Source organism: Haloarcula amylolytica JCM 13557, from assembly GCF_000336615.1.
Lineage (GTDB): Archaea > Halobacteriota > Halobacteria > Halobacteriales > Haloarculaceae > Haloarcula > Haloarcula amylolytica.
This window is the reverse complement of sequence record NZ_AOLW01000019.1, coordinates 1-112,797: the sequence shown is the minus strand read 5'-3', so window position 1 is coordinate 112,797 and position 112,797 is coordinate 1. Positions and strand designations below refer to the sequence as shown.

Here is a 112,797-nt window from a genome sequence, read left to right as displayed (position 1 = left end):
TTTGGAGGGCTCTTACCGCGCGTACAGGACTGTGCCGACCAGCGCTGGGAGATGTACGCTGTCGTTCGGCGAGACAGCGAGATACGGGCGCTCGACCGGACCGAACACGTCGACGACGGAGCCAACCGTCTGGAGTTCCTCGTCGACCACGTCGGTTCCCACGGACGCGTATTCGTCGCCGGGTGCCCGGACGACGGCCAGTCCCTGTGCGACCCGCGAGACAGTGCCGATGCGTTTCATTCACGTAGCGCCTGCATGTAGGCCGCCACAGCCCCAAGCAGGTCGCTTTTCGTCGCGTCGTCTGCGTCCTTGACGACGACTCGCCCGCGGGCCTCGTACTCGCGTGGATACGTCTTGTCCCGCTCGATGACCACGTCGTAACCGACCTGCTGGACGGCTTTGGCGATCTCGTCGACAGTCGGGTCCTCGACGGCCAGATCCAGTGACACGCGACGCCCGTCGCTGCGCGAACGGTTGGCGTCGAGTGCCGCCGGCCAGATAACGTTCTCGACCATACCGGCAGTGGCCGCCCGTGGCATATATGGGTTATCGTCACCGGCGACAGTAGACGAAATGAAAATCAGATGAAGTATATGAAGAATCAAGCTTACATACCTCTGTAATCTATCCGTGGCATATGGTAAAGAAAGGGTTACTCGCTATCGCCGCCGTGGTGCTCCTCGTGGTCTTGGGGACGGGAGTGCTTGTCGGAGCACAGTTCGCGGGCGGGACAGCGGATACGACGACACAGACAACTGACTCACAGAGCGACGACGGTAGCGGTGGCTCACCGACGACGGCGACGGCGGGCAATAGCACTACGCCAACACCGGCGCCAGGAGCAAACGGGACGGCGACACCGGCCGAGACTGCGACCCCGAAACAGGAGTCGATCCCAGCACGGAAGTTCAATGAACAGAACGTCTCCGACTACGTCCGGCAGTTCCTCAACGAGGAACGCAAGGCTGCAGGTGTCCCAGCGTTCGAGTCGGGACTCCGGACCGAAGAGGATCTGAACGAGATGGCAAAGGGCCACAGCGAGCAGATGGCCGTCGAAGGGCAGGCGATCCACAAGATCGACGGCGTCTCCAGCAAAGACCGATACGAAAACACCGGGCTCTATGACCGGTGTACGTTCGACTCTGCGGAGGGTGAGTACATAGAGCAACCGGACCGAAACCGGTTCGAGGCGGTTGAGCAGACAGTCGCCGGACAAACGTACGAAGAGGACGGCAAAGAGCGGTTCCACGCCACCGACAAGGAAGTCGCCAGAAAGATCGTCGATGACTGGATGGCATGGCCGGACTACCGCGAACGGCTCACGCTCCGCAACGCGAATCTCGTCGGCATCGGCGTGGAGATAACCGATACCGGCAACGTGTACGCGACTGCCAACATCTGCGGATAGCGGTCGGACTGGACGACCGACGCGGCAATTGTTCTGACCGCCGGGCTGCTCGTGAGTGCTGTCTTGCTGCCACTGTCCTCTCTCTGTTCAGATTCTACGCTTTTCGTCCACATGCAAGCAGTGCCGTCGCTGTCCCGTTGTTCTCTGTGGTCGGGGAATCGCTGGTGGCAGTACTCAATCCGTCTATAGCGTTCCCCGGCATGCTGCTGCCCCTCATAGCGTGGCTAAACCAGTGGCTGTTCTCCTGCCCCTCACAAGACACTTACACAACCGGTCTCACCAGCTATCATGAATCGCCGACAGTTCCTCTCAATCTCAGCACTTTCCAGCTCTCTCTCCGGTTGTGTTGAGTGGAATTTTGACGGTACTACCGAAAACAACTCTTCAGCACCGAAGGCGACAGAAACGCCGAACGACACTGCCACTGAAACCGGGACGCCGCCTTCCGATGTATCGACACCGGAATGTTGGCCGTCGATGTGTGCCGGATCGAAACTCGTGGCGGTCCAAGTCGCAGGTGGTTTCTCGGGCGACGTTGTGCTAACTGCCACCTGTCAGAACAAGGAGCTTTCAGTTCAACCAGGCGAATCAGTCCGGATTAACCGCGAGGCGGACGCTGAGATCTGTGGAATCGGCTTATATGTCGATGGCAAGCAAGTATTCCGTGATCGGGTCGGAAGCCACCAAAGCGTGGATCTGACAGTGGATTCGAACGGCGAAGTAACTGGAAGATGGGTCGTTCAGTAACGGACTGACAGGCCGCTTCGGCGTAGTACTTCCATCTGATCGTGACTCCCATTCACCCTGCCGGAAATTCGCGATCTGCTGGCTGAGAATAATCTTCCGTAACTCGGCAGTTCTCGAAGCGAAAAGACGCCCAGCTACCGCGCTACTCGTCGCTGCCTTCGGAGTCGTCGCCGCCGCTCTTTTGCTCTGCCAGCCAGTCCTCGTACTCGTCCTGCGGGACGACCTCTACGGTCCCGAGCATCTGTGAGTGACCAGAGCCACAGTACTCGGCACAGTAGAGCTGGTACGTGCCGGTGTTACCCGCGTTGGTTCGGAGACGGTTGTACTGGCCGGGGAACGCGTCGGATTTCAGTCCAAGTCCGGGAACGTGGAACGCGTGTAGCCAGTCGGTCGACGTGACCCGCAAGGACACGTCCTGATTGGCCGGTATCTTCATGTTCGTCGTGGTGGACACCTCCGCCTCGCCGTCCCAGCTCGATTCGTTGTAGTAGAACGTCCAGCCGTACCGCTGGGCTTCGACGGTAATGAGTTCAGTGTCCTGCTCCTGCAGCTCGGCTTGGTCACCGGCCTCAGCGGTGACGTACGGGCTCGCCATCACCTGGTAGGAGGCGACCCCGACGAACAGGAGAATGATCGCCGTCGCGATGGTCCAGGTGACTTCGAGTCGGCGGTTCTCCTGCGTGGGAAGCGCCTCTTCCTGATTACGGAACCGCCAGACGGTGTAGATCAGAATCCCTTCGACGAGGACCGTAATCGGGAGGGCGACGTACAGGAGGTTCATGTTCAGCCCCCAGATGAGGCTATCCGTCGTCGAGTCCTGAATCTGTGCGGCGGCGGCCGGCTCGGCGGCGAGCGCGAGCAACGCAGCACCGAACAGAGCGACCAGACCGGCGCGTTTCCGGGTCATGGATGCGGCTTAGGATTTCGGGGATAAATAACTGCTGTCTTCGCCGCAGGCTCCCGATTTGCAGCGATAGGGCAGCGGAACGGCTCCGGACGGAGACAGCGGAATCGCGAGGTCTAAGTGGCCAGCATCGAAGGATACAATAATGGCAGAGAGCCGGACCTTCACCGGGCTGCTCGCCGCGACCGCCGTCGGCGTGTACTTGCTAGTTCTCGCCGGCGCGACGACAACGCTCACCGATGCGGCAGCAGCCTGTACTACATGGCCGCTGTGTGACGGACCGGTCGACGTGACGAACACGGCCCTGCTGGTCGCCTGGGGACACCGACTCGTCGCAGCCGCCGTCGGACTCCTCGTGGTGGCTGTGGCCGTTATCGGGCTCCGATCCAGCTGTCGCGGCCGCGTCAAGGCAGCTATCCTCCTCGGCACCGCGCTGTACCCGGTCCAGATAGCGCTCGGTGCCGTCGTCGCGACGAGCACCGAGACGGCGCTCCCCGGTGCCCACCTCGCTCTGGGGATGGGCATCTTCGGCTCGTTCGTGCTGGCCCTGGCGTGGCACCTCGAAGCTGAGACGGGCAGTGATGACGAGACCCCCGTGAAGAACCCGACACTCGCGCCGGAGCCAGCCGACGACGGTCCGGCACGGTCGCCGACGCTCTCCACCCGCGAGCGCATCGTCGAGACCGCATCGGCGTACTTCCGCCTGATGAAGCCCCGGCTGATGTGGCTCCTGTGTCTGGTCGCCGCGGCCGGGATGGCACTCGCCGCCGGGCAGACGCTCACCGTTCGGACGGTGCTGCTCACGCTCGGGGGTGGCGTCCTCTCTATCGGCGCGTCGGGGACGTTCAACCACGTCCTCGAACGGGATATCGACAAGCGGATGGACCGGACCTCGGACCGTCCCATCGCGACCCACCAGATTCCGGTCCGGCACGCACTGGCCTTCGGACTGCTCCTGTCGCTTGCGTCGCTGGGGCTGTTCTGGCAAGTGAACGCGCTCGTGGCGCTGCTCGGACTGACCGCGATCCTGTTCTACAGCGTCATCTACACGCTCGTACTGAAGCCCAACACCGTCCAGAACACCGTCATCGGCGGGGCCGCCGGCGCGCTGCCGGCGCTCATCGGCTGGGTCGCCGCTGACGGGTCGATCGGCCTCCCGGGCGTCGTCCTCGCTATCGTCATCTTTCTCTGGACGCCAGCACACTTCTACAATCTCGCGCTCGCGTACAAGGACGACTACGAGGCGGGCGGCTTCCCGATGATGCCGGTCGTCCGCGGCGAGACCGAGACGCGCAAACACATCGTCTACTATCTCGGGGCGACGCTCATCGCCTCGGGCGTTCTGGGCGTGCTCACGTCACTCAGCTGGCTGTACGCCGTCACGTCGGTGTTGCTGGGTGCAGTGTTCCTCTGGGCCGTCATCCTGCTCCACCGTGAGCAGACCGAAGCGGCGGCGTTCCGGGCGTTCCACGCGTCGAACGCCTACCTCGGGGCGGTCCTGATCGCCATCGTCGTTGATGCACTCGCACTATGAGTACCACGACAGCAACCTTCAGAGATGCAATCCCGGACACACGCTCGCTGGTGACCTGGGCAGCCGTGTTGAACGCGGAGGCCATCCTCGTTCTGGGCTACGTCCTCAACACGGCCCAACCCGCGACGGACCCCTTCTTGTTGCTGTTCCCGTTCATCTGGCTCAACATCGCCGGCCTCGTTGTCCTGCGGGTGCGCCCGGAACTGACAAGTCGCCGGCGAACGCTCGGCAGTGCGGTCGTCGCCCTGGGCTACCTGCTCGTGCTGGGGTACGTCGGCGGCGTGTACGGGACAGGCGGCCAGGGGACGGGGTTCCGGCTAGTCATGCAGGCCCCGCCCGGGTTCTCGCCGACGGTCGTGTTCAGCGGCGCGACTCTCAGCGTGGTGCTCATCCCGTGGAAAGTCGCCGGCTACCTGGCGCTCTCGTATCTGGTGTTCGTGACTGCCGTCGACGCGAGCGGCGGCGCGGTCGGCGGGGTCGTTGGCCTCTTTTCGTGTGTCTCCTGTGTCCTCCCGATTATCGCGTCGATACTGGGCGGGTTCGTCGGCATCGGGGCGACGCTGTCACAGGCGGCACTGTCCCAGTCGTACGGCCTCTCGACGGTGGTGTTCGTCACCTCGGTCGGACTGCTGTACGGCGTCCACCGCTTTGACGTGACGCTCGTCGGTCGGCTCCGAACGCTGGTCGACCGACCATAGAGCTTTCACGCAGACAGCCGTGAAAGCCGGTATGAGCTCTGTCGAAATCGAATACTGCGTCCCGTGTGGGTTCCGCGAGCGAGCAGTAGATGTTCAGCAGGCGGTTTTATCCGGACTGGAGCGGGAACTCGACAGCGTCCGGCTGGTCATGGGCGACCACGGCGTGTTCAGAATCAGTGTTGACGACGAGACCGTCTACGACAAAGCCGAGGCCAGTGAGGAGTTCGACGTAGACGCTATCGTACGCGAGGTCCGGTCGCACGTCATGTAACAGGGTATCGTGATGTCAGTGGAATCCCGTACCGGAGCTGCCATCGGTTTGAGACGGTCTACCGTACAACAAACTATTTATTGTTCTGCTGTGACATCTTCGGCAAATGGCGACGAAAACCGAGTTCTGTGACCACTGCGAAGACACTCAACCAGTCGTCACGGACAAGCCGTGGCTTCCGGCCGTCTGTCTGAGATGTGGCCGTAACGTGTAGCCGATAGCCGCGCGAGAACGGAACTGCTTTCGGCCACCCGACCGGACGAGGGCGCATGGACGAGGTACTGGTCGCGTCGGATGTCGGGCGGCGCTACGGCGATACGGTTGCACTCGACGGCGTTTCGTTGACGGCGACCACCGGAGAGGTGCTCGCGCTGGTCGGTCCCAACGGGGCTGGCAAGACAACGCTGGTACGGGCGTTGACCGGAACGACAGACGCGACCGGCGAGGTTCGGCTGTTCGGCCAGTCGCCCAGAACGGTCGCCCGCGACCGAATCGGTCTGCTGCCACAGTCGTTTTCGCCCCACGAGCGGCTGACGGCGCGGGAGCTGCTGGAATACTACGCCGGCCTGTACGATGACACTCGCGACGTCGAGGCTGTCCTTGACGACGTCGGTCTGGCCGACACTGCCAGCACGACATACGAGAATCTCTCGGGCGGGCAGCAGCGACGGACCTGCGTCGCGACGGCGCTGATTAACGACCCTGACCTCCTCGTGCTGGACGAGCCGACCACCGGCATCGACCCAGCCGGTCGGCGTGACCTCTGGCGACTGCTGGAGGGGCTTGCCGACCGCGGTGTGACGATACTCGTCACGACACACTACATGGAGGAAGCCCAGCGGCTCGCGGACCGCGTCGGCCTCCTTGCCGACGGGACACTCATCGCACTCGACTCGCCGGACGCGCTCGTGGCGGAGCACGGCGGCGACAGCCAACTCATCGTCGACGGGACCTTCGACGAGGCCGCCGCCTCGGTCATCGACTACCCGGCGGAGACGGCGCTCCGGAACGGCCGGCTGGTCGTCTACGGCATTCGCCCGGAGTCTATTGGCAACATCACTGAGCAACTGGGACAGGCGGGCATCGAGTACGACAGCCTGACCTGGAAACAGCCGGACCTGGAGGACGTGTACCTCGAACTCACCGGGACGGCTGTCGGCCAGCGCGGTGAACCAAAGCAGACGGAGCCGGCCGCGGGTGGTGTCCAATGAGCCGAGTGGGGCGACTCACAGCGGAGACGCGCGCGGCGTCACTGGCTTTCCTCCGGCGGCGGACGGCCGTCTTCTTCACGTTCTTCTTCCCGGTCATCATCGTCGTCATCTTCGGCGTGCTGGTCCAGACCCAGCCGGGTGGCGGCGGGCTGTTCACGGAGCCGCCGAGCTTCTACGCGCCGGGGTATCTGGCCGTCGTCGTCCTGTTTACGCCACTCTCCCGCGTCGGTAGTGAGGTGGCGCGGCATCGGGACGGCAACCGCTTCGAGAAACTGGCAACGACACCACTGACCCGGACCGAGTGGCTGCTGGCACAGACACTCGTCAACGTCGTTATCATCGGCATCGCCGGCCTCATCATACTCGGCATGATGGTGTGGCTGACCGGCGCGACCATCCGCCCGTCGGGGCTCCTGCTCCCCTTTGTCGGCCTCGGCGTCGCGCTGTTCTGTGCAGTCGGTGCGATGCTGGGCAGCCTTGCGGACTCGCAGGATGGCGTCATCGCGGCGAGCAACGGCCTCGCGCTCCCGCTGCTCTTTCTCTCGGAGACGTTCGTCCCGCAGAGCCTGCTGCCCGCGTGGCTGCCGACGTGGCTCTCGCCGCTGACGTACTTTTCGCGTGGCGTCCGTGCGGCGACGACCGGAACTGGGGATGCGCTCGGCCCGCTCGCTGTTCTCACAGTCTGTGCCGTCGTCGGCTTCGTGCTCGGTGCGCGGCTCCTCCCACAGACGGACTGAGAACCGACGGGACCTTTTACAAGCGTGCGACCGACGACAGCAGACTGGACAGCTCCGCTTCAGTCGCATTCCCCGACTTGATAGCGTCTTCGGGGTCACGTCCCATCTCTTGGACGGTTTCGATGGCGCGGTCGGGGCCGTAGTCGTAATGATACACCAGCCATGCGGCGAGTACCTGCCCGGTGCGGCCGATGCCGGCCAAGCAATGAACGACGACTCGCTCCCCTGTCTCACAGGCATCGACCAGGAACGGCAGAATATCGTCGTGGAGGCGGTCTTGAGGGATGAGTTGGTGATCGGGAACCGGTACGTGGCGGACTGATGACGCTCCGAAGGCCTCCCGATAGCGCTGGATGTTGGCCCCAGCGTCGTCGAGTTGCTGTCCGGGAAGCAGACAGCAGACCCGCCCGATGTCGTGTGCCTGCATATGTGCGATCCAATCGTCGAGAGCGTCCTGATGCGTGGCGGCCGAATGCCAGCCCGGCGCACAGGACCCGTAGACGTACTCTTCGTTGGAGGCTGCAGGCGCGAAGCGGTGTGGATTCACGATGGGCATAGCACCCGTTACCCTGCCTATCCCACCGACCCCCTTCATTCTACCCACCCAGTTCTCAGCTGTGATTCTCTGAATAGAAGGTGGTCTCCACGAGACCGCTTTCCAGCCCTGACCAGCTTCAGTGACCACGTTTATACTGTCAGTTCCCCCTACGTCGAGACATGGTGACGTTTCTCGCCGGCGGGACGGGAACGCCGAAGCTCCTTGCCGGTGCCGACGACGTGTTTTCGCCGGCGGCGACGACTGTCGTCGCTAACACGGGCGACGATATCGAACTGGGGGGCCACCTCGTGTGCCCGGACCTCGATACCGTCCTGTTTCTCGACGGTGAGGTCCTCGACCGGGAGACCTGGTGGGGTATCGCCGACGACACCGCCGAGACACACAGTGAACTGACGCGGCTCGCCGACGCCGCCGGGCTCGATGGCGGCCCACGATACCTCCCCGACGACGCGCAGACTGAGGGCCGAGATATCGCCCGCTGGCGACGCTTCTCCGGCGTTGCGGAGTTCATGCACATCGGCGACCGGGACCGCGCGGTCCACGTCACGCGCACCTCGCTCCTTGACGAGGGCCAATCACTGACAGCCGTGACTCGGACGCTCGCCGACGCGTTCGGATTGGACCGGACGCTGTTACCGATGAGCGACGACCCCGTCGCTTCGATCATCCACACGCCGAGCGGTCCGATGCACTTCCAGGAGTGGTGGGTCGGCCGCAACGGGGAGCCGTCGGTCGAGGACGTGGAGTTCCGAGGCTCCGAGGCGGCCAGCACGACGGATGCCGTCCTGACCGCACTCGACGATACGGTTGTCATCGGCCCGTCGAACCCCGTGACTTCGCTCGGACCGATGCTCGCCATCAATGACATCGAACAGGCGCTACACGAGACACCAGTCGTCGCCGTCTCGCCGTTCATCGAGGACACGGTGTTTTCCGGGCCGGCGGCGGACCTGATGGCCGGCGTCGGGCTGGAGCCCAGCACTGCCGGCGTGGCCGGGGCGTACCCCTTCGCTGACGCGTTCGTACTGGACGACGACGATTCCACGCCGCTCGACGTGCCGGTCGTCCGAACCGACACGACCCTCGACGACGCGGCCGACGCTGAGCGGGTGAACCGTGCCGTCGAAACGGCCCTCTCGGAGGTGGCCTGATGTTCGAGCCGCGCGTCGCCCTCGCGAGTCTGAGCGGCGAGGCCGACGCGTCGTGGGCCCGCGCGGTCGAATCCCACGTCGGGTGTGCGTTCCTCGGCGGTATCGCACTCGACGACCGGACGCGCGAGGCCGCCCGAGCGATGACGGACCGCGACCGCTCCGAGTTCCTGCCCGATGACCCGGTCGCGTTCGTCGACGACCAGCTCGGCGCGCTTGCGGACGCACCACTGCGCCCGGCGTTCAACGTCCGGAGCGCGACGCTTGGCCCCGTCGAGCGTGTCGCCGCCGTCTGTCAGCGCCACGACGCCATCATCGAGATCAACGCCCACTGTCGGCAGGACGAGATGTGCGCTATGGGTGCCGGCGAGGCGCTGCTTCGGGAGCCGGACCGCCTGGCCGAGTTCGTGGAAACTGCGGCGTCGACGGGCGCGACGGTGTCGGTGAAGGGCCGCGCCGAACTCGATGGCGTCTCGCTCCCAGCCGTTGCTCAAGCCATCGAAGACGCTGGTGGAGACCTGTTCCACGCCGACGCGATGGACTCGGAGTCGGTCATCGCTGACGTGGCCGACGCCACCGACCTGTTCGTCGTCGCCAACAACGGCGTTCGAGGGAGGGAGACGGCACAGGAGTACCTCTCGTACGGTGCTGACGCCGTCAGCGTCGGTCGCGCGAGCGACAAGCCGGCGGTACTCGACGAAGTCCGCGCAACGACAGCGGCGTGGTTCGGGTCGGAGGTGTCACCGTGAGCGAACGGTCGGTTGCACAGAACGCCCAGCTTGCACTGCTGCTGGAGGTCTCCGGGACGCCGAAGCCCGGCAACGTCGACCGCGAGCGGGAGTACGATGACCTGCGGTTCGAGCATTTCATGGCCGGGGCTGTGGGGGCGCGGCCGGGGCTTGACCGCGCGGCTGCCGCCGACCCTATCGGTCCCGCGTTCGAGACAGCCGTCGAAGGGATGGCCGCCCAATCCGGCGGGAACACCCAGTTCGGGGCCTTGCTGGTGCTCACGCCCCTTGCCGCCGCGGCCGCGGACAGGCGACTGTCACCATCCGATGTCGATGCTGTGGTTCATGAGACGACTGTCGACGACGCGGCGGCGTTCTACCGCGCCTTCGAACATGTCGACGTGGCCGTCGACGACCCGCCCGACGGGCTGGAGCCGCTCGATGTTCGCCGTGGACGCGACGCGATTCCGGAACTCCGCGCGCGAGAGATGACGCTGTTCGACGTGATGGCGTCCAGCGCGGATGTCGATGGCGTGGCCGCTGAGTGGGTGTCCGGTTTCGAGCGCGTGTTCGAGGCCAGCGAGTGGCTACTGGACGGGTCTGGCCCAGTCGCTGACCGCGCATCGGACGTGTTCATCGAACTGCTCGCGGCGGAACCGGACACCTTTATCGTCACGCGGCAGGACCGCGAAACCGCTGAGGAGGTCCAGCGACGGGCACAGGCCGTTCTCGACGGTGCGGAAACCGCGACCGACCTCGCCGAGGAGTTCGTCGAGCGGGATATCAACCCCGGAACGACTGCTGATCTCGTTGCGGGCGCGCTGTTCGTCGCGCTCGAACGGGGGCTCGAAGTGTGACCGGGGATTCCTCTGGAGATGGCGGCCCGGACTCCGGTGGCTCCGGGAAGGAGTGGCCTGTCGCGCTCGCCGGCGTCTCCGAGACCGTCGTCACTACCCTGGGGCCGAACGAGCGCTGGAACGTGGCTGCGCTGGGTGTCCATGCGCCGGACGGCGACGGACCAGCCACGGCGACGACGTGGGGTCGGACCCGGACCTGGCGGAATTTCCGGGAGCGTGGGAGCGGCTACGTCCAGTTCACTCGCGACCCGGTCGACTTCGCCGAGGCGGCGCTGTCGGTCCGGGAGGAGGACGACCCCGTCCTCAACAGTGCGGACGCCTGGGTCGAGGTCGAGGTCGGGCGGCGTGACTCCGGGTCGGAGGGCGATACGCAGTGGATCGAATGGGCGCTGCACCCCATTGACAGCGCTGTCGAGCGGCGTGTCGTCCCGACCACGAACCGCGGCCACGCCGCCGTCGTCGAGGCGACTGTGGCGGCCTCGCGGCTGGGCGTGCCCAGCTACGACCGCGAGACGCTGCTGGACCGGCTTGCGTACTTCGAGTCCGTGGTCGAAACGGCTGGCGGCGAACGCGAGCGAGCGGCTTTCGAGCGCGTTCGTGAGTTAGTTGACGCCGAGTGGTAGGGACGCCGCACGGAATGAGGGGCACACAGGCGACACACGACGACTCGTGACAGACTGTGTCGCACTCTCGCGGACCCTGCCACGGCGACGTTCAGCGCACGGTAACGGGTCGTTCCACCCCTACTGATAAACGTTCGCGTGCGTGGTCCGTTCCGAACCCTTTTTGAGTGCGACCAAGCAAGTAGCGCGCATGGCAATCAAACCCGCCTACGTCAAGAAGACCGGGACGCTCCTCATGGAGCGATACCCTGACGCCTTCGGTGCAGACTTCGAACACAACAAAGACGTCGTCGAGGAACTGACCAACATCGAATCCAAGGGTGTCCGCAACCGCATCGCCGGCTACGTCACCCGGAAGATGAACAACCCGGTCGAAGCGTAATTCGGTTCTTTCTCTCTGTTTCTTGCCGGTGACTGAGCCGCTGCTGTATCGGCTCTGAACCCTTACTGCTCTGGCTGGGCGCGCTGGCTGTCGCTCTGGCGCTTTCGGTGGATAATGCCCTGCATGTTGGCGGTGCGGGCGGCGATGTCGCGGAACGACTCGCCGACGTCGCTGTCCTCGTCGAGGACGAGCGGTTCCCCGGTCGTGCCCCCTTCCCTGACTTCGGGGTCGAGCGGGATCTCCCCGAGGAACGGCATCTCCGTCTCGTCGGCGAACTCGCGGCCGCCGCCGCTGCCGAAGATGTCGTGTGTGCCGCCACAGTCCGGACAGACGAACGACGACATGTTCTCGACGATACCCAGCACAGGGGTCTCGTGGCGACCGAACATCCGGAGCCCTTTCCGGGCGTCGTCGAGCGCGACTTCCTCCGGGGTCGTGACGATGACGGCTCCGGAGACGGGCACCTGCTGGAGCATCGTCAGTTGCGTGTCGCCGGTTCCCGGCGGCAGGTCCACGACCATGTAGTCGAGTTCGCCCCACAGCACGTCGTCCCAGAGCTGTGTGAGCACGTTGTCGACCATCGGGCCGCGGAAGATAACCGGGTCGTCCTTGCCGACGAGGAAGTCCATGCTCATCAGCTTCATCCCGTGTTTCTCGACGGGAATTATCTCCTCGTCCTCGGTCGCGCGCGGCGATTCGTCGGCGTCGAGCATCCGCGGGACGTTCGGGCCGTACACGTCGGCGTCGAACAGGCCGACGCGGGCGCCGAGCCGCGAGAGGCCGGCGGCGAGGTTCACCGCGACGGTGGACTTGCCGACCCCACCCTTCCCCGAGGCGACCGCGATGACATTCTTGACCTTCGGGAGCGGGTCCTCGGCCTCTGGGACGCCGCGGTCGACGCTCGCCGAGAGGTCTATCTCCTGATCGGTGTCACCCAGCGCCTCGCGGACCTCGTTCGCGATGCTCGTCTCCGTCGGCGAGTACGGCGCACCGAGCGCCAGGTCGATGCTGACCTCGTCGTCGGTCACGTCGATACTGTTTATCAGCCCGAGTGAGACGATGTCAGCTCCGAGGTCCGGGTCCTCGACCGTTCGCAGGCGCTCGCGTACGTCGTCTGTATTCATGCACAGGAGTAGGTCCCGGAGGTGCGATAAGGATTGTGACCCGTCGAATGCGGGCAGTCTGCTGCCCCGGCCCCGCAACAGCGGATAAGTTCTAATGTGTCACTCTCGCGTGCGCGAAGAACACTATCTCTCTATGGACGTCGAAACACGTAGACGCTCTCCCCGTCCAACTCGGCGCGCAACTCGCCGCTGTCGTGGTCGAACACGAGTCGCTCCGGCGTCCCGGCAAACGAGTGCAGCGGCATGCCGGTGTCTAATGTCCCGTCGGGGGCCACTGCGACGTGGGTTCGGCCGCTGAAGTCGGCCCGGAGGGTGCCGTCGTCCGTTTCGGTAACCGTGCCGGACCCTGAGAACCGTTCCAGATGGTCACGGACCGCTGTTCGGTCGGTCGGGTCGACGCTGTTGCCGCCGTCGGTAACGCGCCGGCGCATACGTCGACATGGGCGCCTATCGATGAATGTGTTGTGCTGGCACCTGACAAGTGCAGCGATGCTTGCGATTCCATGTCTCTGTGGGTATGTCCCGAAGTCACGCTGTCGGGCCCCTTCGTTGCGTTTAAATACAACCCCGGAATAGAATCGGATAGACTCGTGTAGGGGGACCAGCCCCCGAGTCCGCGTGCTGCGGGCGCGAGTGTCATAGAACGCGTGTCGTGGTAGCCAAGCCTGGCCCAAGGCGCAGGGTTGCTAACTCTGTGGCGTACAGCCTCCGGGGTTCGAATCCCCGCCACGACGCTCACCCATCAGTACCTACATATGAGTGCAGAAGACCCCAACGCGGGCGAGGACGCGGATGCCGAAGAGGAGGAGGACATCCGCTATTTCGTCCGTATCGGACAGACAGACCTCGACGGGACGAAATCCGTCGAGCGAGCACTGACAGAACTGAACGGTATCGGCCACCGGGCCGCCCGAATCATCACCCAGAAGGCGGACGTGGACCGGCGCGCGGTCTTCGGCAAGCTCGACGACGACGTCATCGAGCGCGTCGTCGACCACGTCGAGAACTTCGCTGACGAGGTGCCCGAGTGGATGGCCAATCACCAGAAGGACTACTTCACCGGTGAGACCACCCACGAGACCGGCAACGACCTCCAGCTCACCCGCCGGCAGGACATCAACCGCATGAAGATGATCGACTCCTACCGCGGTGTCCGCCACAAACGCGGCCAGAAGGTCCGTGGACAGCGTACCAAGTCCACCGGCCGGACGGAGGGAACCATCGGCGTCAACGTCGAGGCGATCAAAGAAGAGCAGGCTGAGGAAGCCGCCGCGGAGGATGACGAATAATGGCGCTTGGTTCAAACACGAAGTTCTACGAGACGCCGAATCATCCCTTCCAGGGCGAACGCATCGCCGACGAGGCCAACCTCATCGGCCGCTACGGCCTGAAGAACAAAGAAGAGCTCTGGCGCGCACAGTCCGAGCTCCGCGGCTACCGCCGCGAGGCCCGGAAGCTGCTGGGCAGCGCCGGCGAGCACGAGACCGAGTCCGAGGAGTTCCTCGCTCGGCTCAAGCGCTACGGCATCCTCAACGAGCAGGACCAGCTCGACGACGTGCTGTCGCTCGACGTGACCGACGTGCTGGAACGTCGCCTGCAGACGGTCGTCTACCGCAAGGGCTACGCGAACACGCCCGAGCAGGCCCGCCAGTTCATCGTCCACGGACACATCGTGCTGGACGACGCTCGCGTCACTCGACCCGGCATGACGGTGGAGACCGCCGTCGAGAGCTCGGTCGGCTTCGACGAGCACAGCTCGCTGTCGGACGAACTCCATCCTGAGCGCGCGGAGGCCCAAGAATGAGCGAAGAAACCGAAGACATCTGGGGCATCGCCCACGTACACGCATCGTTCAACAACACGATCATCACCATCACCGACCAGACCGGCGCTGAGACGCTCGCGAAGAGCTCCGGCGGGACGGTCGTCAAACAGAACCGCGACGAAGCGTCGCCGTACGCGGCGATGCAGATGGCCGAGGTCGTTGCGGAGAAAGCCCTCGACCGCGGTGTCGAGGGCGTCGACGTCCGGGTCCGCGGTCCCGGCGGCAACCTCCAGACCTCGCCCGGTCCGGGTGCGCAGGCGACGATCCGCGCACTCGCCCGAGCAGGTCTGGAGATCGGTCGCATCGAGGACGTCACGCCGACCCCGCACGACGGTACTCGTGCACCCAAGAACTCCGGATTCTAACCAATGACACAGGACTACGAGGTTGAGTTCGTCGAACGCGGCGAGCGCGAGGCACGGATCCTCGTGCGCGGCATCACGCCGGCTTTCGCCAACGGCATCCGGCGAGCGATGGTCGCGGACGTACCGACGTTCAGTATCGATACCGTCCGCGTCATCGAGAACACCAGCGTGATGTTCAACGAGCAGATCGGTCTCCGACTGGGACTGGTCCCGCTGACGACCGACCTCGACGACTTCGAGATCGGCGACGAGGTGACGCTGTCGCTGTCCGTCGACGGGCCGAGCACGGCCTACTCCAGCGACCTCGTCTCCTCGGACCCGATGGTCGAGGCGGCCGACGACAACATCCCGATCATCGACCTCAAGGAGGGCCAACGTCTCGAAGTCGAGGCAGATGCCGTCCTCGATACCGGTCGGGAACACGCCAAACATCAGGGCGGCGTGGCCGTCGGCTACCGACACCTCCAGCAGGTGGAGGTCGTCGGCGACCTCGGCGAGTTCGAGGACGACGACCCGAACATCCTGCGTGGCGTCATCGAAGAGCAGGCGGCCGAACACGCCGCCGGCGACGCCACCAACGGCGAACTCGTCGCGACAGACGAGTTCGACAACGACCTTCGGAACCGCTACCCCGGCAAGGATGTCGAGGTCTCGGACGTGCCGAACGCGTTCGTGTTCCACGTCGAGACGGACGGCTCGTTCACCACCGAGGAACTGGTCCTGCGCGCGGTCGAGACGCTGCGTGACCGCGCGACCGAACTGAAAGACGCAGTCCAACTGTAACGACACAATGCCCCGACACACCCCACCACTACCGATGACCGCCCGCTCCCCGAGCGCGAGGACCGAAAGGGGTTTTACGGGGCACGCAAAACGAACAATCGCGCGCAGGGATAGCCAAGTTTGGCCAACGGCGCAGCGTTCAGGGCGCTGTCCCGTAGGGGTCCGCAGGTTCAAATCCTGCTCCCTGCACTTTTCCCACAACGGAGGAATCATATGAGTAAGACGAACCCGAGACTCAGTAGTCTCATCGCCGACCTGAAGTCAGCCGCCCGCAGTTCGGGCGGTGCTGTCTGGGGCGACGTCGCCGAGCGCTTAGAAAAGCCACGGCGCACACACGCGGAAGTCAACCTCGGCCGTATCGAACGATACGCCCAGGAAGACGAAACCGTCGTTGTGCCCGGCAAGGTGCTTGGCTCCGGTGTCCTGCAGAAGGACGTCACCGTCGCCGCTGTCGACTTCTCCGGAACCGCCGAGACGAAGATCGACCAGGTTGGAGAGGCTGTATCACTCGAACAGGCAATTGAAAACAACCCAGAAGGCTCCCACGTCCGGGTGATCCGATGAGCGTCGCAGAGTTCGACGCGGATGTCATCGTTGACGCCCGCGACTGTATCATGGGCCGCGTCGCATCACAGGTCGCCGAACAGGCACTCGACGGCGAGACGGTCGCTGTCGTCAACGCCGAGCGCGCTGTGATCACCGGCCGAGAGGAGCAGATCACGGAGAAGTACAAGAAACGTGTCGACATCGGTAACGACAACGGGTACTTCTACCCCAAGCGACCGGACGGCATCTTCAAGCGCACCATCCGTGGCATGCTGCCCCACAAGAAGCAGCGTGGCCGCGAGGCGTTCGAGAACGTCCGTGTCTACCTCGGCAACCCGTACGACGAGGACGGCGAGGTCCTAGACGGCACGTCGCTTGACCGACTGTCGAACATCAAGTTCGTCACGCTGGGCGAGATCAGCGAAACGCTTGGAGCGAACAAGACATGGTAACGAACACGTCTGGCAAGAAGAAGACCGCCGTCGCCCGCGCGACCGTTCGCGAGGGCGAGGGCCGCGTGCGTATCGACTCGCAGCCGGTCGAACTCGTCGACCCCGAGCTGGCGCAGCTCAAGATGCTGGAACCGTTCCGCATCGCTGAGGACGACCTCCGCGGCGAGGTCGACGTCGAAGTGTCCGTCGAAGGTGGCGGCGTCATGGGGCAGGCAGACGCCGCCCGAACCGCCATCGCTCGCGGGCTCGTCGACCACACCAACGACGCCGAACTCCGTGACGCGTTCATGGAGTTCGACCGCTCGCTGCTGGTCAACGACGTTCGCCAGTCCGAACCCAAGAAGTGGGGCGGCCCCGGTGCGCGGGCCCGCTACCAGAAATCGTACCGCTAAGGTGATACAGGTATGATGGTACCGGTTCGGTGTTTCACGTGCGGTAACGTCGTCGGCGAGCACTGGGAAGAGTTCAAAGCACGCACCCGCGAGGCCGAGGAGCCAGAGGACCCGGAGAAGGTCCTCGACGAACTCGGCGTCGAGCGGCACTGCTGTCGCCGGATGCTCGTCTCACACAAAGACCTCGTCGACATCGTCTCACCCTACCAATGAACGCACAGGAAAGCCGCTACGAGAAGGCCCGCAAACTCGGCGCACGAGCGCTGCAGTTGGCCCACGGTGCTCCCGTGCTTATCGAGACGGAACACACCCAGCCGATACTCATCGCCGCCGAGGAGTACGACGCTGGCGTCCTACCGTTCACGGTCAACAGGAGTGATTAACGATGACGCTCATCACTGACATCCGACTCCGCCGCGTCCTCGACTCCCGCGGGAACGCGACCGTCGAGGCCGACGTTCTCACCGAGAGTGGGGGCTTCGGTCGTGGCAAGGCACCGAGCGGCGCAAGCACGGGCGAGTACGAGGCCATCGAACTCCCCGCCAACGAGGCTATCGCCAACGCCCGCGAGGAGGCACTCCCGCGACTCATCGGCGAGGTCCACGCCGGGAACCAGCGTGACGTCGACGCGGCGCTCCACGCCGCCGACGGCACCGACGACTTCTCCGGCATCGGGGCCAACAGCGCGGTCGCCATCTCGATGGCGGCCGCCAAGGCCGGTGCCGACGTGCTGGGCGCACCGCTGTACCAGCACCTCGGCGGCACGTTCCGGGGCAACGAGTACCCGACGCCGCTGGGCAACATCATCGGCGGCGGCGAGCACGCCGCGGACGCGACCAACATCCAGGAGTTCCTCGCGGCCCCTGTCGGCGCACCGAGCGTCGAAGAGGCTGTCTTCGCCAACGCCGCGGTCCACCAGGAGGTCCACGACATCCTGGCCGACCGCGACCTGCCAGCGGGCAAGGGCGACGAGGGCGCTTGGGCACCATCCGTCTCGGACGACGAAGCGTTCGAGATCATGGACGAAGCCGTCGAGACCGTGGCCGACGACTTCGGCTTCGCTATCTCGTTCGGCCTCGACGTCGCCGGCGCAGAACTCTACGACGCCGACGAGGACGGCTACGTCTACGACGACGGCGTCAAGTCCACACAGGAGCAGATAGAGTACATCGCCGGGAAGGTCGAGGAGTACGACCTCGTCTACGTCGAGGATCCCCTCGACGAGAACGACTACGAGGCCTTCGCGGACCTGACCGCACAGGTCGGTGACCAGACGCTCGTCTGCGGCGACGACCTGTTCGTCACGAACGTCGAGCGCCTGCAGGCCGGCATCAACGCCGACGCCGGGAACTCCATCCTGATCAAGCCGAACCAGATCGGGACGCTCACCGACGCTGTCGACGCCATCGAACTGGCGACGGCAAGCGGCTACGAATCCGTGGTCTCCCACCGCAGCGGCGAGACGGAAGACACGACGATTGCACACCTCGCTGTCGCCACAGACGCCCCGTTCATCAAGACCGGCGCGGTCGGCGGCGAGCGCACAGCCAAGCTGAACGAACTAATCCGTATCGAGGACAACGCAGTATGAGCGGCAACGAAAAAGAAGGTCTCGACGCGTCCGACTCCGACTTCGATCCGTCCGACGAGGACGACGAAGCGGCCGACGCGGAGACCGAAACGGAAGCCGAACAGCCCGCCGACGACGCCGCGGAGGCGACGGAGGCCGAACCAACCGATGCCGACACAGAGGCCGACGAAGCGGCCGAGGCCGACGAGGCCGCCGGCCCACAGCTGGACGAGGACGTCATGCCCGACGAGCAGTCGGAGGCCGACCTCCTCATCCCCGTCGAGGACTACCTCGGCGCCGGTGTCCACATCGGGACCCAGCAGAAGACCCAGGACATGGAGCGGTTCATCCACCGCGTCCGGACCGACGGGCTCTACGTGCTGGACGTCTCGATGACCGACGAGCGCATCCGCACCGCCGCGGACTTCCTGGCCAACTACGAGCCGGAGCAGATCCTGGCCGCGTCGTCGCGCCAGTACGGCCGGTTCCCGGCCGAGAAGTTCGCCGAAGCGATTGGCGCGCGCGTCCGCACCGGCCGGTTCATCCCCGGCACACTGACCAACCCCGACTACGACGGCTACATCGAACCCGACATCGTGGTCGTCACCGACCCGATCGGTGACGCCCAGGCTGTCAAGGAGGCCATCACGGTCGGCATTCCGGTCATCGCGATGTGTGACTCCAACAACACCACGTCGAACGTCGACCTGGTCGTCCCGACGAACAACAAGGGGCGCAAGGCGCTGTCGGTCGTCTACTGGCTGCTGGCCAACGAGACGCTCGACCGCCGCGGTGCCGAGCCGACGTACGGACTCGACGACTTCGAGTCCGACATCTAACGTCGCTGAACTGTTTCGTTTTCCGGCCCGTTGACGCACAAGTGGCGACGCCGGTGTCGCCAACACAAGACCTACCACGAGGCCCGGAGTACCACCGGGAAATGGAAGAGGGAGACACGTTCGTCAACGCCGTCATCGGTGCCGTCGCGACCGCTCTGCTGAGTGGGTTCGTCCCGCTCGCGCCGCTGCTCGGCGGCGGTATCGCCGGCTATCTCGAAGGTGGCGAGCGAGACGACGGGGTCCGGGTCGGGTTCCTGTCCGGCGTCATCGGGCTGGCGATCTCGCTGATCTTCTTCGTGGTCGTGTTCGTCTTCCTGGCCGCGTTTCTGGCGTTCGTTCCCGAAGCACTGGGTGTGTTCGGTGCGATGGGGTTGCTCGTGCTCGCCCTCGGAACGGTAATGACGGCCGCGTACTTCCTCGGATTGAGCGCACTCGGCGGCTGGCTGGGCAACTACGTCAAGTACGACACGACCATCGGCGACTGACTGGCCAGCCGCGCTGTCGGTAACTACATCACGGGGGACGCCACTACCGAGAACGCATATGCGTGAGTCGGTGACTAACGCTGGTATCGGGGCGCTCGTCACGGTTGCCCTGTCCTTTATTCCCTTTTCGTCGGTGGCCGGCGGTGCGGTAGCCGCGGCGAACCACGGCGGCAGCTACCGGACGGGGCTCTGGCTGGGAACGCTGGCCGGCGTCTGCGCGATGGTGCCGCTGCTCGCCCTCTTTCTCCCGGCGCTGTACATCGCCGGTCTCCTCGGGTTCGGGATTCCACCCGGCGCACCGGGGTACGACCTGTTTCTGGCGCTCGTGTTCAGCTTCTTTCTGCTGTACACTGTCGGTCTCAGCGCCCTCGGTGGTCTCGGCGGCGTCTGGGTAAAGGGACACACCGACTGGAACCTAGACGCCAACCGCTGGCTCTAAACGTGCCTGAACCGCGCTCTTCCCGACATTTGGCATGCCATTCAAGCGTGTCCGACACTAACGTCAGCCGATGTCAAAGACGCCGCCCGGACCGAAGGGCGAACCGCTGTTCGGCAGTAGCCGTACGTACGCTCGGGACCCGTTCCGGTTTATCTCGGCGCTGGAGCGAGCATACGGCGACGTTGCCCGATTCGACATGGGGCCGATGGACACGGTCATGCTGTGTGACCCGACGGCAATCGAGCGCGTACTGGTCTCGGAGGCCGACCAGTTCCGCAAGCCCGACTTCCAGGGCGATGCGCTGGGTGATTTGCTGGGTGACGGGCTGTTGCTGAGCGAGGGAGAGACGTGGGAGCAGCAGCGAAAGCTCGCCAACCCCGCGTTCTCGATGGCTCGGTTGTCTGGGATGGCCGACCGCATCACCGGCCACGCGGAGGACCGGATTGCCGACTGGTCTCACGGCGACGTCATCGACGCCGAGCAGTCGATGACCCGGGTCACGCTGGACGTGATTCTGGACCTGATGATGGGCGTCGAGCTTTCCGAGCAGCGAGTCCAGACTATCGAGGAGCAACTGTTGCCGCTGGGTCAGCGGTTCGAGCCGGACCCTATCCGGTTCGCCATGCCCCAGTGGATGCCGATGCCCGACGACGCCGAGTTCGACCGCGCCGTGCGGACGCTGGACGAGGTGCTGGACGACATCATCGCGGTCCGCGAGGACTCGCTTGGGACGGCTGAGGACGGCCCGATGGATTTCCTGTCGGTGCTCCTGCGTGCCCGCGACGAGGGGAACCAGTCGCCCGACCAACTGCGCGACGAGATGATGACCATGCTGCTTGCCGGTCACGACACGACGGCGCTGACGCTGACCTACACCTGGTTCCTGCTGTCGGAACACCCCGAAGTCGAACAGCGGGTCCACGAGGAACTCGACGACGTCATCGGCGACGACCGGCCGGGGATGGAGCACGTCCGCGAACTGGACTACCTCGAATGGGTGATTCAGGAAGCGATGCGGCTCTACCCACCGGTGTACACCATATTCCGGGAGCCGACCGAGGACGTGACGCTGTCGGGCTACGAGGTCGAGGCGGAGACGACGCTGATGGTCCCGCAGTGGGGCGTCCACCGCTCCGAGCGGTTCTACGACGACCCAGAGACGTTCGACCCGGAGCGCTGGAAGCCCGAACGAGCCAGCGAGCGGCCCCGGTTCGCCTACTTCCCGTTCGGTGGTGGCCCGCGCCACTGTATCGGGAAGCATCTTGCCATGCTCGAAGCACAACTCATCACCGCGACGACGGCTAGCCAGTACCGACTGGAGTTTCAGGGGGAGACGCCTCTGGAGTTGTTGCCGTCGCTGACCGCCCATCCTCGGCAGGAAATGTCGATGCGCGTGCAGGAACGGTAGCACGGACTCCGATGGGACCACTCCGGTGCCGTCGTCGCCTCACAGTGCGGGTTCGACGTGACAGGGACTTGGTCATCAGCTATTTACTGCAGAACCCCGTGTAAGCGTACAAGAACAGCGGGCTGAACGTCTCTCCGGTGACCGATTTCAGCCGCGGTCACGGTGGGAGGGCCCCGTTCACAGCCGACTACTCGACCATCATGACACTGCTGCAGAACACCACTGGCGGCAATCGTCCCGCGCCGTTTGCAGTTGTCCTGCGACCGGACCTGTCCCGAGACAGTTCCCAGAGCCATATCGCTTCGACTGCTCTTGAGCAGGGAACGATATCTATCCCGGCGCAACGGCCGGACTCGAACGGGATACCGAATGACGTCTGAGACCGCTGTCAACGGGGACGACAGGGTTCAGGTCCTCTACGTCGGCACCGATTCGGACGACGCCGAAACGCTGTCGACGGCGCTCGAACGCGAGAACGGCCGTTTCATGGTCGAAACGGTGCGCACTGCTCCCGAGGCTGTGGCGAGGCTGGCTGACGATACCGTAGACTGTCTCGTCTCCGACTACGACCTGCCCGAACAGAACGGTATCGGGCTTCTGGAAACGGTCCGTGACGAGCACCCGACCCTCCCGTTTATTATCTACACCGCACAGGGGAGCGAAGCGGTCGCCAGCGAGGCGATTTCGGCCGGTGTCACGGACTACCTCAGGAAAGAGCCGGGCACCGAACAGCATGTGGAGTTGACGAACCGAATCTTTGACGCCGTCGACCACTCCCGATCACAGCAGGCGGTCAGCGAACGGAACCGAGCGCTCCGGAGCTACGAGCGGATGGTCAACTCCATGCAGGAGGCCGCCTGTATTTACGATGCGGAGGGGCGGTTCGAAATCGTCAACGAGACCATAGCAGAGTGGTACGACACGACGCGCGCTGCGCTCGAAGGACAGACCAGTAGACTCGTTCCGCGTATTCGAGCCGAGGGTGAAACAGACCGCTACCAGGAACTGCTCGACGGAACGCGGGAGCAGCTTAGCGGCGAAATCGAAGCGGAGTTCCCCGGCCACGGACACGCGGTGGTCGCGTACCAGCTAACGCCGCTGGTCGTCGATGGTGTTATCGACGGCATCGTCGGCGTCGCTCGGGACGTCACCGACCGGAAAGAGCGCGAACAGAAGCTACTCCGGAACAAACGCGCGATAGACGAGGCCCCGGTCGGTGTCGTTATCACCGACCCTGGCCAGACGGACAATCCGCTGATCTACGCCAACGACCACTACCGCGACCTGACTGGCTATTCGCTTCCGGAGTTACTCGGGAAGAACTGCCGAATGCTACAGGGCGAGAACACCGATCCGGAGTCCGTCGCTACAATGCGGGACGCGATTGACGCAGAGGAGCGGGTGACGGTCGAACTCAGGAACTACCGGAAGGACGGGACCGAGTTCTGGAACAGGGTTCGGATCGCGCCGGTTCGAGACGACGACGACGGGACAGTCGTCAACTACGTCGGGTTCCAGCAGGACATCACGGAGCGGAAACGACGCGAGAAACGATTAGAGGAAACGTCGTCGCGGCTGGAAGCCCTCTTCGAGAATTCACCGGACATGATCGACGTGCTTGACGCTGACGGGACGATCTGCGACGTGAACCAGCGGTTCTGTGCGGAGCTGGGGTACGACGAGAGCGAGGTGCTCGGACGGTCGATCTGGGAGTTCGACCTGACGTTCGACGCCGAGGACGTGCAGACCCAGCTTTCCGGGTTCAGTGTCGACGAGCGCCGGAAGTTCGAAGGCCTGTACGAACGCCGCGACGGGTCGACGATGCCGGTCGAAGTACATCTGCTCCGACTCAGCCTCGACGGCGAGGACCGGTTCCTGGCGATCAGCCGTGATATCACGGAGCGCAAGGAACGCGAGCAGGAACTCGAACAGCAAAACGAACAGCTCGAACAGTTCGCCAGCGTCGTCAGTCACGACCTCCGGAACCCGTTGACTGTCGCCCGCGGACGCCTCGAACTACTGCGTGAGGAGTCCGATAGCGAGCACATCGACGCTATCGACGGCGCACACCAGCGAATGGATACGCTCATCGACGACCTGCTCACGCTCGCACGCGACGGTACGTCACCCGCGTCGCCCGTCATGGTTGACCTCGAACCGTTCGTCCAGACGTGCTGGCAAAACGTCGACACGAAAGCCGCGACGCTCCGCACTGACATAGCCCGCCCCATCCGCGCCGACGAGAGCCGCCTCCGTCAACTGTTCGAGAATCTCGTCCGCAATGCGGTCGAACACGGCGGTGACGACGTGACCGTGACCGTGGGCGAACTGGCCGACGGCTTCTACGTCGCGGACGACGGTCCCGGTATCCCTGTGGCCGACCGCGGAGACGCGTTCGATGCCGGCTACTCGACAGCAGCCGAAGGGACCGGCTTCGGCCTGAGCATCGTGAAACAGGTCGCTGACGCCCACGGCTGGACGGTCCGTATCGAGAGCGGGGCCGACGGCGGCGCGCGGTTCGAGTTCACCGACGTCGACACTGTGTCCGAGTAGTCCCCCGGCGTTCTCCTGACCGACGACTCCGAAAACGCCTAACGCCCTGGGTGCACACGAGCGGGTATGGTCACGTCGAGCGCTCCCGGGAAGGTGTACCTGTTCGGGGAGCACGCGGTCGTCTACGGTGAGCCGGCGGTGCCCTGCGCTATCGAGCGGCGAGTGCATGTGACGGCAACCGAGATCGACGAGGGGTTGCGAATCCACGCGAACGACTTGCAACTGGACGGCTTTACCGTCGAGTACTCCGGTGACGGGGAGAGCCATCCGGACGTGGACGTCGCCGAATCGCTCGTCGAAGCCGGCATGGGGTACGTCAACGAGGCAGTGGCACAGGCCCGTGACGCGGCCGACGCGCCGGAAGCGGGCTTCGAGATCTCCGTCGAGGGCGACATCCCGCTCGGGGCAGGGCTGGGGTCGTCTGCCGCGCTCGTCGTCGCGGCGATAGACGCGGCGACCAGGGAACTCGGCGTCGAACTGCCGGCCAGTGAAATCGCCGACCGTGCCTATCAGGTCGAACACGAGGTACAGGACGGGCAGGCCTCGCGGGCGGACACGTTCTGCTCGGCGATGGGCGGGGCGGTCCGCGTGGAGGGCGACGACTGCCGGCGGCTGGACGGCATCGATACCCTCCCCTTCGTCATCGGCTACGACGGCGGGGCCGGCGATACCGGGGCGCTGGTCGCCGGCGTCCGGAACCTCCGCGATAAATACGACTTCGCTGCCGACACCGTCGCGGCAATCGGCGATATCGTCCGCGAGGGCGAAGCGGTGCTGGAAACGGGCGATTACGAGCGGCTCGGGGAGCTGATGGACTTCAACCACGGATTGCTCTCTGCGCTGGGCGTCTCGTCGCGGTCGCTGGACTCGATGGTGTGGGCGGCCCGCGACGCCGACGCACACGGCGCGAAACTCACCGGGGCCGGCGGCGGCGGCTGTATCGTCGCGCTGGACGAGACGGACGATGCGCTCACGGCGCTGAAGTACACGCCGGGGTGTGAGGACGTCTTCCGGGCCGAACTGGACATCGACGGGGTCCGGCAGGAATGACGGCCGTCCTCAAACTCGGCGGGAGCGTCATCACGAAGAAAGACGAACCCGAGACGGTCGATACGGCGGCTCTGTCGGCGGCGGCTTCGGCTATCGCCGAATCGGCGGTCGGTGAGGATATCGTCGTCGTTCACGGTGGCGGGAGCTTCGGCCACCATCACGCCGCCGAATACGGCGTCAGCACGACTGCGGGGACCCGCGACGTGGGCGGCGTGCAGGCCATCCACGGCGCGATGTGCCGGCTCAACGCCGCTGTCGTCGATGAACTCACCGGTCAAGGAGTCCCGGCTGTTCCGGTCCACCCGTTTTCGGCGGCCGCACGCGACGCCGACAGCGACCTTTCGCTGCCGACGGCGCAGGTCACGACGCTGCTCGACGAGGGGTTCGTCCCGGTCCTCCACGGTGACCTCGTCGCACACGCCGGTGCGGGCGCGACGGTTCTGAGCGGCGACGAACTGGTCGTCGAACTCGCGCCCGCCGTCGACGCGGACCGCGTCGGCGTCTGCTCGACCGTTCCCGGCGTCCTCGACGAGGACGGGACCGTCATCGACCGCATCGAGACATTCGAGGCCGTCGCATCGGCACTGGGTGAGAGCGACGCGACGGACGTGTCGGGTGGGATGGCCGGCAAGGTCCGTGCGCTGCTCGCCCTCTCGGCCCCCGCCGTCGTGTTCGGACCCGACGCGCTCCCCGCGTTTCTCGCCGGTGAGAGCCCGGGAACGACTATCGCTGGTGATGACGACGACTGGTGAGACTGCTACTACTGTCGTCGACTGGCCCGTCCCAGAACGCGATTTAGTCCATAGTGTGCCCAGGCTGGCTGATACAGCGGTATCTCTGCCCAGGCCTGGCAGACTGGTAGCTTAAATATCACTTCTTCGACTGTCGTAACATATTTGTCCTCTGTTATCAATTATGCGACTATGTCTGCAGTAGGTCTGACCGACGTCTATCGATACGGAACGAGGTTTCTCGGGACATTGCTTGTCGTCGCCGGCGTCGGTGGCGGCCTCATCGCTGCAGGGTACGTGCTGATACAGAACGGCTCGCTCGGCTCGCTTGCGGGGAACGCGGGCTATCGCGCGGTACTCGGTATCGTCGTCGGTGCGCTCGGTGGCCTCCTGTTGCTCTCCGGCCTGCTCGGCCTGAGCCACAAGCTCATCGCCGACGCGACGATGGCGGGCACGCTCGCGGCCCAGACAGCACAGCGTGGTGCGAGTGACGTGGCAGCCGCCAGTCCACCAGCGAGCGACCAGGCAGCAACTGAAACGGCCGATGGTAGCGCGTCCGCGGCGACCGAATCGGATTCGGAGTCGGAAGAACCGACGACGGAGTCGGCCGAGACTGAACCGGCGGTTTCTCAGGAGACGGAACCGGCTGCCGACTCAGCGACTGTCGAGCCGGCAACGGCCGAACCCGAGGTATCGGAGCCGGTCGCTGACTCCGAGCCGGACGCGGACTCGTCCGGAGACTCGGGGATCCACGCGTCCCAGGAACCCTCCGACCCATCCGACGGGACAGTGGCGTCCGCTACGTCCGACGCTTCGGCGGCCGGGACTGATGACGCACCGGTGACGGCAGCCGACGAAGATCCGCTGGCGGATGCTGACCCGGCAACAGCTGATGACCCGGTAGCAGGCGATGATCCAGTGACAGACAAGGACCTTCTGGACACCGACGACACTTCAGGACCACCGTCGACCGACGACACGATGGCCGCGGCGACAGACGACACGATGGCCGCGGCGACAGACGAAGACGAAGTGGAGACGGCCCAGAACGAACAGCTATCGAACCAACAGCCGGCGGAAAACGTTGCTGGACCGGAATCCGAAGCAGTGGACGACACCACTGCGGAGCCATCCCCGACGGACCTCGCTGGTGAATCGGAAACGGTAGAGCCCCAGTCTGAACCCAGCGAGCAGTCGGACCGCGACCTGCTCGCCGAGGACGCCGGCGAGGAACCAGAATCGAGCACGGAACCACAGGAGTGGACTCCGCCGGACCCTGCGGAGTTCGACACGCAGAGCGAGGAACCCGCTGCGGCTGACGACTGGGGAGCGGACGAACCAGTACCGGCCGACGACTGGGAAACCGAACCTGAAGCCGATACCGGACCCACTGCTGTCGGATCACCAGATGACGCCGAGGCGGACCAGCACGACGCCGTGACCGAGGACACCCGACTACTCGACGAATCCGGTAGGGCAGACACGTCCAGTGGCCCGCGGACGACGGACGACCTGTTCGGTGGCGGCACTGCTGACGAGCAATCCGATTCCCGGGCCGACGAGAGCGTACAGGGCGAGGTGGAGTCACAGGACGCGGACGCGACTGACGACGAGGACACGACGCTCGCGGACGACGGTGTCACTGGTTTCGACGTCTCCAGTGACGACGACCCGCTCTCGGACCCCTTAGACGACGAGTAGCGACGAACCCACACCGTTTTAAGAAGCGCCGTTGTAGTCCGGAGTAACCGAGCGCACGGCCGCTCGCGGACTGCGGTTCGGCGGCCGGCAGACGGCGGATGTAAGTTGCGGGACGGAAGTCCCTCCCACTGCGGTTGCACAGGCTACGGGCGTACCCGACTGGCCTGGAGCGCCGACGCGGATGAAGTCGCCTACATTGCAGATACCGTCGTTGCCGTGCCCCACCGGATGCCCGCGGCCGGCTTTCCACTCGGAGCTACAACCATGGAAGTCGAAATTGCGACAATTGGCGGTTACGAGGCTGTAGGCCGACAGATGACGGCCGTCCGTGCAGGGGACGACGTCGTCATCTTCGACATGGGCCTGAACCTCTCGAAGGTACTGATTCACGACAACGTCGAGACGGAACGGATGCACTCGCTGGACCTCATCGACATGGGTGCCATCCCGGACGACCGGGTCATGTCCGACCTGGAAGGCGACGTGAAGGCCATCGTGCCGACACACGGTCACCTCGACCACATCGGCGCGATATCCAAGCTCGCCCACCGCTACGACGCCCCCATCGTCGCGTCGCCGTTCACCATCGAACTCGTCAAACAGCAGATCAAGAGCGAGGAGAAGTTCGGCGTCCAGAACGACCTCGTCAAGATGAGCGCCGGCGAGACGATGTCCATCGGCGAGCGCAACGAACTGGAGTTCGTCAACGTCACACACTCCATCATCGACGCGATCAACCCCGTGCTTCACACGCCGGAGGGCGCAGTCGTCTACGGGCTCGACAAGCGGATGGACCACACGCCGGTCATCGGCGACCCCATCGACATGAAGCGGTTCCGCGAGATCGGCCGCGAGGGCGAGGGCGTCCTCTGTTATATCGAGGACTGTACGAACGCGGGTAAGAAGGGCCGCACGCCCTCCGAATCCGTCGCTCGTCGCCACCTCAAAGACGTCATGACCAGCATTGAGGACTACGACGGCGGCATCGTCGCCACGACGTTCTCCTCGCACATCGCCCGTGTCAAGAGCCTCGTCGAGTTCGCTGACGACATCGGCCGCCAGCCGGTGCTACTGGGCCGCTCAATGGAGAAGTACTCCGGCACGGCCGAACGACTCGACTTCGTCGACTTCCCGGAAGACCTGGGAATGTACGGCCACCGGAAGTCCGTCGACCGGACGTTCAAGCGGATCATGAACGAGGGCAAGGAGAACTTCTTCCCCATCGTTACCGGCCACCAGGGCGAGCCCCGCGCGATGCTCACCCGGATGGGCCGCGGCGAGACGCCCTACGAGCTAGACGACGGCGACAAGGTCCTCTTCTCGGCCCGAGTCATTCCGGAGCCGACCAACGAGGGCCAGCGCTACCAGTCCGAGAAGCTCCTGGGCATGCAGGGCGCGCGAATCTACGACGACATCCACGTTTCGGGCCACCTCCGCAGTGAGGGCCACTACGAGATGCTCGACGCGCTCCAGCCGAAGAACGTTATCCCGGCCCACCAGAGCCTCGAAGGGTTCGCGCCGTACGTCGACCTCGCGGAAGACATGGGCTACAAAGCCGGACGGGACCTCCACATCACCCGCAACGGCAACATGATCCAGCTCACCGAGTAAATCGATGTCCGAACGCCATCAGCAGGTCGAAGACGCGATTGTCGCCCGACGAGACCGGGTCAACGACGCCCTCCCCGAGGACCTTCCGGTGCAGAAACCGGACCACCTCTACGAGGCGTCGCGTTACCTGCTGGACGCGGGCGGGAAACGGCTCCGCCCGACGGTCCTGCTGCTGGTCGCGGAGTCGCTGCTCGACGTCGACCCGCTGACGGCAGACTACCGTGACTTCCCGACGCTCGAGGGCGGGCAGGCCGATATGATGTCGGCCGCGCTCGCCATCGAGGTCATCCAGACGTTCACGCTTATCCACGACGACATCATGGACGACGACGCGCTCCGTCGCGGGGTGCCCGCCGTCCACAAGGAGTACGACCTCTCGACGGCGATTCTCGCCGGCGACACGCTGTACTCGAAAGCGTTCGAGTTCCTGCTCGATACCGGCGCGGCCCCCGAGCGGACCGTCGACGCGAACAAGCGACTCGCGACGACGTGTACCCGCATCTGCGAGGGCCAGTCCCTCGACATCGAGTTCGAGCAACGCGACGTCGTCACGCCCGAGGAGTACCTGGAGATGGTCGAACTCAAGACGGCCGTGCTGTACGGCGCGGCCGCCTCGATTCCGGCCACGCTGCTCGGGGCCGACGCGGAGACCGTCGACGCCCTGTACAACTACGGACTCGACGTGGGTCGCGCGTTCCAGATTCAGGACGACCTGCTGGACCTGACGACCCCCTCGGAGAAACTGGGCAAGCAGCGCGGGTCCGACCTCGTCGAGAACAAGCAGACCCTGGTGACGTTACACGCTCGCCAGCAGGGCGTCGACGTCGGCGACCTGATCGACACGGACTCCGTCGAAGCCGTCTCGGAGGCCGAAATCGACGCGGCCGTCGAGCGCCTGCGCGACGTTGGATCCATCGAATACGCCCGCCAGACCGGGCAGGATCTCATCGCGAGCGGCAAGCAGAACCTCGAAGTCCTGCCGGACAACGAGTCTCGCTACCTGCTTGAGGGTATCGCGAACTACCTCGTCGAGCGCGACTACTGAGCGCTCCGACAGTCCGTTTTTCCCCGCGTCTTTCGACCCTGAACAGTGCTGGTCAGCAACTAAGACCTGTCAGCCCCTAGGCAGTCGTGTGACTCGGTTCCTCCTCTACGGCGGCAAGGGCGGCGTGGGCAAGACGACCGTAGCCGCGGCGACCGGCTACCGGCTAGCAGCGGCGGGCCACGAGACACTGGTCGTCTCCACTGACCCCGCGCACTCGCTGGCCGACGCCGTCGAGACCGAGGTCGGCGGCGACCCGACGGAAATCCAGTCGGGGCTGTGGGGTGTCGAGATCGACCCGCAGACCGGTATCGACCGCTACCGGTCGCTGTTCGAGGCGCTGGCGTCGGAGTTTTCCGACGCCGGGGTCCGGATTGACGAGGACGAAATCGCCGACCTGTTCACGACCGGCGTGATGCCCGGCAGCGACGAACTGGCGGCCATCGAGGGCATGGCGACGTACATCGAGAGCGACCGCTGGGACCGCGTGGTGTTCGACACCGCCCCGACCGGCCACACGCTCCGCTTGCTCGACCTGCCGTCGGTGATGGACCGCGGCGTCGCGACGGCGATGGACCTCCGGGATCAGGTCCGCCGGAAGGTCAACACCGCCCGGACAATGATGTTTGGCCCGATGGCGAGCCGACGCGACGACGGTCCGGACGACTTCACCGCGATGCGCGAGCGAATGGAACGGGTCGGGACGGTGCTGCGAGACCCCGAGCAGACCGCGTTCCGCGTCGTCACCATTCCCGAGACGATGGCCGTCCGCGAGACGGAACGACTCGTCCAGAAGCTCCGCGAGTTCGACGTGCCGGTGACGACGCTGGTCGTCAACAAGGTCATCGAGGACGCTGGCGACTGTCAGCGGTGCCAGGGCAAACAGGCAGTGCAAGAGGAGTCGATTGCTACACTTCGGGAGTCACTGCCCGAACTGGGCCTGTGGACGGTGCCCGACCAGTCCGGCGAGGTGACCGGTCTTAGCGCGCTGGAACGGGTCGCGGACTCGTTAGGTGCTGTTGAATAACTACTCTTCGTTTGTGGGTAAACCGTCCTGCGTAGAATACGCAGCCCGTCTGCGAACTTACCAACCAGAAAACACATGCGGCCAGAGATGAGTTGCTTGCGTCATGAATCTCCGTCCGATTCTTGCGGTGTTTCTCATTATCACTGTCGGCATCGTAGCTTCGCTACTCCTGTTTCCCACCCTTTCTGCCCACAGCGGCCCGCCCGATGTAACGACGACTGACACGCCGACGATTGATCCATCTGTTCCGGCTCCATACCAAGGAACGAAAGCCGAACCCTCTGTCGTCATCCAGGTCGGTGCCACTGGGGATGGTTTGCCGATTCAGGTTTGGAATGCTAGCCCGATGAACCGAACCGTATCCGTCGAGATAGTACATACTGACAGTAATTCTTCAGTCCTAACCCGTACAGAAACACTGCCACCGAACGGGACACTTTGGTTGGAAATTCCGTCCCCAGGGTACCTCCTCACAGTGACGGACGAAGCAACACAGACGACTGGAACGTACCCAGTAACAACTGACCATTTCGACTGTAATTCCCGGTTTGCAGAAGTCCGTATCGGTAGCAACGGAACAGTGGATTCTCGGACCGTCTCCACAAGTATGGGCTGTTGACGGTACTCGCTGTACTAACCAGTATGCCTGCACCCCGTACTGAGTGAAGCGAATCGTTGCAGACCAAGGAGCTATGCGAACTGTTTGCTGACACCCTGCCCCCATAGCTGGCTGAACCCGACGGCGTTTTGACCCTCCCAGTCGCAGGTCCCGGTAATGGACGACGAGCTGCGAGACCGAATCACGGAGGCGGCGGAGACAAGCGCCCTCCTGAACGCGGTCAAACACGACAGCGAGGCACAGGTCGGAGCGATCATGGGGCCACTCATGGGCGAGAACCCGGAGTTCCGCGAGTACGGCGACGAGATTCCGGGCGTCATCGCGCCGGTCGTCGAGCGGGTCAACGGGATGCGTAGTTCTGAACGCCGCGAGCGGCTGGCCGAACTTGCGCCGGATAAACTCGAAGAACTGGAGAGCGAGGACGAGGGCGAGGACCACCCGCTGCCGGACCTGCCCAACGCCGACGAGTACGACACCGTCCGGATGCGGGTCGCGCCCAACCCCAACGGCCCGTGGCACATCGGCCACGCGCGGATGGCCGCCGTCGTGGGGACGTACAAGCAACGCTACGACGGGGAGTTCATCTGCCGCTTCGACGACACCGACCCCGAGACCAAGCGGCCGGACCTGGACGCCTACGACGCGATTCTGGACGCCATCGACTACCTCGGCTTCGAGCCCGACGAGGTGGTCAACGCCAGCGACCGGGTCGAGACCTACTACGAGTACGCCCGGGAACTCATCGACAAAGGCGGGGCCTACACCTGCTCGTGCCCGCAGGGTGAGTTCTCCGACCTGAAGAACAGCGGCGAGGCCTGTCCCCACCGCGAGAAGGACGCCGAGACCACGCGCTCGGAGTTCGAGGCGATGGTCGAGGGCGAGTACGACAGCGGCGAGATGGTGCTGCGGGTCCGGACCGACATCACGCACAAGAACCCCGCGCTGCGGGACTTCGTCGCCTTCCGGATGGTCGACACGCCCCACCCCCGCGAGGCGGCCGCGGAGTACCGCTGCTGGCCGATGCTCGACTTCCAGAGCGGGCTGGACGACCACCTGCTAGGCGTCACGCACATCATCCGCGGCATCGACCTGCAGGACTCCGCGAAGCGCCAGCAGTTCGTCTACGACTACTTCGACTGGGAGTACCCCGAGGTCATCCACTGGGGCCACGTTCAGGTCGACGCCTACGACGTGCCCCTCTCCACGTCGAGCATCGCCGAACGCATCGCGGACGGCGAACTGGCGGGCTGGGACGACCCGCGAGCGCCGACCGTCGCCAGCCTCGAACGGCGCGGCATTCGCGGCGAGGCCGTCGTCGACGCGATGATCGAACTCGGGACCTCCACGTCAAACGTCGATCTGGCGATGTCCTCGATCTACTCGAACAACCGCGACCTGATCGACGACGACTCGGACCGGGCGTTCTTCGTCCGGAACAGCGACGACCACGGCGGCCTCGTCGAGCGGCAGGTCGTCGGCGGGCCGGACGCCGGCGAACCGCCACTGCACCCGGACTTCGAGGAGCGTGGCCGCCGCGAGATTCCCGTGACCAGCGGTGTCGTCGTCGAGGGCGACGACCTGCCGAGCCACGGCGAGCGTATCTGGCTCAAGGGGTACGGCTGCGTGCGCCACACCCGCGACGCCTTCGAGTACACCGGCGACGACATCGACGCCGTCCGCGAGGAGGGCGTCGACGTGATTCACTGGGCACCGGCTGATGGGCCACAGGTCCGCCTCCGGACGATGGACGGCGACGTGTCCGGCGTGGCGGAACCCGGACTACTCGATTACGACGCTGACGAGGTGGTTCAGTTCGAGCGTATCGGCTTCGCCCGCCTCGACGAGGTCGCGGACGACCCGGACACGGAGTCCGTCGCGTACTTCACCCATCCCTGAGGCCGCCGTCACGACGACTCTGCGGTCGGTTCTTCGCCCTGTGTCTCGATCTCGACGCCGCTGAACTCGAACCGGGCGCCGCCGTCCTCGCTGTCGGTAATTTTCAGTTCCCAGCCGTGGGCCTCAGCGATCGTTTCGACTATCGACAGGCCGAACCCGGTGCCGTCATCGCTCGTACTGTAGCCCGATTCGAGGACGGCGTCCCGCTGGGCCGGCGGAATCCCCGGGCCGTTGTCGGCGACGTAGAAGCCGTCCGGCGTGGCTCCGAGCGTTATGGTGACCGCCCCTGCCCCGTCGACCGCTGGCCCGGATTCGGGAGTAGCACCGTCTCTGCCGTGTTCCACGGCGTTTCGTACGAGGTTCTGGAACAGTTCGACGAGGCGGTCGGGGTCGGCCAGTACGCGCTCCGGCGGGTCCCGAATCCGGCGCTCGGCCGCGCTCGTTGGCGCGGCGTCCCACGCCCGAGCGAACGTGTCTCGGAGCGACACCGGTTCGGGGTCGCCGATGTCACGCCCCTCGCGGGCCAGCGTCAGGGTGTGGTCGATGAGCGTCTCCATCCGATTGAGGGCGTCCGTTGCGGCCGTTATCGACTCGCGTACGTCCGCCGAAGCGTCCTGTGACGCCAGTTCCAGATGGCCGCTGGCGACCTGCAAGGGGTTCCGGAGGTCGTGGCTGACGAGGCTGGCGAACTCGTCCAGCCGCTCGTTCTGGAGTTGGAGTTGTCGCTCCCGCCGCTTCTGGTCGGTGATGTCCGTGATGACGGAGACGCTGCCGACCACAGAGCCACTGAGGCCGCGTATCGGGGCAGCAGCGAGGCTCACGTCGACGTGGCTCCCGTCTTTTCGCTGGAGTTCCGTTTCGTGGCCTGCCAGACGCTCGCCCTCGAGTACCTGCGCATGAAGCTCGATGGTCTGCCGTCGATTTTCGGCCGGGATAACGGGGACCGTTTCGCCCAGAACCTCGTCCGCAGACCAGCCGAACAGCTCTGTCGCGGCGGGGTTCCAGACCTCGACGACCCCGTCGGTGTCCATCGCCACAATCGCGAGCGGGGCGGCCTCGACGAGCGTCTCTAGGCGCTCGGTCGTCACTGCGAGCTCGGACTCGATTTCCTTTCGCTGTGAGATGTCACGGACGATGCCGACGCGGCCGGACTCACCGCCGGCCAGTTCGATGTCCGCTGCGTCGACTTCACAGGGGACCTGTTCGCCGGACGCGGTCCGTATCAGGAACTCCCCCGACCCGTCGTCCACCGGTTCGGTTTCCATCTGTCCCAGCACCGTCTCGAAGCGTTCGCCGACGAGACTGTCCTCGACGGTACCGACCAGTTCGGCGAACGGGTCGTTGTACGTGACGAACCGGTCGTGCTCGTCGAGGACGTAGACGGGTTCGCTGACGCCCTCGAAAATCGTCTTGTACTGCGCCAGCCGCTGTTCGCGCTGCTTCCGCTCCGTGACGTCCCGGAGGACGACGAGACGGCCAACGAGTCCGTCGAACCGGTCGGTAAACGGGGTCACTTCGAGCTCGACGAACCGCTGCTGTCCGTCCACGGTGAGGGCGAGTTCCGACCAGTCTGACTGTCCGTCGTCGTCGACCGCGACTTTGTCCCAGGTCGGAATGACGGCGTCCACTGGCTGGCCAACGAGCGTTTCCTCGGGGCCAGCGAGGAGGGTCTCGGCCGCTGGGTTCGCGTGGCTGATACAACCGTCGACGTCCAGAACGAGCGTTCCATCGCCCATTTGCTCGACGATGGTCTTCTGGGCGGCTGGCACCGGGTCGAGTGTCTTGAACGTGTAGAGCCCGGTCGTCATCGCTATCCCGGAGACTCCCCAGGCGAAAATCGTGGCGTCTTCGGGAATCTGTAGGAAGTACTGCTGGGTCAGCGCAATGGTCCAGGGAGCCAGCGCCGCGACGAGGACGGCAGCGGCCTGTGTTCGGTACAGGTGTCGCGAGCGGACGAACAACTGAACGAGAACGACTGTCCCGGCGAGCGCCGCAATCAGAATTGTCGCCATGTGGGCGACGAACACCGCTGTGAGGCCGGTCCCGGGCGTCACCACCAGCGACCCCACGGAGCCGCTGGGCGGGAGGTCGAACAGTGATACGCCCGGAAAGACGAACACGGCCACCAGTATCAGTGGATCAAGCGACAGTAGCCCGACGGCCCGGCGCGTCACCGCCCGGTCGAAGTCGGCGTACTGCAACGCGGCATACAGCCAGGCGATGGCGACTGCACCCTGCGCGATGGTCGCGACCTGTCGGGCGAGCAACTGGGTCGACAGCGTCGTCGCGGTGATGTCGACGGCGTAGCTGGCAGCACCGACTGACAGAGCGAGGTGAAACACCACCATCGGCGTCCCGCCAGGGTCCTCCCGCTTGCGCCACGCGAGCAGTGAAAACACCGCGGAAAGGCCTGTCAGGACCCACAGGGCCGTCACGAAGCGGCCGTACATCGTTCCAGTAACGATACGCCTATTCCCACTTTATCTTATCGGTAGATGGGTATTATTAGTAAAAATAGCGCTTGCCTGTAGCCGGTCCACCATTATCCGCATCATTCCTTCTAACCCGACTGAGGCCTGTACGAACGGGATCCTCGAAGTGCGCCTGCCCGTCGAGACGGGCGCAACGGCCCGCAGTAAGCAAATCGAGGTCGAAGGCTAACCGTCGGGCCGCAGGTGTACCGCCCGATAACCGAGCTTTTTCGCTTCGTTCAGAACGATGTAACTGACTGTCAATCCCTCAAGAACAGAGAGCCGGCGAGTGGGATGGCAGTCATCGGCCAGCAGGCTCCGGCGGACAGCGGGTTCTCCAGCGGTGACTTCGTTCGCCTGCAGGAACGCAGCAGTGACCAGTCGGCTATCGCGAACGTGTGGCCCAGCGGCTGTGATGGCGCTGGTTGGGGCTGCGGCGTCGGTGGCCGCCCGCGATGCCGATGCCTCGCTCGACTCCAGCGTCGAGAGCGAATAGCGTCGGGCTTATGTCCGCGACGGCCCGACTGTAGCCCGTGACAGACCGCGCCCCGGAGTCAGTGACAGTGCAGCGTGACATCCCGTTCCACGAGGGGGACGGCGAGACGCTGACGCTCGATCTGTACGACTCGCCAGCGGCCAGCGGCCCGAAACCGGTCGCCGTGCTTGTCCGCGGTGGCGCGTTCACGTCCGGCGACAAGGGCGAGTTCGCCCGGCACGCGCTTGACCTCGCTGCGGACGGCTTTCTGGTTATCGAGCCTCGGTATCGGCTTGCGCCGGAGTGGACGTTCCCGGCGGCGTTGGTCGACGTGAAAGCCGCTATCGAGTGGGCCAGAACGGAGGGCGAGAGCTACGGCGCGGACACTGACCGCATCGTCGGCGTCGGCCACTCGGCGGGCGCGAATCTCGTTGTCCTGGCAGCGCTGACGGCGGATGAACCCGGGTTCGAACCCGAACTGTACCCCGGCGCGTCTTCGGCGCTGTCGGCCGCTGTCGGCTACGCCGGCGTCTACGACTTCCACGCGCTCGACAGCACCACCGACGTCCCAGCAGGCGAGGGCCATCGCGCGTATCTCGGCGGCGGACCCGATGACGAACCCGCGGCCTACGACCTCGCCTCGCCGGTCGGACAGGTGAACACCGACGCTCCGCCGACGCTGTTGCTCCACGGGACCGACGACGACGTCATCCCGCCAGCCCAGTCCGAACTACTGGCCGACGCGCTCGGGCCGATGACCGATGTCGTCCACGAGACGGTGCCGTCGGATCACGGCTTCCCCTTCCACGGGACGCACTACGATGACGTGTACGAACGGACCGTCGAGTTCATCCGGCGAGTCGGAGTCGGAGTCGGCGGTCCGGATACTGGNAGCCCGCTCAGAGATGTGTATAAGAGACAGCTACGATGACGTGTACGAACGGACCGTCGAGTTCATCCGGCGAGTCGGAGTCGGAGTCGGCGGTCCGGATACTGGTGACAGGGCCGGTACAGGCGAGAAAACCGGCTTGCCCGGCGGCGACCTGCCGGGACCGGCCGACCGTATCGACGATCTCGGACCGGAGGACACTCGGGGCCCGGATCGCCGCGACGGCCCCGGATTCTGACGGTCAGGTCGAAAAGTTAAGTAGCTCGCAAAAGTGAGATAAGATACCAATGGCCATAGATCCGGAGTTCGAGGAGAACCGCGACGTTGTCGAACAGCACGACGGACACGACGTCTGGGGGCCGGTCGACGAGCCCGAGGAACTGGGCATCCACGGGACACACGTCGCCGTCGACTTCGACATCTGCATCGCCGACGGCGCGTGTCTGGAGGACTGCCCCGTTGACGTGTTCGAGTGGGTCGACACGCCGGACCACCCGGAGAGCGAAATCAAGGCCGACCCCGCCCACGAGGAGCAGTGCATCGACTGCATGCTCTGTGTCGACGTGTGTCCGGTCGACGCCATCGACGTGGACCCAGGCCGTGCCGGTCGTATCTGAACTATCGGACTGTCCTGTTTCCGCGGGATTGCAGCGTTCTACACCCCAGATATAAACGCCCTGTAGCTGTCAGCCTGTCGTCATACAGCGTGCTGCCGGATTCTACCTCACCTGAGACAGAGACGCCGACCTGTCATACAGATTTGTAAACATACATTTATTATAGATTCTTGTGTGAGATACACTCACGAGGGTCGTGATACCATGCATACAGTCGTCATGACAAAAGGCGTACCGGACTTCCGCGAGGGACAGGTATCGTTCGACGAGGATGGCCATCTCGAACGCGGGAAGACACCGACGGTGATGAACCCCAACGACAAGCACGCGCTTCGGGCGGCGTTCCAGACGAAAGTCCGCAACGGGGGGCACGTCTCGCTGATGAGCATGGGGCCGCCGGGATACAAAGAGGTCTTACAGGAGGGGATGCGGGACGTGTACGCCGACGACCTCTATCTCCTCTCGGACCGCGAGATGGGGGCCGCAGATACGTGGGCCACTGCGATGACTGTCGCCACTGGCCTCCAGAACCTCGACGACCAGCCGGACTTGGTGTTTGCCGGGTTCAAAACTGCTGACGGCGAGACGGGTCACACCGGCCCACAGACCTGCTGGTGTCTGGACTGGCCGATGATTACCCACGTCGTCTCGCTCGACATCGACGAGGACGCCGGTACCGTCCGGGCCAAGCGGCTGGTCGATGGCGACATCTCCGAGATCGAGACGGTCGAAGCGCCGATGCCGTGTTTCATCGTCGCTGACCCCGAGTTCGAACCGACCTACCGGAAGGCGAGCCACCGGCTGAACCACAAGGATCTCCGCGATGAGACTCAGGAACGGGCCGAGGAGTACGAGGACTATCTCACGGTCTGGGACCACGAAGACCTCAACCTCGATCCGGACTACATCGGGCTCGACGGGTCCCCGACCATTGTCTCCGGTGTCGACCCGATTCCGAAGGCTCCCTCCGAGCGTGAGGCGACGATTATTGAAGCCGACGACAGCGAGGCGCTGGTGCCGATACTGGACGAACTTACGCCGTACGCGGTAGGTGACTGACCATGCCTGACATCGACCCCACGGAACACGAGATTGCCGAGCTAGGCCCGAAAATCAAGGACGTCGACGACGCGGACGAACTGCGGGCGATGCTGGCGCTGGAGGAAGACGGCGAGGATCGAGTCCCGGTCAAGACGCTCATCGAGGACCGCATCGAGAAAGTCGAGGACGAGGGCGACGGCGAGATGGACCCGGAAACCGTCGACCTCGCTGACCTCACGGTTGCCGACGTGGCGAACATGGTTCGAGAGGTCGACGACGGCGACGTGCTCAGAGACCTGCTCGAACGCGAGAAAGCGGGCCAGGACCGCAAGACGGCGAAGTCCCAGATAGAGAGCCGCATCGAGTCCGTCGAAGGGACCGAGGAAACCGAAGGTGAGGAGACGGCGGAAGTCGAGTACGTTCCGCCGGAGGAGAAGTATCCCGAACTCGACCACCCGACCAACGACAAACAGTGGGTCGAAGGGACCGTCGGGGCAGAGTACCGCGACATGTGGGTGTACTGCGAGACCCAGGCCGGCGAACTCGTCGACGTCTCGAAGGAGATGCTCGGGAAGGCCCGGGAACTGATGGACACCTACAACGAGGACTACGATGAGGACGAGCGCGTGGTCGCCGTGCTCATCGGGTCCGACGCGAGTGACCACATCGAGGACGTCATCGCCTACGGCGCGGACCTCGTCGTCTCCCACGAGGACCCCCGTTTAGAACGGTTCCGCCACCAGCCCTACACAGAGATTTTCTGTGACATGGCCCGTGCCGGCGGCGAACTCGCCGCCGAGGGCCGCGAGGACGTCGCGTGGAAGGACTACCACGAGCCGCGCTACACCGTCTTCCCGGCGACGAACAACGGCCGGGACCTCTCGGCGCTCGTCCAGGGCGAACTCGACTCCGGGCTGGCCTCCGACTGTTCGGGGCTGTACATCGAGAGCGCGATGATCTCCAACCCCGCGAAAGTCGGCACCGCCGGTGACAAGAAGGAGTTCGAACGGGTGTTGCACATGAAGCGCCCGGACTTCTCCGGGTTCGAGTACTCGACGATTCTCTGTATCGACAAGCCCAACCGGGACTTCCACCCGCAAGGGGCGTCGGTGATTCCGGGGAGCTTCGAGATGCCCGACCCAGATTACGAGCGCGACGGCGAGGTCGTCGACTACGAGATGGACCTCGACGAGGAGTGGTTCACAGTCGAGGTCGAGGAGTACGACCGCCTCTCCGGCGGCGTCGACCTCACCGGCAACGACGTCGTCGTCGCCGTCGGCCGGGGCATCGGCGACGACCCGACACAGGGCATCGAGCAGGCGCTGGACCTCGTTGACGCCTTCGACGAGGCTGACCTGGGACTGTCCCGCGGCGTCATCACTTCGTCGTACTCCTTCGACAGCCACGTCGAGCAGTACGTCACCGAAGAGCGTCAGATCGGCGAATCCGGGCAGGAAGTCGAACCCGACGTGTACATCGCGGCGGGCATCTCCGGCGCGATTCAGCACAAGGTCGGCTGCGACGAGTCGGACACGATAATCGCCGTCAACACTAATCCGGACGCCGACATCCGTGACTTCTCGGACTACCTCATCGAGGGGGACCTGTTCGAGGTGCTCCCGCAGTTGACCGAGGCGGTCGAAGCCGGTGAACTGGGTGCGATGATGGAGGCCAGCGATGACTGACGCCGTTGAGGAGTACGAGGCGGTCGTCGTCGGCTGCGGACCGGGCGGGGCCGCCGCGGCGGCGACGCTCGCGCGAAACGGCGTCGAGACGCTCGTGCTCGAACGCGGCGTCGACGCCGGCTCGAAGAACGTCTCGGGCGGGCTCATCTACGCCGAGGAGTCGGCCCCCTACACCATCGACGGGCTGTTCCCGGACTTCCGCGAGGAAGCGACGGAGCGGCCGGTGACGGAGAACGTCATCCACAACATCGCCGGCGACAAGGTGAAATCGTTCGACATCGGCGACCTGCACCACCACGACACGGCGTGGGCCGACGCCGTGCTCCGCCGGAAGATGGACTCGTGGCTCGCCCAGCAGGTCCACGAGCGCACCCGCGAGACCGGCGGCGGCCTGCTGACCGAGGTCCACGTCACCGGCCTGCTCCGCGAGCGGGGCGAAATCGTCGGCGTGACGACCGAGGAACTGGATCCGATCAAGGCCGACCTCGTGGTAGCCGCTGACGGCGTCAACTCCGAACTCGCCCGCGACGCCGGCCTGATGGACTGGGAGGACCCTGACGAGTGGTTCCAGGGTGTCAAGGCGGTCGTCGACATGGAGCCCGGAGTCATCAACGACCGCTTCGACGTGGCTCCCGACGACGGCGCGGCCCACCTGTTTTCGGGCGACCTGTTCGACGGCGTCCGCGGCGGTGGCTTCCTCTACACCAACGAGGATTCGCTCTCTATTGGGACCGTGTTCCACCTCGACTCAATCGCCGAGGAGCACGCCGAGCCCCACGAACTGCTCGACAGCCTGCTCACGCACCCGCTCATGGCCCAGTGGCTCGGCGGTGAGTACGACGAACGCGAGTACAGCGCGAAACTGGTCCCCGACTCGAAGAAGGCGGCCCATCCCTCGCCGCATAAGGACCGCCTCGTGCTGGTCGGCGACGCCGCCGGCCAGATGCAGGCTCAGGGCCCCATCATCAAAGGGATGAACCACGCGGTCACCGCCGGGGCGCTGGCTGCCGAGGCGTTCGCCGACGCGAGGGCGCGGAACGATCCATCCCAGGCCGGCGAGCTGTACGAGAAGAAACTCCACGACGAGGGCGTGATGGACAAGCTCCGGCCGACCGGGTACAAGGTGTTCGGGCAGCTCGGCGAACTCAGTCCCGTCGACGACCTCTCGAACGCCGTCGCCGACTCCGCAGTCGGCCGATTCGGGGTCCGCGCGGCGGCCGGGTTGCTCGAACGGGCCTACTCGTCGCCGCGCATGGTGTCGATGATCCCCGACACCAAACTGCCCTACGTGACGCTGCCGACGGTCATCGCCGAGGAACTGGGCGAGCCCGTGACCGACGAGAACACCGTCTCCCCGCCCGATTTGGCCGACCGTATTGGCGACCTGACCTACGACGTGGGCGACCCGCACATCGAACTGGTCGACAACTCCTTCGAGGCGTCTGGGACCGCCGTCACGGCCTGCCCGGTCAGTGCCCAGGACTTTGGCGGCGGCTGTTACCGCGACGAGACGGTCAAAACTAACGGCAGCGAGGAACACCTCGTGAGCCTCGATACCCAGCCCTGCGTCGAGTGCGGGACCTGCGCCATCGTCGCCGACACCGAGTGGGAGCACCCCGCTGGCGGGAAAGGGGTGGAGTTCAAGCAGGGGTGACCTGTTCGGCGATGCGCGGCCAGTACGACGACCGAATCCGGGCGCTCTCCCGCCGGGCCGAGGAGGCCCACGAGTCGCTGGACCCCGACCCGCCGGACGAGGAGCGCGCGATGGAAATCGTTCGGGAGGGGTTCGGTCCCACAGTAGCCCTGTACTGCGAGGCCCGGACCGGCGGGTCGTGGGTCCGGTTCTCCGAAGCGGAGTTCGAGCGGCTGGAACGGACGATGAACGACTGGCTTGACTGCTACGCCACCTGCTACGGCGTGGAGTTAGCCGGCACCTACTCGATCAGAGCGGCCGCAGAGCTGCTCGTCGATACGCACAACGCCCGCGACGTGGCGGTTCTTTTGACCGGCGTTCCGGAGCAGTAGCGACTGTCTACTGTGAATTACACGATCTTTGATAAAAGACTAAGTACTGTGTCGTGGTAGCAGATACCATGGAGCTAACAGAGCCACTGCAGTTCGACCACGAGGACCGACGGGACATCTACGAGTACGTCGAATCGCACGGGTCAGTTGAGCCACGAGCCGCACGGACGTCGCTGCAGATGGACCCGCGCCCGTTCGGCCACCACGTCGCGATACTCAAACGCGACGGCGTGCTGGCAGAAATCGACGGGGAACTCCGCATCGCGTACAACGACACCGTCGAGGAGAAGTTCGAGGCCGACGACATCGAGTTCACCATTCGGCAGGCCCGTCAGGAGGACCTGACCGGCCTCGTCGGGGCCATCCGAGCCGCTATCGGCGGCGGCGAGTACGTCGACGCTGAGACTGTCGCCGACGTGGTGGACAGCGAGGGTGTGTTGCTCCGACACAACGAACTGGAGTCGCGCATCTTCTTCGTCGCCTGCATCGACGACGACGTTGTCGGGTGGGTCCACCTCAAACACCCTGAAGTGGAGAAACTCAGCCACACCGCAGAGCTAACGCTGGGCGTGCTTGACCGCTATCGGGGCCACGGTATCGGTTCCCAGCTGCTCGCCCGGGGCACCGAGTGGGCGGCGTCGAACGGCTACGAGAAGCTGTACAACTCTGTCCCATCGACGAACGAGGACGCGATCGAGTTCCTCGAAGGCCACGGCTGGGACACCGAAGCCGTCCGTGAAGACCACTACAAGTTCGGCGACGAGTACGCCGACGAGGTGATGATGGAAGTCGACCTCTAGGACTCCGTCCGACCCAGCGCCCGAATTGTCTCCCGAGCCAGGTCACCGTCGACTTGCTGTGGCACTGTCAGCAGGAGTTTGTCGATTATCTCCCTCTCCGCTATCGAATCTCTCTTTTCGCGGGCCTGAGCCGGCGTCCCGGCGATGCCGAGGTCAGCCGTCATCTCGTCAGTGACGAGCTCCGTCGCCTCCCCGCGGTCACCCGCCTGCCAGGCGTCGGCGATGCGCTCCGCCCGGTCCGGATACGTCTCCGCGACGGCCCGGCGATACCCCTCGCCGCTGCCGACGTAGTAGGCGATGTGCTGTCGGAGTTCCTCGGTCGCCCGCTCGGAGTCCTCGTGGACCACCGCCGGCACGTACGGGGCGACGGAAATCTCGCTCGGGTCGCGGTCGGCATCGCGTGCCGTCTCCGTGATATAGTCGAACGCCGACTCCAGTTCGGAGAACGGAATCATGTGCGGCAGCCAGCCGTCGGCGAGTCTGGCGACGACTCGCCTGTTCGCCGGCCCGAGCGCGGCGTGATACACCGGCACGTCGCGGTCTAGCGGCGGAACGCCCCTGACCGACACAACCTCGCCGTCGTAGGTCACCCGTTCGTCGCTCGTCATGAGCTGTTTGACTATGTCGATGGTCTCGTGGGCGCGACGGACCGGTCGCTCGAACTCCATGCTGTGCATGTTCTCGATGGACCGGGCTGTACTCGTTCCCAGGCCCAGGACTGCCCGCCCGTCTGAGACCCTGTCGAGGGTCGTCGCTGTCATCGCCAGCACGGCCGGCGACCGCGAGAAGACGTTGAGTATCGCGCTCCCGATTTCGATGTCGTCAGTCCGGGTCGCGATGTCCGTGAGTTCGACGACGGAACTGGCACCCCACAGTTCGTTCAGCCAGACCGAGTCGTAGCCCCAGTTTTCGGCCTCGACGGCCAGGTCGATTGTGCTGTGGTCCTCGACGCGTGGCACGACGACTCCCAGATGCATGGTGTGACCGACCGCCGGAAACCTAATAAAGAATCGTGTTGGTAGCTCGCTGCCGTTCCTTTCTACCCTGGCACCCTCACTCCTGGCCAATCATCCGCTCCTGCTCCTGCCAGTACTCCTCGCGGAGTTCGTACTTCTGGATTTTCCCGGTCGCCGTTTCAGGGAGCGAGTCCCGGAAGTCGATACCTGCAGGAACCTTGTAGCTTGCGACGCGTTCCCTGAGGAACTCGAGAATATCCTGTTCGGTCGCGTCGCTGTCGGCCGTCGGGACGACAATTGCCATCGGCGTCTCGCCCCAGTCCTCGCTCGGGGCCGGAATGACCGCGGCTTTCAGGACATCGGGGTGGTCGTACAGTTCGTCTTCCAGTTCGATAGAGGAGATGTTCTCACCGCCGGAGATGATGATGTCCTTCCGGCGGTCCATGATCTGTACCATTCCGTCCTCGTCCCACGTCGCGAGGTCGCCGGTGTGGAAGTACCCTTCGACGCGGTCGTTGAATGCCTCCTCGGTGATCTCGGGCTTGTTGAGATAGCGGTCCATCACCTGGTTGCCCTGCACCACGATCTCGCCGATGGTCGTCCCGTCGCGTGGCACGTCGTTCCCGTCCTCGTCGACAACCCTGATGTCGGTACACAGCACCTGGGACCCCTGCGTGACCTTGAGTTCCCGGCCCCGCTCGGCGATGCGCCGCGGGGAGTTGCTGGTCGTGATGATCGGGGCCGTCTCGGTCAGGCCGTAGATGTGGATGATGCGCCAGCCGAACTCGTCTTCGACGCGTTCGATGGTCGCCGTCGCCGGGGCACTGCCGGCCGTCGCGATCCGTACCTCGCGGTCACCCTGTGTCACGACGTCGCCGTCGTGAGCCCGGTAGTGCTGGATGAGTTTGTTCAGCACCGTCGGCGCGCCGCACATGAACGACACGTCGTACTCTCGCACTCGCCGGAAGGTGTCCGCGGCGTCGAAGGTCCGCTGACAGACGTGAGTGCCGCCGGTCCCGGTGATGGCGTAGGTGTGGCCCCAGCCGTTGCAGTGGAACATCGGGAGCGTCCAGAGGTACGTGTCGTCGTCCCGTATCTCCATGTGCTGATTGAGCACCAGCGCGTGCCAGCTCTCTGTCCGATGGGTTCTGACCACGCCCTTCGGGTCCCCTGTCGTGCCGGACGTGTAGTTGATGCTGGCGTCGTCGTCCTCGGCCATGTCCGGCCGGTCCGGTTCGGCTGTCGGCTGCCCGTCGAGGATACCGCTGTAGGCTTCCCATTCCCCGTCAATACGGTCGGGCTCGTACCCGATGAACGTCTCCGCAGGAATGTCGTCCCGTACCGGCTGGACCTTCTCCGCGAAGTCGTAGTCGGCGATTACCGTCGCCGCTTCACAATCGTTCAGAATATACTCGATTTTCGCGGGGTCGAGCCGGTAGTTCAGCGGGACGAACACGGCACCGAGTTTGTTCGTCGCGTACAGCGTCTCGATGAAGTAGTGTGTGTTCGGCGCGAGGACGGCCACGCGACTCCCCTTCGAGACGCCCCGGTCCGACAGCGCGTGGGCCAACCGGTTGACCCGCTCGTTTACCTCGGCGTACGTGTACTCGGTGCCGTCGTGGGCGACGATACCGGTCACGTCGTCGTAGATGTCCGCTGCACGGTCGATGAAGTCGGTGGTGAGCATCTCGCGTTTCATGATAACACGCCTCACTTGTCGTATTCAATCCCAATTATTATTATATTTTCTTCGTGAACGGTTGACAGCCACCCGAACCGATACCTTCGTGTGAACTAATCTGTCTATCGGGAGAACAACAGCCTACGGCCACTCGTCCTCGTGGCCGTCCATCGGCGCGGGGACGACGCCGTCCTTCTGCGCCCAGACGCGAGCGTGGTTCGGACACACTTCGCGGTTCGCGTCCCAGGGGATGTGGAGTTCGACTGCGGCCTCGTTCCCGCAGTCGTCCTCGGCACACCGAGTCATAGGAGCGCGACGGCGACCATAGTGACCAGTATCGACGCCGTCAGCAGGGCCTGGACGATGCCCGAGGCGAGCATGCCGACGGTCGTCACCAGGGCGGCCTTCGCGCTCCCGCGAGCGTCCTCCTGCCGGTAGAACTCGACGACGAACACCGTGCCGGCGACGCCCAACAGGATGCCGAGTGGGCCGGTGACGAAAAAGAGGACGAGCGCCACGACGCCAGCCAAGGCCGCCGTCCAGTTCGACGCCCCGCCGACGCGTGCGGCGACGGCCCCGCCCGCAATGTCGACGGCCCACGTCAGCAGGCCGACCAGCGTCAACAGGGCCAGTACGATCGTTCCGGGCTCGGTCATGCCGCTGGCGACCCAGTAGAGATAGACGCCGGCGAGCGAGACGAGTGCGCCGGGGACCTGCGGTGTGAGGCTACCGATGACACCGCCGACCAGCAGGGCGAACGCGAGCACGAACAGCAGCGTTTCGAGGCCGAGCAGGCTCATTGGTGTCTGTCGAGTTCCTCCTGTACCCAATCGTCGCCGTACAGACGCGTCAATCTTTCGACTATTCCGCCCAGCGTTCGCATACACTCCCGCTCAGAGACGAAATCCAGTTCCGTGGCAACAGTCGGCCACGGATGCGCTTGCAGGACTTTTCGGACAAGCAGGCGTTCCTCTCGCGGTGACAGCGCGGTCCGCTCCGCCGCGTCCGAGAGGTGTCGACGGGTGAGTTCACGGAACGGCTTCGGGTTCGTGTCGAGAACCGACGCGCCGCCGGGGACGCCCGCGACCAGTCGCCACTCCCATTCGGAGAGCGAGAGCGTCGGCTCCACGTCGGTCGCCTCGATGACGGCCCGGACCACGTCTGGGTCGCAGTCGTCGAGCGAGTCTGACAGCACCGCCGCGATGCGGTCCTGAAACCATCCACCGTGTCGGGTCGAGAGCGCCGCCCCGTCGTCGGAACAGGGGTCCAGCATCACGACGGAGTACTCGCCGCTGGTCGCGTTTCGCGAGGTGGCGAGGTGCACGGTACTGTAACCGTTGTCCGCCCAGAAGCGGACGAGTTCCGGCGTCGCACCGTAGCTGACCCCAAGCCAGTCCACTTGGTCGGCGAACTCCGTCTCGATTTCCGAGAGGAGTTCGGAGCCGAGCCCGCGGGACCGGGCCGCGGCGTGGGTCGCGATGCGGAGGACCCGCTGGCCGACCGGAATCCCGGCGGCCTCGTCCCGGAGCTGCGTCGACAGCACGTCCGGAAGCATGTTCCCGCGGACCCGCCCGCCCTCGTACATCGTGGCTCGCGTGTCCGCCGAGAGCCTGCCCTCCTGAGCCAGCAACGCGACCGCGACGACGTGGCCCTCGTGGGTCAGTGCCCGGACAGTGAGATTGGGTGCGTCGAGCAGTCGAGCCAGATCCGAGGGTTCCGTCCGGTAATGTGCCAGCACGAGTAGGCCGAAGGTCTCCCGGAGCAGGTGTTCGTCGGCGAGCAGGTCAGCCGTCGAGAGCCGGCGGTACTCGACGGTTTCCGGCGTCGCTTCGGTGATGAGCTGGTCGACCGGCGGGCGCGCGTCCAGCAACAGCGCCCGGAACGCCCACACCTCCACGGGATCGGCGTCGCCGTACCGGATGGGCGTCGTCATCGACACGTCGGTGACCGTGTGGTCGCTTTCCGCCAGGCGGTCCCGGAACCGTACGGAGAAGCCCCGGCCCGCCCCCTCGTAGCCGTGGACGGTCGTGGTAAACGCGACCGCCGGGGCGTCGAGGAACTGTTCGAGTCGCCGGACTGGTAGGGCCGCGGCCTCGTCGACGATGACCACGTCGGGGTCGTTCGGAAGCGCCGCGGCCTCGTCCGGCGGTGCGTACCGCACACAGCCCGCCCCCGCAAAGTCGAGCCGCTGGGGGTCCGACGGCCGGTCGCGCGTGAAATCAACGCCAAGCGTCTCCAGCAGCTGTGCCGCCCGCGCGAACACCTCGCCGGCACTCCGGTACTGCGGTGCGGTCACCAGCACGTCCCTGCCTTCTGCGGCGAGATTGCCGGCGGCCAGCCCGGCGGCGCTGGATTTCCCTCGACCGCGGTCGGCCTCGACCACGACCGCCGTACCGTCGCCCTGCAGGGCCTCGAACGCTTGGACCGCGTCCCGCTGGTCGTCGGTGAGACACTGGGCGTAGGTCTCGGAGCGGAACCGCGCGTCGGCTGGCAGTTCCGGGTCTGGAACCGGGTGACTCGGCGGCGGATTCGTCAGACCATCCTGCTCGACAGTGCCCGTGTCGGCGTCGACGATGGCGATACCCCGGTGTGCCCGGAGCGTCTCGACGAACCGACGGCGGAAGTGGCCGGTCACGTCCTCGACGCCGAACGGCGGGACCGCGAGCGAGGCATCGAACCCGTCCCGCTCCTCGGGCCATCGGTCCAGCGGCGGCGCGAGAATAACGTAGAGGCCGCCGCCGTCGACTGCACCGACGGTCCGCCCGACCGCGTCCGGCCGCAGTTCCTCGTGCGCATCGACGACGACGGCCGTCCGGGTCCGCCCGAGGAGTTCCTCGGCGCGGGACTGCTCGTGGTGTTCACAGTCGAGGAACGACTCCGGCCCGACGACGGTCGTCTCAGCGCTGGGGATATCCGCAGCGTCGAGGGCTGCCCTCGCTCGCGCCCGGGTTCGGTCGGGGTCGCCCGCCAGCACGAGCAGTCGCCGCTCGTTTGCGCGGCGGGCCTCGGCTCGGAGCGAGCGCGCGATGTCCATACCGGTGGTGGCGGACGAGTCAGTATGGACCTGACGGTCACGGTGCTACCCAGGTACGCTTTTCACCGGACCGGACACAGTGGCCGGTATGGCACCCCTCCAGACCCCGCTCTGTGCCAAAATCGGTATCGACCACCCAGTTGTGCAGGCACCGGTCGGAAGCGTCTCCACGCCGGCCCTGGCCGCGGCGGTCGCGGACGCGGGTGGCCTCGGGATGCTGGCGATGTCGTGGCGCGATGCCGACGCGATTCGTGATGCATACACGGAAGCCGCAACCGCGACAGACGGCGTGATCGGCGTCAACGTCGTCCTCGACGAATCGACGGGCGTGCTCTCGCCGTCGGCGTGTCTCGATGCGTGTCTGGACGCGGGCACGTCGGTTGTCTCCTTCTCCTTTGGCGACGCCGAACCGTACATCGACCGGGTCCACGAGGCCGGTGGGACGGCGATGGTAACGGTCGGAAGTGCCGCCGAGGCCGAGGCTGCCACCGACGCCGGAGCCGATGTCGTCGTTGCACAGGGTCGGGAGGCCGGCGGCCACATCCAGAGCGACGTGACGACGATGGCACTGCTCCCGCGGGTGGCTGACGCGGTTCCAGTGCCAGTCGTCGCAGCCGGCGGTCTCGGCGACGGTCGCGGCCTCGCAGCGGCGTTGACGCTTGGCGCCGACGGCGGCTGGTTCGGGACTCGGTTCGTGGCGACCGAGGAATCGGGCGCTCACGAAACATACCGGGAACGCATCGTCGATGCGCCCGAGACGGCGACGCGGTTCACCGAACTGTTCGACCGGGGCTGGCCGGACCAGCCACACCGGGTCCTCGAAACCGACGAAGTCAGACAGCAGCCCGGTGCCGATTCAGATGGGGAAACCGGCGGCAGCGATTCCGAACAGGTCGCACGGATGCCCGACGGCGAGCCGATCAGTCGGCTTGCTGATATGCCCCCGCTCGACGGGATGACCGGCGACGTCGAAGCCCTGCCCCACTACGCTGGCCAGAGCGCCGGGCTCGCACAGGACGTTCGGCCCGCCGGCGAGGTGGTTGCCCGTCTCGTTTCCGACGCGAGGGCTGCGCTGGCCGATGCGTCGGCGGCCGCGGAATAGACAGACCACCCGACAGCACCCGTGTGCCGGCCTGGCACGCGATTTCGGCTTCGAAAGCGCTTTTAGGGCCGGTGGCACAGAATGGGGTACAGCCTGCGCCGAGTTGATGATGCTCCCAGCCTTTTCAGGATACACACCATCACGGTGTGACGGGCCTCGCGGCCCGGACACGGCGGGGGAGCCTGAGCTCGCGCGCAGGAGGTGAACATACAAATGCCAGTATACGTAGATTTCGACGTTCCCGCGGACCTCGAAGACGACGCCCTTGAGGCGCTCGAGGTCGCCCGGGACACAGGCGCGGTAAAGAAGGGTACAAACGAAACGACAAAAGCCATCGAGCGCGGCTCCGCTGAGCTCGTCTTCGTCGCCGAAGACGTCCAGCCCGAGGAAATCGTCATGCACATTCCGGAGCTTGCCGACGAGAAGGGCGTTCCCTTCATCTTCGTCGAGCAGCAGGACGACCTCGGTCACGCCGCCGGGCTCGAAGTCGGCTCGGCCGCCGCAGCCGTCACCGACGCCGGTGAGGCTGACGCCGATGTCGAGGACATCGCCGACAAGGTCGAGGAGCTTCGGTGAGGTGACCTCGGATGAGCGCTGAGGAATCCGAAAGCAGCGGTTCCACGCCCGCCGAGGTTATCGAAGTCGTGGGCCGGACGGGGATGCACGGCGAGGCCATGCAGGTCAAGTGCCGCATCCGCGAAGGCGAGAACCAGGGGCGCATCATCACGCGCAACGTTCTCGGCCCGGTCCGCGAAGGTGACGTGCTCCAGCTCCGCGAGACGGCTCGCGAGGCCGACACCATCGGAGGGCAGTAACCATGCCCCGGACACGCGAATGTGACTACTGCGGCACGGACATCGAACCCGGCACGGGGACGATGTTCGTCCACAAGGACGGTGCGACCACGCACTTCTGTTCCTCGAAGTGCGAGAACAACGCCGACCTGGGCCGCGAGGCCCGCAACCTCGAATGGACCGACACCGCCCGCGGCGAGGCCGGTGAGGTCGAGGAAGCGGTCGAGGACGAAGCCGAAGAGGCGGACGCAGAACCGGCAGCTGACGCTGACGAGGCCGAAGCAGACGCCGAGGAAGCGGCTGCGGACGAGGCCGACGCCGACGAGGACGCTGACGAAGACGTCGAGGACGAAGAAGCCGAGGAGGCCGAGGCCTGATGTCCGAACACGAGCGTACGTTCGTGATGGTCAAGCCTGACGGCGTCCAGCGCGGTCTCATCGGGGACATCGTCTCCCGCTTCGAGGACCGCGGCCTGAAGATGGTCGGTGGCAAGTTCATGCAGATCGACCAGGAGCTCGCCGAGGAGCACTACGGCGAGCACGAGGACAAGCCGTTCTTCGACGGACTCGTCGACTTCATCACCTCCGGACCCGTATTTGCGATGGTCTGGGAGGGCCAGGACGCGACCCGGCAGGTCCGCACCATGATGGGCGAGACCGACCCCGCCGAATCGGCTCCCGGCACCATCCGCGGTGACTACGGGCTCGACCTCGGTCGGAACGTCATCCACGGCTCCGACCACGAGGACGAGGGCGCAAACGAGCGCGAAATCGAGCTGTTCTTCGACGAGGACGAACTCGTCGACTGGGACCAGATCGACGCGCCCTGGCTGTACGAGTAACGCCAGATCGGCTGTCGCGTTTTTTCGAGCACAACCACCTTGAAGGCGGCGTCCGTACCGCTCAGTATGAGCCTGACGCTCTACCAGCTCGACGGCTGTCCGTACTGCGAGAAAGTCGCCGACCGACTGGACGAACTCGGGATCGACTACGACAGCGTCTGGGTCGAGGCGCTGCACTCAGAACGTGACGAAGTGAAGCGGGTCTCCGGCCAGCGGGGCGTCCCGGTGCTGGTCGACGACGACCGCGGCGTCACGATGGCAGAGTCCGAGCGCATCCTCGAATTTATCGAGACGACCTACGCGCCCGAAGCCCAGTCGGTGTAGAGGTAGCGGGCGGCCGCGCCGAGGCTCGCAAATAGCAATGGGAGGAAGAACATCAGAATCAGGAGCCACAGCACCGCTGGTGCGGCCTGTCCCTCGCCCCCGCCGTCGAACATAACTGTCCGGACGAACACGAAGCTCCCGATAAACCCAGTGACGACGTAGCCAAATCCGATGCCGGTTCCGACGAGCGCTGCCTCTTCGAGCAGGCTGTCTGACCGGGAATCGCCGCGGTAGCGTTCGAACAGTGCGCCGACGGTGAGCAGCGAGACGATAGGTATCAGGAAATAGACGATAGGGGGAATGCTCGCGTTCTCAACACCGTACAGGACGTTCCGCGCGGCCGAGCCGTACACCTCGGCACCTGTCGCAGTCACCAGTGTCGGCACATGATGGGCGTTGTACAGCACGAACCCGTACTGGACCAGCCGGTCCGACAGCTCCTGCAGGCCGACCTCCGGCGGGCCGACGAGAAATAGCAGCGTGACGAGCAGATACTCGACAGCCAGCGTCCCGGCGGCGACGCCGGCAGCCCGGAGCCACGGAAACGTTCGGAGGCTCTCGGCTAGCAGGTGACTCTCCGGCTGTGGCTGCTCGGCAGTGGCGGTCGGTGGCTCGTCCACCAGCGACTCGTCGACCGGTACCCCGGCCCCCTCGCCGTCCGCCTCGTCGGTCCCGTGTTCAGTCACGTCTAGCCGTATCAACTTCAATGACGGAAAAAAGGGTTCCGGTGGTCGCTACTCCGACTCGAAGTCGAGCGCCGCGCCGTTGATGCAGTACCGCTTCCCGCTCGGCTCCGGTCCGTCGTCGAATACGTGGCCCAGATGACCGCCACACTCGGCACAGACGACTTCCGTTCGCTCCATCCCGTGGCTGTTGTCTGCCTGTGTCTCGACGTTGCCTTCCTGATACACGTCCCAGAAGCTCGGCCAGCCGGTCTCCGATTCGAACTTCCTGTCGCTATCGAACAGTTCCGTCCCACAGCCGGCACAGGTGAACACGCCCTCGTCTTCTACGTCGATGAGGTCGCTGCTGAACCGCGGCTCTGTTCCGGACTCGCGGAGGATTCGGTACTCCTCGTCGGAGAGAATTTCGCGCCACTCTTCGTCGTTGTCCGGGAGTTCTCCTTTGGATTCACTCATGGCCTACCGTACGCCTTCCAGTGGTAAAAACCTAAAGCCAGGGGTGGGATTTGAACCCACGAACTCTCGATTACAAGTCGAGTGCTTGGACCACCCAAGCTCCCCTGGCGCGGTTGTATACCTGCGTTGTGTGGGGACCGTTTAGAGAGTATCGTTTTCGGTCGGCTTTTCGAGCTCGATTCGGTGTGGTGCGTAGCCGTGTGCTCGGTAGAACTGTCGGGCGGATTCGTTGTCCGCCATCACCTCCAGCGCGAGGATCTCCGCACCGGCCTCGCGAAGTAGCTCCTCCGCCGTATCGAGCAGTTCGCTACCGACTCCCTGACTCCTGTGGACCGGTTCCACGAAGATGTTCTCGATGATACCCCGCGTCTCGTCTTGTTCGTACCGGCCGCTGTCGATGGTCACCATGACGAACCCGACGATCTGCCGGTTTATACGGGCGATACGGACGTTCTCGGCGACAACGCGCTGTACGACAGTCTCCCGGACCGCGGTCCGGTTCCGGTCCCCGAACAGATGTGAGCCGTGGGTACGTTGGCTCTCCGCCAGTCGGACCCACAGGTCGACGATGGTGTCCACGTCGTCCATCGAGGCGGTGGCGATTTCCACGGTGCTACTCCGTGTCGTACGGTCAAAACAGTTCGGCTACGCCGCCGTATCCGTCCGCTGTGAGAGGTGGGACCGGCTGGCGTGGGTCAGACGTCACGACAGTCCGCACAGAGGAGTTGCCCGTTGAACGACGCCAGGTCCCGTGTAAACGTGCTACAGGCGGAACAGATGCCCTGATTATCGAACGAATCCTCGGCGGCGGACTGCATCCCGTCGGTGGTGGCTTCCTGCCCGGTCGTCGCAACCGTCGAGGGTTGCTCGGCGACCTCCGTCGACTCGCTCTCTAACCTCGCAGTCGAGAGGATGTCGTGCTCGGTCAGCGTTCCGAGAGGCTCTCCGTCGGCCGTTACCAGGAGAAATTCGGCGGACCGTGTCGCCATTCGGTCCCGGGCCGCCGGGAGTCCAGCATCGGGTCCGATTGTCGGAATGGATTCACGCATCACGTCGCCGACGGTGGCAGTCTCCGGGTTGCCGCCGTCGACGATGTACGCCAGCACGTCCCTGTCCGTCGCGACGCCGACCGGTTCGTTCCCCCGTAACACGAGAATCGGATGCTGGTCCTCTCGGATCAGCAACTCCGTCGTTTCGAGGAGGTCGTCGGACTCGCTTGCGCCGACGTACTCTCTGTTCATAACCTCCCGCACAGTGACCTCACCGTTCATGTGCCTAAGTACCACACGACCGGTCTAAAAGATACCTCCACTACGTTTATATCGCGTGGTTCACAACTTACTCGGTTGTCTCGGTTTCGATGCTAACGGCCTCGCCAGTCGCCCGACAGGTCTCTAACGCGTGCTTGGCGTCCATCCCGGCCGTAGCTGCCGTCCGCCCGCGTCCGACACCGACTTTCAACTCTACGTCGACCGCGTCACGGACGTGGTTGATTGCATCGTGGTAGTCTGCCTCGTCCAGGTCCGGACAGACCGCGATGACGTTGTCACCGCCGACGAAAAACGACAACGAGTCGTGGGCTTCGCGCATATACTTCATGAGCGCCGCGTACCCCTGCTCGATCTGGATGAACGTGTCGAACTCGTTGAGCTGGTCGGTGTACTTCTCGGTGGCGTCGTCGACATCGAAATGCGCGAGTTGCACGTCTGTGGGCTTCCGGAACTCCTCGCCGATCGTCTGGCCGCGTAGCACTTCTCGCCGGCCCTTGTCCTGTGCGCTACCGGCCTCCTGTAGCTGCTCTGTCGCCGTTCCCAGCGCCGAGACGGGTGTCGTTCCCGTCGCGACCGAGAGGCTCATCGTCACCGGGTAGCGATTGCCGACGGACTCCTGAATGAGTGCGTGTGCCGCCTCGTCCAGTCCGTTCGTCACGGCGATCATGTTGTCGAACCGCGAGAAGAAGATGTAGCCGTCGCGGTTCCCGAACAACTGTGCGAGGTCAGCGTACAACCGGGACTGGAGCGTCTGCAAGTCGACTTCACGGCGGGGCTCAGGTGTCACAGTCCACGGCCCGTAGTTATCAATCTGTATATGGGTGATCTGGGTGTTGGTCACTGTCCATCGTTCGTTTAGAAGCAACGGGTATTGCTCTGTCGAAATTAACCGGCAGAGTGGACTGAAGGCCGGTCCGGCCGGTGTCGGACTCCGGACATGCGAGCCGATTCAACGGGGGTCAGTCGGCACCGCGTCGGGGCGCTGTATCTCGACGGTCCCGATCATCGAATCGTACGCGACGACGTCCGTTGCCGTTAGTTTCGGGAGGTGCTCGATGAACAGTTCCTCGGTGAGTTCGTCCCTGTCAGCGTCAGGGACTGCCGCTGGCTCGATGTCACGCTGGGCCGCCAGAACCGCCGCCGCGAGGTCTGCGACGACAACCGGTTCACCGCGGTCTGCCAGTATCGAGAGCGCGCGACGGCGAGTGTCGTCCGACAACAGATCGGCAACAACCTCCTCGGGGAGTCCCTGCTCGGTGCGGTCGCCGCTTGAAGATGTCGTCGCCATACGCGACGCTACACCGGCCTCCCACAAGTATGTGTCGTGCCCACACACTCCACACAGTCAGGCCTGTTCGAGTCTGTACGGCCACCAGTCCGCCTCGCGCAGCGCGCGCCCGATAGATTTGTGAAAGTCCGGGAAGTCCTCGAACTCCTCCTGATCGACGTACTCGAAGATGTCCGCCACGCTGACGACCGTCTCGTAGTCGATCCGAACCGGGTGGTCCCCGTACTGTTCGACGTATTCCTCGGCAGTCAGTGGGAAGTCCTCGTCCTCGTCGACTTTCTTCGCCAGCACAGCGTGGCCGTACTTGCGCCGGCCCTCGCTTCCTTCCTCACCGTCCGGATCGTGTGGCCAATCCATACGCGATTCTCTGGACACTGGCACAAAAAGGGTTTCTCTCCCCGCCTACAGTTCGAAGCCGCTGTCGTTCCGGCTGCCACCCCGTCGGAGGAGCGCAATGACGACGCCGAACAGGAGTAACGCACCGAGAAGTCCGCCGATGACCAGCACTGTACTGATGCCCATGACCGTCGCCGGGAGCGGCCCGAGTCCGCCGTCACCGTCACCCGCGGGTTCGGTCTGGACTGCTGGCTCCGTTCCAGTCGGCTCCGTCTTCGGCTCGGCACCGCCGTTCTCGTCGGTCTGGAGTTGGCTCTCGGTTACTTTGATTTCACCGGCGTTGACGTCGTTGAAGCCGATCTGGAACGTTCCCGGCGTCGTCACGACCGTCGACAGCGTCACTGTCTGTTCGGTGTCTGCCGGCACAGTCACCGAGGTCTGGTTGACGACCTCGTCGTCTACCCGCATCTGCGCGTCGTACGTGCCTTCGATACCGCCGTCGTTGGAGATTGTTCCTTCGACGACGACCCGTTGCCCCTCAGGAACCTGTTCGCTGACAACTGAGGTTCGCGTGATGCTGAATGCAGACTCGATCTTCCCAATTGCGTAGGCCGATGCGCCTGCCGTGTCCGCTTCATAGACGACTTGATCGGACCGCTCCTCGACAACGCTCGTTTCAGCGGCTCGCCACGATCCGTTCACACGGTGATACACGCGGACCGCCGAAGCGTCGATGCCAGCCGACTGGAGGTTCGAGCGGTTCAACACGAACTGCATCGACGACGGCTGAACTCCGGTTGACGATCCGACGGTCACCACACTGAACACCGATGCACTGTCGCTATCGGGTACTGTGATACCTGCGTCCGCGGGGTCTGTATACTCGGTGACGTTCTGTGTGAACGACCGCTGGGATGCGTTCACCGTCCACGTCTGGACAGCGAACGTCCGGTTCATTGCACCCGGCATCTCGACTTCGTATGGCTTCGTCGTTGGAACTGCACCGCCACGGACTTCCGTTTGTCGGCTGGTCGCATCCTGCCGTATCGTCACTGCGGTCGCTTTCTTGACCCGAACGAACCCGGCCGACCGCTCCGGACTTTTGACTGTGATCTGGTATGTTCCGGGCGAGTTGAACGTTAGTGCCCGTGTTCGCTTAGCCGACGAGCCGGCGTCGACGGCCACCCGTTCAGTTGCCTTCGTTGTTCCGTTCGCCGCGTACTCAACGCTCATCGCACCGCCGGAGCTCCCAGTGTTCTTGACCGTCGCGGTGACGTTTACCGATTCACCCGTCAGTATCGTGTTTACATCTTTTGACGCCCCGGACACGAACAGTCGTGGTGCAGCAACAGCAGGGCCTGCCGCCGTCGCTGCGAGGAGGAGGGCAACGACACAGACGGAGAGGAGGCCCAGAAGATGCTGCCTTGGGGACCTATCTTCACGTACCATTACGCAAATATAATCCAGACCATCGACATAAAACCGCCCGATTGCTTCGATTCGGTAAACTGTGCCTACACATCGGAAGGCAGCGAATTCTGTCCACCTCTTCTGTAGGCTCTCGGACTGGACCGAACGTTGCTGTAGTTGCATTCGAACCAGAGCAAGACGGTCGCACTCACTGTGTGCGCTGCGACTCGTCGGCTTCAAATCTCAGCTGGTGTACTTGCCACTCACGGTTTGTTCGTGGCAAAATACGGTGGGACTGGGATTTGAACCCAGGAATCCGTGAGGATACCTGCTTTCAAGGCAGGCGCAATAGGCCGCTCTGCCATCCCACCGCAGTCGGGCATACTGCGTGGGCCTTCTAAGACCTGTCGGTCTCTCGGACCACGGTCGGCTCGCCCTCGTCGTCGACAACACGGATTCCGAGGTCATCGAGGAACGTCATCGTCCGTTCCGGTACGACCCGACCAGCTCGGTTCCGGGCGCGTAGCAGCGGAACCATCGTTTTGAGATCCGATTGCGTTTCGAGGACCGGCGTCGACGGGAGAAAGTCCACGTCGAGGCCGGCATCCGCGGCGCGCTCGCCGATGGTTTCGACCGCTGGGGTGGCGTAGCTGTCCTCGAAATCTATCGGCTCGCCGAAACCCGCGTAGTAGACACGGCCGCCCTCAGCAGGGCCGAGTACCACGCCGCTGGATCGGAGTTTCATCGCCGCGCTGTCGATGAGTTGGCGGTTCAACAGTGCCGCTGTCGGTTCGACGGCGGCGACGGTTGCGACGTCTTCCCGGTCGAGGAGGTGTGTGACAGTGTTCCCGACCCGACCGGCGAACGTCGAGCCGACCTGTACCTCGAACCGGGCGTTGCCTGGCGATTCGAGGGCCTCTGTCACTGGCTCTCGCACCGCAGTCTCGGGGTCTACGCCGTCTGGGACCTGCTCCGAGGGACGGTAGTTCACCAACAGTTCGGCCCCGCTGATCTCCACCGCACGACAGACGTCAAGCAGCATTGCCTCGTACAGTCCAGCCGCCTCGGCGTCGTCCAAGAGGTCGCCCGCCAGGTCCTGTAACACGACCCCTTCGACTGGCGGATCAGCCAGTACAGTTACCGTAGTCATACTGTCTTCTCGGCCCGACTGTGATTAGTCGCTTGTGTTCTGACGCAGCTACAGAACAATTATAAGATGTGAGCAGTATTTGATAACTAAGAGAAACTATATGGAGCAATCCCAGACCTACAGATGTGACGGATGTGGGTCGGAGTACCGGGTTCTCGGGGAGCCACGACCCAAGATCGTATGCCGCGACTGCGAACGCGAAGCCACGTTGTCCGGGACTGCGGCGGCACAGCGGGCGTACCATATCGGCTACACGCGGTATCGCGAAGCGCGCCGGCAGCTATCCGACGCGCTGGCGACCGTCGAAGACGGGGAGATGGCGCTCGCTCGCGGTGGGTTCGACAGTGCCGCGTCGGACTTCGAGGAAAGCGTCGAGGAGTTCACGACGACTGTTCGCGAAGCGGACGACGACTCGCTGACCGAGTTAGCGGAACGGGCGCGCAAGAAAGCGACCTGTCTCTGGCAGGCCGCCGAGTGGCTCAGCGGCATGACTTACGCCAGCGAACAGGGTGAATCGACACAGGCGAGCCAGTACCGCCACGACGCCGAAAACCGGCTACAGGCAGCGACGGAGTACGGGACAGTGTCGAGCCCGGAAGAGTTGCTCCAGACCACTGAGAGCGAGGTCAAGTCTGATACCTGACTACCGTCCGCGCCGGCCCTTTGTCTGCCGGTAATCCTGTCCGAGCGTCTCGCTGAAGTGTTCCAGAAACGCTGTCCGTTCCTCGTCGGTCTGTTCACTCGGCGGAATCATCGGGAGGATCTCGAAGCCGCGGCCGCGGATCGTCGTCGCGTGCCGGTCCTCGATATCGAGTTCGTCTTCGCTCATCGTCGTGTACTCGAAGGCCAACTCTTCGAGCGGGCGCTGTCCGACCGGCAGCAGGATTTCGGGGTTTATCATCCGTATCTCGCTGTTGAGATACGGCTCGCAGTTGACGACCTCCTCGTCGGTCGCCGCCCTGTCGGGATGGCGACAGCGGGTCACGTACGTCAGGAAGGTGTTCTGTAGCTGCGGCCTGTCGGCGTTCGGGTCCGAGCACATGTCGACCGCGGCGAGGATGTCGAGCAGTTCGCGCTCTTGCTCGCCGGTAAAGGGGATACCGGACTCGTCAGCGCCGACTGCGGGCGAGTCACCGAGGACGATGAACTCGGCGCCCACGTCGCCGTAGCCGTGGACGACGTTCTCGCGCGTCTCACACAGCGCGGGGCAGTTCTGGCACGCCTCGTCCATCCCGAACGGGTTCGACTTGGACTCCTGTTGTGCGTCCATCTTACTCGTCGTCGATGGTTTTCGCGTGGGTGTCCGCGTCCTCGGGGTCGTTCTGCGGGCTGGACGGGTGGTAGTCGGTGTCGTACTCGCCCGGCCGGTCGTCGAGCCGGTCGGGGTTGATGCGGCCGCCGAGCAGCATGAAGTCGAGGACCGTACAGGCCAGCATGGCCTCGACTACTGGGACCGCCCGCGGCGGCAGGACCGGATCGTGGCGACCGGTGACGGTAATTTCCTTGCCTTCGCCCGTCTCCCAGTCGACCGTCTTCTGGGACTTGGGAATCGACACCGGCGCGTGCCACGACACTTCACCGTAGATAGGCTGGCCGGTCGTGATGCCGCCCTGGATGCCGCCGTGGTCGTTGCCCACCGGCGTCGGGTGGCCGTCCTCACTAAACTCCCAGTTCTCCGTGTACTCACTGCCCTTGGTCGTCCGGGCTTCACGGCCGATGCCGTACTCGAAGTCGTTGACCGCCGGAATCGAGTACATTGCCTGGCCGAGGCGGGACGGGAAGCTATCGAACCGTGGCGCGCCGAGGCCGGACGGGACGCCGCGACATTCGAAGTAAATCGCGCCGCCGATGGAGTCGCCCTCCTTCTGGTGCTTGTCGGCCAGGTCGCGCATCTCCTCGGCCGCGTCGGGGTCGGCACAGCGGACTTCGTTTTCCTCGCTGTGTTCGAGCATGTCCTCGAAGGTGACCGGCCCCGATTCGACATCACCGATCTGACAGACGTGGGCCTTGATCTGGACGTCGTAGTCGGACTGTTCGAGGACCTGCTTGGCGACGCCGCCGGCGGCGACCCAGTTGACCGTCTCGCGAGCGGAGGAGCGGCCGCCGCCGCCCCAGTTCCGGGTACCGAACTTCGCGGAGTAGGTGTAGTCGCCGTGGGACGGCCGCGGAGCCGTGATGAACGGCTCGTACTTGCCCGAGCGGGCGTCCTTGTTCTGGATGACCATCCCGATGGGCGTGCCCGTCGTGTAGCCGTCCTGAATCCCGGAGTTGATCGTCACCTTATCCGGTTCGCCCCGGGAGGTGGTGATCATCGACTGGCCGGGCTTGCGCCGGTCGAGGTCTTTCTGTATCTCTTCCTCTGAGAGTTCGACACCCGCCGGGACGCCGGAGACGGTACAGCCCATCGCCTCCCCGTGGGACTCGCCGTAGGTCGTCATGCGGAACAGACGACCGAACTCGTTGCCGTTCATTACAGTGGTGTCGGGGTTGGGGGCATTTGAACCTTGTAGATGTGGCCGGTGCTTGTCCCGCTATAGGCGACGATAGCGTCGGTATCCCCGCTATCTACCGCTCGACGGCCGCGCCGAGCGAATCGAGTACGTCGAAGAAGTCCGGGAAGGACACGTCGACGTGTTCCGCCCCGGTCACTGTCGTCTCGCCGTCGGCGACGAGGCCGGCGACGGCCAGCGACATGATGATACGGTGGTCCGCGCGACCTTCGACGGTCGTGCCGACGAGGTCGCTGTCAGCGCCGTAGACGAACAGTTCGTCTTGGTGCTCCTCGACCTCTGCGCCCATCTTCGTGAGTTCCTCGGCCATCGCGCTCACGCGGTCGGTCTCTTTGTACCGGACGTGCTCGGCGTCGGTGATCCGGGTGACGCCGTCGGCGGCGGCCCCCAGCGTCGCGATGGTCGGCAGGAGGTCAGGCGTGTCTTCGACACCGACCTCGATACCAGTCAGATCTGACTGTGAGACGGTGATTTCGCCCTTGTCCTCGTCCCAGTCGAGGTCGGCTCCCATCCGGTCAAGGATGTCGACGATGGCGGCGTCGCCCTGAGCGCTGGGGAACGCCGACGTGACGCGCAGGCCGTCCTCGGCGGCGAGTGCGCCGGCCGCAAGCAGGTAGCTCATCGACGAGAAGTCCCCGGGGACGTTGTAGTCGCCGCCCGCTGGCGTGTAGGACTGACCGCCCTCGACGGTGAACCCGTTATCTGTCTTCTCGGCGTCGACGCCGAAGTCCGCCAGCACCTCAAGCGTGATGTCGACGTACGGCGACGATTTCAGCTCGGTCGTCAGATCGATGTCGACGCCGTCCGGCGAGACAGCGCCGGCCATCAGCAACGCAGTGATGTACTGCGAGGACACGTCGCCGGGGATCTCGACCGCACCGCCGTCGACGCCGCCGCCGACGACCAGCGGGGCCTGGCCGTTCCGGCGAGTCGATTCGGCGTCGCCGTTCAGTTGTCCGATGGCATCGAGCAGCGGCCCCTGGGGGCGCGACCGGAGTGAGCCGTCGCCAGTTAGCACCGCGAGATTGTCCTGCAGCGCGGCTGTGGCGGTGACCAGCCGCATCGTCGTCCCGCTGTTGGCACAGTCGATAACGTCGTCCGGCGTCCCCGGCCGGCCGTCGAAGCCCGTGACTTCGACCGTCGATTCGTCTTCAGCGAGCGAGACGCTGCCGCCGTAGGCCTCGACGGCGCGCATCGTGGCTTTCGTGTCCGCGCTCACGAGCGGGTCGTGGACGACCGCGCCGTCGGCGTAGCCCGCGGCCAGCACCGCCCGGTGCGTGTAGCTCTTCGACGGCGGCGCTTGCGCCGTCCCCTCGACCGTCGATTCGGCAATCGTGATGTCCATGCCCGGTCGGTAGCGGGCGTTCGACAAGAGGCTACCGCTCTCTCACCCCACCGATGGCGGGAGCAACGACCTTGTGGCTGGCAGCGGTACCACCGCTATGGTCCCAGCGATGGACGGCGCGACCGCTGTCGTCACGGGTGCGAGTAAAGGTATCGGCGAGCAGATAGCCCACGCGGTAGCGGGTGCGGGCGCACATACAGTCATCTGTGCTCGCGACGCGGAGGCCCTCGAACGTGTCGAAGCCGATATACGGGATGCAGGCGACTCCGTGACCACGATTCGGACGGACGTGCGCGACGAGTACGACGTAGAACGACTGGTCGAAACTGCGACGCGGGAGGGGAACGGTGCGATACAGTACGTCGTCGCCAACGCCGGCGTCTACCACGGGATCGCCGGCGAGACACCGCTCACCGAGGAATCCTACGCCGCATTCGACGACCACCTCCGGACGAACGCTCGGGGCGTGTTCTCGACGATCCGCGAAGCCGTCCCACACCTCGGTCCGGACGCCCGCATCGTCGTCCCGACGGGCGTCGTCGCCCGCGAAAGGATGCCCGGCTACGGCTCCTACGCCGTCTCGAAGGCCGCCGCGGAGGCTGTCGCCCGCGGGTTCGCCGCCGACCTCGACGTCCCGGTCGGTGCAGTCGACCCCGGACAGGTCGCGACGGACCTCTCCGGTGACGGCGGACGCGACCCGGAATCCGTCGCCGAAATGGTCCTCTGGGCGCTCCGGGACGCTGACCCGTCGGCACTGGACGGCGGCGTCATCGACTGGGGCGACTATCGGTCGGCGACGCGGTAACCGCCACCGATGGGTTTATTAGCAACAGCCCAGTGATTGTAGATAATGTCTATTAACTCGAACTCAATTTTTAATAACGCTGGCCGAATCTCCACCGCCGGCATCGCGAGTGTCGTCGGCCTGGTGATCCTGTCCGGCGTCGCAGTCACCGGCGGGGCGAGTAAGGTCCTGGTCATCTCCTGGGTCGCGTTCGTGGCAATGGCACTGGGCGCGTGGCTCGGGGCGCGGGCCGATGAAACGAACCCCTACCGACTGGTCTGGGGCTACGGGCTCGCGAGCGGGGCGATGGTCACGTCGGCGGCCATGTTCCTCGTCCCGCAGGCGATGGGACTGGGCGGCCAGGCCGGGGCAGCGCGTATCGGCGGCGTCGGCATCGCCGCCGGACTGGTCACCGGCTACGGCACCCACACTATCGGCCACCGGCTGACCCACGTCGAGACTGCCTTCGACATGACGACGCTTGCCATCGCCGCCCACGCCCTCTCGGCCGGCCTGGTCATCGGGCTGGTCTACGCCTCGATGCCCGAACTGGGTATCCTGCTCGGCCTCGCTATCGTCTCACACAAAGGGCCGGCCGGCTACGCCGCCGCCCGGCGGCTCGGACGTAGCGGCAAGTCCGCGACTGCCCTGTTGCTCCCCGCGGCCGGCGTCGGCCTGACGGCGATCCCGTCCGCGCTCCTTCCGGTCCCGGAGTCCGCCCTTCTCAACGCAGTTATCTTCGGGTTCGCCGCCGGTATCTTCCTCCACGTCGCGATGGACTTCCTGCCGAACTGCGAGGCCGGCAGCGAGATCGACGAGGTCTGTGAACTCCACGACCACTCCCACGACCTGCTCGACGAACTCCGAACGCACGCCGTCGGGTCGACGGTGGTCGGCGCTGCTGTCATCGTGCTGGCCTGGGTCGCTATCTGAACGCGCGTCCGTCGTCACCGGACGGGCACAGTCACAGTGATTCTCGTCCCGTCGGTATCGGCCTGGATATCCATATCGCCACCGACGTAGCTGATGAGCCAGTACGCGAACCACAGCCCCAGCCCGGACCCGTGTTCGAGCGGCTTCTCTTCCGCCGCCTCGATGACCCGCCGCTCTTGGTCCGGGACCCCCGGCCCGTTGTCCGCAATCGTCACTGTCGCTGTCGAGTCGTGGCGCTCCGTCCGGACGGTGACCCGCGGTGCCGATGCGTCCGAGTGCTTGATACCGTTCTCGATGAGTTCCTGCAACGCCGGAATGACCTTCGCGTCTATCGTCGGCGACGGGACGGAGTCGCTCTCGACGACGAACTCGGCGTCGGGGTACGCTGCGGCCAGCCCGTCCGTGATGTCACTGAGGACGTCTTCGAGTTCGCGCTCAACATCGTCGGTAAGCGAGTCCGCGAGCAGTTCCTGTACGTGGTGCGCTTTCTCACTGATGTCGAGCAGGGACTGCACGTTCGCTTTGATCGTCTCAAGGTGGTCGAGAGCGTCGTCGTCGTCGACTAACTCTGACAGGATATCCGCACGTCCGCTGATGGTCGTTCCGTTGTTCCGGAGATTGTGCCGGAGAATCCGATGGAACACGGTGAGCTGTTGCTCGCGTAGTCGGCGACCGGTAATTTCGTCCTGCATCCCGACGAACCCCTGGATCGTCCCGTCCGCGTCCTGAATCGGGGCGATGGTCTGGTTGATGATGAACCGCTCGCCGGACTTGCGCTCGTTTACGATCTCGCTCGTCCAGACCTCGCCGCGACAGATCGTGTCCCAGAGCCGTTCGTAGAACTGTTCGCCCTGTTCACCGGACTTGAGTATCCGCGGTGTCCGGCCAATCGCCTCTTCGGCGCTAAACCCGGTGAGTTCCTCGAACGCCGGATTAACGTATTCGATGACACCGTAGGTGTTCGTTATCAGAATCGCGTGGCCCGCGTGCTCCACGGCGTTCCTGAACCGCCGGAGTTCGCTGTTTTGTTCTCTGAGGTCCGCAACGAGGTCCTCAGTGTGGCTGCGCCGGGCGAGGAGGTTCGTGATGGTTCGAAAGAGCGCCTGCGTGTCCAGCGGCGCTGTCATGATATCATCGACGACGAGTGGCTGCTCGGCCGCGTCGATATCGGGCAGGTCAATCCTGACTGGCGTCTCCTCACGACGGACCAGAATCACGGGGCAAAACACCGGATCTGCCCGGTGTTTGTACCGCTCTATCGACTCTCTGTACTTCGGAAACGACGACTCGTCGACGATGTGGAGGTCGACTTCCCGGAACTCGTCGTCCGTGATCGGCGTGTGGTGTTCGGCGACGACGGAGGCGAGTGCCTCCCGGTTGCCGTCGCCGGCCAGCAGTAATTGGACGTCGGCCATCGGTGGTTAGCGAGTGGGCGACCGCCCGCTGCTATCTCCATGCTGTTCAGGGACGCCCTCGAACACGCCGTGCATCCCCGAGACGGGGTCGCCGACCTGTAGGCCGTCGGCGGTTATCTCGAACCGCCGAGGGACCGTCTCGAACCCGCCGACGCGCTTTTTCAGCGCACCGATGACGCGCTGGAGTTCTCCCTCGACCTCGATATAGTTCTCGAAGACGATGTTGTCCGCGAGGTAGCTGACGTTCTCGCTCGTCGGCTCGTGCAGGCCCGTCACGTCTCTGCGCTGGTCGATCAGGACGACGGCGACGTTCCCACGCGTGAGATGCTGTGTCAGGGCGTGGAGCCGTCGGCGCAGTTCCACGTCGTCTTGCCCGTGTTTGATCGCGTTCTTGTAGCCCGCGATGCCGTCGATGACGACGAGTTCGGCCCCGCGCTCCGCGGCCTGGGTCTTCACGCGGTTCGCGAACTCCTCGGGGGACAGCGCCAGCGACTCGACCTCCTCGATGTGGAGTGTCCCCTCGTCACGCAACTGCGAGAGCGGCATCCCGAACGTCTCACAGCGGTAGGTGAACGTCTCGATGGATTCGTCGAACAGGTAGGCGAGCGCCGGGGACCCGTCTGCCGCTGCGGAGGCCAGGAACTCAGTCGCCGTCGTCGACTTGCCGACGCCGGACGGACCACTGATAATCGTCACTGTCCCGCGTTCGAGTCCGCCATCGAGGAGCGAGTCCAGTCCCGGAACCCCGGCGGAGAACTGCGTTGGGTCGAACGACCGCGTCCGCTGTTCCGGTTCGAGCGCCGGATACACTTCGACACCGGACTCGCGGATTTCCATCCCGTGTGAGCCGTCCTGTTGGCCGATGCCGCGATGCTTGCGCAGTCGAATACGCCGACCCGCCTTCTCGTCGCCGTAACTGAGCGAGATGATGCCGTCGCTGAGCGACCTGAGTTGGCTGTCCATCTGATTGCTCGGCGTCTTGGTCGCCAGCACGGTCGTCTCCCTGTCTTGCAAAAAGCGCGCGAAGGAGATGATGCGCTTGCGAAACTGGTACTCGGTCGGTTCGAGATACTGAAAGTGTGTGATCGGATCGATGAGGACGCGGTCCGGGTCCACCCGCTCGATTGTCTCGCGGATATCCGAAATCAGGTGGCCGTCCTCGACGTCTCGGGGCTTGACCACGTCGTACGACTCGGCCTCCATGAAAAACTCCGAATCGGGGCCGACATCCAGAAACGTCGCGTCGGCGATATCGATGCCGAGTTCGGCAGTGTTCGCCAGCAAATCGGCAGCCGATTCTTCGGCGTGAATAAACAGCACGTCGTCGCCCGCTTCGAGCCCTGCTTCGAGAAACTGCGTGCCAAGCAGTGTTTTGCCGGTTCCGGGCGGCCCGATAACGAGATACAGCCGCCCTTCCACAAGCCCGCCTCTGAGAAGCGAATCAAGACCGGAGATACCGCTGGAAAGGCGCGTGAACTGCCGCGAAGGAGAGGGCATAGAGAGAGTATCGGATGGCGGGTAATAAGCATCTCGCGAGAACACGGGCGTGACAACCGAAGACAGTCCACGAAACACCGATTCGCGTCTCCTCGCTCTTTCGACTAACGTGGGCGAAAAAGCGACCCCTCGCGCCGCTCGTGGTCGTCCTACTCCTCGTCGAGCAACTGCTCGGCCAGAATCGGGACAAACGTCCGCAATCCACCTTTTTTACCGCCGGGTGTGCTCCCAGTGGTCGCACACCACTCGGTAAAAAACGTGGGCGAAAAAGCGACCACTCGCGCTGCTCGTGGTCGTCCTACTCCTCGTCGAGCAACTGCTCGGCCAGAATCGGGACAAACGTGCCGATGTCGGTGACCATCCCGACCGCCTGTGCGGAGCCGCGGTCGAGGAGTTGGGTCACCGTCGCGGGGTTGATGTCGACGCAGACGACCCGCGTCGTCGAGGGGAGACAGTTCCCGACGGCGACCGAGTGCAGCAGCGTCGAGAGCATCAACACCATGTCGGCCTCGTGGGCCTGCTCCCGAATGGCGTTCTGGGCCTCAACGGCGTCGGTGATGGTGTCCGGGAGCGGGCCGTCGTCGCGGATAGAGCCCGCGAGAACGAACGGCCGGTCGTTTTCGATGCACTCGTACATCACGCCGGACTCGATGGTGCCGGAGTCGACGGCCTCCTCGATGCCGCCTTCGCGGATGACCTCGCTGATGGCGTAGATGTGGTGCTTGTGGCCGTGGCGGGGATGGTCAAGGCTCTCTGTGTCCATCCCCAGCGAGGTGCCGTAGATGTCCCGCTCGATGTCGTGGACAGCGAAGCCGTTGCCGGCCGAGAGCATATCGACGTAGCCCTCCCGGACGAGGCGAGCGAGGTCCTCGCGCGCCCCGGAGTGGATGAGGGCTGGCCCACAGACCGCCATCACTTTGCCACCCTCCTTTTTCGTCTCTTTGATGGCGTTCGCGATCTTGCGGATGGTCGACTCCGACGGCCGCTCGGAGGAGACGCCGCCCTGCATGAAGCCGAACGCGCCGCCCGAATCGCGGGGCCGCTCCGGCGGCTGGACCTTGATGCCGGTTTCGTCGGTGACGACCATGTCGCCCTCCTCGATAGCGTTCAGGACCTTGGTGTAAGCTCGGGGGTAGTCTCTCGGTTCCTCGTCGTCACCGTTCGACTGTTCCGAGGCGCGGTGCGCTTCGCCGTCTTCGACGACCACGGCGCAGTCCATCTCCATGTCCTCGACTTCGATCCACTCGCCGTTGTGGCGGATGAACGTCGGGTGGTTCGTCGTCGAGTAGAAGCCGTGCGGGACGACCTGGTCGTCGGGCGCGGGGACGAGCGTGGCGTCTTTCGGGTCCGAGGGGTTGACGCCGTGCTGGTGGAGTTCGTGGACGATCGACTGCAACTGGTCCTCGTCGTCGGCCTCGACGAGCATCCGGGCGTAGGACTCCTCGTCTTTGTGGCGGCCGATATCGAACTCCTGAACGGAGAAGGAGCCGCCAAGGTCCATGATGATGCCGAAACAGGACTGCATCATCCCGGAGTCGATGATGTGGCCCTCTAGCTCGACTTCGCGAGAGACGGTCATGGCCAAGACATGGAGACAGGTGTGTAAGACGGTTTTGGGTCTGTGCTACCCCGGCGGCCCGGCTACCGCCCGTCAACGTGTCGTTGCACGGCCCACGACTCTCCCTCGCTGGCCGCACGCAGCCGCTCGAAGAACCGCTGTAGCCCGTCGGACTCCGTGGTCGGCAGGACGTGCAGTCGGACCGTCCCGTCGCGGACGGCGACGCGGAACACGTCGGTCGTCTCCTCGTCGCGGACCAGCCACAGCGGCATCGGCAGGTCGTGGAAATCACCGTAGCGGTACGGTCCGGCCTCGAGGATGTCGACGACTGTCTCGGCGAGTTCCGGCGTCGCCCGCTCCTGTTCCGGGACAAGTCGGAACTCCGTCCCGCCCTCGTATTCAACCCCACTCCCGTGGGGAAAGCGCCGCTGTGGGTGTGCGGGGATGCTGAACGAGGGGTCCGTGGTCATCTGTCACGTAGTTGGGCGCTTTCGGATTTAAATTCGCGGGCCATGCAGGGCTCGGTAGTATAACCTCCCCTGTGTCTGTGGCGTCGATCCGACGCGGTCTAGCATGACCGGTGGCGAACTAAAGTCATGAGAGTGAATTGTCTCCGGAGTGAGGAATCAGTATGCGCGTTAGTCTGGCGGTGGTAGACCGTCTCGTCGCGAACGGCATCGATACCGTCTTCGGAATCCCGGGGAAGCAGTCCCTCCCGCTGAACGAGGCCATCGGCAAGCGAGACGACATCCGTTTCGTCGTGGCACGACACGAAACTGCGGTCTCACATCAGGCCTGGGGCTATGCAGAGACGAGCGGGCAGATAGCGAGCACTGTTGTCGTCCCCGGCCCGGGCGACATGAACGCGATGAACGGCCTGAAAAACGCGCTGAACGACTGCACGCCGCTGGTGCACTTCGCTATCGAAACCGAGCCGGCGCTCCGGGGCGGCGATGCGATTCACGAAACCCCGCCGGACACCTACGACAACGTCGTCAAAGAGAACATACTACTGAAAAACCCCGAGACGACGGCGGCGACGATCGACCGGGCGGTACAGGTCGCCCAGACACCGCCGAAGGGGCCAGTCAGAGTCGGGCTCCCCAAGAATTACTTGCAGATGGACGTGCCACTCGCCGGTGCAAGCACACCTGCGACACCGTCCACCAGCACCGTCCCGGAGCAGGCGGTTGCGGAAGCCGCCGAGCACCTGCTCGCGGCCGAGATGCCAGTTATCATGGCAGGCGGTGGTGTGCGAGCGTCGGGTGGGACGGCGGCGCTCCGAAGCCTCGCCGAGCGACTTGACGCGCCCGTCGTGACGACGTACAAAGGCAAGGGCGTGCTCCCGGAGGACCACGACCTCAGTGCCGGTGTCCTGAGCGGGAGTGCAAGCCCAGAACTACTGGACTGTCTCGCCGACTCCGATGCCGTACTCGCCGTCGGCTCCGACCTCGACGCACACGGGACACGCGGGTGGTCCGTCGAACTCCCTGAGACGCTCGTTCACGTCACGATTGACGCCGACGACCTCGGCACGGGCTATGACCCGACTGTCGGCATCCTCGCAGATGCCGCGGACGCGATGACGGCGATCGAGAACAAAATCGCGGCGGCCGATACCGCTCCTGCCACGAAGACGGCCGGAACCGAACGCGCACAGGCTGTCCGCGATGCCACTGCGCGTCGTATCGAACCGCTCGTGGATTCGGAACCACCGCTCACCTCCGTCCGTGTGCTGCAAATCCTCCGGGACGCAGTCCCTTCGGATGCCATCACGGCCGTCGACGCCGGGGGGTTCCGCGTCTGGGCGCTGAACACGTTCGAGGCGTACGGACCGCGCAGCTACGTCAACCCCGGGTCGTGGGCGACGATGGGAACCGGACTGCCGTCGGCGATTGGGGCACAGCTAGCGAACTCGGACACACCCGTCGTTGCGCTGACTGGTGATGGCGGCCTCATGATGTGCGTGCACGAGCTCCATACTGCGGTCGCCGAGGACCTCCCGATCACCGTCGTCGTCCTCAACAACGACGATTACGCGATTATCAGCGAGGAGGCCGGCCGGAGTTACGACCTCGACCACCAGGCGTACGGATGGGACACGACGCCGATTGACTTCGGAACTGTCGCTGCCGGAATGGGGATGGAAGCCGTGCAAGCCGACACGGCGTCCGAAATCCGCACGGCGGTTCGCGAGGCGGTGCAGACGGACGCGCCGACGCTCGTCGAGGTCAGGACCGACCCGACGGAACCGCAGGCGAGTGAGTGGATGCGCGAGTAGTGGATTTATCCACCGGCGACGACAAAAGTAGCCCATGTGTGGCCGCTACAGTTTGTTTTCCCCCCGCGAAGACATCGAGGCGCGGTTCGACGCCGAGTTTTCCTTCGACTACGGGTCGCGATACAACGCCGCCCCGAGTCAGGACCTGCCGGTCATCACTGCCGAGTCGTCCGGCACAATCCAGCGGATGGAGTGGGGGCTGATTCCGTCCTGGGCTGACAACCGCACGGACCACAGGCACATCAACGCCCGCGCCGAGACCCTGGCCGAGAAACGCTCGTTCGCCGAGGCATACGAGTCCCGGCGCTGTCTCGTCCCGGCTGATGGGTTCTACGAGTGGGTCGAAACGAGCGACGGCAAGCAACCGTATCGCGTGGCGCTGCCGGACGACGACCTGTTCGCGATGGCGGGGCTGTACGAGCGGTGGGTGCCGCCACAGCGACAGACCGGGCTGGGGGAGTTCGGCGGGAGCGGCGGCGATTCGGGCGGAGAAGACGATATCGTCGAGTCGTTCACGATTGTGACGACCGAACCGAACGACGCCGTCGCCGACCTCCATCACCGGATGGCTGTCATCCTCGATCCGTCGGAGGAGTCGACGTGGCTGCGCGGGAGCGTCGGCGACGTGACTGCACTGCTCGACCCGTACGACGGGCCGATGCAGACCTATCCGGTTTCGACGGCCGTCAACAGTCCCGCTAACGACTCGCCGGAACTCATCGAACCGGTCGGATAGCGACGGCGTTACTCGCTCGGCGTGTTCTGGCGCTTGAACTGGTGCAACATCTTCCAGAGCGTCTCTTCTTCGACCTGGTTTTCGGCGGCGGATAGCTGACGGTACAGGCCCTCAGAGACGGTAATCTCGGGCATTACTGGAACGCTCGTGTGGAGGCAACATAAGCTTCTGGAGACTCGGAACCGAGTGAATGTATTCGTCCCACAATATTCTGGGTGCGTCGTTACGGGGGCTAATCTCCTTCTCCCGGTGTATGCAGTCGTACGCCCAGCGAGACGACGGTACTGTCGCGTCCAGTGTGACTGAGCTCATCGGCGACACGCCGCTGGTCTGTCTCGACAGCTTCGCGGACAATCTGCTCGGCAAGGTCGAAGCGGCTAATCCTTACTCCGTCAAGGACCGCATCGCGCTGTACATGGTCGAGGCGGCCGCCGAGTCCGGTGACCTCCCCGACGACGGGACGGTCGTCGAAGCGACCAGCGGCAACACCGGCATCGGGCTGGCCGCCGTCTGTGCCGCACGGGGGTACGACTGCGTGCTGACGATGCCCGAATCGATGAGCGAGGAGCGCCGGCAGTTGCTGTCGGGGCTCGGCGCGGACCTCGAACTCACGCCGGCCGACGGCGGCATGAGCGGCGCAATCGAGCGCGCGAACGAACTCGCGGATGCGCCGGGAACTGTCCGCGCCCGGCAGTTCGAGAACGAGGCGAACCCGCGCGCCCACCGCGAGACGACGGGTCCGGAGATATGGGCCGATACCGACGGCGACGTAGACGCCGTCGTTGCCGGTGTCGGGACCGGCGGCACGATCACCGGCATCTCGGAGTACATCGAAGAGGAGGTCGGCGCGGACCTCACCTCGGTCGCCGTCGAGCCTGAACAGTCCAAACTGCTCTCGGCGGATGACCCGGACAGCCACGACATCCAGGGTATCGGTCCCGGATTCGTTCCGGATATCCTCCGACGTGACCTCGTCGACGAGGTGCGGACTGCGAGCAAGACGGAATCTATCGACGCGACCCACCGACTCGCCAGCGAGGAGGGCATCATGGTCGGTATCTCCTCGGGTGCGGCGCTGCACGCGGCCGCGGAGTACGCTACCGAGAACCCCGACGAGACGGTGGTCGTCGTCCTGCCGGACACCGGCGAACGATACCTCTCGACGGACCTGTGGGAATAAGCGAGAAACGTAGCCGGGCGGCGGGGAAAACAGCCCTCAGGCGACGCGACCGAACGCTAGCGTGCCGCTGATGCTCTCTATGTAGGCCTCGACGACCTGCCCTTCGCGCGCTCCGGAGACGAAGATGGTGTACTTCCCTTTCTCGGCGACACCGTCGCCCTCGCGGCCGGTGCCGGTGATCTTGACCTCGTAGGTCTCGCCTTCTTCGAGCGTGGGTCGGTCCTGCTGCGTGTTCGAACTCGCGCCCTTGGCGACCGGGCGGAACGCACCACAGGCCTGACAGCGCAGCATGTCGACGCCGTCCTCGTTCTTGAGGACGGTGTCGGGCAGGCCACACTCGGAACAGGTGACGTACTCGGCGACGTACGCGTCGATGGCGGCCTCGAAATCAGCAGTGTCGAACGAGCCGTTGTAGCGGGCTTCGCCGCCGTCGAACTGACCGTTGGTCCCGAACTCGCGCTGGATGGCTCGGTGGAGATGCTGGGCGTCCCGCGAGACTGCGTCGGCGATTGCCTCTAAGTTCGTCAGGCGTGTGAACGCACCGTCGGTCTGGCCCTCGGGGTCGGGAATCGAGAGCCGTTCACCGGCTTCCCGGGGCTGGTCTGGTAGTACGTCGTACGCTCGCTGTAGGGCGGACTCGTAGTTCATACATCTTAGACGGTGCTGGCACGTAAATGGATTCCGTCACATCTGTAATCTCCTATCGGCCAATGATATTAATACTGAGAGTGGATAATTGATTGACATGGATCAGCACGAACAGCCTGTGGAGACGCCGGGACTCTCGTCCAAGCGACTCGATACGCTATTACGGACGCTGGCAGCCGAGCCCCGGCGGATGATATACACTTACCTCACCGAACACGACTCGGCCTCAATCGCGGAACTCACTGACGTGGTCGTGGGCTGGTCCAGCGCGCGTGCTCGAGACACCGACGCCTGCAACTGGGATGATACCCGCACGTCGCTCCACCACCGCCACCTCCCTGTTCTCGATGACGCTGGCGTTATTAGCTACGACGCTGCCCAGCGGACCGCGACGCTGGCATCGCTGTCGCCATCCACGGCCGAGGTTCTGGCGACGATAACCGATCTGGATACCGCCGAGACAGACCACGAGGACTGATCGTGGGCCGATGACAGTTCGTACCCTCCTCCGACGCTTCGAGGACTCGGACGTGGAGATAACTGTGTACGGTCCGCCCGCAACGAAGACTGTGGGCGAGCGTCTGGCAACTCAGGGGATCGATGCCACCTGGCAGAAACTCCCGACCGGACACCGGAACGCGTTTGCCGTCATCCGTCGGGACGGTGTGTTCGCCGAGGCAGTCCCGCTCACCGCGCTGCAGGCGTTTCTGTGCGATCCGACGGCCGGTATCGGCGACAGCGAAGCGCCTGACAGTGATCCGGGTCGACAGCTTCTCCGCTCGGCGCTCGCGAACACGCTCCTCGCATCGCTCACGCCGGCACAGTTGCTCGCAACGTCGCACGAGTTCGAGGACAGGGCCTACCGCGTCGGGGAGGGAACGCTTCGAGTGAGCTTCCAGTCGCTGTCGATCTTCCGCTCTCAGCGCGCCCGATACCAGACGCTCGCCAGCGACACGGAACTCGACATCCACGTTTACGGACGAGACGACTGGGAGCCACCGGCGATTCCCGGAATCTCGTTCCATCCGCTCACAGACACCGCCCTCGAACAGGTGTGGCTGCTGGCGTTCGACGCCGCCGGCGACGACCAGAACAAGTGTGCACTCGTCGCCGAAGAAACCGAGGACGGACCGTTTCGTGGTCTCTGGACGTACAACCCACGGCTGGTCGACGAAATCATGACGGCGGTTGTGGCTGTCGACGAGTAGCAACTGACCACGAGTCGGCCCGGAAACACCCAGCGGATGCTATGCCGGACATGACAGCGGAACCCGAAGCCCGAGGCCGTCACGCTCGATAGTCGTTCCGAAGGGCCGAGAGCGCTCCCGGAGTGTCTCACGAAGCCACTCAGCCACCGCTTCGTCGGCACGTCCGACCTGCGTGTACGCGTTCTCGACCGGCGTGAGTTCGAGCGCGGCCAGCCGGCCGTCCACGATATGGAGTTCGAACAGGACGCTCCGGTCGTTGCGGTAGCCGTCCTTAACTGCGTAGTCGTCGACGAAGTTGCCGGTGTCGTACATGATGGGGCGACCGCGGTACATCTCGATGCCCTGGACGACGTGGGCGCTGTGGCCGTGGACCACGTCGGCACCGTTGTCTACGAGCCAGCGGGCGAACGCTTGCTGTGTCTTGCTTGGCTCTGTCACCCAGTTCGGCCCCCAGTGGGCGGTGACGACGAGCAGGTCCGGGTTGGCGTCGCGGGCCGCCGCCAGCGCACCCCCGACGCGGCGGCGCGTCAGCGGGTGGTTCGGGTCCAGCGGCGCGTAGGCCGTGCCGGGGCTGTCGCCGTCGGCGGCGTAACTCGGCGACTGGTCGGTGACGGCGACGACGGCGATAGAGAGTCCACCGACGTCGATGACCGCCGGTTCGAATGCGGCGTCTCGACTCTCCCCAGCGCCGGCCGAGGCGATGCCACCGTCGGCGAGATGCGCCGGCGTGTCCGTGAGCGCCGCCGGTCCGAAATCGAGCAGGTGGTTGTTCGCCAGTCCGGCACAGGAGACGCCGGCGCGGTCCAGCGCGGCCACGGCCCATCTCGGGCTCGCTCGGAAGTGGAACGTACGGCCGGGCCGCGGTTCGCCGCGGTCCGAGAGACAGCATTCGAGGTTCGCCACCAGCCCGTCGAGTGACTGGAGTTCGTCGAGCATCGACCCCCAGACGGCCGTCGGTCCGTCGGGGGCATCGCGCCAGCGTTCGTCGACGCTCCGGCCCAGCATCACGTCGCCGACGAACCCGATGCGCACCGACGCGTCCGTCGGGACCGACGGCGGACACGCCACCTCCGCGTCGCCAGCAGCACCAAGACAGCCCGAGAGAGCGGTGAGACTCCCGAGGGCGGGGCCACCGCTGGCGAGGACGGTTCGGCGGGTCGGAGCCACGATGGGGACAGTTACACGGGGACCGCCTTGAATTTCGGTCCCCGGGAGTCGGCCTCACTCCAGATGGTGGTAGTCGAGTTCGTAGCCGACGTCGACCGCCTCGCTGACGGCCTCGCTCGGCTCGGCCACGCCGCGGGTCGTCAGTTCGAGCCCGGTGTCGCCGCGGTCCACGAGGATGTTCCGCCGCCAGTCTGGGTCCACGTCGGCCGCGTCGGTGCGGTAGTGCGCGCCGCGGGACTCGTCGCGCTTGCGCGCGCTCAACAGCAGAGCTTCGGCGACCGTGAGGCTGAAGAACAGGTCGACGGCGAGTTCGAACGACAGGCTGGTCCGGTCGCCATCGATGCCGATGTTCCCCGTCCGCTCACGGAGGACATCGAGCGCGGCGAGCCCGTCCGACAGTGATTCGCCGTTACGGAGGATGCCGGCGTGGTCCCACAGCAGGTCGCCGAGGTCCGCGAGTAGCTCTTCTGGTGTTTCGTCGCCGTCCGTCGCCTCCAGTTCTTGCAGCGACCGGAACTCGCGCTCGGCGATGGCACGCTGGCCAGCCGGCAGGGCGGCGTCGCGGTCGTCTGTCACCTGCGCCGCGACGTGGTCGCCGACGAGCGCGCCGATGGCGACCGTCTCCGCGAGCGAGTTCCCGCCCAGGCGGTTCGCGCCGTGGACGCCTGCCACCGTCTCGCCGACGGCGTAGAGCCCACCAACGCCGGTTTCGCCGGTCTCGAAGTCGATATCGACGCCCCCCATCGAGTAGTGGGCGGTCGGCGCGATTTCCATCGGCTTTTCCGTGATGTCGACGCCGAGATCCATGAACCGCTCGTACATCCGCGGGAGCCGCGATTTGATGTAGTCGTCGTCGCGGTGCGAGATGTCCAGATAGACGCCGCCGTTCTCCGTCCCGCGGCCCTCACGCAGTTCCTGAGCGATGGCGCGGGCCACCACGTCCCGCGCGTCGAGTTCCATCTGGTCAGGCGAGTACTCCTCCATGAACCGCTCGCCGTCTTTGTTGAGCAGTCGACCGCCCTCGCCCCGGACCGCTTCGGTGACGAGGCGGCCGTCCCAGTCCTCGCCGTAGCGGTCGCCGACCATCCCCGTCGGGTGGAACTGGACGAACTCCATGTCCATCAGCGACGCGCCGGCATCGAGCGCCAGCGCCGGACCGTCGCCGTTGTTCTCCTCGTCACGCGAGGAGTGGCGGTTGTACAGCGCGGAGGACCCACCCGCCGCTAGGACGACGTGGTCCGACTCGAAGAGGATGAACTCGCCGCTCTCCATGTCGTAGCCGGCCGCCCCGTAGACATGATCGCCATCCGAGAGCAGGCGCGTGATCATCACGTTGTCGCGGTAGGGGATTTCGAGCGACTGGGCCCTGTCGACGAGCGTGTCGAGCATCGCCTCGCCCGTGCGGTCGCCGACGAAGCAGGTCCGGCGGAACGACTGCGCGCCGAAGTATCGCTGATTGATTTTGCCGTCTTCGGTCCGGTCGAAGGGCATGCCCCAGTCGTCGAGTTCCCGGATGCGGTCGGGCATGTGCTTGGTCGTCAGCTCGACCGCTTTCGGGTCGTTGATGAAATGGCCCTCGTCCAGCGTGTCTGCCGCGTGGATGGTCCAGTCGTCCTCCGGGTCGAGCGACCCCAGCGAGGCGTTGATGCCGCCGGCCGCCCAGGTCGTGTGCGCATCGCCGTGGTCCCGCTTGCCGATGACCAGCGGTTCGACACCGTTCTCGGCGAGTCCGATAGCGACCCGCGCCCCGGCAGCGCCAGCGCCGACGACCAGCACTGGTACCGACACCGTCTCGTAGTCGACCGCCGGACCTGCATCGGTCGCCCGACCGTCGGCCGCCTGCTCGCCGTCAGCGGATGGCTTCTGTGGTGTCATCGTTTAACGTAGGTGCTGTAGGCTTATGAGGCCTTCGCGCACACGCGAACTAGAAGATATGATTAGCCGCTACTAGGCATGATTAGCCGCCACTGTCGGTAGTGTCAGGCGAATCAGTCCTCGCCCGCTGTCACCGACCCGGCACCACTGGACTGCACGCCCGTGTCTTCGCTGTCGGTTCGATCCGCATAGACGATCTGCCAGCCAGTGACCCCCATGAACAGGAGCACGAGCGGCGAGAGAAAGCCGAAGAAGTAGTACGGCGCGTATTCCAGCGTCGGGACGCCGAGTGTCCCGGCCATGAACAGCCCGCCGCTACTCCACGGGATGAGCGCACTTGTCGTCGTTCCGGACGCTTCGATGGCCCGGGAGAGGTTCTGACTCTCAAGCCCCTGTTCGTTGTACAGATTGCCGAGCGTCATCCCCGGGACTACGATACTCACGTACTGCTCTGCTGCGAGAATATTCATCGAAACAGCGGAAACAGCGGTCACGCCTGTGAGGCTCGCGACGTTGTGACAGAGTCGCCCGAGATGGTGAGAGAGGACCGCGAGCACGCCAGCACGTTCGAGCAGGCCGCCCAGCGCGAGCGCGGCGATCGCAATCGTCACGATCCAGGCCCCGCCGGTCAGCCCCCCGCTCTCTAAGAGTCCGTTCACGAGCTCCATGCCCGTCTCCGGGGCTGTCCCGGACTGTGCTGCCGACCAGGCGGCACCGAATCCGGTTCCCTGCACGAGCATCGAGGTCGCGACGCCAGCGAACACGCCCGTACCGAGCGTCGGCAGTGCGGGGATGCCACGCAGCGCAAGCCCGAAAGTCACAACGATTGGCAAAAATACGAGCGGCGAGACGACGTACGTGCTCTCGATTGCCGCCTGGATAGACGCAACGCGGTCCACAGGAATGGCCCCAGCGGCCCGCAGTCCGAGGCCGGCGTACAGGAGGACGGCAATGGTGAACGCCACGAGCGTGCCGGCCCGCATCGCGTTGATGTGCTCGTACAGGTCGGTATCTGTCACTGCGGCGGCCAGATTCGTCGTATCCGAGAGCGGGGACTGCTTGTCCCCCGTGTAGGCCCCGCTGAGGATAGCGCCGGCGGTCATCGGCTCGGAAATACCCAGTCCCGAACCGATACCGATGAGCGCCACCCCGAGCGTCCCGGCCGTCGTCCAAGACGAGCCGACGGCGAAGGAGATTATGGCAGAGAGAATAGCCGCTACAGGGAGAAACACCGTCGGCGTGAACAGCTCCAGACCGAAGTACATCAGGCTGGGAATCGTGCCCGCCTGAATCCACGACGCGATGAGCGCATAGACGGTGAACATGATGAGAATCACTTTCATGCCCATGAGTAGGCTACTGGCGATCCCGTCGTACAGCTCCGCCCACGACAGCCCGAGGTGATACCGTGCGAACAGGCCGGTGAAGGCGATCCCCCAGAACAGCGGGAACTGTGGGTCCAAGTCGAAGGCAATGAGGCCCACACTGAGGAACACGATCATCCCCGCGATCGGCACGAGAGCGGCACCCAGCGACGGCCGCTCAGCCGGGTCGATATCGTCGAACAGTCGGGGTTCGAACTCGACCATCACTGCACCCCGTCGCGCCTAGCCGGCCGGACTCCGACATGGCTTTGGTTTGAAGCTGGGTGTTCCCGCCAGCCCTGTCGACACGCTCCGATACGCCTCTGCCGACCACCTGCGACGGCCCCGCGTGTCATATTTATATCGGCGATAACCACAGGTGGGTTAAAACAGGCTCCATTCCGGCGTGGGCGTGAGGATTGGTAGCTTACTACTGTCTGTCGACAGTGTGTGCGTCCGCCGGGTCGAAGCCGACTGTCACCGTGCCCGTCGGCGGGTCTTCGGCTCGTAACAGGAGTTCTCGGCCCTCCCAGTCGAGGTGAACGCGCGTCGTCTCCCCGAGGAACTCCGCGCTCGTGACGGTCGCCGTCAGCGCGTTCCGGTCGGCACCGAGGGTAAGCCGCTCCGGTCGCACACAGAACGTGAGCCGGTCCCCGGCCGAGACAGCGGCCTCCGGGCCGCTGTCACCATCCAGGGCCACTGAGAGCGTCGTACTGTCGACCGTCACGTCCGCGATGGATCGTCCACTCTCGTCGCTGGAATCGTCAACCCTGTCGGTCGACCGAACTGCCGTCACCTCACCGCTGAGAACGTTGTTGTCGCCGACGAAGGTGGCGACGAACTCTGTCGCCGGCTCACGGTAGATGGTCCGCGGCGGTGCGACCTGTTCCGGCGTCCCGTCGCGCATGACCGCCACGCGGTCGGACACCGCCAGCGCCTCCTCCTGGTCGTGGGTGACGTAAATCGTCGTAATGCCCAGTTCCTGCTGAATCTCGCGGACCTGCACCCGGAGGCGTTCCCGGAGCTTCGCATCGAGGGCGCTCATCGGCTCGTCGAGCAGGAGTACGTCGGGGCCAGGGGCCAGTGCGCGGGCCATCGCCACCCGCTGCTGCTGGCCGCCAGAGAGCGTGTCGGGGTCTCTGTCCATCATATCACCGAGGGCGACCAGTTCCAGCAGTTCTCGCACCCGCTCCTCGTCGCTGCCGCCGCCGGGCGGGTCGGTGAACGAGAGCCCGTAGGCGACGTTCTCCCCGACGGTCATGTGCGGAAACAGCGCGTAGTTCTGGAAGACGACGCCCACGTCGCGGTCCTCCGGCGGGACGCCGGTGACGGATTCACCGTTGAACCGGACTTCGCCCTGCGTCGGCTCCTCGAAGCCGGCGATGAGCCGGAGTGTCGTCGTCTTCCCGCAGCCGGAGGGGCCGACCAGCGTGAAGAACTCGCCCTCCCGAACGGAGAGCGAAAGGTCATCGACGGCAGTCGTCTCGCCGTAGCGTCTGGTGACGCCGGCGAGTTCGACGGCCGTCGGGGCGGCGTGGTCCGAGTCAGCTCCGTCCGGGGGCGGCTCCTTAGAACCCAACGTCGTCACCCCCAAGCCGGTCGATGAGCAGGAAGCTCGCGCTGGTGACCACGAGCAGGACGACGCCCATCGCCGTCGCGGGGCCGAGCCGGCGGCCGATGAACCGCTCGATGGCGATGGGCATCGTGAACTGGTTCGTTCCGGAGGCGAGTACAATCGTCGCCGAGAACTCCCCGATAGAGATAGCGAAGGCGAAGGCGGCCCCGGCGATGACGGCCGGCCACACCAGCGGCAGTTCGATGTCCACGAGCGCTCTGGCTCGCGGCGCGCCGAGTGCGCGGGCGGACTCGACCAGCGTGTGGTCGATACCTTCGAGGCCGGGCGCGACCGTCCGGACGACGAACGGGTAGCCGGCGACGGCGTGGGCGGCGATGATGGCGAGGCCGCCGCCGACGGCGATTCGCGAGCCGCCGACCTCGACACCGAAAACGAGGCCCCGGAGCAGGCCGAGGCCGACAACGATACCCGACACGGCGAGTGGGGCCATCGCGACGGCGTCGATGAGCTTCCGGCCGCGGTAGTCCCGCGTCGTGAGGACGGCCACGACGACGCCCATCGGTAGCGCGACGGCGAGCGAGGCGACGCCGAACAGCAGCGAGTTCCGGACGGCGTCCCACGGCTGGACCTGGAACGACGCGCCGGTCGTCTGGCGGTCGACGAGGAACCGATAGTTCGCCAGCGTCAGGCCCTCCGGCCCGCTGAGGCTGGCGAGGATCATGCTCGCTATCGGCGCGACGAACACCGCCAGCGCGACGACGGCGTAGACGGTGAGCCCCAGCCGAGGGAGCAGTTCACGGACCGAGAACGACGGGGGCGTCAGGGGTCGGCGCGGGAGCGGGCGAATCCCCCGCGACCGGACGGTGTGCTTGGCCTCGTACCGGAGATACGCGTACAGCAGCCCAAGCGAGATGCCGAGTTCAATCAGCGCGAGGGCGGCCGCCTCGGCGTACTCCAGGTCTCGGATGAGCCGGTAGACGAACACCTCGACGGTCGCCAACTGGAACCCGCCCAGCGCGAGGACGATGGGGAACGTGCTGAAGGTGAACACGAAGGTCAGCGCCGCGCCCATCAGCACCGACGGGTACAGTTGCGGAGCGACCACGTCACGGAACGCCCGGAAGGGACTCGCGCCGAGGCTCCGCGCCGTCTCGACCGCGCTGGCGTCGACGGACTCCCAGGCGGCGGTGGTCACTCGGGCGACGAGCGGGGCGTTGTAGAACGCGTGAGCGATGACGACGGCCTCCAGCGTGAACAGGAGGTTCACCTGTCCCAGACCGAGCGCGCCGAGCACGGCGTTTAGCGTCCCGTTCCGGCCGAACGTGGCGACGAAGCCGACCCCGACCATTATCGACGGGAGGACGAAGGGGAGAATCGTCAGCGATCGGAGCGTCCGCCGGCCCGGGAACTCGTAGCGGGCCAGCAGATACGCCGCCGGCAGGCCGAGGGCGACGCTGGCTACCGTCGACAGCGCCGCCTGGTACGCCGTGAAGCCGATGACGCCCAGCCGCCGGTCCGGTGAGCGGATGCTTTCGATGACGGCTCCCACTGGTTCGCCGACGAGCAACCGCGCCGGCTCACCGAGGTAGAACGGGTCCCGAAGTATCGAGGCGAACACCCGGCCCGTCCAGCGGCCGTCGACGAGGACACTGTCGATAAAGACTGTCGCCACCGGGTAGTAGAAGATGCCGAGCAAGAGGGCGATAGTTGCGACCGCGAACCCGACGATTGCCCGACGCTCGACAGTGTTGCGGACGGTCCGGCCTCGCTCCCGGGACGGACTGCTCGCTGTCTCCGTTGACTCCTCACTGTCGCCACTACCACTGTCGACACCATCTGCACCGTCGCTGAAATCTCGGGCCACAGTCCGTCGTCGTCAGTTCGAGGCGAACTGCCGTTCCCAGTCTGAGATCCAGCCCGAGACGGAGCCCTTGAGCTCGTCGTAGCCGAAGGTGACCGGCTCCGGGGGCTCCTGTGCCAGTTCGGCGTAGTCCTCGGGGAGTTCGGCGGACTCGGTCGCCGGGAACTGGACGTTTCGGACGGCGATCTCGCCCTGGATTTCCGGGCGCAGGAGGAAGCCCATGAACTCCCGGGCGAGGTCGGGGGTATCCGCCCCGTCGAACACCGCCATTCCCTCCGGGTTAGCGTAGCCCTGGTCGTTCAGGAAGCGGATCTGGTGTTCTTCCATGTTCGCGTCGTTCTGGTCGGCGAACACCTGGTCGGTGGAGTAGGAGACGACCATCGGCGCTTCGCCGCCCGACCACGCGCTGTAGGCGTCGCTCCAGGAGCCAAGCACCCGAACGTCGTTGTCCTGCAGGTCGCTCCAGTAGTCCAGATAGCTGTCGGGGCCGAACTCCTTGACCGTGTGCAGCAGGAACGCCCGTCCGGTGGCCGAACTGGCTGGGTTCTGCGTGATGAGGTCGCCGGCGTGTTCCTCGGCCAGCAGGCCGTCGAAAGTCTCCGGCGCGGTGGTCTCCGTGCCGTCGAACACCAGGCTGATGTAGCCGGTGTCGTAGGGGATCGCCCGGCCGTCGGGGTCGAACTGCAGTCCCGGCTTGATGTCGTCCTGCCCGGCCACGTCGCCGACGTCGGCGAACAGCCCGTCGTCGAGGTTCTCGTCGATCCGGACGAGGTGATCCGTGTTCAGCCCGAGGTACATGTCGGCCTCGATGTCGACGCCGGCGTTCCGGCGTTCGATGTAGTGGTTGACCTCGTTGCTCGGCGTCTGCCAGATCAGGCGGGCGTCGAACTCCTCTTCGAAGCGCTGTTTCACCCACGCGCCCGGACTCGTCGACGGCGAGTCGACGAAGGCGCTGTAGGTCCCGACGACGAGCGTTTCCTCTACATCGCCGGCGTCGCCGGTACTCGTCCCGGTCGCGGTTGACTCGTCCGTACTCGATGCCTCGGTGCTCGACTCGTCGCTACCGCCCAGCCCCGCACAGCCGGCAAACGAGACGGACACCGTCGCGCCGGCCGCTGTCAGGAAAGACCGTCTATCCATTACTCCGTGGTCACACCCAGTGGTACTTAACCCCGGTGTTCCAGAATCCTAACGTCTCAGCGTCTCAAAGCACCGCAGCAGTCGTTATTACCCCACGGTACTGCAGGATGGTGACTGAGTTGTAGGCGACGACCGCGAGCGTCACCACGGCGAACAGGGCGAGAAACACCGTCGCGTTGCGCTCGGAGAGCAGTCGCCACCCCGCGACCAGCCACAGCATCGCCCCGAACTTCACCAGCCAGAAGCCCGCCAGTCCGAACTCCGCGAGCATCCTGCGGACGACGACGTTCCCCTCCTGCAGTCCGACCGTGAGCCCGGTCATCGTCAGGAGGATGTCCCCGACTGTTGCGACGAGGATGACGGTCCAGAGTACTGCATGTGTGTGCGACAGGTGGTGTTCCCACCAGAGCGTCACCCCACTCTCGTCTGTCTCTGCGCTCTCTTTGCCGGGCATCACCGACATATTGGACGGAAACAGCATGAATACTCGGGCCAGCCGTGTCGACGAAGGGACTGTTTTATTTTTGCCGTCGTGGAATCTCCCTCCAATGAATCTCGTCGGCAAGTGCCCGCCGACCATAGCCAAGCTCGACGCCGCGGCCGACCGGGGCTTCGACAGCGTGGAACTCCACCTCCGGCCGTCGGACCTCGACGATGTCGGGGCTACAGCGGCGATGGTCAAACAGTCACCCGTCTCGGCGGCGTCGGTCCACACGCTTCACGCTCGCCCGGACGATCCGGAACCGTTCCGCCGGAGCGACGCGCTGGCCGAGCGACTCGACGCTTATCTGGTGGTCCACAGCCAGTACGCCCAGCACACGCACACCACCCTGCTGGACAGCTACGACTTCGCCGCCCCCTGCGGCTACGAGAACAACCCCGGCGCGAGCCAGTTCTCGCTCGCCAACCTCCTGCTCGACCGCGGCCACGACCTGGTGCTCGATACGGCCCACCTGTTCATGTCCGAGCCAGCGTATCTGGAGTCACTCTCGGACCTCCTGAAAAGCTATGGCGACCAGATTCAGGTCGTTCACTTCACCGACGGAACGCTCTTGAACGACGGCCTCCCCTTCGGCAACGGGGAGATACCCCTCGAACGAACGGCCGAAATTTTGGCTTCGGAGTTCGACGGCGACGTCGTGCTTGAGGTCATGCCCGACGACCAGGCCGACGCCCGTCGGCGTGTGCTGGAGTGGCTCGACTGAGATCAAAAGGCAGTGTTTAGTGAGTGAATAGAAGTTACGAACAGCCAGAAAGCCCCGGCTGTCATCGGACGCGCAGCGTCCGATTGCCCGCGAGAGCGAAGCTCTCGTCCTGGCTGAACTCGGGGGTGGTTCGAAAGACGCGTCGCGTCTTTCGTCATCACGAGAGAGCAAAGCTCTCTCGAACGACCTCGCTGCGCGCTTCACTCACTACGTTCGTTGCAGTGCTTGCGTCGTCCGCCGTCCTCAGAAATCAAAGATTTCTGATGGGCTGCGCAAGAGCTTCGCTCTTGCGAACGTCGTTCAGCCAGCCGCCCCTTTCAATCCCACCCGAGCCGGTTGGGAAAGCGATGCTGGGTGGGACTGAAAGGGGTCGCGTTCTCAGCGAACCCCGGCGAAGTAAGCACCCACTGGAGCGCAACGAGCCGCGGGTCGCGAGGGACCGGCGGTCCCTCGTCTCGGCGAGCGGCGGAGCCGCGAGCCAAAGCTGAGAACGCGAGGGCTTTCTGGCTCTCTGCAGTCGTCACTGCTAAACTAAACACCACCGACCGAAACTGACACAGCTTTTTGCTCGTCCGCTTCGAGTGTGGTGGTACGACATGTCACATGACGTTCTCAGTCGGGCACCCGACGACCGGGTACAGGCGCTCGATTCAGACGGTGAAATCGTCGACCCAGACCTCATCCCGGACCTGTCCGACGAGGAACTGGTGTCGATGTACCGCGATATGCGATTTGCGCGGCAGTTCGACGAGCGGATGATAAGCCTCCAGCGGCAGGGCCGGCTCGGCACGTACTCCTCGCTGGCGGGCCAGGAAGGGTCTCAGGTCGGGTCGACGTATGCGCTGGCCGACGAGGACACTATTTTCTACCAGTACCGGGAGCACGGCGCGCTCGTCGCCCGCGGGCTCCCCTGGGAGTACGTCCTCTACTGGATGGGCCACGAAGCGGGCAACGCCGCTATCGGTGACGTGAACGTGTTCCCGCTGAACATCTCCATCGGCGCGCACCTGCCCCACGCCGTCGGGTGGTCGTGGGCGGCAAAGAAAAAGGGCGACGAGCGCGCGGGCGTCGTCCACTTCGGCGACGGGGCCACCAGCGAGGGGGACTTCCACGAGGCGATGAACTTCGCCGGCGTGTTCGAGACGCCGACGGTGTTCTTCTGCAACAACAACCAGTGGGCCATCTCCGTCCCGCGGGAGCGCCAGACCGCCAGCCAGACGCTGGCACAGAAAGCCGACGCGTACGGCTTCGACGGCGTACAGGTCGACGGCATGGACCCGCTGGCGACCTACACCGTCACCGAGGCCGCCCGGGAGCGAGCGGTGGGTGCCGACGGAGAGGAGCAGGAACCCATCTTTATCGAGGCCGTCCAGTACCGCTTCGGCGCGCACACGACCGCCGACGACCCGGACGTGTACCGGGACGACGCGGAGGTCGAGCAGTGGCGCGAACGCGACCCGCTGGACCGCATGGAGGCGTTTCTGCGGAACTGCAATCTGCTGGACGACAAGAAGATCGACGTGATGGACGACACCATCGGCGAGCGACTCGGCGAGATTATCGACAACGCCGAAGCACATGCCGCGGACCCGACGGACCTCTTTGCCGACGTTTACGCCGAATCCACGCAGAACATCGATGAACAGCGCGAGTACTTCGAGGGCCTCCGCGAGCGCCACGGCGACGACGCCTTGCTCGAGTCCGAGTAGCCGACCGAGCCTGTTATTGCTGTCCCGTCGCTTCCGTCTACTGTGACAGAGTGGCCACCGGTGGACCCCGCCGACGCAACGGCCGTTGCACAGCAGCGTGACGAACTGGTCGCGGCGGTCCGGGACCACGCCGGACAGGTCGCCTACCAGCTCGCCAGGCTGGAGGGCGGCGACTACGGGCAGGCGGACATCGAGACCGACCGCGGCGAGTGGACCGTCAAGTACGAGGGCGGCGACCTGGAGTACCTCCGCTTTTCGCCGTCGCGTGGCTCCGACACGTACGTCATCTCGACCAAACAGCCGCCGGAGCCGGAGCCGCTGGCTGCCGCACTCGCCGACTACGACGCCTTCGTCGAGGGGTTCAACGACTACGTCGCGTCCCTCGACGGCGTTCTCGACGACGTGTCGACGGAGTTTCCGGACATCGCGACGACCGACGGTGTCGTGGCTGAACGCGACCGCGTCCTCGGTCGCATCCGCGAGATCTGCGACCAGATCGCTCGGGAACTCCAGCGCTACGAGGGCGGGGACTACGGGACCTTCACCGACCGAATCGGCGGCACGCGCTGGGAACTGAAGTGGGACACCGACGGTGCGTCGTATCTCCGGGTCGGCGGGAGCAACGGCCTCTATCTCCTCTCGCAGTACGAACCGCCCTCGGCCGCCGACATCCGCGAGTACGCCCCACAGTTCGCGGACTTCGTCGACGCGTACAACGACCACGTCGACGAACTGGAATCGGACCTCGGAACCGTTGCACTCTGAGTCAGAGCAGTCTGTCCTGCTCTCGGTAGCGTTCCGCTCGGTGAGCGTGTGGTGTGTCAATTCGGCCAGCGCTGTCATTTTCGCATAATCGCAGTACAGCGAGAGAATTACCGCAAAATACCACCGAACAATATGTCGGCAGGGTTTTCAGGGGGCCTCACCCAAGCCGGAGGTATGAGTTCGACCGAAACCGTCGACAGTTCGGCTGTTAGCAAGGGAACGCTCGGTGAATACGCCGAAGCGATGGGGCCGTCCTGGATCGCAGGTGCAATCGCCGCCGGCCCGGCGACGATTGCCAGCCTCGTCACCGCTGGCGGTGCGTTCGGCTACAGCCTCCTATGGGTCGTCGTCCTCTCCGCGGGGGCGGGGGCGCTGGCCCAGTACCTCGCGATGCGGCTGGGACTGTTGACCGAGCGGGGCATCGTCGCCGTCGTCGAGGACCACCTTGGCGAAACGTGGGCATGGCTGCTGGTCGGCGACGCGGTGCTTGCGGCCGGCGTCGCACAGCTCGTCATCATGAAGACCGTCGCCACGGTCTCGGCGACGGTGACCGGTATCGACGCGCGAATTTGGGGTGTCGCCTGGGCGCTCATCCTCGCGGCGGGATTGGCGGGCGGCGGCTACCGATTCCTCGAACTGGCCGCGAAGGTCCTCGTCCTGTTGGTCGTCGTCGCGTTCGTCGCCAGTCTGTTCGTCGTCCCCATCGACGCCGGCGCGGCGGCGACCGGGCTGATCCCGTCCGTCCCGTCCGGGAGCGCGCTGGTCGCGGCGGGCATCCTCGGCGGCGCGGTCCACATCACGCTCATCACGATGCACTCCTACACGATGCGAGCGCGGGGCTGGACCCGCGACGACTACGACCTCGCGACGGTCGACGTCGGGGCGTCCATGCTGGTGGCTTTCGGCATCTACAGCCTCGCCATCTTCCTGGTGACGGCTAGCGTGCTCACTTCTGGCGACCTGACGACGGTCGGCGCTGCGGAGGCCCTCGGCCCGCTGGTCGGCGACAGCGCCCGCTGGCTGTTCCTGCTGGGCCTCTGGGGCGCTGCCGTGTCGACGCTTGGGGGCAACACCATCGTCCCGCCGTTCCTGCTCGCCGACAAGCTCGGCTGGGGCACCACTATCGAGGACAGCCGCTACCGCGGGCTACTCGTCGCCGTCGCGCTGCTGTCAGCGCCCGGTGCGTTCATCGGCGGGAACGTGCTCGGCCAACTCGTCCTCGTGCTCGCGCTCGGCACCGTCGGCACCCCGTTCGTCATCGCCCTCGTCCTCTATCTCCTGAACTCCGACGCGGTTCCGGAGTCGAACTCGCTGGTAGCGAACGTCGGTGGGCTGGCGCTCATCGCTGTCTCGGGCGGGCTCGCCGCGAACTTCGTCGTCGAACAGCTCGGCGGCGGTATCGGACCGCTCTCCGGGTTCGTGCTGGCGTTCGCTGTCGCGCTCGGCATCGCCATGGCCGGGCTCGGCGGGAAGTTCCTGCGGGAGGAACTCCTCGCGTGACCGGCGTCGGGTTCCCGCTCTCGGGGTCGACGCTCGTCACCGGTCCCTCGAACGCCGGCAAGACGCGGACGACCGCTGCCGCCATAGATACCTGGCTCGACAGCGAAGGACCCGAGGGCGTTGTCGTCCTCGATTTCGCGCCCGAACTCGAACGGGACGGAACCGTGCTGGGCGGCCGTCTTGACCGATTCATCACCGTCCCAGAGTCGGTCTGGATAGGCCGAACCGATGCCAGTGCGCCCCGCGCCGAGAGCGAGACGAACGACCAAGCGGTCGCCCTCGCCCGGGAAAACGCCCGCCGTGCCGAGCACCAGATGGACACGCTCCCGGGGAATCCCCGGGCGGTGTTCGTCAACGACGCGACGATTCCGTTTCAGCACGACTCCGCTGCGGTCAGCCGGCTCACCGACTACTGTGACGAGGCGGACGTGGCCGTGCTGAACGCTTTCGATAGCGACGAACTGGGCGTCGATGACCCGGTGTCACGGGCCGAGCGGGACGCGCTCGATAGGCTCCGGCGCTGGGCCGACCGGACCGTCGACCTGTCGTAGCGTCCCGCGCCAGCAGAAGAAGTCCGGGGCGTCGAACGCTGACCGGACGCGTCAGCGGCGGGCTACGACCCGCCGCGTTTCCGGAACCAGACGCGCTCGCCGACCGGACTCTCGTCGTCGCCGATGTCCAGCCGACTGACGAACAGGTCGCGAATGGCCATGGTGACGACGAGTTCAGTCGGCGCACCGGACTCGTTTTCGACGGTGACGACACAGTGACCGTCTCGCTCCGCTATCTCCGTGATTGTGCCGACGGTCCATCGGTCGCGGTGGTGTGACGGTTCCTGTGCGTGAATGCGGTCGTGATCCATAGAACTGCTGTGGGTTATCTTACCGGTTCCACTCGTAGAACCACCACGCGCCGCCGAGCACCATCAGGCCGATACCCAGCGTGGAGGTGGCCGGCTCCGGGATGATGAACAGCACGAGTCCGATGAGCACCATTCCGACCGGTTCGAGTTCGTCGAGATACTGGATGATGTCCATACGCGATAGTTCACCCGCCTGCCGTATAGAGGTTCGTCCGGCTATCGGGGAGTGAGAACGAACCGCAACGGTGACTGGATTAGCGGAAGCGGAACGTTTCGAGGTTCTCCGGCGCGAAGGTCCGGATGTTCTGGTCGTGGTACAGCGACGAGGAGAGGTCCTGTGTCGCGGATTCGTCGCCGTGCACGCAGAGGATTTTCTCGGGTCGGGGGTTCATCGTCTTCACGAAGTTTTCCAGCCCCTGTCGGTCGGCGTGGCCGGAGAAACCGTCGACTGTCTCGACGGTCATCTCCAGTGGGACTTTCTCGCTGCGCCCGCTGCCGCCGACGGGTACCTCGTCGATGCCGCGCTGGATTCGGTTGCCGAGCGTTCCCTGCGCCTGATAGTCGACGAAGGTAAGCGTCGAATCCGGGTCGGGACCGAGCTGTTCGAGCCAGGACATGACCGGCCCGCCGGTGAGCATCCCCGAAGTAGAGAGGATGATAGCGGAATCGCCATCGGCGATCTCCTGTCGTTCCTCGTCGCCGCCGTCGATGGGGTTGAACTGGTCAGCCAGGAACGGGTTCTCGTCTTCGTCGAAGAGACGGTCCTGCAGACCGTCGCGGAGATACTCGGGATAGGTCGTGTGAACGGCCGTCGCCTCCCAGATCATCCCGTCGAGGTGGACCGGCATCTCGGGGATGTCGCCGTTCCGCATCGCCTCTTCGAGGACGAGCATGAGTTCCTGTGACCGCCCGACGGCGAAGGTCGGAATGAGGACTTTCCCGTCGCGGTCGTAGGCGTTCTGGACGATCTGTTTGAGCTTTCGCTCCGAGTCTTCCTGGTCGGTCTGGTAGTCGTTGCGGCCGCCGTAGGTCGACTCCAGCACGAGCGTCTCCACCCGCGGGAAGTCGTTGACTGCGCCGTCGAACAGGCGCGTGTCATCGTAGTGGATGTCGCCGGAGAAGGCGACGTTGTACAGGCCGTCGCCGACGTGGAAGTGACACACCGACGAGCCGAGGATGTGGCCGGCGTTGTGCAGCGTCAGTTTGATGTCGGGCGCGATGTCGGTCACGTCGCCGTACTCCAGCGGGATGGTGTGTTTGATCGCTTCGCGGACCATCTCGGAGTCGTACGGCGGGGTCCGGCCGTCGTCCGCGGCGGTATCGAGGTAATCGAGCGTCAGCAGGCCCATCAGGTCCCGCGTCGGCTCGGTGCAGTAGATGGGACCGTCGTAGCCGTACTCGAACAACAACGGGACCAGCGCGGAGTGGTCCAGATGCGCGTGGGTCAGGACGACGGCGTCGATGCCGTTGGTCCCGGCCCCGAACGCCTCCGGGATGTCCAGATACGGCTTTTCGCCGTTGGCCCCGGGCTTGTTGCCACAGTCGATGAGGATGCGCGTGTCCGGCGTCGAGAGGATGAACGCGGCGCGGCCGACCTCTCGGCAGCAGCCCAGTGTCGTGATGCGGACGTACTCGTCGTCGGACATCGGCTCGCGGTGGATCTGCCGGCCGACGCGTTCGAGGATGTCCCGGCGGTCCTCGCGCTCCTGTTTGAGGAAGTTCCGGACGTTCTCGACTGTCGAGGACTCGATGGGGGGCGTTCGAACGACTTCGGGCGTCCAGCCGACCTCTTGCGTGATGTCACGCAGGGTCGAGCCGCGCCGGCCAATGACGACGCCGGGCTTCTGTGCCTGGACGACGACTTCGCCGGTGTCGGTGTGGAAATTCAGGTCCATGACGCCGGCCTCCTCGGGGATGAGTTCCCGAATCGCCGCCTCGGCCTCTGCTGGCGGAGCCAGTACGTCAGGATCCGGGCGGACCGTAATTCGCTTGCGGAGTTTCGATGCGAGCCGGCGAACGAGGTCGCTGTTCGCGGCGAACTCCTTCGGGTCCCGCGTGTATATGACGAGTTCCGGTCCCTCGTACGTGACATCCGAGACGGAGATACGGCGCGGGACTTCCTCGTCAATCGTTGCCTTCACGTCTTCGAGTTGCTTGTCTACAGTGCTCATAGCTCAAAACGGGGTATCATCCCGGTAGCGGGGCCGTCCACGGCTGGTGCGGGCCGACCTGGAGCCGCGGGATGTACGCTCTCTAATAAAGTCATCAGTTATCGGTGAGTTGCCTCCGGACGTGGAGAGATGTCCGGAAAACCGACCTCTATTTCTCAGTATTCCCCTCGTGTTATAAAAGCCTTCGCAATACGGAGGGTAGGGGGCCGGACCGCGGTCGACGCGCTGTTGCCCAAAGGAGTAAACGCACACCGTGTGAGACGCCGCCATGCGACTGACACCGGACACAGTCCGCGACGAGTACGAATGGGTACAGGACCGTCGTAGCGACGTCGTCCCGCTGGTGAACGAAACGCGAGCCCATCTCGGGTCCCAGTTCGACGTCGACGTCGACCCGCTCACAGACGACGCCTACACGGCCGCCATCGACGAGGTGTTCGCCGACGGCGACCGTGCGGTCAACGTCGCCGCGCTGGTTCGTCTGCTTCGAGAACTGGACGTCGAGAGCGATTACCCGGGCTTCGTCGTCGACGAACTGCTGGGCCGTGAGCTGGCAGCGATGATTGCCGGCGAGCAACCGCTCCGGTTGCTTGCGGAGGCGACCTTCCACGTCGCAGATGTTCGGACGCACGGAAACGACGGGGAGGCGGCGGGCGCTGATGACCTCGACGCCGCACTCGCGGCCGGGGTCCAGACGCGGGTCCCGGGCTGGCCGTGGCAACAGACAGAGAGTCCGTTCGCCGTGGAGTGAGCCGTGGTCCGCTCTCGCAACCAAACGACTGGTCGAGGCGGTCAGCTACCCGAAAACGAGAACGAGGGCGTCGTCAGGAACGCCGTCTCGTACCCCTCGTGGCGGGACACCTGTGGCGGGGCGACGACATCGACACCGACAGACGGCTCCTGGGTCGCCGTCTCGACGACTGCGCCGTAATGATACCCGAGTTCGGGGTGGACCCCAGCGGTCAGCGCGTCGTCGAACACCGTTTCGCCGTCGGCCTCAACACTCCCGTCGAGGGACATCATCGGGAGGGGAACGCGGTTGTACGGCGTCCGAGCCGAGACGGCGAGATACGACTCGCCATCGGAGAGGAACACGGCGTCCTGTACCCACGTAACGGCGTACACGCCGTCGCTCCCTTTGTCCGTCCCGAGGACCGTTCCGGGCAGGGCCGACACTTCTGGGACCCGCGATGTCGGTACCATGTCCATGTTCATCAGGTCGACCGCCCCGCGCTCGCCCTGTGAGTCCGGGAACTCCTCGAAGGAGAGTTGGTCGCGGGTGCTCTGTGCGAAGTCGAACTCGACCGTTGCCTCGCCGGCCTCGCCGAACCGACCGTCGAAGGCCCCCAGTCGGCGTTCCCCCATCCCGTTGACGCGGACGGAAAGCTGGTAGACGCCGTCGCCGTCGAGCGCGTAGTTGTCGCCGTAGTGAAAGCCCATGTTCTGGGAGATCATCGGCCACGGGGACTTGTCGGCGACCGTCTCGCCGTCGCGTTCGATGGTGATCGAGAGGCCGGCAGACACCGGGAGTACCATCTCGGTCTCGGGGTCCCAGACGGTCGCCATCAGGTGGACGCTGTCCTCGCTCCGGATGTCGACCTTTTCGGCTGTCGTCCCGGTTACCGTCCAGAAGCGGTGGGGAAAGGAGTAGCTCAGCCCGACCATGTACTCGCCTGCCTGTGCCATCCCCGCCATCCCCATGCCCTCAGCGTGGGTGGGGCGGTACGTGGCGTCGGGGCGGTTCTCGACCAGCGGGGGAGCGCGTGTCGACTGGGAACTCAGCGAACCACACCCCGCCAGGACCGTCGTGCCGGCGAGGCCGGCACTGGCGAGGAACTGTCGGCGATTCATGCACCGCCTTTGGGTCCTCGTCTGAAAGACCGTTCTGGTACGATAGCCGAATGCCGTGGCGGGACCTAGACGGCACAAGATACTTTCCATCGGTCGGTGCAATCCCGGCCGTGTCCTCCAAAATCGCCCGCACTGCGGTCCTCGGCTTCGTCGTCCTGACCGCGGGATGTTTCGGCGCGCCGTCACCGGAGTCACCGGCCTCGTCAGAAACAGCGACAACCGGTGCATCCCCGACAGGGACCGTCGAGTTCCATGACGGTCCGAAGGACCCGCCCGCCCGACCCACGACACTGAACGAGTTCTCCGCCCGTGAGTTCGTCTACGAGTACCAGTATCGGAGCGTCTACAACGGTCTGTGGCAGGGCGAACACACCGAGATGAGCCTCGATTGCCGCGTCGACAACGTCACCGAACGGTCGTGGGGGTACGACGTCGTCATCACTTGTACAGGATCGTCGACGACCGACCCGCCGGCCGACTCGACAGCGACGGACGGCCCGATATCCGACTACTTCACCCAGTCGTATCGCTACAGCGTCAGCGCCGACGGCCTATCCCGTGAATCAGTCGAGAACCGCGACCCGGTATCCTGACGGCACCGGGCCAGTCAAGCCGGGTCGGCCGGTGGGAGCGCCCGCAGGGCACGCGGCGGGAGCAGGTAGTTCCCGCGTCGGGTGACTGTCATGTACTGGAGAATACCGTTGTTCACCCGCTGGCCGACAGCCGAGTCGTTAGCGACGTCCGTTCCGTTCATCGCCTGTTTCGTCGCGACGAAGTCGGCGATAGAGCGCTGCAGCGAGAGGAAGTGCAGCCCCGCTTCGCCGCCGTCGGTCGAACTGAAGTCCCGGCGGAGAAGGGTCGGTGTTCCGTCGTCCCTGACGCGGGACATCTTCTGTGCGTGGCCGACGACACCCTCCCGTCGACCGCTGTCGACCACGTCTTCGGGGCACTCGCCGGCACCGTTGTCAGTGCCGAGGTTCTCGCCGACGCCTTCGACCCTGTCCTCGTCGGCGTGGGCCGGACAGAACATCTTCGAGACGCGCTGGTCCCGGGAGTCCTGTTCGTACCACTGCTGGAGCTGCAGCCGGATCTTCGAGAGGTGCTGGGTCGCGCCGCCGGCGAACGGTCCCGAATCGACCGTTACGCGGTCCTCGGAGGCCTGATTTTCCTTGAATCCGGACTTGAACCCCATGAACAGCGGGGCCTCTTCGGGGACCGGGGCGGAGTCCGGAACCCCGTCGACATCCTGATTCTCGGCGGGGAGGCCGGCTCCGACGAAACCCGTCCGTCGCTCTGCCTCGTGCAGGACGCCTTGGAAAGTCGCGCTCATTTCGTGGTCGTTCGCAGCGTCCCGATTGCCCTTCAGCGCTTCTTCGGCCTCGATGACGGCCCGCTCGTCGTCACTGGCGAGGTGCAGGAGCGCGTCCGGCGTGTCGAGTTCGGGGTCTTCGAAGGGGGCAAGCGCCATCGGCTCTGGCAGGTCGACGCCGGCTACGTCGGCCTCGAAGCGGTCGAAGTAGGTCGGGCTGTACCCGAGGGTGAACAGCAGCCCCTCGTTGCTCCACTCGTAGGCCTGTTCGAGGTCTCGGAGCGCCGTCTCGACCTGATCGCGGTCGGCATCTGTCGGCGTTCCGTCGCCGGTGTAATCCAGTAGTAGAAGGACGTGGTGGCGCGACAGTCGGTGGTTCCCCGCGTCGTCGGTCGCCAGCGACGCGTCCCAGGCGTGCTGGCGCTCCGGGAGCGACGAGGGGTCGTCGGTACCCTCGGGCACCGTTCCCGACCCGCGGTCGAGACAGGCGGCCAGCGCCGCGGTGCCGCCGATGGCGACGGCGCTCTTGGCGAACTCGCGTCGGGAAATTCCGCGTTCAGTCATCACCCACCCTATGGACTGCCCGTGCAATTGGGTTGTGGTACGGGACTCGAAATCGGCCACTGTCCGCGGGTAGTCGAACTAGCCGCTCTCGAAGAGGCGGTCGAGTAACCGGGTGAAGCGGTCAGACAGGCGGTCGGGGGCCGTGGGGTCGACCGTCGCGAGCAGTTCGACCGTCTGGTCACGCCGACAGAGCGCCAGCGTCACCCGTCCCCCGTCCCGACGCTTTTCGACGATGTCGTGTTCGACCAGGCCGCTGAGGTGGTGTTCGAGCGTGCTCCGAGCGATGTCGAGGTGGTCGGCCACTTCGCCGGGGTGAGCGGCTTCGCGCTCTATGAGCGTGACGAGAACGTCTCTCGCCGTCTCGCGACGGAGGAAGGCGATGGCGTGGCGCTCCCAGGGGTCGAACGACGCCGTGTAGTAGTGTGTGCGCCCGTTGACCGACTCGCTGTGAACGCCGTCGAGTCGGCCCAGATGGTACTGCACTTGTCCCGTTGCGAGATCCAGTGCCCGCGTTAGCTCCCGGAAGTGGACTCCGGGATGGGACTCGATGTGTCGGTAGATGCGGGCTCTGGTGTCGCTCATAGTCCCTCCTCGTCGAGTCGTTTCTCGACGGTCCGGGCGTAGTACACTGCGCCGAGGACGAGGACGACAAAGAGGGTATCGAGCGCGTGTTCGAGGAAATGGTGGGTCGGTCCTGAGACCAGTGAGAACCCCGACAGCAGCGCGATGAGCGGGCGGGCAAACAGCGCGGTGAGTGCCAGCGCAATCAACAGATACGGACGCGTCCTGCGCTGGCGGTACGCAACCAAGGCGAGCCCACACAGGACTGCCCCGGCCACAGCGGAGAGGACGACGACGGCGGCGATGTCCCAGCTCCCGGCACCGAGATGGCCCCCAATACTGAGCGGTTTCATCAGGCGTTTACTTCGGAACCACGGTGCCTCAGTCGTTCGGTTTTGCGCGACTTTTTTATCGGACCGCTGAGACGTGGCGGTATGGACTGCATCGGCTTCATCTGCGAGCCTGAACACCCGGTGTTCGGTGCCGTCGCAGAGCGGCTCTCCGCCCGGGGGTTCGACGTCCAGTTTCTCCGCCCCGGAAACCCGGTGGCCAGAGCCGATATCGACGACCTGGCCGCACTCGTCAACACGACGCTCCGGCCCGAGTCGTTCAGCGCCCTTCGCTACGCCGACAGGGTCGGCGTCGAGACGTGGAACGGGTTCCTGCCGACGACGGCGCTGGCCTGCCGACTCGTCGCCCTCCACGGACTGGAGCAGGTCGGCTGTCAGGTCCCGACCGTCTGGTTCGAAAAGCCGGATCGAGACTACGTCGCCCGGACTCGCTACGCCTGGGACGGGATGCCGGCGAACAGTGACGAGGGCGATTTCTACCAGGCTCGGGTCCGGGCGGAGCCGGTCGAGTACAAGTACTTCGCCGTCAACGACGGCCGCGAAACCCATCTCCGGGCGATTCAGGTCCGGTCGGAAGTCACCGGGCTGGACCACGTCATCAGCGAGGAAACCGTCGAGGTGACGCTCGCGGCCCGCGTCCGGGAGTTGCTGGACCGTTTCGGCGCGCGGGCACTCTGCGTCGAGTTCGTCGCGGGCGAGGAGGGGTTCTACGCGCAGGCTGTCGACCCCGCGCCGGGATTCACCGGGACGGGAATGGAACGCCGTGTCGCTGACTCTATCGCCTCGCTGACGACAATCGGTGCCTGAGTGTCGGCGCGGGGTGCGTTTGACAGCGCTGGCTCTGTTACTGAGGCACAAGATTATACAGGTTCACCGACGTGGTAGCGACCGGAGCTTCACATGAGCACGTTCGTCCATCTCATCGCGGACTACGGCCCGTCAGACCCGGCCTTTTCGGAGGTCGTCCACCGCCTCACCGCCGCGGACCCGACTATCTCCGTCCAGTCGACCGAAATCCAGCCGTTCTCCACGGTCGCCACGGGGTTCTGGATCGCACAACTCGGCGTCCACAACCCCGCGTTCGACGACCTGCTTATCTACTCGAACACCGCACCACGAACCACGGAGTCAACGCCTGAGCGGGCCGACACCGGCGGGGCGCTGTGCTATCTCGAACTGGACAACGGCGTCCCCGTCGTCGCCGTCGACGCCGGCTACAACCTCTCGTTTATCGCCGACTGCGCGACGACGTTCCGCGAAATCGAGCTCCCGGCCGACACCGGCCAGTTCCGGTCGCGGGACGTGTTCCCGCGCCGCGTTGCCGAAATCGCAAGCGGCAATCGCTCTTCGCTCGGGGCGGAGCGCTCACTCGACGACGTCCCGGCCCCGCCCGAGTCCGTGGTCTGTCACGTCGACGGCTACGGGAACGTCAAGACCTCGATTCGAGCCTCGGAGTTCGAACCCGGTAGTGACACAGTCGCTGTCGAACTTAACGGCGCATCCCGAGAGGTCGTCGTCAGGGACGCTGTATCGGACGTTCCGGAGGGGTCCCTCGCTATCGTCCCGGGGTCGGCTGGAGGTGGCGACCCGTATCAGGAGCTGTTCTTGCGCGGCGGCTCCGCGGCATCGGCCTTCGGTACCCCGGAGCCCGGAGATAGTCTCTCTATACGGGCGGAATAGAGCTGAGATCGACCTCCGCTACGACGGTCCTCGCGGCGCGAAGCGGGGCATAGAACTGGTCCGGTCGGCGTGCCAGCGGCTCACCACCCTTCGGGGAGTTTATTAGCGCCGTGGGCCACGACACACCTAATGAGTGGCGAGCAGGAACTCGGCATAACCGAGAGCAAGGAGCATTCACCCGGCGAGTGGTACGCCGAGGTCGTCCAGAAGGCCGGCCTCGCGGACTACGCCCCCATGGGCGGGTTCATCGTCACGCGCCCACGCGGCTACGCCATCTGGGAGCGTATCCAGAACAACCTCGACGGCTGGTTCAAGGACACCGGCGTTCAGAACGCCTACTTCCCGCTGTTTATTCCCGAGAGCTATCTGGAGAAGGAGAAAGACGTCGTCGAGGGGTTCGACCCCGAGGTCGCGTGGGTGACCCACGGCGGCCACGAGGAACTCGAAGAGCGCCTCGCCGTTCGGCCCACCAGTGAGTCCATCATCGCGCCGTTTATGGCCCAGTGGACCCGCTCGCATCGGGACCTCCCGATGCGGCTGAATCAGTGGTGTTCCGTCGTCCGGTGGGAGGCCACCGAGACGAAGCCGTTCTTCCGAACCAAGGAGTTCCTCTGGCAGGAGGGCCACACCGCCCACGCCGACGAGGACGGCGCGTGGGAGGAGACGATGACCCGCCTGGACCAGTACGCGCGCCTCTACGAGGAGGTCATGGCGATGCCGCCGCTGAAGGGCCGCAAGCCCGAGCACGACAAGTTCCCCGGGGCACACACCACGACGACTATCGAGACGCTAATGCCGGACGGGAAGACTGTGCAGGCCGCCACCTCCCACTACCTGGGGACCTCCTTTGGCGAGGCGTTCGACATCACCTACGCCGACGCCGACGAGGAAGAAAACACGGCCCACACGACCTCCTGGGGGCTGTCCTGGCGTGCAATGGGCGCGCTCATCATGACCCACTCCGACGACCAGGGGCTCGTGCTCCCGCCCGCGCTCGCACCCGATCAGGTCGTCGTCGTCCCCATCTGGCAGGAGGACAACAAGGACGAAGTCATCGACTACGCCGCCGACCTCGCTGCCGAACTGGACGAGGCCGGCGTCCGCGTCGAACTCGACGACCGCGAGCACCGCAATCCCGGCTTCAAGTACAACGAGCACGAACTACACGGCGTTCCTCTCCGAATCGAAATCGGTCCCCACGAGGTCGAGGACGGGGAAGCCACGCTGGTCCACCGGCCCGACGGTGAGAACGCGACCGTCGACCGCGAGGGCATCGCCGACACCGTTACCGACCACCTCGACACTGTCCACGCCAAGCTGTACGCCGACGCCGAGGAGACGCTGGAGGGCGAAATCCGCGAGGCTGAGTCCCGTGAGGAGATTCTGGGCACTATCGGCCAGCACGGCGGCTACGTGAAGTGCGGCTGGTGTGGCGACGCGGACTGCGAGGAACCGATCAAAGACGCTATCGCGGCCGAAATCGTGATGGTTCCCCTCGACCGCGACGAGGAGCCGATCCACGACGACTGCGCCATCTGCGGTGAGGACGCCGAGGAGACGGCGTACTTCGCGAAGAGCTACTGAGAAGGCGGGTGCTTACTCCGGTATCCGGTCCAGAAACGCGCCGGCTTCGGCCCGGCCCGTTTCCATGAGGTCCTCGATGAACCGAGGGTCGCGGTCGCGCTTCGAAGCTGCTGTCAGCTTTTCATCGAGTCCCAGTCGCCGTATCTCGATGTGTTTGAAATCGTCCGGGAGATACCCCTTTTCGACCCATTCGTTGACCTTCCGGACGAAGAACAGCTCCTGATTCAGCGAGAGATTCCCCGATAGTTCCTGCCGGCGGTCGGTGATCTCCGCAAGCGATGTCGGGCGGTCGTCGCGGGTCTGTGGCTCGATCTGGATGACCCAGATCTCGTCCGGTTTCGGTCGGTCGCTGGTCAGGAACTCCCGGATCGGTGGGTTCTGTGAGAACAGGCCGTCCCAGTGCCAGTGGCCGTTCAGTTCGACGGCTTTGTACAGCAGCGGGAACGCGGCCGAGGCCAGCACCGTCCTCGCTGTGATGGCATCGTCGGTGAACGTCTCGAACACGCCGCTGTTGACGTTGACCGTGCCGACGGTCACATGTGGTGGTGCCTCGTCGGCGAGACTGTCGAACTCGTCGAACTCGATGTGGCGGTCGAGCAGCGATAGGAACCAGTCGTGGCCGACTGCTCCTGGCGTCGCGTAGGGCGAGATGTCGGCCGCAGGGACCATGAGATTCTGTAGTCGCTTGCGCCAGACGAGCGACTCGTTCAGCAGGACTGAGGGCGGTGTCGTGGCGGCGACGTCACGCCAGACGTCTCCCAGCAGTTTCTCGGCGTCGTCGGGGCCATCACTGAGCAGTCCGTACCAGGCCGTGACCGCACAGAGCGCGCCACCGGAAGTACCACTCAACCCCACGAGATTGTACTCGTCGTCGACAGTTGGCAGGAGTCGTTGCAGCACACCGGCGGTAAACGCACTGTGGCTGCCGCCGCCCTGACAGGCGATGGCGACGCTGGGTCCATGACCAGACATGGTTTAATTCATATACGAGGGGCTTGCATAGATAGTTGCCGGCCCACCGATACTGCCGGCTGTGAGCCGGTGAAGTGTCTTGCCACCTCTGGGTAGCGGGCATCTTCACTAACACAGCCGGCAGTATGAAGGAAGGATGGGGTCGGGGAGCGTGTGACATTTTCCTCCGTGCCCCCGATGACCACTGCTGTCTCTATGTATATAAATCGCCGTCAGACTACAGTCATACAAACGCCAAACGGCGAACAGATACCGTCGTGGGAACCGTGGATGTATCGCCCATTCTGGGTCATCAGCGGTGGGCCGACAGCCCCGACGTGATCGACCAGTCGGGGTGCGGCGTCGGGGAGACAGTGGGCGACTGATTGGGTGGTGCATTCGTCGTCGCGAGCGCGGAATATTAAGACCTTATATATTTCTCTGCATCGCTGCAATCGGTAAATATCCGGAACCAACACGGTTATACCTCGCCCTATGTTATCGGCTGTCATGGACGACGTGTTTGTCGGACGAATTATGTCATCGCCTGTCACCACTGTTGCTGCTGACGCGAACGCGAAAGCGGTCGCCAAGCGGATGCTCGACGAGAACATCAGCTCTGTTGTTGTCGTCGACGCTGACGGAGCGTTGTTGGGGATTCTCACCTCCACGGATTTCGTCGAAATCGCCGCAGAAGGTGGCGATACGACGGCGTTAGACGTGTCTGACTTCATGACGACGGAGCCGGTTACAGTAACGGCAAACGACCCCATCGAGGCGGCCGCAAGCCTGATGCTGGACCACAGTGTCCACCACCTTCCTGTCGTCGATGAGACGGAAGGAGTCGTCGGAATGTTGACGACGACTGACATGACGGCCTACGTTTCGGGTATCGAGCAGTCATCCGCTCCTGTGCTCGGCTGAACAGCGTGTGAACCGCCAGCCTGCGGACGACCGTTTATAAACCATGATACAGCCCCAACAATCGTTATAAATATATACTCCCTAATGTGGGGTTAAACAACACTAATACCATTAGGATTACCCTCTTATAGTGGCATCCCCAGTCGTGAAACACATGGTTGAGCGACAGACAGGTCTCTCTGCAGGTGACGCCGGGCTTGCAGATCCCACGGACGAACGGTCGAACTGTGGCGTCGGGGTCGTCATGGACCTCGACGGCCAGAGCGACCACTGGGTTGTATCGGACGGACTCGAACTCCTCGACAACCTCGAACATCGAGGGACGACAGGAGCCGAGCAAGATACGGGCGACGGAGCGGGCATCATGCTCCAGATCCCCCACGAGTTTTTCGCTGCCGAAGTCGACGCCGACCTGCCGCCTGCCGGCGAATACGCCGTTGGCACGCTCTTTCTCCCGAAAGACGACGAGGTCGCCGGGAGTCTGAAGGACCTCGTCGAGACGGAACTCGCCGCGGAGGGCCTCGATGTCCTCGACTGGCGCGACGTTCCCACGGACAACAGCGACTTGGGCGCAACGGCGCTCGAATCGGAGCCCGCCATCGTCCAGTTTTTCGTCACCTCCGCGACGGGCGAGACCGGCGACGCCTTCGAGAACCAACTGTATATCGGCCGCCGGTCGCTCGAAAACACCGTCAAGGAAGAGAAACCGCCGGGCCACGAGCGCTTCTACGTCGTCTCGCTCGCCACCGACGTAGTGGTGTACAAAGGCCTGCTCAAGGCCGAACAGCTCGAAGACTACTACCTTGACCTCGAAGACGAGCGGCTGCAGTCCACGTTCGCGATGGTCCACGCCCGCTTCTCGACGAACACGCTGGGCGCGTGGCACCTTGCCCACCCCTACCGCCGTGTCATCCACAACGGCGAGTTCAACACGATTCAGGGGAACATCAACTGGATGCGCGCTCGGGAGACCGATATCCAGAGCGACGAGTTTGAGGGCGACTTAGAGAAGATCAAACCGATCATCGACGATCCCGAGCAGTCAGACACTGCGAGCGTCGACAACGCGCTCGAACTCCTGCTTCAGGGCGGCCGCGACCTCCCCCACGCCCTCCGGATGCTCATCCCCGAAGCCTGGCGCGGCGAGATGAACGACGTGACCGGCGACCGGCGCGACTTCTATGACTACCACGCCTCGCTGGTCGAGCCCTGGGACGGCCCGGCGCTCGTCGCAGCCACCGACGGCGACCGCATCGGTGCCGTGCTGGACCGGAACGGGCTGCGCCCGTGCCGCTACGACGTGCTGGAGGACAACACGCTCGTGATGTCCTCGGAAGCCGGCGCGCTGGAACACGACGCGAGCGAGATTCGGGAACGCGGCCGGCTCCAGCCCGGACAGTGTTTCCTCGCCGACCCCGAAGAGGGGCGTGTCATCCCCGACGAGGAAGTGTTCGACGACATCACGGACGACAAGTACGGCGAGTGGGTCGCCGAGGAACAGGTCGCCCTCGACGAGGTCGCCGACCGCGAAGACAACGAGCCACAGGACCCCGCGGACGCCCTCCGGAGCCACCAGGCCATGTACGGCTACACGTACGACGAGGTCGACCACCTCATCGAGCCGATGGCCGAGAAGGGGAAAGACCCCGTCGGCTCCATGGGCGACGACACGCCGCTGTCGGTCCTCTCGCAGTTCAACCGCCCGCTGTTTACCTACTTCAAGCAGCTGTTCGCCCAGGTGACGAACCCGCCGCTCGACTACATCCGCGAGGAACTGGTCACCTCGCTGGAGTCCCGGCTGGGCTTCCAGCGCAACATGCTCGACGAGAGCCAAGATCACGCCCGCCAACTCGTCCTCGACTCGCCGATCCTCACCGACGAGGAGACGGCGTCGATCAAGGACCTGGACGCGAACGACATGTCCACGAAGGTCATCGACATCACCTACGAGTCGGGTGGCGACCTTCGGCAGGCCGTCGAAGACGTGCGGGCCGAAGCCGACGCCGCTGCCAAAGAGCACGACATCCTTGTGCTCTCGGACCGCGCGGCCAGCGAGGACCGCGTCCCGATTCCCAGCCTGCTGGCCGTCGGCGGCGTCCACCACCACCTCGTCCGCAACGGCCTCCGCAACCACGTCGGCATCGTCGTCGAGTCCGGCGACCCGCGAGCCGTCCATCACTTCGCGACGCTCATCGGCTACGGGGCCGGCGCGGTCAACCCCTACCTGGCCTACCAAACCATCGAGGACTTGGTGGCCGGCCCGGACGGCGCGGACCTCGCCGACGCCATCGACGCCTACATCACCGCTGTCGAGGACGGCCTCCTGAAGACGATGGCCAAGATGGGTATCTCCACGGTCGAGTCCTACCAGGGTGCTCAGATCTTCGAGGCCGTCGGCCTCTCCTCGGACTTCATCGCCGAGTACTTCGAGGGGACGACCTGCCGAACCGAAGGTATCGGCATCGAGGAAATCGAGGACGACCTCTCCCAGCGCCACGAGGTGGCCTGGAGCGAGGAGGAGCCCGACATGCCCCGCCAGGGCGAGTACGAGTTCCGCTCGAACGGCATCCACCACCAGTGGAACCCCAACACGGTCGGCAAGATTCAACAGGCCGTCCGCATGGGCGACTACGACACGTACAAGGAGTTCGCCGAGCTGGTCAACGACCAGAACGAGGAGCTCCAGACGCTGCGCGGCCTGCTCGAGTTCGACTCCGACCGCGAGTCCATCCCCATCGAGGAGGTCGAGCCGGTCGAAGACATCGTCGAGCGCTTCGAGACCGCGGCGATGTCGCTCGGATCGCTGTCGCCCGAGATGCACGAGAACAACGCCATCGCGATGAACCGGCTCGGGGCCAACGCCAACACCGGCGAGGGCGGCGAGCCGCCCGAGCGCTTCGACACCGAAAAGGAGTGTACGACCAAGCAGGTCGCCTCCGGTCGCTTCGGCGTCACCTCGGATTACCTCGCGTCGGCCGACGAGCTCCAGATCAAGATGGCCCAGGGCTCCAAGCCCGGCGAGGGCGGTCACCTGCCCGGCAAGAAGGTCAACGAGATGATCGCCCACGTCCGCTACGCGACGCCGGGCGTCGGCCTGATCTCGCCGCCGCCGCTGCACGACATCTACTCCATCGAGGACCTCAAGCAGCTCATTCACGACCTCAAGGCGTCGAACCCCGAGGCCGACATCAACGTCAAACTGGTCTCCGAGGACGGCATCGGGACCATCGCGGCCGGCGTCGCCAAGGCCAACGCCGACGTGGTCCACATCTCGGGCCACGACGGCGGGACCGGCGCGTCGCCCAAGACCTCGATCAAGAACGCCGGCCTCCCGTGGGAGCTCGGTGTTTCGGAGGCCAACCAGATGCTCCGGGCGACCGGCCTGCGCTCGCGCATCAAGGTGACCACCGACGGCGGCATGAAGACCGGCCGCGACGTGGCCGTGGCCGCCCTGCTCGGTGCCGAGGGGTACACCTTCGGGACCGCTTCGATGGTCACCTCCGGCTGCGTGATGGCCCGACAGTGCCACGAGAACACCTGCCCGGTCGGCATCGCCACGCAGAACGAGAACCTCCGTGAGCGGTTCCCCGGTGAGCCACAGCACGTCGTCAACTACATGACGTTCGTGGCACAGGAACTGCGGGAGATTATGGCCGAACTCGGCTTCGAGACGGTCGACGAGATGATCGGCCGACCGAGCGTGCTGGCACAGCGCGACGACGTGTCCCAGCCGAAGGCCCAGAAGCTCGACCTCTCGGGAGTCATCGCGGAGCCGGCCGACAACGACGGCCGCTACAAGCAGGAGGAACAGACCCACGAGGTCGACGAACAGCTCGACTGGGACCTCATCGACGCAGCCGAGGACGCCATCTACGACGGTGATCCGGTCGCTATCGACACCGAGATCAACAACGTCAACCGTGCGGTCGGGGCAACCCTCTCGAACCGCATCTCCCGCGAGCACGGCGGCGACGGCCTCGCCGACGACACTATCCGGGTGGACTTCGACGGCACGGCCGGCCAGTCCTTCGGCGCGTTCCTCGCACAGGGCGTGACGATGGAGCTGACCGGGACGGCCAATGACTACGTCGGCAAGGGCCTCTCCGGCGGGAAGCTGATCCTGAACACGCCGGACAACGCTCCCTTCGACCCGGCGGAGAACATCGTCATCGGCAACGTCGCGCTGTACGGCGCGACCCAGGGCGAAGCCTACGTCAACGGCATGGCCGGCGAGCGCTTCGCCGTCCGCAACTCCGGGGTCAAGGGCGTCGTCGAGGGCGTCGGCGACCACGGCTGTGAGTACATGACCGGCGGCGCTATCGTCGTGCTGGGCGAGACGGGCAAGAACTTCGCGGCCGGGATGTCCGGCGGCGTCGCCTACGTCTACGACCCCGACGGCGAGTTCGCCGAGAAGGCAAACACCGGCATGGTGTCGCTGTCCGACACCCTCGAAGGGAAGGACCGCCAGATGATCACCCGACTCGTCGAGAACCACGCCGCCTACACCGACTCCGACCGCGCGGCGGAACTGCTCGATGACTGGGACGCCGAAGTGGAGCACTTCACGAAGGTGATGCCCGACGCCTACGCCGAGGTCATCGCCGACCGCGAGCGCGACGACGTGCGCAACGAGCCGCCGGCCAAGGCCGCACCGAGTGCCGAAGCCGCCGAAGCCGACTTCGCCGCCTCGACAGACGACTGAGACGATAGCCTCGTCATTGCGGCGGGGAGCCGACTCGGACGTGCCGTTTTTTGATGCCGCCGGGACAGACACAGCTATGGACAGCGTCCTTGTCATCGGCGGCGGCAGGTTCATCGGTCGACACACGGTCACCGAGTTCCGCGACGCGGGCTACGACGTGACGATGCTCACCCGCGGCCAGCGCTCGAATCCGTTCGCGAACTCCGATGTCACTCACATCAAGGGCGACCGGAACGAGCGGGACACACTCGAAACCGCCCGCAAGCAGATCGATCCCGACGTAGTCGTCGACTGCGTAGCGTATTTCCCGCGGGATGTCCGGGTGGCGACCGACGTGTTTGCCGACGTCGACGCGTACGTGTATATCTCAAGTGGCGCGGCCTACGGCGTCGAACGGACGCCCAAGCGGGAGGGAGAGACGCCGCTTGCGGGCTGTACTGCCGAGCAGGCCACAACCGACAGCGCGGAGACCTACGGGCCGCGGAAGGCCGAGGGTGACCGCGAGGTGTTCGCCGCCGCGGAGGACGGTGTGCGTGCGATGAGCGTCCGACCGACAGTCGTGTACGGCCCCCACGACTACACCGAGCGGTTCGCTTACTGGGTCGACCGCGTGGCCGAGTACGACCGAATCGTCGTTCCCAGCGACGGCCTCAGTCTGTGGCAGATGGCCTACGTCGAGGACGTGGCGAGCGCGCTTCGCCTCGTCGCGGAGCGAGGGACGGCCGGCGAGGCGTACAACGTCGGCGACGAGCACGCGCCGACGCTCCGGCAGTGGATCGGTCTGCTCGCCAAGGTCCACGAGACGGACGTCGAGACCATCGGTGTCGGCGAGCGTGAACTCGCGGCGGCGGGACTGGACTCCGACGACTTCCCCATCTACCGCGACTCGCCGCATCTGCTGTCGACGGCGAAGCTCCGTGACCTGGGCTGGTCGTCGACGCCCCACGAGACGGCGCTGGCCGTGACCGTCGCCGAACATCGGGAGAACGACCGAACCGGTCGGGAGTTCGGACCTGACCGGGACACGGAAGCGACGCTCATCGACCGCTTGACCGAGTGACAACTACGCCCGGCGGAGCGTCGTGTGCTTGACCTCGTAGTCCTCTAAGAACGCGCCGTATCCGCCGACGGTGATGCGGCCTTGTCCGGTGTCGACGACCAGCGAGTTCTCGAAGCCGAAATCGCTGTTGTGTGGCTCGACGAGATTCTGTCGGATATCGACCACCGTGCCGGATATCACTTCGAAATCGTCATCCGAGCCTGTCGGTCGCGCGTACAGGTCTGCGACGACGGACTTCCCGGCCCGGAGCGCGAGCGTGGTCGTGAACACGACGGGACGGAACATGTCGTACCGGGCCGGAAGCGATGGCGGCCGCGAAAGGAGGACCTCCTCGCCTATCGGCCAGTAATTGCCCAGGTAGGAACCGACTAACACCGCCGCGACCGCCTCCTGCGTGAACGTGATCGCGTTCGTCTCGTCGTGGTCCCAACTGAGCATCGTCGACGGCGAGACGAACCCGCGCTGCTGGTCCGTCGCAAGCAACGAGGGCGCGCCGTCGAGGCCGAGACGGACGGCGTTGGCGACCTCCTCCAGTTCAAGTTCTATCGTTGCCGGGTCGTAACTCGACAGCGTCAGGAGCACGAGGATGCCCCGCTTGCGGGCGCGGCGGAGCGTGTCGCGGATATCTGGGAGTCGGCGGGCCGGGACCTGGAGCACGACTTCGCACTCGGCGGCGTCGATGTGTTGTTCCAGCCGTTTGACGATAGTCGGTCTGGATTTGACCACCTCGAAGGCGTTGTCGTCGGACGAGGTGTCCTCGTACCGGGTCTGTACCGCTGCCTCCAGCGTGTCGAGTTCGCGTTTCAGCGCGCCGAATGCCTCCGACGGGGGCGTCGCACGGATGACCGTCGGCGTCCGGTGGTCGTCGACGGTGACGAAGCCGTCCGCGGCCAGCGAATCACAGATGTCGTACACGTAGCTCTTGGAGACCCCTGCCGTCTCGGCCACCGTCCGGGCCGTTGCCGGTCCCGTTTCGACGACGGCGAGGTACGTATCGGCCGCTGTTTCGGAGAGGCCGTACTGCTGGAGTCGGTCCCGGACGGCCGCGTTGGGTTGGCGTGTGGAGTCAGGCATAACTGTCCCGCTCAAACCGTGTTAGCTGGCTTCGTGTCATTGGATCGCTGTTTCAGATAATATCACTGAGCATATATAATGATTCGTGGGCGTGCGAGCGGGCCGGCGTGTGTCTGTACGTGATGGTGCTCCACAGCACGGGGAGCACCGGCAGAGCGGGACCGCGGCGGCCTGGTCAGGAACGGTGCCGAACCTCGTCGAGCAGGTCGACGACGTCTTCCATGGTGGGGTCGCGGCTGGTGTTGTCGCCGTTGCCATTTCCGTTCCCGTTGTTGCCGTTGTTTCCGCTCCCGTTCCCATTGCCCCGACCGGGGTTGCCCCCTGACCCGTTCGGGAGGCCCGGAACGGGGTCCGGTTCGGTGATGCTCGCCGTGTTCTGGACGGTGAGCGTGGTCGTCGGGCCGTCCTGACCGACAGTGAGTTCGTACTCGCCGGCTTCGACGACCTTCGGCCCGACTCCGAGCACGTCACCGGGGACGACTTCCAGCGCCGTCAGGTCAGCGGTCACGTCCACCGTGGCTGACTCGCCGGAATCCAGCGAGACGCGCTCGTAGCCGAGCAGGCGGCGCTTCGGCTGGAGCACCGAGCCGTAGGACTGGGTGTTGAACACCTCGACGATGTGTTCGCCGGGCATGTCGCCGGTGTTCGTCACCTCGACGCCGACGGTCACCTCGGACTGATTGGCCGGGTTGCCGACGGTCGGCTGTGTGACCGAGACGCTCCCGTACTCGAAGTCAGTGTAGGAGAGGCCGTGGCCGTACTCGTAGATCGCAGTGTTGTCCGTTCCGCCAGTCGACGTCGGCTCGTAGCGGTTGTACTGCACGGGCGTCGTGCCGACGTTCTCGGGCCAGCTGAACGGGAGCTTGCCCGAGGGGTTGTACTCGCCGACCATCGTCTCGGCGATGGCGACCCCGCCGTCGCTGCCGGGCTGGCCGGCAAACAGGAGGGCGTCGAGCCGGCTGAACGTCTCCGGGGACCCCCGCGGCGCGCCGGCGAGCATGACGCCGATGATCGGCGTCGAATCGTCGGCGGACGCGACGACGGTGTCCAGAAGCGCTTGCTGGGACTCGTCGAGTACCAGTTCGTCACGGTCGCCGAAGCCCTCGTTGTGGGTTCCCTCGCCGAGAACGACGACGACGGCGTCGGACTCGGGGGCCGCTGACTCGACCTGTGATCGCTGCTCGTCGGTGAAGTCGAAGTTGCCGTTCTCGTCGCTTTGCTGGTTCTCGCCGTCGCCTTCTCCGGCCCACCAGGTGGTGTTCTCGTACGAGGTTGGGACGTGCGTGAGACTGCCGACGCGAGCGCCCAGTTCGTCTTCGAGGAGGTTCTGGCGCGGGTACGGGCCGCCGGCGCTGGCCCCCTGCCAGCCGAGCGTCCAGCCGCCGTGTTGCATCAGCGCGCGGGTGTTGTTGCCGTCGCCGTCGACGCCGGGCCCGGTCAGCAGGACGTTCTCGTCGCCGGACAGCGGGAGCGTGTCGTCGTCGTTTTTCAGGAGGACCAGCGACTCCTTTGCCATCGTCTCAGCGGTCTCCTGTGCGCCGCCGAGCACGTTCCCGATGCGGGACTCGTCGACCGTCGGCTGTTCGAACAGGCCGAGGTCAGCCTTCAGTTCAAGACTCCGCCGAACAGCCTCGTCGATGCGCTCCATGGGAATCGCGCCGTCCTCGACGAGTCCGACGACGGTGTCGATGAACTGGACCGGTCCCGGCGCGTCGCCGCCGTTGCCGATCATGTACATGTCGACGCCGGCATTGATCGCCATCTCCGTCGCCGTCTCGAAGTCCGGCGCGTAGTCGTGGTTCGTGATCATCCGGTTGAGGTCGTCCCAGTCCGAGACGACCATCCCCTCGTAGCCGTAGGTGTCCCGGAGCAGCGTCGTCAACAGCCAGTGGGAGGCGTGGGCCGGAACTCCGTTTATCGACCCGCTGTTGACCATCACCGTCCCGGGCTCGGACTCCAGTGCCTCCCGGTACGGCGGGAGGATGTTCGTCCGGAGGTCACGCAGCGACGTCGAGGCCGGTGCGCGGTCGTTGCCGTTGTTCGGGACCGAGTAGGCCGCGAAGTGTTTGACACACGCCGTCAGCCGGTCGTCGTCCTCGAGCGCTCGCGCTCGTACCCGCGAGACATCCGCTTCGAGTTTCGGGTCCTCGCTGATGCCCTCGAAGAAGCGCCCCCACCGGGGGTCCCGCTGGAGGTCCGTCGTCGGCGCGAACGTCCAGTGTGCGCCCATCGACGCCGTTGCGTCGCTCGTGTGGCGTTCAGCCTCTGCAATCAGGCTCAGGTCTCGCGTCGCACCCATGTTCAGCCGCTGGGGGAACACCGTTGCCCCCTCCAGCAGGCCGTTCCCGTGTGTCGCGTCGACGCCGTAGAGGAACGGGATGTCGTGGTCGGCGTTCGTCAGGTTGTACTCCTGTAGGGCGTTGATTCCCTGGACTACGGCGTTGGCGTCGAAACTCGGCGGCTCGGCCCCACCGGAGAGGATCGACCCGACGCCGAGTTCGCTGAAGTACTCGCCGACCGTGTCGACCCCGAAGCTGTCGGGGACGTTCGATTCCTCCGGCTCCGCCTCGAAGGAGCTGATCGCGACCTGTGTCATCTGGGCCGCTTTCTGTTCCAGTGTGAGGTCGCCGACGAGCGAATCGACGTCCGGTTGCGCCGCGGCGGTCCCAACACCTGCGCCGGTTGCGGCCGCTGCCGTGGCCACACCGGTCGCTTTCAGAAATGTCCGCCGAGACGCCCGCATACCGTCGTCAGTCGTGTCATGTGGCATGACAGGCACACCCAAACAGTGATGTTAATAATTGTTTTTGGAAAACTGGCGTGTGATTGTTGTCAAAAGATTTCGGTTACCGCACAGTCGGACCGCCAGTTGCACCTAAACTGTTTTCACGCGTGCCCGGAGACAGGCAACCATGTTCGAGAAACGCACCTGGATCCGCCTCCCCCGGAACGTCGTGGTCGGGCACGGCGTCCTCGGCCGGACAATCGAGGCCGTGAGCGAGCTCCACCTGACCGGGCGGCCGCTCATCGTCTCCAGTCCGACGCCGCACAAGGTCGCGGGCGAGAAAGTGGTCGCACAGTTCGAGGACGAGGGGTACGACCCATCCGAGATCGTCATCGAGGAGGCCAGTTTCGACGCCGTCCAGCAGGTCATCGACCACGCGTCGGAGATCGACGCGGGCTTCCTACTGGGCGTCGGCGGCGGGAAAGCCATCGACATCACGAAGATGGCAGCCGACGACCTCGGGCTGGGGTTCGTCTCGGTGCCGACGGCGGCGAGCCACGACGGCATCGTCTCGGGCC

The 112,797-nt window shown here is 65.0% G+C and carries 117 protein-coding genes and 4 tRNA genes; 72 read left to right on the top strand and 49 right to left on the bottom strand.

Going from position 1 to position 112,797, the window contains the following annotated elements:
- Nucleotides 1–12: 12 nt before the first annotated feature.
- Together C442_RS10970 and srp19 are read right to left on the bottom strand one after the other, a co-directional pair.
- Complete coding sequence (locus C442_RS10970; RefSeq protein WP_008310399.1) at nt 13–240, bottom strand: H/ACA ribonucleoprotein complex subunit GAR1; 228 nt, start codon at nt 238–240, stop codon at nt 13–15.
- A complete protein-coding gene (srp19, locus tag C442_RS10965; RefSeq protein WP_008310397.1) occupies nt 237–515 on the bottom strand; it encodes a signal recognition particle subunit SRP19 in 279 nt (92 codons plus the stop codon). The genes C442_RS10970 and srp19 overlap by 4 nt, the downstream gene beginning before the upstream one ends.
- A gap of 122 nt (nt 516–637) precedes the next feature.
- Between srp19 and C442_RS10960 the strand changes: the two genes are divergently transcribed.
- Nucleotides 638–1,408, top strand: a complete 771-nt coding sequence (locus C442_RS10960; RefSeq protein ID WP_008310396.1) for a CAP domain-containing protein — start codon at nt 638–640, stop codon at nt 1,406–1,408.
- Nucleotides 1,409–2,297: 889 nt separating this feature from the next.
- On the opposite strand, the gene coxB is transcribed toward C442_RS10960, so the two are convergent.
- A complete protein-coding gene (coxB, locus tag C442_RS10955) occupies nt 2,298–3,062 on the bottom strand; it encodes a cytochrome c oxidase subunit II (protein ID WP_008310393.1) in 765 nt (254 codons plus the stop codon).
- A gap of 142 nt (nt 3,063–3,204) precedes the next feature.
- Here coxB and C442_RS10950 point away from each other — a divergent pair, with 142 nt between their 5' ends.
- From C442_RS10950 to C442_RS10930, 5 genes are all read left to right on the top strand, one after another.
- The gene (locus tag C442_RS10950; protein ID WP_008310391.1) at nt 3,205–4,593 is read left to right on the top strand and encodes a heme o synthase; all 1,389 of its coding nucleotides are present in this window, start codon (nt 3,205–3,207) and stop codon (nt 4,591–4,593) included.
- Nucleotides 4,590–5,291 (top strand): DUF7546 family protein, encoded by a 702-nt coding sequence (locus tag C442_RS10945; RefSeq protein ID WP_008310388.1) that lies wholly within the window; start codon nt 4,590–4,592, stop codon nt 5,289–5,291. Before C442_RS10950 ends, C442_RS10945 begins: the two co-directional genes overlap by 4 nt.
- A 31-nt stretch (nt 5,292–5,322) precedes the next feature.
- Nucleotides 5,323–5,562, top strand: a complete 240-nt coding sequence (locus C442_RS10940) for a SelT/SelW/SelH family protein (protein WP_008310386.1) — start codon at nt 5,323–5,325, stop codon at nt 5,560–5,562.
- A 269-nt stretch (nt 5,563–5,831) separates the two neighbouring features.
- A complete protein-coding gene (locus C442_RS10935) occupies nt 5,832–6,773 on the top strand; it encodes an ABC transporter ATP-binding protein (protein WP_008310385.1) in 942 nt (313 codons plus the stop codon).
- Nucleotides 6,770–7,510 carry an ABC transporter permease gene (locus C442_RS10930; protein WP_008310382.1) on the top strand — a complete coding sequence of 247 codons (741 nt, stop codon included), beginning with the start codon at nt 6,770–6,772 and terminating at the stop codon, nt 7,508–7,510. Before C442_RS10935 ends, C442_RS10930 begins: the two co-directional genes overlap by 4 nt.
- A gap of 16 nt (nt 7,511–7,526) precedes the next feature.
- Here C442_RS10930 and C442_RS10925 read toward each other — a convergent pair whose 3' ends face one another.
- Nucleotides 7,527–8,066 carry a protein-tyrosine phosphatase family protein gene (locus tag C442_RS10925; protein WP_008310381.1) on the bottom strand — a complete coding sequence of 180 codons (540 nt, stop codon included), beginning with the start codon at nt 8,064–8,066 and terminating at the stop codon, nt 7,527–7,529.
- Between the two features lie 161 nt (nt 8,067–8,227).
- Between C442_RS10925 and cofD the strand changes: the two genes are divergently transcribed.
- From cofD to C442_RS10900, 5 genes are all read left to right on the top strand, one after another.
- Nucleotides 8,228–9,220 (top strand): 2-phospho-L-lactate transferase, encoded by a 993-nt coding sequence (gene cofD, locus C442_RS10920; protein ID WP_008310380.1) that lies wholly within the window; start codon nt 8,228–8,230, stop codon nt 9,218–9,220.
- The gene (locus C442_RS10915; protein ID WP_008310379.1) at nt 9,220–9,966 is read left to right on the top strand and encodes a tRNA-dihydrouridine synthase; all 747 of its coding nucleotides are present in this window, start codon (nt 9,220–9,222) and stop codon (nt 9,964–9,966) included. Before cofD ends, C442_RS10915 begins: the two co-directional genes overlap by 1 nt.
- The gene (locus C442_RS10910; RefSeq protein ID WP_049942945.1) at nt 9,939–10,802 is read left to right on the top strand and encodes a triphosphoribosyl-dephospho-CoA synthase; all 864 of its coding nucleotides are present in this window, start codon (nt 9,939–9,941) and stop codon (nt 10,800–10,802) included. Before C442_RS10915 ends, C442_RS10910 begins: the two co-directional genes overlap by 28 nt.
- A complete protein-coding gene (locus C442_RS10905; protein ID WP_008310377.1) occupies nt 10,799–11,425 on the top strand; it encodes a DUF447 domain-containing protein in 627 nt (208 codons plus the stop codon). Before C442_RS10910 ends, C442_RS10905 begins: the two co-directional genes overlap by 4 nt.
- Before the next feature lie 190 nt (nt 11,426–11,615).
- Complete coding sequence (locus tag C442_RS10900; protein ID WP_004516807.1) at nt 11,616–11,807, top strand: 30S ribosomal protein S17e; 192 nt, start codon at nt 11,616–11,618, stop codon at nt 11,805–11,807.
- Between the two features lie 62 nt (nt 11,808–11,869).
- Here the strand turns inward: C442_RS10900 and C442_RS10895 are convergent, their stop codons facing one another.
- Both C442_RS10895 and C442_RS10890 read right to left on the bottom strand, forming a co-directional pair.
- Nucleotides 11,870–12,931, bottom strand: a complete 1,062-nt coding sequence (locus C442_RS10895) for an Mrp/NBP35 family ATP-binding protein (RefSeq protein WP_008310375.1) — start codon at nt 12,929–12,931, stop codon at nt 11,870–11,872.
- Nucleotides 12,932–13,062: 131 nt separating this feature from the next.
- A complete protein-coding gene (locus tag C442_RS10890; protein WP_008310373.1) occupies nt 13,063–13,362 on the bottom strand; it encodes a hypothetical protein in 300 nt (99 codons plus the stop codon).
- Nucleotides 13,363–13,580: 218 nt separating this feature from the next.
- On the opposite strand from C442_RS10890, the gene C442_RS10885 reads away from it, so the two are divergent.
- From C442_RS10885 to C442_RS10770, 24 genes are all read left to right on the top strand, one after another.
- A tRNA-Ser gene (locus C442_RS10885) sits at nt 13,581–13,665 on the top strand.
- Nucleotides 13,666–13,686: 21 nt separating this feature from the next.
- Nucleotides 13,687–14,220: a 30S ribosomal protein S13 gene (locus C442_RS10880; RefSeq protein WP_008310371.1), complete on the top strand. Its 534-nt coding sequence runs from the start codon at nt 13,687–13,689 to the stop codon at nt 14,218–14,220.
- Entirely contained in the window at nt 14,220–14,735 is a 516-nt protein-coding gene (locus C442_RS10875) for a 30S ribosomal protein S4 (RefSeq protein ID WP_004593562.1), read from the top strand. Before C442_RS10880 ends, C442_RS10875 begins: the two co-directional genes overlap by 1 nt.
- Entirely contained in the window at nt 14,732–15,121 is a 390-nt protein-coding gene (locus tag C442_RS10870) for a 30S ribosomal protein S11 (protein WP_004516802.1), read from the top strand. Before C442_RS10875 ends, C442_RS10870 begins: the two co-directional genes overlap by 4 nt.
- 3 nt (nt 15,122–15,124) lie before the next feature.
- The gene (locus C442_RS10865; RefSeq protein ID WP_004963344.1) at nt 15,125–15,904 is read left to right on the top strand and encodes a DNA-directed RNA polymerase subunit D; all 780 of its coding nucleotides are present in this window, start codon (nt 15,125–15,127) and stop codon (nt 15,902–15,904) included.
- Nucleotides 15,905–16,008: 104 nt separating this feature from the next.
- A tRNA-Leu gene (locus C442_RS10860) sits at nt 16,009–16,093 on the top strand.
- Between the two features lie 24 nt (nt 16,094–16,117).
- Nucleotides 16,118–16,468, top strand: coding sequence for a 50S ribosomal protein L18e (locus tag C442_RS10855; RefSeq protein ID WP_004516800.1), 351 nt, complete (start codon nt 16,118–16,120; stop codon nt 16,466–16,468).
- A complete protein-coding gene (locus C442_RS10850; RefSeq protein ID WP_008310363.1) occupies nt 16,465–16,902 on the top strand; it encodes a 50S ribosomal protein L13 in 438 nt (145 codons plus the stop codon). Before C442_RS10855 ends, C442_RS10850 begins: the two co-directional genes overlap by 4 nt.
- Nucleotides 16,896–17,294, top strand: coding sequence for a 30S ribosomal protein S9 (locus C442_RS10845; protein WP_004516798.1), 399 nt, complete (start codon nt 16,896–16,898; stop codon nt 17,292–17,294). The genes C442_RS10850 and C442_RS10845 overlap by 7 nt, the downstream gene beginning before the upstream one ends.
- Before the next feature lie 12 nt (nt 17,295–17,306).
- The gene (locus tag C442_RS10840) at nt 17,307–17,507 is read left to right on the top strand and encodes a DNA-directed RNA polymerase subunit N (RefSeq protein ID WP_004516797.1); all 201 of its coding nucleotides are present in this window, start codon (nt 17,307–17,309) and stop codon (nt 17,505–17,507) included.
- On the top strand, nt 17,504–17,677 hold the full coding sequence (locus tag C442_RS10835; protein WP_004516796.1) for a DNA-directed RNA polymerase subunit K: 174 nt from the start codon (nt 17,504–17,506) through the stop codon (nt 17,675–17,677). Before C442_RS10840 ends, C442_RS10835 begins: the two co-directional genes overlap by 4 nt.
- Nucleotides 17,678–17,679: 2 nt before the next feature.
- Nucleotides 17,680–18,885 carry a phosphopyruvate hydratase gene (gene eno / locus C442_RS10830; RefSeq protein ID WP_008310358.1) on the top strand — a complete coding sequence of 402 codons (1,206 nt, stop codon included), beginning with the start codon at nt 17,680–17,682 and terminating at the stop codon, nt 18,883–18,885.
- The gene (gene rpsB / locus C442_RS10825) at nt 18,882–19,703 is read left to right on the top strand and encodes a 30S ribosomal protein S2 (protein WP_008310357.1); all 822 of its coding nucleotides are present in this window, start codon (nt 18,882–18,884) and stop codon (nt 19,701–19,703) included. Before eno ends, rpsB begins: the two co-directional genes overlap by 4 nt.
- Before the next feature lie 101 nt (nt 19,704–19,804).
- Nucleotides 19,805–20,188: a DUF5518 domain-containing protein gene (locus C442_RS10820; RefSeq protein ID WP_008310356.1), complete on the top strand. Its 384-nt coding sequence runs from the start codon at nt 19,805–19,807 to the stop codon at nt 20,186–20,188.
- Nucleotides 20,189–20,246: 58 nt separating this feature from the next.
- Nucleotides 20,247–20,627: a DUF5518 domain-containing protein gene (locus tag C442_RS10815; protein WP_008310355.1), complete on the top strand. Its 381-nt coding sequence runs from the start codon at nt 20,247–20,249 to the stop codon at nt 20,625–20,627.
- 70 nt (nt 20,628–20,697) lie between these two features.
- Entirely contained in the window at nt 20,698–22,035 is a 1,338-nt protein-coding gene (locus C442_RS10810; protein ID WP_008310354.1) for a cytochrome P450, read from the top strand.
- 369 nt (nt 22,036–22,404) lie between these two features.
- The gene (locus tag C442_RS10805) at nt 22,405–24,588 is read left to right on the top strand and encodes a PAS domain S-box protein (RefSeq protein ID WP_008310353.1); all 2,184 of its coding nucleotides are present in this window, start codon (nt 22,405–22,407) and stop codon (nt 24,586–24,588) included.
- A 66-nt stretch (nt 24,589–24,654) separates the two neighbouring features.
- Complete coding sequence (gene mvk / locus C442_RS10800) at nt 24,655–25,638, top strand: mevalonate kinase (RefSeq protein WP_008310352.1); 984 nt, start codon at nt 24,655–24,657, stop codon at nt 25,636–25,638.
- Complete coding sequence (locus C442_RS10795) at nt 25,635–26,390, top strand: isopentenyl phosphate kinase (RefSeq protein ID WP_008310351.1); 756 nt, start codon at nt 25,635–25,637, stop codon at nt 26,388–26,390. The genes mvk and C442_RS10795 overlap by 4 nt, the downstream gene beginning before the upstream one ends.
- A 171-nt stretch (nt 26,391–26,561) precedes the next feature.
- A complete protein-coding gene (locus C442_RS10790) occupies nt 26,562–28,070 on the top strand; it encodes a hypothetical protein (protein WP_049942944.1) in 1,509 nt (502 codons plus the stop codon).
- Nucleotides 28,071–28,334: 264 nt separating this feature from the next.
- A complete protein-coding gene (locus C442_RS10785) occupies nt 28,335–29,681 on the top strand; it encodes a ribonuclease J (RefSeq protein WP_008310348.1) in 1,347 nt (448 codons plus the stop codon).
- Nucleotides 29,682–29,685: 4 nt separating this feature from the next.
- Nucleotides 29,686–30,726, top strand: a complete 1,041-nt coding sequence (gene idsA3, locus C442_RS10780; RefSeq protein WP_008310347.1) for a geranylfarnesyl diphosphate synthase — start codon at nt 29,686–29,688, stop codon at nt 30,724–30,726.
- A gap of 88 nt (nt 30,727–30,814) precedes the next feature.
- Nucleotides 30,815–31,750 carry an ArsA family ATPase gene (locus C442_RS10775; RefSeq protein ID WP_008310345.1) on the top strand — a complete coding sequence of 312 codons (936 nt, stop codon included), beginning with the start codon at nt 30,815–30,817 and terminating at the stop codon, nt 31,748–31,750.
- A gap of 775 nt (nt 31,751–32,525) precedes the next feature.
- Nucleotides 32,526–34,265: a glutamate--tRNA ligase gene (locus C442_RS10770; protein ID WP_008310343.1), complete on the top strand. Its 1,740-nt coding sequence runs from the start codon at nt 32,526–32,528 to the stop codon at nt 34,263–34,265.
- A gap of 8 nt (nt 34,266–34,273) precedes the next feature.
- Here the strand turns inward: C442_RS10770 and C442_RS10765 are convergent, their stop codons facing one another.
- Nucleotides 34,274–36,715 carry a PAS domain S-box protein gene (locus tag C442_RS10765; RefSeq protein ID WP_008310341.1) on the bottom strand — a complete coding sequence of 814 codons (2,442 nt, stop codon included), beginning with the start codon at nt 36,713–36,715 and terminating at the stop codon, nt 34,274–34,276.
- A gap of 394 nt (nt 36,716–37,109) precedes the next feature.
- Here C442_RS10765 and C442_RS22900 point away from each other — a divergent pair, with 394 nt between their 5' ends.
- The 9 genes from C442_RS22900 to C442_RS10730 all read left to right on the top strand — a co-directional run bounded on the left by C442_RS22900 (nt 37,110) and on the right by C442_RS10730 (nt 44,268).
- On the top strand, nt 37,110–37,232 hold the full coding sequence (locus C442_RS22900; protein ID WP_275039409.1) for a hypothetical protein: 123 nt from the start codon (nt 37,110–37,112) through the stop codon (nt 37,230–37,232).
- A gap of 37 nt (nt 37,233–37,269) precedes the next feature.
- The gene (locus C442_RS10760; RefSeq protein WP_239642294.1) at nt 37,270–38,142 is read left to right on the top strand and encodes an alpha/beta hydrolase; all 873 of its coding nucleotides are present in this window, start codon (nt 37,270–37,272) and stop codon (nt 38,140–38,142) included.
- Nucleotides 38,117–38,338, top strand: coding sequence for a hypothetical protein (locus C442_RS22620; protein WP_239642293.1), 222 nt, complete (start codon nt 38,117–38,119; stop codon nt 38,336–38,338). Before C442_RS10760 ends, C442_RS22620 begins: the two co-directional genes overlap by 26 nt.
- Before the next feature lie 49 nt (nt 38,339–38,387).
- The gene (locus C442_RS10755) at nt 38,388–38,717 is read left to right on the top strand and encodes a 4Fe-4S dicluster domain-containing protein (RefSeq protein ID WP_004593526.1); all 330 of its coding nucleotides are present in this window, start codon (nt 38,388–38,390) and stop codon (nt 38,715–38,717) included.
- A gap of 204 nt (nt 38,718–38,921) precedes the next feature.
- A complete protein-coding gene (locus C442_RS10750) occupies nt 38,922–39,776 on the top strand; it encodes an electron transfer flavoprotein subunit beta/FixA family protein (protein ID WP_008310337.1) in 855 nt (284 codons plus the stop codon).
- Between the two features lie 2 nt (nt 39,777–39,778).
- Nucleotides 39,779–41,443 (top strand): electron transfer flavoprotein subunit alpha/FixB family protein, encoded by a 1,665-nt coding sequence (locus tag C442_RS10745; RefSeq protein ID WP_008310335.1) that lies wholly within the window; start codon nt 39,779–39,781, stop codon nt 41,441–41,443.
- Nucleotides 41,436–43,097 (top strand): FAD-dependent monooxygenase, encoded by a 1,662-nt coding sequence (locus tag C442_RS10740; RefSeq protein ID WP_008310333.1) that lies wholly within the window; start codon nt 41,436–41,438, stop codon nt 43,095–43,097. Before C442_RS10745 ends, C442_RS10740 begins: the two co-directional genes overlap by 8 nt.
- An 11-nt stretch (nt 43,098–43,108) precedes the next feature.
- Nucleotides 43,109–43,468, top strand: a complete 360-nt coding sequence (locus C442_RS10735; protein WP_049942943.1) for a hypothetical protein — start codon at nt 43,109–43,111, stop codon at nt 43,466–43,468.
- A gap of 68 nt (nt 43,469–43,536) precedes the next feature.
- A complete protein-coding gene (locus C442_RS10730) occupies nt 43,537–44,268 on the top strand; it encodes a GNAT family N-acetyltransferase (protein ID WP_008310329.1) in 732 nt (243 codons plus the stop codon).
- On the opposite strand, the gene C442_RS10725 is transcribed toward C442_RS10730, so the two are convergent.
- From C442_RS10725 to tmcA, 5 genes are all read right to left on the bottom strand, one after another.
- Nucleotides 44,265–45,245 carry an LLM class flavin-dependent oxidoreductase gene (locus C442_RS10725; RefSeq protein ID WP_008310327.1) on the bottom strand — a complete coding sequence of 327 codons (981 nt, stop codon included), beginning with the start codon at nt 45,243–45,245 and terminating at the stop codon, nt 44,265–44,267. The genes C442_RS10730 and C442_RS10725 overlap by 4 nt on opposite strands.
- A gap of 76 nt (nt 45,246–45,321) precedes the next feature.
- Nucleotides 45,322–46,923 carry a class I adenylate-forming enzyme family protein gene (locus C442_RS10720; RefSeq protein WP_008310326.1) on the bottom strand — a complete coding sequence of 534 codons (1,602 nt, stop codon included), beginning with the start codon at nt 46,921–46,923 and terminating at the stop codon, nt 45,322–45,324.
- A 123-nt stretch (nt 46,924–47,046) separates the two neighbouring features.
- A complete protein-coding gene (locus C442_RS22140) occupies nt 47,047–47,211 on the bottom strand; it encodes a hypothetical protein (protein WP_008310325.1) in 165 nt (54 codons plus the stop codon).
- A complete protein-coding gene (locus tag C442_RS10715; protein ID WP_008310323.1) occupies nt 47,208–47,705 on the bottom strand; it encodes a DUF456 domain-containing protein in 498 nt (165 codons plus the stop codon). The genes C442_RS22140 and C442_RS10715 overlap by 4 nt, the downstream gene beginning before the upstream one ends.
- Nucleotides 47,702–49,939 (bottom strand): tRNA(Met) cytidine acetyltransferase TmcA, encoded by a 2,238-nt coding sequence (tmcA, locus tag C442_RS10710; protein WP_008310322.1) that lies wholly within the window; start codon nt 49,937–49,939, stop codon nt 47,702–47,704. The genes C442_RS10715 and tmcA overlap by 4 nt, the downstream gene beginning before the upstream one ends.
- An 88-nt stretch (nt 49,940–50,027) precedes the next feature.
- On the opposite strand from tmcA, the gene C442_RS10705 reads away from it, so the two are divergent.
- From C442_RS10705 to C442_RS10680, 6 genes are all read left to right on the top strand, one after another.
- Entirely contained in the window at nt 50,028–51,041 is a 1,014-nt protein-coding gene (locus tag C442_RS10705; RefSeq protein WP_008310321.1) for an NAD(P)H-dependent flavin oxidoreductase, read from the top strand.
- A gap of 213 nt (nt 51,042–51,254) precedes the next feature.
- Entirely contained in the window at nt 51,255–51,617 is a 363-nt protein-coding gene (gene rpl7ae, locus C442_RS10700; protein ID WP_004516765.1) for a 50S ribosomal protein L7Ae, read from the top strand.
- A gap of 11 nt (nt 51,618–51,628) precedes the next feature.
- Nucleotides 51,629–51,856, top strand: coding sequence for a 30S ribosomal protein S28e (locus C442_RS10695; RefSeq protein ID WP_004516764.1), 228 nt, complete (start codon nt 51,629–51,631; stop codon nt 51,854–51,856).
- Nucleotides 51,857–51,858: 2 nt separating this feature from the next.
- Nucleotides 51,859–52,212 carry a 50S ribosomal protein L24e gene (locus C442_RS10690; protein WP_008310320.1) on the top strand — a complete coding sequence of 118 codons (354 nt, stop codon included), beginning with the start codon at nt 51,859–51,861 and terminating at the stop codon, nt 52,210–52,212.
- Nucleotides 52,212–52,676, top strand: coding sequence for a nucleoside-diphosphate kinase (gene ndk, locus C442_RS10685; RefSeq protein WP_008310318.1), 465 nt, complete (start codon nt 52,212–52,214; stop codon nt 52,674–52,676). The genes C442_RS10690 and ndk overlap by 1 nt, the downstream gene beginning before the upstream one ends.
- A gap of 66 nt (nt 52,677–52,742) precedes the next feature.
- Nucleotides 52,743–53,000, top strand: coding sequence for a glutaredoxin family protein (locus C442_RS10680; protein WP_008310315.1), 258 nt, complete (start codon nt 52,743–52,745; stop codon nt 52,998–53,000).
- On the opposite strand, the gene C442_RS10675 is transcribed toward C442_RS10680, so the two are convergent.
- The 11 genes from C442_RS10675 to C442_RS10625 form a co-directional block, all read right to left on the bottom strand.
- Nucleotides 52,973–53,686 carry a hypothetical protein gene (locus C442_RS10675; RefSeq protein ID WP_008310313.1) on the bottom strand — a complete coding sequence of 238 codons (714 nt, stop codon included), beginning with the start codon at nt 53,684–53,686 and terminating at the stop codon, nt 52,973–52,975. The genes C442_RS10680 and C442_RS10675 overlap by 28 nt on opposite strands.
- Nucleotides 53,687–53,734: 48 nt before the next feature.
- Nucleotides 53,735–54,139, bottom strand: a complete 405-nt coding sequence (msrB, locus tag C442_RS10670; protein ID WP_008310311.1) for a peptide-methionine (R)-S-oxide reductase MsrB — start codon at nt 54,137–54,139, stop codon at nt 53,735–53,737.
- A gap of 35 nt (nt 54,140–54,174) precedes the next feature.
- Nucleotides 54,175–54,248: transfer RNA gene (locus C442_RS10665), tRNA-Thr, on the bottom strand.
- A gap of 32 nt (nt 54,249–54,280) precedes the next feature.
- Entirely contained in the window at nt 54,281–54,748 is a 468-nt protein-coding gene (locus C442_RS10660; protein ID WP_008310309.1) for a GNAT family N-acetyltransferase, read from the bottom strand.
- 86 nt (nt 54,749–54,834) lie between these two features.
- On the bottom strand, nt 54,835–55,410 hold the full coding sequence (locus tag C442_RS10655) for a CBS domain-containing protein (protein WP_008310307.1): 576 nt from the start codon (nt 55,408–55,410) through the stop codon (nt 54,835–54,837).
- Between the two features lie 67 nt (nt 55,411–55,477).
- Entirely contained in the window at nt 55,478–56,251 is a 774-nt protein-coding gene (locus C442_RS10650; protein ID WP_049942942.1) for a GTP cyclohydrolase III, read from the bottom strand.
- A gap of 108 nt (nt 56,252–56,359) precedes the next feature.
- Entirely contained in the window at nt 56,360–56,698 is a 339-nt protein-coding gene (locus C442_RS10645; RefSeq protein WP_008310303.1) for a DUF7344 domain-containing protein, read from the bottom strand.
- Nucleotides 56,699–56,755: 57 nt separating this feature from the next.
- Nucleotides 56,756–57,055 (bottom strand): DUF5785 family protein, encoded by a 300-nt coding sequence (locus C442_RS10640; RefSeq protein WP_008310302.1) that lies wholly within the window; start codon nt 57,053–57,055, stop codon nt 56,756–56,758.
- Between the two features lie 45 nt (nt 57,056–57,100).
- Nucleotides 57,101–58,363, bottom strand: coding sequence for a PGF-pre-PGF domain-containing protein (locus C442_RS10635; RefSeq protein ID WP_008310299.1), 1,263 nt, complete (start codon nt 58,361–58,363; stop codon nt 57,101–57,103).
- A 368-nt stretch (nt 58,364–58,731) separates the two neighbouring features.
- A tRNA-Ser gene (locus C442_RS10630) sits at nt 58,732–58,815 on the bottom strand.
- Between the two features lie 26 nt (nt 58,816–58,841).
- Nucleotides 58,842–59,594, bottom strand: coding sequence for a glycosyltransferase family protein (locus tag C442_RS10625; protein ID WP_008310297.1), 753 nt, complete (start codon nt 59,592–59,594; stop codon nt 58,842–58,844).
- A 100-nt stretch (nt 59,595–59,694) separates the two neighbouring features.
- Between C442_RS10625 and C442_RS10620 the strand changes: the two genes are divergently transcribed.
- On the top strand, nt 59,695–60,237 hold the full coding sequence (locus tag C442_RS10620) for a hypothetical protein (protein WP_008310295.1): 543 nt from the start codon (nt 59,695–59,697) through the stop codon (nt 60,235–60,237).
- Here C442_RS10620 and C442_RS10615 read toward each other — a convergent pair whose 3' ends face one another.
- The 3 genes from C442_RS10615 to aroA all read right to left on the bottom strand — a co-directional run bounded on the left by C442_RS10615 (nt 60,238) and on the right by aroA (nt 63,449).
- Nucleotides 60,238–60,864, bottom strand: coding sequence for a uracil-DNA glycosylase (locus C442_RS10615; protein ID WP_008310294.1), 627 nt, complete (start codon nt 60,862–60,864; stop codon nt 60,238–60,240).
- Between the two features lies 1 nt (nt 60,865).
- Complete coding sequence (gene aroC, locus C442_RS10610; RefSeq protein ID WP_008310293.1) at nt 60,866–62,065, bottom strand: chorismate synthase; 1,200 nt, start codon at nt 62,063–62,065, stop codon at nt 60,866–60,868.
- Between the two features lie 94 nt (nt 62,066–62,159).
- Nucleotides 62,160–63,449, bottom strand: coding sequence for a 3-phosphoshikimate 1-carboxyvinyltransferase (gene aroA / locus C442_RS10605; RefSeq protein ID WP_008310292.1), 1,290 nt, complete (start codon nt 63,447–63,449; stop codon nt 62,160–62,162).
- 97 nt (nt 63,450–63,546) lie between these two features.
- Between aroA and C442_RS10600 the strand changes: the two genes are divergently transcribed.
- A complete protein-coding gene (locus tag C442_RS10600; RefSeq protein ID WP_193363406.1) occupies nt 63,547–64,254 on the top strand; it encodes an SDR family NAD(P)-dependent oxidoreductase in 708 nt (235 codons plus the stop codon).
- Between the two features lie 45 nt (nt 64,255–64,299).
- Entirely contained in the window at nt 64,300–65,166 is an 867-nt protein-coding gene (locus C442_RS10595) for a ZIP family metal transporter (protein ID WP_008310290.1), read from the top strand.
- A gap of 14 nt (nt 65,167–65,180) precedes the next feature.
- On the opposite strand, the gene C442_RS10590 is transcribed toward C442_RS10595, so the two are convergent.
- The 4 genes from C442_RS10590 to C442_RS10575 all read right to left on the bottom strand — a co-directional run bounded on the left by C442_RS10590 (nt 65,181) and on the right by C442_RS10575 (nt 70,106).
- The gene (locus tag C442_RS10590; RefSeq protein ID WP_008310289.1) at nt 65,181–66,581 is read right to left on the bottom strand and encodes a PAS domain S-box protein; all 1,401 of its coding nucleotides are present in this window, start codon (nt 66,579–66,581) and stop codon (nt 65,181–65,183) included.
- Between the two features lie 6 nt (nt 66,582–66,587).
- Nucleotides 66,588–68,078 (bottom strand): ATPase domain-containing protein, encoded by a 1,491-nt coding sequence (locus tag C442_RS10585; protein ID WP_049942940.1) that lies wholly within the window; start codon nt 68,076–68,078, stop codon nt 66,588–66,590.
- A 298-nt stretch (nt 68,079–68,376) separates the two neighbouring features.
- The gene (locus tag C442_RS10580) at nt 68,377–69,657 is read right to left on the bottom strand and encodes an ornithine cyclodeaminase (RefSeq protein WP_008310284.1); all 1,281 of its coding nucleotides are present in this window, start codon (nt 69,655–69,657) and stop codon (nt 68,377–68,379) included.
- Between the two features lie 62 nt (nt 69,658–69,719).
- On the bottom strand, nt 69,720–70,106 hold the full coding sequence (locus C442_RS10575) for a hypothetical protein (protein ID WP_008310282.1): 387 nt from the start codon (nt 70,104–70,106) through the stop codon (nt 69,720–69,722).
- A 161-nt stretch (nt 70,107–70,267) separates the two neighbouring features.
- Here C442_RS10575 and C442_RS10570 point away from each other — a divergent pair, with 161 nt between their 5' ends.
- Nucleotides 70,268–71,917: a thiamine pyrophosphate-binding protein gene (locus C442_RS10570; protein WP_008310280.1), complete on the top strand. Its 1,650-nt coding sequence runs from the start codon at nt 70,268–70,270 to the stop codon at nt 71,915–71,917.
- A gap of 34 nt (nt 71,918–71,951) precedes the next feature.
- Entirely contained in the window at nt 71,952–72,653 is a 702-nt protein-coding gene (locus tag C442_RS10565; RefSeq protein WP_008310278.1) for an SOS response-associated peptidase, read from the top strand.
- An 8-nt stretch (nt 72,654–72,661) separates the two neighbouring features.
- On the opposite strand, the gene C442_RS22895 is transcribed toward C442_RS10565, so the two are convergent.
- Nucleotides 72,662–72,787: a hypothetical protein gene (locus tag C442_RS22895; protein WP_008310277.1), complete on the bottom strand. Its 126-nt coding sequence runs from the start codon at nt 72,785–72,787 to the stop codon at nt 72,662–72,664.
- A gap of 119 nt (nt 72,788–72,906) precedes the next feature.
- Between C442_RS22895 and cysK the strand changes: the two genes are divergently transcribed.
- Nucleotides 72,907–73,833, top strand: a complete 927-nt coding sequence (cysK, locus tag C442_RS10560; RefSeq protein ID WP_008310275.1) for a cysteine synthase A — start codon at nt 72,907–72,909, stop codon at nt 73,831–73,833.
- A 36-nt stretch (nt 73,834–73,869) separates the two neighbouring features.
- Here cysK and C442_RS10555 read toward each other — a convergent pair whose 3' ends face one another.
- Nucleotides 73,870–74,481, bottom strand: a complete 612-nt coding sequence (locus C442_RS10555; RefSeq protein WP_008310273.1) for a translation initiation factor IF-2 subunit beta — start codon at nt 74,479–74,481, stop codon at nt 73,870–73,872.
- A 97-nt stretch (nt 74,482–74,578) separates the two neighbouring features.
- On the opposite strand from C442_RS10555, the gene C442_RS10550 reads away from it, so the two are divergent.
- The gene (locus C442_RS10550) at nt 74,579–74,959 is read left to right on the top strand and encodes a DUF7344 domain-containing protein (RefSeq protein ID WP_008310271.1); all 381 of its coding nucleotides are present in this window, start codon (nt 74,579–74,581) and stop codon (nt 74,957–74,959) included.
- Nucleotides 74,960–74,969: 10 nt separating this feature from the next.
- Nucleotides 74,970–75,689, top strand: a complete 720-nt coding sequence (locus C442_RS10545) for a DICT sensory domain-containing protein (protein WP_008310269.1) — start codon at nt 74,970–74,972, stop codon at nt 75,687–75,689.
- 39 nt (nt 75,690–75,728) lie between these two features.
- Here C442_RS10545 and C442_RS10540 read toward each other — a convergent pair whose 3' ends face one another.
- The 7 genes from C442_RS10540 to C442_RS10510 form a co-directional block, all read right to left on the bottom strand.
- Entirely contained in the window at nt 75,729–76,856 is a 1,128-nt protein-coding gene (locus C442_RS10540) for a CapA family protein (protein ID WP_008310268.1), read from the bottom strand.
- A gap of 54 nt (nt 76,857–76,910) precedes the next feature.
- Nucleotides 76,911–78,731, bottom strand: a complete 1,821-nt coding sequence (locus C442_RS10535; protein WP_008310267.1) for an L-aspartate oxidase — start codon at nt 78,729–78,731, stop codon at nt 76,911–76,913.
- Between the two features lie 113 nt (nt 78,732–78,844).
- Complete coding sequence (arcD, locus tag C442_RS10530; protein ID WP_008310266.1) at nt 78,845–80,320, bottom strand: arginine/ornithine antiporter ArcD; 1,476 nt, start codon at nt 80,318–80,320, stop codon at nt 78,845–78,847.
- A gap of 205 nt (nt 80,321–80,525) precedes the next feature.
- The gene (locus C442_RS10525) at nt 80,526–81,683 is read right to left on the bottom strand and encodes an ABC transporter ATP-binding protein (protein WP_008310265.1); all 1,158 of its coding nucleotides are present in this window, start codon (nt 81,681–81,683) and stop codon (nt 80,526–80,528) included.
- Nucleotides 81,664–83,535 carry an ABC transporter permease gene (locus tag C442_RS10520; protein WP_008310264.1) on the bottom strand — a complete coding sequence of 624 codons (1,872 nt, stop codon included), beginning with the start codon at nt 83,533–83,535 and terminating at the stop codon, nt 81,664–81,666. The genes C442_RS10525 and C442_RS10520 overlap by 20 nt, the downstream gene beginning before the upstream one ends.
- A 12-nt stretch (nt 83,536–83,547) precedes the next feature.
- Nucleotides 83,548–84,672: a thiamine ABC transporter substrate-binding protein gene (locus C442_RS10515; RefSeq protein WP_008310263.1), complete on the bottom strand. Its 1,125-nt coding sequence runs from the start codon at nt 84,670–84,672 to the stop codon at nt 83,548–83,550.
- 64 nt (nt 84,673–84,736) lie between these two features.
- A complete protein-coding gene (locus C442_RS10510) occupies nt 84,737–85,126 on the bottom strand; it encodes a DUF5658 family protein (protein ID WP_085947227.1) in 390 nt (129 codons plus the stop codon).
- A gap of 94 nt (nt 85,127–85,220) precedes the next feature.
- Between C442_RS10510 and C442_RS10505 the strand changes: the two genes are divergently transcribed.
- From C442_RS10505 to C442_RS10485, 5 genes are all read left to right on the top strand, one after another.
- Nucleotides 85,221–85,877, top strand: a complete 657-nt coding sequence (locus tag C442_RS10505; RefSeq protein ID WP_008310261.1) for a sugar phosphate isomerase/epimerase family protein — start codon at nt 85,221–85,223, stop codon at nt 85,875–85,877.
- 596 nt (nt 85,878–86,473) lie between these two features.
- Nucleotides 86,474–87,586: a pyruvate dehydrogenase (acetyl-transferring) E1 component subunit alpha gene (gene pdhA / locus C442_RS10500; protein WP_008310259.1), complete on the top strand. Its 1,113-nt coding sequence runs from the start codon at nt 86,474–86,476 to the stop codon at nt 87,584–87,586.
- 60 nt (nt 87,587–87,646) lie between these two features.
- Nucleotides 87,647–88,351, top strand: a complete 705-nt coding sequence (locus tag C442_RS10495; RefSeq protein ID WP_008310258.1) for a hypothetical protein — start codon at nt 87,647–87,649, stop codon at nt 88,349–88,351.
- Between the two features lie 174 nt (nt 88,352–88,525).
- Nucleotides 88,526–89,851: a divalent metal cation transporter gene (locus C442_RS10490; RefSeq protein ID WP_008310257.1), complete on the top strand. Its 1,326-nt coding sequence runs from the start codon at nt 88,526–88,528 to the stop codon at nt 89,849–89,851.
- On the top strand, nt 89,848–90,402 hold the full coding sequence (locus C442_RS10485; RefSeq protein WP_008310255.1) for a hypothetical protein: 555 nt from the start codon (nt 89,848–89,850) through the stop codon (nt 90,400–90,402). Before C442_RS10490 ends, C442_RS10485 begins: the two co-directional genes overlap by 4 nt.
- A gap of 62 nt (nt 90,403–90,464) precedes the next feature.
- Here C442_RS10485 and C442_RS10480 read toward each other — a convergent pair whose 3' ends face one another.
- The 3 genes from C442_RS10480 to C442_RS10475 all read right to left on the bottom strand — a co-directional run bounded on the left by C442_RS10480 (nt 90,465) and on the right by C442_RS10475 (nt 92,884).
- Entirely contained in the window at nt 90,465–90,713 is a 249-nt protein-coding gene (locus C442_RS10480) for a DUF7861 family protein (protein ID WP_008310253.1), read from the bottom strand.
- Nucleotides 90,714–90,732: 19 nt separating this feature from the next.
- Nucleotides 90,733–90,888, bottom strand: a complete 156-nt coding sequence (locus C442_RS22135; RefSeq protein WP_008310249.1) for a hypothetical protein — start codon at nt 90,886–90,888, stop codon at nt 90,733–90,735.
- 79 nt (nt 90,889–90,967) lie between these two features.
- The gene (locus C442_RS10475) at nt 90,968–92,884 is read right to left on the bottom strand and encodes a beta-CASP ribonuclease aCPSF1 (RefSeq protein ID WP_008310247.1); all 1,917 of its coding nucleotides are present in this window, start codon (nt 92,882–92,884) and stop codon (nt 90,968–90,970) included.
- A 268-nt stretch (nt 92,885–93,152) separates the two neighbouring features.
- Here C442_RS10475 and C442_RS10470 point away from each other — a divergent pair, with 268 nt between their 5' ends.
- Entirely contained in the window at nt 93,153–93,635 is a 483-nt protein-coding gene (locus C442_RS10470) for a hypothetical protein (protein ID WP_008310245.1), read from the top strand.
- A gap of 41 nt (nt 93,636–93,676) precedes the next feature.
- Here C442_RS10470 and C442_RS10465 read toward each other — a convergent pair whose 3' ends face one another.
- Nucleotides 93,677–94,735 carry a DUF7350 domain-containing protein gene (locus tag C442_RS10465; protein WP_008310243.1) on the bottom strand — a complete coding sequence of 353 codons (1,059 nt, stop codon included), beginning with the start codon at nt 94,733–94,735 and terminating at the stop codon, nt 93,677–93,679.
- A 110-nt stretch (nt 94,736–94,845) separates the two neighbouring features.
- On the opposite strand from C442_RS10465, the gene C442_RS10460 reads away from it, so the two are divergent.
- Nucleotides 94,846–95,328, top strand: coding sequence for a hypothetical protein (locus tag C442_RS10460; protein WP_049942939.1), 483 nt, complete (start codon nt 94,846–94,848; stop codon nt 95,326–95,328).
- A 14-nt stretch (nt 95,329–95,342) separates the two neighbouring features.
- Here C442_RS10460 and C442_RS10455 read toward each other — a convergent pair whose 3' ends face one another.
- The 3 genes from C442_RS10455 to C442_RS10445 form a co-directional block, all read right to left on the bottom strand.
- On the bottom strand, nt 95,343–96,608 hold the full coding sequence (locus tag C442_RS10455) for a DUF7405 family protein (RefSeq protein WP_008310238.1): 1,266 nt from the start codon (nt 96,606–96,608) through the stop codon (nt 95,343–95,345).
- Nucleotides 96,609–96,686: 78 nt separating this feature from the next.
- Entirely contained in the window at nt 96,687–97,190 is a 504-nt protein-coding gene (locus C442_RS10450) for a winged helix-turn-helix transcriptional regulator (protein WP_008310236.1), read from the bottom strand.
- Entirely contained in the window at nt 97,187–97,522 is a 336-nt protein-coding gene (locus tag C442_RS10445; RefSeq protein ID WP_008310234.1) for a DUF7471 family protein, read from the bottom strand. Before C442_RS10445 ends, C442_RS10450 begins: the two co-directional genes overlap by 4 nt.
- Nucleotides 97,523–97,603: 81 nt before the next feature.
- Here C442_RS10445 and C442_RS10440 point away from each other — a divergent pair, with 81 nt between their 5' ends.
- The 3 genes from C442_RS10440 (at nt 97,604) to proS (ending at nt 100,783) form a co-directional block, all read left to right on the top strand.
- Nucleotides 97,604–98,326, top strand: a complete 723-nt coding sequence (locus tag C442_RS10440; protein WP_008310232.1) for a hypothetical protein — start codon at nt 97,604–97,606, stop codon at nt 98,324–98,326.
- A 93-nt stretch (nt 98,327–98,419) separates the two neighbouring features.
- On the top strand, nt 98,420–99,199 hold the full coding sequence (locus C442_RS10435) for an SAM hydrolase/SAM-dependent halogenase family protein (protein WP_008310231.1): 780 nt from the start codon (nt 98,420–98,422) through the stop codon (nt 99,197–99,199).
- A 129-nt stretch (nt 99,200–99,328) separates the two neighbouring features.
- Nucleotides 99,329–100,783, top strand: a complete 1,455-nt coding sequence (proS, locus tag C442_RS10430; RefSeq protein ID WP_008310230.1) for a proline--tRNA ligase — start codon at nt 99,329–99,331, stop codon at nt 100,781–100,783.
- Nucleotides 100,784–100,795: 12 nt separating this feature from the next.
- Here proS and C442_RS10425 read toward each other — a convergent pair whose 3' ends face one another.
- Nucleotides 100,796–101,755, bottom strand: coding sequence for a patatin-like phospholipase family protein (locus C442_RS10425; RefSeq protein WP_049942938.1), 960 nt, complete (start codon nt 101,753–101,755; stop codon nt 100,796–100,798).
- A 489-nt stretch (nt 101,756–102,244) separates the two neighbouring features.
- Here C442_RS10425 and C442_RS10420 point away from each other — a divergent pair, with 489 nt between their 5' ends.
- From C442_RS10420 to C442_RS10410, 3 genes are all read left to right on the top strand, one after another.
- On the top strand, nt 102,245–102,658 hold the full coding sequence (locus C442_RS10420) for a CBS domain-containing protein (RefSeq protein WP_049942937.1): 414 nt from the start codon (nt 102,245–102,247) through the stop codon (nt 102,656–102,658).
- A 154-nt stretch (nt 102,659–102,812) separates the two neighbouring features.
- Nucleotides 102,813–107,360 (top strand): glutamate synthase large subunit, encoded by a 4,548-nt coding sequence (gene gltB, locus C442_RS10415; RefSeq protein WP_008310227.1) that lies wholly within the window; start codon nt 102,813–102,815, stop codon nt 107,358–107,360.
- A 76-nt stretch (nt 107,361–107,436) separates the two neighbouring features.
- Nucleotides 107,437–108,420: an NAD-dependent epimerase/dehydratase family protein gene (locus tag C442_RS10410; RefSeq protein WP_008310226.1), complete on the top strand. Its 984-nt coding sequence runs from the start codon at nt 107,437–107,439 to the stop codon at nt 108,418–108,420.
- A 3-nt stretch (nt 108,421–108,423) separates the two neighbouring features.
- On the opposite strand, the gene C442_RS10405 is transcribed toward C442_RS10410, so the two are convergent.
- Nucleotides 108,424–109,494, bottom strand: a complete 1,071-nt coding sequence (locus C442_RS10405; RefSeq protein WP_008310224.1) for a TrmB family transcriptional regulator — start codon at nt 109,492–109,494, stop codon at nt 108,424–108,426.
- A 175-nt stretch (nt 109,495–109,669) separates the two neighbouring features.
- The gene (locus C442_RS10400; protein ID WP_008310222.1) at nt 109,670–112,264 is read right to left on the bottom strand and encodes a glycoside hydrolase family 3 protein; all 2,595 of its coding nucleotides are present in this window, start codon (nt 112,262–112,264) and stop codon (nt 109,670–109,672) included.
- Nucleotides 112,265–112,406: 142 nt separating this feature from the next.
- Between C442_RS10400 and C442_RS10395 the strand changes: the two genes are divergently transcribed.
- Nucleotides 112,407–112,797: iron-containing alcohol dehydrogenase (locus tag C442_RS10395; protein WP_008310220.1), on the top strand; the 391-nt coding region annotated here is incomplete at its 3' end.

Coding starts and splice junctions, on each gene's coding strand:
- C442_RS10940 (WP_008310386.1), top strand. CDS start 5,323: ATGAGCTCTGTCGAAATCGAATACTGCGTCCCGTGTGGGTTCCGCGAG.
- C442_RS10790 (WP_049942944.1), top strand. CDS start 26,562: ATGTCTGCAGTAGGTCTGACCGACGTCTATCGATACGGAACGAGGTTT.
- C442_RS10620 (WP_008310295.1), top strand. CDS start 59,695: ATGGAGCAATCCCAGACCTACAGATGTGACGGATGTGGGTCGGAGTAC.
- mvk (WP_008310352.1), top strand. CDS start 24,655: ATGGTCACGTCGAGCGCTCCCGGGAAGGTGTACCTGTTCGGGGAGCAC.
- C442_RS10545 (WP_008310269.1), top strand. CDS start 74,970: ATGACAGTTCGTACCCTCCTCCGACGCTTCGAGGACTCGGACGTGGAG.
- C442_RS10570 (WP_008310280.1), top strand. CDS start 70,268: ATGCGCGTTAGTCTGGCGGTGGTAGACCGTCTCGTCGCGAACGGCATC.
- C442_RS10425 (WP_049942938.1), bottom strand. CDS start 101,755: ATGTCTGGTCATGGACCCAGCGTCGCCATCGCCTGTCAGGGCGGCGGC.
- C442_RS10510 (WP_085947227.1), bottom strand. CDS start 85,126: ATGCCCGGCAAAGAGAGCGCAGAGACAGACGAGAGTGGGGTGACGCTC.
- C442_RS10480 (WP_008310253.1), bottom strand. CDS start 90,713: ATGGATCACGACCGCATTCACGCACAGGAACCGTCACACCACCGCGAC.
- eno (WP_008310358.1), top strand. CDS start 17,680: ATGACGCTCATCACTGACATCCGACTCCGCCGCGTCCTCGACTCCCGC.
- C442_RS10400 (WP_008310222.1), bottom strand. CDS start 112,264: ATGCCACATGACACGACTGACGACGGTATGCGGGCGTCTCGGCGGACA.
- C442_RS10880 (WP_008310371.1), top strand. CDS start 13,687: ATGAGTGCAGAAGACCCCAACGCGGGCGAGGACGCGGATGCCGAAGAG.
- C442_RS10475 (WP_008310247.1), bottom strand. CDS start 92,884: ATGAGCACTGTAGACAAGCAACTCGAAGACGTGAAGGCAACGATTGAC.
- gltB (WP_008310227.1), top strand. CDS start 102,813: ATGGTTGAGCGACAGACAGGTCTCTCTGCAGGTGACGCCGGGCTTGCA.
- C442_RS10915 (WP_008310379.1), top strand. CDS start 9,220: ATGTTCGAGCCGCGCGTCGCCCTCGCGAGTCTGAGCGGCGAGGCCGAC.
- idsA3 (WP_008310347.1), top strand. CDS start 29,686: ATGTCCGAACGCCATCAGCAGGTCGAAGACGCGATTGTCGCCCGACGA.
- aroC (WP_008310293.1), bottom strand. CDS start 62,065: ATGAACGGCAACGAGTTCGGTCGTCTGTTCCGCATGACGACCTACGGC.
- C442_RS10725 (WP_008310327.1), bottom strand. CDS start 45,245: ATGCATCTGGGAGTCGTCGTGCCACGCGTCGAGGACCACAGCACAATC.
- C442_RS10505 (WP_008310261.1), top strand. CDS start 85,221: ATGAATCTCGTCGGCAAGTGCCCGCCGACCATAGCCAAGCTCGACGCC.
- rpsB (WP_008310357.1), top strand. CDS start 18,882: ATGAGCGGCAACGAAAAAGAAGGTCTCGACGCGTCCGACTCCGACTTC.
- proS (WP_008310230.1), top strand. CDS start 99,329: ATGAGTGGCGAGCAGGAACTCGGCATAACCGAGAGCAAGGAGCATTCA.
- C442_RS10550 (WP_008310271.1), top strand. CDS start 74,579: ATGGATCAGCACGAACAGCCTGTGGAGACGCCGGGACTCTCGTCCAAG.
- C442_RS10645 (WP_008310303.1), bottom strand. CDS start 56,698: ATGGCGACGACATCTTCAAGCGGCGACCGCACCGAGCAGGGACTCCCC.
- C442_RS10900 (WP_004516807.1), top strand. CDS start 11,616: ATGGCAATCAAACCCGCCTACGTCAAGAAGACCGGGACGCTCCTCATG.
- C442_RS10600 (WP_193363406.1), top strand. CDS start 63,547: ATGGTCCCAGCGATGGACGGCGCGACCGCTGTCGTCACGGGTGCGAGT.
- C442_RS10450 (WP_008310236.1), bottom strand. CDS start 97,190: ATGAGCGACACCAGAGCCCGCATCTACCGACACATCGAGTCCCATCCC.
- arcD (WP_008310266.1), bottom strand. CDS start 80,320: ATGGTCGAGTTCGAACCCCGACTGTTCGACGATATCGACCCGGCTGAG.
- C442_RS10845 (WP_004516798.1), top strand. CDS start 16,896: ATGGTAACGAACACGTCTGGCAAGAAGAAGACCGCCGTCGCCCGCGCG.
- C442_RS10690 (WP_008310320.1), top strand. CDS start 51,859: ATGCCCCGGACACGCGAATGTGACTACTGCGGCACGGACATCGAACCC.
- C442_RS10730 (WP_008310329.1), top strand. CDS start 43,537: ATGGAGCTAACAGAGCCACTGCAGTTCGACCACGAGGACCGACGGGAC.
- C442_RS10755 (WP_004593526.1), top strand. CDS start 38,388: ATGGCCATAGATCCGGAGTTCGAGGAGAACCGCGACGTTGTCGAACAG.
- C442_RS10585 (WP_049942940.1), bottom strand. CDS start 68,078: ATGCCCTCTCCTTCGCGGCAGTTCACGCGCCTTTCCAGCGGTATCTCC.
- C442_RS10945 (WP_008310388.1), top strand. CDS start 4,590: ATGAGTACCACGACAGCAACCTTCAGAGATGCAATCCCGGACACACGC.
- C442_RS22140 (WP_008310325.1), bottom strand. CDS start 47,211: ATGACTCGGTGTGCCGAGGACGACTGCGGGAACGAGGCCGCAGTCGAA.
- C442_RS10435 (WP_008310231.1), top strand. CDS start 98,420: ATGAGCACGTTCGTCCATCTCATCGCGGACTACGGCCCGTCAGACCCG.
- rpl7ae (WP_004516765.1), top strand. CDS start 51,255: ATGCCAGTATACGTAGATTTCGACGTTCCCGCGGACCTCGAAGACGAC.
- C442_RS10555 (WP_008310273.1), bottom strand. CDS start 74,481: ATGAACTACGAGTCCGCCCTACAGCGAGCGTACGACGTACTACCAGAC.
- srp19 (WP_008310397.1), bottom strand. CDS start 515: ATGGTCGAGAACGTTATCTGGCCGGCGGCACTCGACGCCAACCGTTCG.
- C442_RS10820 (WP_008310356.1), top strand. CDS start 19,805: ATGGAAGAGGGAGACACGTTCGTCAACGCCGTCATCGGTGCCGTCGCG.
- C442_RS22895 (WP_008310277.1), bottom strand. CDS start 72,787: ATGCCCGAGATTACCGTCTCTGAGGGCCTGTACCGTCAGCTATCCGCC.
- C442_RS10960 (WP_008310396.1), top strand. CDS start 638: ATGGTAAAGAAAGGGTTACTCGCTATCGCCGCCGTGGTGCTCCTCGTG.
- C442_RS22620 (WP_239642293.1), top strand. CDS start 38,117: ATGTGTATAAGAGACAGCTACGATGACGTGTACGAACGGACCGTCGAG.
- aroA (WP_008310292.1), bottom strand. CDS start 63,449: ATGGACATCACGATTGCCGAATCGACGGTCGAGGGGACGGCGCAAGCG.
- C442_RS22135 (WP_008310249.1), bottom strand. CDS start 90,888: ATGGACATCATCCAGTATCTCGACGAACTCGAACCGGTCGGAATGGTG.
- C442_RS10785 (WP_008310348.1), top strand. CDS start 28,335: ATGGAAGTCGAAATTGCGACAATTGGCGGTTACGAGGCTGTAGGCCGA.
- tmcA (WP_008310322.1), bottom strand. CDS start 49,939: ATGGACATCGCGCGCTCGCTCCGAGCCGAGGCCCGCCGCGCAAACGAG.
- C442_RS10715 (WP_008310323.1), bottom strand. CDS start 47,705: ATGAGCCTGCTCGGCCTCGAAACGCTGCTGTTCGTGCTCGCGTTCGCC.
- C442_RS10640 (WP_008310302.1), bottom strand. CDS start 57,055: ATGGATTGGCCACACGATCCGGACGGTGAGGAAGGAAGCGAGGGCCGG.
- C442_RS10850 (WP_008310363.1), top strand. CDS start 16,465: ATGAGCGTCGCAGAGTTCGACGCGGATGTCATCGTTGACGCCCGCGAC.
- C442_RS10705 (WP_008310321.1), top strand. CDS start 50,028: ATGGCACCCCTCCAGACCCCGCTCTGTGCCAAAATCGGTATCGACCAC.
- C442_RS10745 (WP_008310335.1), top strand. CDS start 39,779: ATGCCTGACATCGACCCCACGGAACACGAGATTGCCGAGCTAGGCCCG.
- cysK (WP_008310275.1), top strand. CDS start 72,907: ATGCAGTCGTACGCCCAGCGAGACGACGGTACTGTCGCGTCCAGTGTG.
- C442_RS10950 (WP_008310391.1), top strand. CDS start 3,205: ATGGCAGAGAGCCGGACCTTCACCGGGCTGCTCGCCGCGACCGCCGTC.
- C442_RS10575 (WP_008310282.1), bottom strand. CDS start 70,106: ATGACCACGGACCCCTCGTTCAGCATCCCCGCACACCCACAGCGGCGC.
- pdhA (WP_008310259.1), top strand. CDS start 86,474: ATGTCACATGACGTTCTCAGTCGGGCACCCGACGACCGGGTACAGGCG.
- C442_RS10420 (WP_049942937.1), top strand. CDS start 102,245: ATGGACGACGTGTTTGTCGGACGAATTATGTCATCGCCTGTCACCACT.
- C442_RS10925 (WP_008310381.1), bottom strand. CDS start 8,066: ATGCCCATCGTGAATCCACACCGCTTCGCGCCTGCAGCCTCCAACGAA.
- cofD (WP_008310380.1), top strand. CDS start 8,228: ATGGTGACGTTTCTCGCCGGCGGGACGGGAACGCCGAAGCTCCTTGCC.
- C442_RS10515 (WP_008310263.1), bottom strand. CDS start 84,672: ATGGATAGACGGTCTTTCCTGACAGCGGCCGGCGCGACGGTGTCCGTC.
- C442_RS10655 (WP_008310307.1), bottom strand. CDS start 55,410: ATGAACGGTGAGGTCACTGTGCGGGAGGTTATGAACAGAGAGTACGTC.
- C442_RS10970 (WP_008310399.1), bottom strand. CDS start 240: ATGAAACGCATCGGCACTGTCTCGCGGGTCGCACAGGGACTGGCCGTC.
- C442_RS10735 (WP_049942943.1), top strand. CDS start 43,109: ATGCGCGGCCAGTACGACGACCGAATCCGGGCGCTCTCCCGCCGGGCC.
- coxB (WP_008310393.1), bottom strand. CDS start 3,062: ATGACCCGGAAACGCGCCGGTCTGGTCGCTCTGTTCGGTGCTGCGTTG.
- C442_RS10855 (WP_004516800.1), top strand. CDS start 16,118: ATGAGTAAGACGAACCCGAGACTCAGTAGTCTCATCGCCGACCTGAAG.
- C442_RS10815 (WP_008310355.1), top strand. CDS start 20,247: ATGCGTGAGTCGGTGACTAACGCTGGTATCGGGGCGCTCGTCACGGTT.
- C442_RS10445 (WP_008310234.1), bottom strand. CDS start 97,522: ATGAAACCGCTCAGTATTGGGGGCCATCTCGGTGCCGGGAGCTGGGAC.
- C442_RS10765 (WP_008310341.1), bottom strand. CDS start 36,715: ATGTACGGCCGCTTCGTGACGGCCCTGTGGGTCCTGACAGGCCTTTCC.
- C442_RS10840 (WP_004516797.1), top strand. CDS start 17,307: ATGATGGTACCGGTTCGGTGTTTCACGTGCGGTAACGTCGTCGGCGAG.
- C442_RS10535 (WP_008310267.1), bottom strand. CDS start 78,731: ATGACACCACAGAAGCCATCCGCTGACGGCGAGCAGGCGGCCGACGGT.
- C442_RS10680 (WP_008310315.1), top strand. CDS start 52,743: ATGAGCCTGACGCTCTACCAGCTCGACGGCTGTCCGTACTGCGAGAAA.
- C442_RS10580 (WP_008310284.1), bottom strand. CDS start 69,657: ATGACCGTCTCTCGCGAAGTCGAGCTAGAGGGCCACATCATCGACTCC.
- C442_RS10625 (WP_008310297.1), bottom strand. CDS start 59,594: ATGACTACGGTAACTGTACTGGCTGATCCGCCAGTCGAAGGGGTCGTG.
- C442_RS10595 (WP_008310290.1), top strand. CDS start 64,300: ATGTCTATTAACTCGAACTCAATTTTTAATAACGCTGGCCGAATCTCC.
- C442_RS10615 (WP_008310294.1), bottom strand. CDS start 60,864: ATGGACGCACAACAGGAGTCCAAGTCGAACCCGTTCGGGATGGACGAG.
- C442_RS10410 (WP_008310226.1), top strand. CDS start 107,437: ATGGACAGCGTCCTTGTCATCGGCGGCGGCAGGTTCATCGGTCGACAC.
- C442_RS10740 (WP_008310333.1), top strand. CDS start 41,436: ATGACTGACGCCGTTGAGGAGTACGAGGCGGTCGTCGTCGGCTGCGGA.
- C442_RS10835 (WP_004516796.1), top strand. CDS start 17,504: ATGAACGCACAGGAAAGCCGCTACGAGAAGGCCCGCAAACTCGGCGCA.
- C442_RS10565 (WP_008310278.1), top strand. CDS start 71,952: ATGTGTGGCCGCTACAGTTTGTTTTCCCCCCGCGAAGACATCGAGGCG.
- C442_RS10455 (WP_008310238.1), bottom strand. CDS start 96,608: ATGACTGAACGCGGAATTTCCCGACGCGAGTTCGCCAAGAGCGCCGTC.
- ndk (WP_008310318.1), top strand. CDS start 52,212: ATGTCCGAACACGAGCGTACGTTCGTGATGGTCAAGCCTGACGGCGTC.
- C442_RS10770 (WP_008310343.1), top strand. CDS start 32,526: ATGGACGACGAGCTGCGAGACCGAATCACGGAGGCGGCGGAGACAAGC.
- C442_RS10590 (WP_008310289.1), bottom strand. CDS start 66,581: ATGGCCGACGTCCAATTACTGCTGGCCGGCGACGGCAACCGGGAGGCA.
- C442_RS10930 (WP_008310382.1), top strand. CDS start 6,770: ATGAGCCGAGTGGGGCGACTCACAGCGGAGACGCGCGCGGCGTCACTG.
- C442_RS10490 (WP_008310257.1), top strand. CDS start 88,526: ATGAGTTCGACCGAAACCGTCGACAGTTCGGCTGTTAGCAAGGGAACG.
- msrB (WP_008310311.1), bottom strand. CDS start 54,139: ATGAGTGAATCCAAAGGAGAACTCCCGGACAACGACGAAGAGTGGCGC.
- C442_RS10440 (WP_008310232.1), top strand. CDS start 97,604: ATGGACTGCATCGGCTTCATCTGCGAGCCTGAACACCCGGTGTTCGGT.
- C442_RS10470 (WP_008310245.1), top strand. CDS start 93,153: ATGCGACTGACACCGGACACAGTCCGCGACGAGTACGAATGGGTACAG.
- C442_RS10875 (WP_004593562.1), top strand. CDS start 14,220: ATGGCGCTTGGTTCAAACACGAAGTTCTACGAGACGCCGAATCATCCC.
- C442_RS10720 (WP_008310326.1), bottom strand. CDS start 46,923: ATGAAACGCGAGATGCTCACCACCGACTTCATCGACCGTGCAGCGGAC.
- C442_RS10795 (WP_008310351.1), top strand. CDS start 25,635: ATGACGGCCGTCCTCAAACTCGGCGGGAGCGTCATCACGAAGAAAGAC.
- C442_RS10750 (WP_008310337.1), top strand. CDS start 38,922: ATGCATACAGTCGTCATGACAAAAGGCGTACCGGACTTCCGCGAGGGA.
- C442_RS10935 (WP_008310385.1), top strand. CDS start 5,832: ATGGACGAGGTACTGGTCGCGTCGGATGTCGGGCGGCGCTACGGCGAT.
- C442_RS10895 (WP_008310375.1), bottom strand. CDS start 12,931: ATGAATACAGACGACGTACGCGAGCGCCTGCGAACGGTCGAGGACCCG.
- C442_RS10465 (WP_008310243.1), bottom strand. CDS start 94,735: ATGAATCGCCGACAGTTCCTCGCCAGTGCCGGCCTCGCCGGCACGACG.
- C442_RS10870 (WP_004516802.1), top strand. CDS start 14,732: ATGAGCGAAGAAACCGAAGACATCTGGGGCATCGCCCACGTACACGCA.
- C442_RS10695 (WP_004516764.1), top strand. CDS start 51,629: ATGAGCGCTGAGGAATCCGAAAGCAGCGGTTCCACGCCCGCCGAGGTT.
- C442_RS10810 (WP_008310354.1), top strand. CDS start 20,698: ATGTCAAAGACGCCGCCCGGACCGAAGGGCGAACCGCTGTTCGGCAGT.
- C442_RS10865 (WP_004963344.1), top strand. CDS start 15,125: ATGACACAGGACTACGAGGTTGAGTTCGTCGAACGCGGCGAGCGCGAG.
- C442_RS10890 (WP_008310373.1), bottom strand. CDS start 13,362: ATGCGCCGGCGCGTTACCGACGGCGGCAACAGCGTCGACCCGACCGAC.
- C442_RS10805 (WP_008310353.1), top strand. CDS start 22,405: ATGACGTCTGAGACCGCTGTCAACGGGGACGACAGGGTTCAGGTCCTC.
- C442_RS10405 (WP_008310224.1), bottom strand. CDS start 109,494: ATGCCTGACTCCACACGCCAACCCAACGCGGCCGTCCGGGACCGACTC.